The 115343-nt window shown below is 62.5% G+C and carries 100 protein-coding genes and 1 pseudogene (1 of these 101 running past the window's edge); 37 read left to right on the forward strand and 64 right to left on the reverse strand.

Annotated elements, in window-relative coordinates:
* A partial coding sequence (locus VFV96_07135; protein ID HEU5070169.1) for an immunoglobulin domain-containing protein occupies positions 1–3269 on the reverse strand: 3269 nt, incomplete at its 3' end.
* A gap of 308 nt (positions 3270–3577) precedes the next feature.
* Here VFV96_07135 and VFV96_07140 point away from each other — a divergent pair.
* Positions 3578–3805 (forward strand): hypothetical protein, encoded by a 228-nt coding sequence (locus VFV96_07140; GenBank protein HEU5070170.1) that lies wholly within the window; start codon positions 3578–3580, stop codon positions 3803–3805.
* 86 nt (positions 3806–3891) lie between these two features.
* Here the strand turns inward: VFV96_07140 and VFV96_07145 are convergent, their stop codons facing one another.
* Positions 3892–4917, reverse strand: coding sequence for an aldo/keto reductase (locus tag VFV96_07145; GenBank protein ID HEU5070171.1), 1026 nt, complete (start codon positions 4915–4917; stop codon positions 3892–3894).
* An 82-nt stretch (positions 4918–4999) separates the two neighbouring features.
* Complete coding sequence (locus tag VFV96_07150) at positions 5000–6031, reverse strand: TIM barrel protein (protein ID HEU5070172.1); 1032 nt, start codon at positions 6029–6031, stop codon at positions 5000–5002.
* A gap of 211 nt (positions 6032–6242) precedes the next feature.
* Between VFV96_07150 and VFV96_07155 the strand changes: the two genes are divergently transcribed.
* Positions 6243–7052, forward strand: a complete 810-nt coding sequence (locus tag VFV96_07155) for a TatD family hydrolase (GenBank protein ID HEU5070173.1) — start codon at positions 6243–6245, stop codon at positions 7050–7052.
* Between the two features lie 18 nt (positions 7053–7070).
* On the opposite strand, the gene VFV96_07160 is transcribed toward VFV96_07155, so the two are convergent.
* Positions 7071–9914 (reverse strand): FAD-linked oxidase C-terminal domain-containing protein, encoded by a 2844-nt coding sequence (locus tag VFV96_07160; protein ID HEU5070174.1) that lies wholly within the window; start codon positions 9912–9914, stop codon positions 7071–7073.
* A gap of 68 nt (positions 9915–9982) precedes the next feature.
* Between VFV96_07160 and VFV96_07165 the strand changes: the two genes are divergently transcribed.
* Positions 9983–11068 (forward strand): tRNA-dihydrouridine synthase family protein, encoded by a 1086-nt coding sequence (locus VFV96_07165; GenBank protein ID HEU5070175.1) that lies wholly within the window; start codon positions 9983–9985, stop codon positions 11066–11068.
* Between the two features lie 43 nt (positions 11069–11111).
* Here VFV96_07165 and VFV96_07170 read toward each other — a convergent pair whose 3' ends face one another.
* Both VFV96_07170 and VFV96_07175 read right to left on the reverse strand, forming a co-directional pair.
* Positions 11112–11540 (reverse strand): YraN family protein, encoded by a 429-nt coding sequence (locus VFV96_07170; protein HEU5070176.1) that lies wholly within the window; start codon positions 11538–11540, stop codon positions 11112–11114.
* Between the two features lie 7 nt (positions 11541–11547).
* Complete coding sequence (locus VFV96_07175) at positions 11548–12201, reverse strand: ribonuclease HII (protein HEU5070177.1); 654 nt, start codon at positions 12199–12201, stop codon at positions 11548–11550.
* 112 nt (positions 12202–12313) lie between these two features.
* Here VFV96_07175 and VFV96_07180 point away from each other — a divergent pair, with 112 nt between their 5' ends.
* A complete protein-coding gene (locus tag VFV96_07180; GenBank protein ID HEU5070178.1) occupies positions 12314–13309 on the forward strand; it encodes a serine/threonine-protein kinase in 996 nt (331 codons plus the stop codon).
* A gap of 77 nt (positions 13310–13386) precedes the next feature.
* On the opposite strand, the gene ilvC is transcribed toward VFV96_07180, so the two are convergent.
* The 9 genes from ilvC to hpnA all read right to left on the reverse strand — a co-directional run bounded on the left by ilvC (position 13387) and on the right by hpnA (position 23259).
* On the reverse strand, positions 13387–14412 hold the full coding sequence (ilvC, locus tag VFV96_07185) for a ketol-acid reductoisomerase (GenBank protein HEU5070179.1): 1026 nt from the start codon (positions 14410–14412) through the stop codon (positions 13387–13389).
* Between the two features lie 95 nt (positions 14413–14507).
* A complete protein-coding gene (gene ilvN, locus VFV96_07190) occupies positions 14508–14981 on the reverse strand; it encodes an acetolactate synthase small subunit (GenBank protein HEU5070180.1) in 474 nt (157 codons plus the stop codon).
* Positions 14982–15028: 47 nt separating this feature from the next.
* Positions 15029–15964, reverse strand: coding sequence for an MnmC family methyltransferase (locus VFV96_07195; GenBank protein HEU5070181.1), 936 nt, complete (start codon positions 15962–15964; stop codon positions 15029–15031).
* 62 nt (positions 15965–16026) lie between these two features.
* A complete protein-coding gene (locus VFV96_07200) occupies positions 16027–17781 on the reverse strand; it encodes an alpha-L-fucosidase (GenBank protein ID HEU5070182.1) in 1755 nt (584 codons plus the stop codon).
* A gap of 15 nt (positions 17782–17796) precedes the next feature.
* The gene (locus VFV96_07205) at positions 17797–19413 is read right to left on the reverse strand and encodes a LamG-like jellyroll fold domain-containing protein (protein ID HEU5070183.1); all 1617 of its coding nucleotides are present in this window, start codon (positions 19411–19413) and stop codon (positions 17797–17799) included.
* Positions 19410–19985 carry a sigma-70 family RNA polymerase sigma factor gene (locus VFV96_07210; protein HEU5070184.1) on the reverse strand — a complete coding sequence of 192 codons (576 nt, stop codon included), beginning with the start codon at positions 19983–19985 and terminating at the stop codon, positions 19410–19412. The genes VFV96_07205 and VFV96_07210 overlap by 4 nt, the downstream gene beginning before the upstream one ends.
* Positions 19986–20155: 170 nt before the next feature.
* Complete coding sequence (locus VFV96_07215; protein HEU5070185.1) at positions 20156–21244, reverse strand: alanine--glyoxylate aminotransferase family protein; 1089 nt, start codon at positions 21242–21244, stop codon at positions 20156–20158.
* Between the two features lie 25 nt (positions 21245–21269).
* Entirely contained in the window at positions 21270–22271 is a 1002-nt protein-coding gene (locus VFV96_07220) for a hypothetical protein (protein ID HEU5070186.1), read from the reverse strand.
* Positions 22255–23259, reverse strand: coding sequence for a hopanoid-associated sugar epimerase (gene hpnA / locus VFV96_07225; GenBank protein HEU5070187.1), 1005 nt, complete (start codon positions 23257–23259; stop codon positions 22255–22257). Before hpnA ends, VFV96_07220 begins: the two co-directional genes overlap by 17 nt.
* A 157-nt stretch (positions 23260–23416) precedes the next feature.
* On the opposite strand from hpnA, the gene VFV96_07230 reads away from it, so the two are divergent.
* The 6 genes from VFV96_07230 to VFV96_07255 all read left to right on the forward strand — a co-directional run bounded on the left by VFV96_07230 (position 23417) and on the right by VFV96_07255 (position 27366).
* Entirely contained in the window at positions 23417–23827 is a 411-nt protein-coding gene (locus tag VFV96_07230) for a tetratricopeptide repeat protein (protein ID HEU5070188.1), read from the forward strand.
* Positions 23828–23829: 2 nt separating this feature from the next.
* Positions 23830–24099 (forward strand): hypothetical protein, encoded by a 270-nt coding sequence (locus VFV96_07235; protein ID HEU5070189.1) that lies wholly within the window; start codon positions 23830–23832, stop codon positions 24097–24099.
* Between the two features lie 16 nt (positions 24100–24115).
* Complete coding sequence (gene mtnA / locus VFV96_07240; GenBank protein ID HEU5070190.1) at positions 24116–25219, forward strand: S-methyl-5-thioribose-1-phosphate isomerase; 1104 nt, start codon at positions 24116–24118, stop codon at positions 25217–25219.
* Positions 25220–25381: 162 nt separating this feature from the next.
* Entirely contained in the window at positions 25382–25867 is a 486-nt protein-coding gene (locus VFV96_07245; protein ID HEU5070191.1) for a YajQ family cyclic di-GMP-binding protein, read from the forward strand.
* Positions 25868–25895: 28 nt separating this feature from the next.
* The gene (locus VFV96_07250; protein HEU5070192.1) at positions 25896–26879 is read left to right on the forward strand and encodes a hypothetical protein; all 984 of its coding nucleotides are present in this window, start codon (positions 25896–25898) and stop codon (positions 26877–26879) included.
* Positions 26872–27366 carry a hypothetical protein gene (locus tag VFV96_07255; GenBank protein ID HEU5070193.1) on the forward strand — a complete coding sequence of 165 codons (495 nt, stop codon included), beginning with the start codon at positions 26872–26874 and terminating at the stop codon, positions 27364–27366. The genes VFV96_07250 and VFV96_07255 overlap by 8 nt, the downstream gene beginning before the upstream one ends.
* Before the next feature lies 1 nt (position 27367).
* Here the strand turns inward: VFV96_07255 and infA are convergent, their stop codons facing one another.
* Positions 27368–27613: a translation initiation factor IF-1 gene (gene infA / locus VFV96_07260; GenBank protein ID HEU5070194.1), complete on the reverse strand. Its 246-nt coding sequence runs from the start codon at positions 27611–27613 to the stop codon at positions 27368–27370.
* Between the two features lie 82 nt (positions 27614–27695).
* Positions 27696–28517, reverse strand: a complete 822-nt coding sequence (locus tag VFV96_07265; protein HEU5070195.1) for an MBL fold metallo-hydrolase — start codon at positions 28515–28517, stop codon at positions 27696–27698.
* 259 nt (positions 28518–28776) lie between these two features.
* Between VFV96_07265 and VFV96_07270 the strand changes: the two genes are divergently transcribed.
* Positions 28777–29112 (forward strand): glutaredoxin, encoded by a 336-nt coding sequence (locus VFV96_07270; GenBank protein ID HEU5070196.1) that lies wholly within the window; start codon positions 28777–28779, stop codon positions 29110–29112.
* Between the two features lie 62 nt (positions 29113–29174).
* Here the strand turns inward: VFV96_07270 and VFV96_07275 are convergent, their stop codons facing one another.
* From VFV96_07275 to VFV96_07320, 10 genes are all read right to left on the reverse strand, one after another.
* Entirely contained in the window at positions 29175–30050 is an 876-nt protein-coding gene (locus tag VFV96_07275; protein HEU5070197.1) for an AraC family transcriptional regulator, read from the reverse strand.
* A 40-nt stretch (positions 30051–30090) separates the two neighbouring features.
* The gene (locus tag VFV96_07280) at positions 30091–30429 is read right to left on the reverse strand and encodes a hypothetical protein (GenBank protein HEU5070198.1); all 339 of its coding nucleotides are present in this window, start codon (positions 30427–30429) and stop codon (positions 30091–30093) included.
* 9 nt (positions 30430–30438) lie between these two features.
* A complete protein-coding gene (gene recG / locus VFV96_07285; protein ID HEU5070199.1) occupies positions 30439–32526 on the reverse strand; it encodes an ATP-dependent DNA helicase RecG in 2088 nt (695 codons plus the stop codon).
* A gap of 53 nt (positions 32527–32579) precedes the next feature.
* Positions 32580–33350 (reverse strand): metallophosphoesterase, encoded by a 771-nt coding sequence (locus VFV96_07290; protein HEU5070200.1) that lies wholly within the window; start codon positions 33348–33350, stop codon positions 32580–32582.
* A 55-nt stretch (positions 33351–33405) separates the two neighbouring features.
* On the reverse strand, positions 33406–34068 hold the full coding sequence (locus tag VFV96_07295; protein HEU5070201.1) for a phosphopantothenoylcysteine decarboxylase: 663 nt from the start codon (positions 34066–34068) through the stop codon (positions 33406–33408).
* A 67-nt stretch (positions 34069–34135) separates the two neighbouring features.
* Complete coding sequence (locus VFV96_07300) at positions 34136–34876, reverse strand: phytanoyl-CoA dioxygenase family protein (protein HEU5070202.1); 741 nt, start codon at positions 34874–34876, stop codon at positions 34136–34138.
* Between the two features lie 92 nt (positions 34877–34968).
* On the reverse strand, positions 34969–41142 hold the full coding sequence (locus VFV96_07305) for an alpha-2-macroglobulin family protein (protein HEU5070203.1): 6174 nt from the start codon (positions 41140–41142) through the stop codon (positions 34969–34971).
* 14 nt (positions 41143–41156) lie between these two features.
* Positions 41157–41651, reverse strand: a complete 495-nt coding sequence (locus VFV96_07310; GenBank protein HEU5070204.1) for a hypothetical protein — start codon at positions 41649–41651, stop codon at positions 41157–41159.
* A 55-nt stretch (positions 41652–41706) separates the two neighbouring features.
* A complete protein-coding gene (locus VFV96_07315) occupies positions 41707–42489 on the reverse strand; it encodes an RluA family pseudouridine synthase (GenBank protein ID HEU5070205.1) in 783 nt (260 codons plus the stop codon).
* 46 nt (positions 42490–42535) lie between these two features.
* On the reverse strand, positions 42536–44011 hold the full coding sequence (locus VFV96_07320) for a right-handed parallel beta-helix repeat-containing protein (GenBank protein HEU5070206.1): 1476 nt from the start codon (positions 44009–44011) through the stop codon (positions 42536–42538).
* A gap of 158 nt (positions 44012–44169) precedes the next feature.
* Between VFV96_07320 and VFV96_07325 the strand changes: the two genes are divergently transcribed.
* A complete protein-coding gene (locus VFV96_07325; protein ID HEU5070207.1) occupies positions 44170–45183 on the forward strand; it encodes a glycoside hydrolase family 5 protein in 1014 nt (337 codons plus the stop codon).
* 87 nt (positions 45184–45270) lie between these two features.
* Positions 45271–45822 (forward strand): c-type cytochrome domain-containing protein, encoded by a 552-nt coding sequence (locus tag VFV96_07330; GenBank protein HEU5070208.1) that lies wholly within the window; start codon positions 45271–45273, stop codon positions 45820–45822.
* Between the two features lie 99 nt (positions 45823–45921).
* Here the strand turns inward: VFV96_07330 and VFV96_07335 are convergent, their stop codons facing one another.
* The 19 genes from VFV96_07335 to VFV96_07425 form a co-directional block, all read right to left on the reverse strand.
* Positions 45922–46755, reverse strand: a complete 834-nt coding sequence (locus VFV96_07335; protein ID HEU5070209.1) for a CbiX/SirB N-terminal domain-containing protein — start codon at positions 46753–46755, stop codon at positions 45922–45924.
* Positions 46756–46892: 137 nt separating this feature from the next.
* Complete coding sequence (locus VFV96_07340; GenBank protein ID HEU5070210.1) at positions 46893–48578, reverse strand: NADPH-dependent assimilatory sulfite reductase hemoprotein subunit; 1686 nt, start codon at positions 48576–48578, stop codon at positions 46893–46895.
* Positions 48579–48623: 45 nt separating this feature from the next.
* Positions 48624–49946: a GTP-binding protein gene (locus VFV96_07345; GenBank protein HEU5070211.1), complete on the reverse strand. Its 1323-nt coding sequence runs from the start codon at positions 49944–49946 to the stop codon at positions 48624–48626.
* A 42-nt stretch (positions 49947–49988) separates the two neighbouring features.
* Positions 49989–50891: a sulfate adenylyltransferase subunit CysD gene (cysD, locus tag VFV96_07350; protein HEU5070212.1), complete on the reverse strand. Its 903-nt coding sequence runs from the start codon at positions 50889–50891 to the stop codon at positions 49989–49991.
* An 80-nt stretch (positions 50892–50971) separates the two neighbouring features.
* Positions 50972–51646 carry a phosphoadenosine phosphosulfate reductase family protein gene (locus VFV96_07355; protein HEU5070213.1) on the reverse strand — a complete coding sequence of 225 codons (675 nt, stop codon included), beginning with the start codon at positions 51644–51646 and terminating at the stop codon, positions 50972–50974.
* A 20-nt stretch (positions 51647–51666) separates the two neighbouring features.
* A complete protein-coding gene (locus tag VFV96_07360; protein ID HEU5070214.1) occupies positions 51667–51894 on the reverse strand; it encodes a DUF2061 domain-containing protein in 228 nt (75 codons plus the stop codon).
* A gap of 390 nt (positions 51895–52284) precedes the next feature.
* Positions 52285–53355 carry a sulfate ABC transporter ATP-binding protein gene (locus VFV96_07365; GenBank protein ID HEU5070215.1) on the reverse strand — a complete coding sequence of 357 codons (1071 nt, stop codon included), beginning with the start codon at positions 53353–53355 and terminating at the stop codon, positions 52285–52287.
* 4 nt (positions 53356–53359) lie between these two features.
* Positions 53360–54235, reverse strand: a complete 876-nt coding sequence (gene cysW / locus VFV96_07370; protein HEU5070216.1) for a sulfate ABC transporter permease subunit CysW — start codon at positions 54233–54235, stop codon at positions 53360–53362.
* Between the two features lie 2 nt (positions 54236–54237).
* The gene (gene cysT, locus VFV96_07375) at positions 54238–55071 is read right to left on the reverse strand and encodes a sulfate ABC transporter permease subunit CysT (protein HEU5070217.1); all 834 of its coding nucleotides are present in this window, start codon (positions 55069–55071) and stop codon (positions 54238–54240) included.
* A 2-nt stretch (positions 55072–55073) separates the two neighbouring features.
* On the reverse strand, positions 55074–55838 hold the full coding sequence (locus VFV96_07380; protein HEU5070218.1) for a succinylglutamate desuccinylase/aspartoacylase family protein: 765 nt from the start codon (positions 55836–55838) through the stop codon (positions 55074–55076).
* A gap of 56 nt (positions 55839–55894) precedes the next feature.
* Positions 55895–56893, reverse strand: coding sequence for a sulfate ABC transporter substrate-binding protein (locus VFV96_07385; GenBank protein HEU5070219.1), 999 nt, complete (start codon positions 56891–56893; stop codon positions 55895–55897).
* Positions 56894–56947: 54 nt separating this feature from the next.
* On the reverse strand, positions 56948–58273 hold the full coding sequence (locus tag VFV96_07390; protein ID HEU5070220.1) for a porin: 1326 nt from the start codon (positions 58271–58273) through the stop codon (positions 56948–56950).
* A gap of 100 nt (positions 58274–58373) precedes the next feature.
* Positions 58374–58559, reverse strand: coding sequence for a YezD family protein (locus VFV96_07395; GenBank protein HEU5070221.1), 186 nt, complete (start codon positions 58557–58559; stop codon positions 58374–58376).
* 166 nt (positions 58560–58725) lie between these two features.
* Positions 58726–59190 carry an Rrf2 family transcriptional regulator gene (locus VFV96_07400; protein ID HEU5070222.1) on the reverse strand — a complete coding sequence of 155 codons (465 nt, stop codon included), beginning with the start codon at positions 59188–59190 and terminating at the stop codon, positions 58726–58728.
* Between the two features lies 1 nt (position 59191).
* Positions 59192–60658, reverse strand: coding sequence for a PLP-dependent transferase (locus VFV96_07405; GenBank protein HEU5070223.1), 1467 nt, complete (start codon positions 60656–60658; stop codon positions 59192–59194).
* Positions 60655–61812 (reverse strand): PLP-dependent aspartate aminotransferase family protein, encoded by a 1158-nt coding sequence (locus VFV96_07410; GenBank protein HEU5070224.1) that lies wholly within the window; start codon positions 61810–61812, stop codon positions 60655–60657. The genes VFV96_07405 and VFV96_07410 overlap by 4 nt, the downstream gene beginning before the upstream one ends.
* A gap of 107 nt (positions 61813–61919) precedes the next feature.
* Positions 61920–62894 (reverse strand): cysteine synthase A, encoded by a 975-nt coding sequence (gene cysK / locus VFV96_07415; GenBank protein HEU5070225.1) that lies wholly within the window; start codon positions 62892–62894, stop codon positions 61920–61922.
* A gap of 143 nt (positions 62895–63037) precedes the next feature.
* Positions 63038–64216 carry an aminotransferase class I/II-fold pyridoxal phosphate-dependent enzyme gene (locus tag VFV96_07420; GenBank protein HEU5070226.1) on the reverse strand — a complete coding sequence of 393 codons (1179 nt, stop codon included), beginning with the start codon at positions 64214–64216 and terminating at the stop codon, positions 63038–63040.
* Positions 64191–64670, reverse strand: coding sequence for an Lrp/AsnC family transcriptional regulator (locus VFV96_07425; protein ID HEU5070227.1), 480 nt, complete (start codon positions 64668–64670; stop codon positions 64191–64193). The genes VFV96_07420 and VFV96_07425 overlap by 26 nt, the downstream gene beginning before the upstream one ends.
* Before the next feature lie 864 nt (positions 64671–65534).
* On the opposite strand from VFV96_07425, the gene VFV96_07430 reads away from it, so the two are divergent.
* Genes VFV96_07430 through VFV96_07440 form a run of 3 tightly spaced genes read left to right on the forward strand, consistent with a single transcriptional unit; the run spans position 65535 to position 70201 of the window.
* Positions 65535–66206, forward strand: coding sequence for a DNA methyltransferase (locus tag VFV96_07430; protein ID HEU5070228.1), 672 nt, complete (start codon positions 65535–65537; stop codon positions 66204–66206).
* The gene (locus tag VFV96_07435) at positions 66196–67695 is read left to right on the forward strand and encodes an Eco57I restriction-modification methylase domain-containing protein (GenBank protein HEU5070229.1); all 1500 of its coding nucleotides are present in this window, start codon (positions 66196–66198) and stop codon (positions 67693–67695) included. Before VFV96_07430 ends, VFV96_07435 begins: the two co-directional genes overlap by 11 nt.
* Positions 67688–70201, forward strand: a complete 2514-nt coding sequence (locus tag VFV96_07440) for a DEAD/DEAH box helicase family protein (GenBank protein ID HEU5070230.1) — start codon at positions 67688–67690, stop codon at positions 70199–70201. Before VFV96_07435 ends, VFV96_07440 begins: the two co-directional genes overlap by 8 nt.
* 316 nt (positions 70202–70517) lie before the next feature.
* On the opposite strand, the gene VFV96_07445 is transcribed toward VFV96_07440, so the two are convergent.
* Entirely contained in the window at positions 70518–72599 is a 2082-nt protein-coding gene (locus VFV96_07445) for a DNA topoisomerase IV subunit A (GenBank protein ID HEU5070231.1), read from the reverse strand.
* A gap of 148 nt (positions 72600–72747) precedes the next feature.
* On the opposite strand from VFV96_07445, the gene VFV96_07450 reads away from it, so the two are divergent.
* Together VFV96_07450 and VFV96_07455 are read left to right on the forward strand one after the other, a co-directional pair.
* Complete coding sequence (locus VFV96_07450) at positions 72748–74169, forward strand: DUF1080 domain-containing protein (GenBank protein ID HEU5070232.1); 1422 nt, start codon at positions 72748–72750, stop codon at positions 74167–74169.
* A gap of 13 nt (positions 74170–74182) precedes the next feature.
* Positions 74183–75514, forward strand: coding sequence for a Gfo/Idh/MocA family oxidoreductase (locus tag VFV96_07455; GenBank protein HEU5070233.1), 1332 nt, complete (start codon positions 74183–74185; stop codon positions 75512–75514).
* A 900-nt stretch (positions 75515–76414) separates the two neighbouring features.
* On the opposite strand, the gene VFV96_07460 is transcribed toward VFV96_07455, so the two are convergent.
* The 9 genes and pseudogenes from VFV96_07460 to hypF all read right to left on the reverse strand — a co-directional run bounded on the left by VFV96_07460 (position 76415) and on the right by hypF (position 87464).
* Positions 76415–78589, reverse strand: coding sequence for a molybdopterin cofactor-binding domain-containing protein (locus VFV96_07460; GenBank protein HEU5070234.1), 2175 nt, complete (start codon positions 78587–78589; stop codon positions 76415–76417).
* Between the two features lies 1 nt (position 78590).
* Positions 78591–79067, reverse strand: coding sequence for a (2Fe-2S)-binding protein (locus tag VFV96_07465; GenBank protein ID HEU5070235.1), 477 nt, complete (start codon positions 79065–79067; stop codon positions 78591–78593).
* Between the two features lie 167 nt (positions 79068–79234).
* The gene (locus VFV96_07470) at positions 79235–80791 is read right to left on the reverse strand and encodes a hypothetical protein (protein ID HEU5070236.1); all 1557 of its coding nucleotides are present in this window, start codon (positions 80789–80791) and stop codon (positions 79235–79237) included.
* A 25-nt stretch (positions 80792–80816) separates the two neighbouring features.
* Complete coding sequence (locus VFV96_07475; GenBank protein ID HEU5070237.1) at positions 80817–81794, reverse strand: sugar phosphate isomerase/epimerase family protein; 978 nt, start codon at positions 81792–81794, stop codon at positions 80817–80819.
* 43 nt (positions 81795–81837) lie between these two features.
* Complete coding sequence (locus VFV96_07480; protein HEU5070238.1) at positions 81838–82326, reverse strand: PTS sugar transporter subunit IIA; 489 nt, start codon at positions 82324–82326, stop codon at positions 81838–81840.
* A 51-nt stretch (positions 82327–82377) separates the two neighbouring features.
* Positions 82378–83367 carry a hydrogenase expression/formation protein HypE gene (hypE, locus tag VFV96_07485; GenBank protein ID HEU5070239.1) on the reverse strand — a complete coding sequence of 330 codons (990 nt, stop codon included), beginning with the start codon at positions 83365–83367 and terminating at the stop codon, positions 82378–82380.
* A 164-nt stretch (positions 83368–83531) separates the two neighbouring features.
* Entirely contained in the window at positions 83532–84629 is a 1098-nt protein-coding gene (hypD, locus tag VFV96_07490; GenBank protein HEU5070240.1) for a hydrogenase formation protein HypD, read from the reverse strand.
* A gap of 89 nt (positions 84630–84718) precedes the next feature.
* Positions 84719–84943 (reverse strand): annotated as a pseudogene (locus VFV96_07495) (HypC/HybG/HupF family hydrogenase formation chaperone).
* Positions 84944–84950: 7 nt separating this feature from the next.
* Entirely contained in the window at positions 84951–87464 is a 2514-nt protein-coding gene (gene hypF / locus VFV96_07500; protein HEU5070241.1) for a carbamoyltransferase HypF, read from the reverse strand.
* A gap of 124 nt (positions 87465–87588) precedes the next feature.
* Between hypF and hypA the strand changes: the two genes are divergently transcribed.
* Both hypA and hypB read left to right on the forward strand, forming a co-directional pair.
* Complete coding sequence (hypA, locus tag VFV96_07505) at positions 87589–87930, forward strand: hydrogenase maturation nickel metallochaperone HypA (GenBank protein ID HEU5070242.1); 342 nt, start codon at positions 87589–87591, stop codon at positions 87928–87930.
* 17 nt (positions 87931–87947) lie between these two features.
* Complete coding sequence (gene hypB / locus VFV96_07510; GenBank protein ID HEU5070243.1) at positions 87948–88748, forward strand: hydrogenase nickel incorporation protein HypB; 801 nt, start codon at positions 87948–87950, stop codon at positions 88746–88748.
* Between the two features lie 21 nt (positions 88749–88769).
* Here hypB and VFV96_07515 read toward each other — a convergent pair whose 3' ends face one another.
* The gene (locus VFV96_07515; protein ID HEU5070244.1) at positions 88770–89999 is read right to left on the reverse strand and encodes a metallophosphoesterase; all 1230 of its coding nucleotides are present in this window, start codon (positions 89997–89999) and stop codon (positions 88770–88772) included.
* Between the two features lie 166 nt (positions 90000–90165).
* Here VFV96_07515 and VFV96_07520 point away from each other — a divergent pair, with 166 nt between their 5' ends.
* The 11 genes from VFV96_07520 (at position 90166) to VFV96_07570 (ending at position 100759) form a co-directional block, all read left to right on the forward strand.
* Entirely contained in the window at positions 90166–91440 is a 1275-nt protein-coding gene (locus tag VFV96_07520; GenBank protein ID HEU5070245.1) for an ABC transporter permease, read from the forward strand.
* Positions 91441–91467: 27 nt separating this feature from the next.
* On the forward strand, positions 91468–92151 hold the full coding sequence (locus VFV96_07525; protein ID HEU5070246.1) for an ABC transporter ATP-binding protein: 684 nt from the start codon (positions 91468–91470) through the stop codon (positions 92149–92151).
* On the forward strand, positions 92148–92732 hold the full coding sequence (locus VFV96_07530) for a methyltransferase domain-containing protein (protein HEU5070247.1): 585 nt from the start codon (positions 92148–92150) through the stop codon (positions 92730–92732). The genes VFV96_07525 and VFV96_07530 overlap by 4 nt, the downstream gene beginning before the upstream one ends.
* A gap of 6 nt (positions 92733–92738) precedes the next feature.
* A complete protein-coding gene (locus VFV96_07535) occupies positions 92739–93623 on the forward strand; it encodes a sugar phosphate nucleotidyltransferase (GenBank protein HEU5070248.1) in 885 nt (294 codons plus the stop codon).
* A gap of 76 nt (positions 93624–93699) precedes the next feature.
* Positions 93700–95073 carry a Gfo/Idh/MocA family oxidoreductase gene (locus VFV96_07540; protein HEU5070249.1) on the forward strand — a complete coding sequence of 458 codons (1374 nt, stop codon included), beginning with the start codon at positions 93700–93702 and terminating at the stop codon, positions 95071–95073.
* Positions 95074–95175: 102 nt separating this feature from the next.
* Complete coding sequence (locus VFV96_07545) at positions 95176–96129, forward strand: FAD:protein FMN transferase (GenBank protein ID HEU5070250.1); 954 nt, start codon at positions 95176–95178, stop codon at positions 96127–96129.
* Positions 96130–96182: 53 nt separating this feature from the next.
* Positions 96183–97091, forward strand: a complete 909-nt coding sequence (locus tag VFV96_07550) for a rhomboid family intramembrane serine protease (protein HEU5070251.1) — start codon at positions 96183–96185, stop codon at positions 97089–97091.
* Positions 97092–97295: 204 nt separating this feature from the next.
* On the forward strand, positions 97296–97766 hold the full coding sequence (locus tag VFV96_07555; GenBank protein HEU5070252.1) for a hypothetical protein: 471 nt from the start codon (positions 97296–97298) through the stop codon (positions 97764–97766).
* Positions 97767–97812: 46 nt separating this feature from the next.
* Positions 97813–99147, forward strand: a complete 1335-nt coding sequence (gene purB / locus VFV96_07560; GenBank protein ID HEU5070253.1) for an adenylosuccinate lyase — start codon at positions 97813–97815, stop codon at positions 99145–99147.
* Positions 99144–99959, forward strand: coding sequence for a three-Cys-motif partner protein TcmP (locus VFV96_07565; protein ID HEU5070254.1), 816 nt, complete (start codon positions 99144–99146; stop codon positions 99957–99959). Before purB ends, VFV96_07565 begins: the two co-directional genes overlap by 4 nt.
* Positions 99959–100759: a phage Gp37/Gp68 family protein gene (locus VFV96_07570; GenBank protein ID HEU5070255.1), complete on the forward strand. Its 801-nt coding sequence runs from the start codon at positions 99959–99961 to the stop codon at positions 100757–100759. The genes VFV96_07565 and VFV96_07570 overlap by 1 nt, the downstream gene beginning before the upstream one ends.
* 5 nt (positions 100760–100764) lie before the next feature.
* Here VFV96_07570 and VFV96_07575 read toward each other — a convergent pair whose 3' ends face one another.
* From VFV96_07575 to VFV96_07585, 3 genes are read right to left on the reverse strand one after another with little or no spacing between them, the layout of a single operon-like run.
* Positions 100765–101775 (reverse strand): methyltransferase dimerization domain-containing protein, encoded by a 1011-nt coding sequence (locus VFV96_07575; protein HEU5070256.1) that lies wholly within the window; start codon positions 101773–101775, stop codon positions 100765–100767.
* A gap of 31 nt (positions 101776–101806) precedes the next feature.
* Entirely contained in the window at positions 101807–102235 is a 429-nt protein-coding gene (locus tag VFV96_07580) for a hypothetical protein (GenBank protein HEU5070257.1), read from the reverse strand.
* A 56-nt stretch (positions 102236–102291) separates the two neighbouring features.
* Complete coding sequence (locus VFV96_07585) at positions 102292–102990, reverse strand: Bax inhibitor-1 family protein (GenBank protein HEU5070258.1); 699 nt, start codon at positions 102988–102990, stop codon at positions 102292–102294.
* Positions 102991–103177: 187 nt separating this feature from the next.
* On the opposite strand from VFV96_07585, the gene VFV96_07590 reads away from it, so the two are divergent.
* Positions 103178–105259, forward strand: a complete 2082-nt coding sequence (locus VFV96_07590; GenBank protein HEU5070259.1) for a beta-galactosidase — start codon at positions 103178–103180, stop codon at positions 105257–105259.
* 13 nt (positions 105260–105272) lie between these two features.
* Here the strand turns inward: VFV96_07590 and VFV96_07595 are convergent, their stop codons facing one another.
* A complete protein-coding gene (locus VFV96_07595) occupies positions 105273–106532 on the reverse strand; it encodes an MFS transporter (GenBank protein ID HEU5070260.1) in 1260 nt (419 codons plus the stop codon).
* Between the two features lie 179 nt (positions 106533–106711).
* Here VFV96_07595 and VFV96_07600 point away from each other — a divergent pair, with 179 nt between their 5' ends.
* Positions 106712–107251 (forward strand): GNAT family N-acetyltransferase, encoded by a 540-nt coding sequence (locus VFV96_07600; GenBank protein ID HEU5070261.1) that lies wholly within the window; start codon positions 106712–106714, stop codon positions 107249–107251.
* A gap of 120 nt (positions 107252–107371) precedes the next feature.
* Positions 107372–107809: a glycogen-binding domain-containing protein gene (locus VFV96_07605; protein ID HEU5070262.1), complete on the forward strand. Its 438-nt coding sequence runs from the start codon at positions 107372–107374 to the stop codon at positions 107807–107809.
* A gap of 497 nt (positions 107810–108306) precedes the next feature.
* Here VFV96_07605 and VFV96_07610 read toward each other — a convergent pair whose 3' ends face one another.
* Positions 108307–109059, reverse strand: a complete 753-nt coding sequence (locus tag VFV96_07610; GenBank protein ID HEU5070263.1) for an exodeoxyribonuclease III — start codon at positions 109057–109059, stop codon at positions 108307–108309.
* A 186-nt stretch (positions 109060–109245) separates the two neighbouring features.
* On the opposite strand from VFV96_07610, the gene VFV96_07615 reads away from it, so the two are divergent.
* Genes VFV96_07615 through VFV96_07625 form a run of 3 tightly spaced genes read left to right on the forward strand, consistent with a single transcriptional unit; the run spans position 109246 to position 111361 of the window.
* Positions 109246–110349 (forward strand): hypothetical protein, encoded by a 1104-nt coding sequence (locus tag VFV96_07615; protein HEU5070264.1) that lies wholly within the window; start codon positions 109246–109248, stop codon positions 110347–110349.
* A 29-nt stretch (positions 110350–110378) separates the two neighbouring features.
* Entirely contained in the window at positions 110379–110750 is a 372-nt protein-coding gene (locus tag VFV96_07620) for an iron-sulfur cluster assembly accessory protein (GenBank protein ID HEU5070265.1), read from the forward strand.
* A complete protein-coding gene (locus VFV96_07625) occupies positions 110747–111361 on the forward strand; it encodes a hypothetical protein (protein ID HEU5070266.1) in 615 nt (204 codons plus the stop codon). Before VFV96_07620 ends, VFV96_07625 begins: the two co-directional genes overlap by 4 nt.
* A 389-nt stretch (positions 111362–111750) precedes the next feature.
* Here the strand turns inward: VFV96_07625 and coaE are convergent, their stop codons facing one another.
* Both coaE and VFV96_07635 read right to left on the reverse strand, forming a co-directional pair.
* Positions 111751–112335: a dephospho-CoA kinase gene (gene coaE / locus VFV96_07630; GenBank protein HEU5070267.1), complete on the reverse strand. Its 585-nt coding sequence runs from the start codon at positions 112333–112335 to the stop codon at positions 111751–111753.
* Between the two features lie 34 nt (positions 112336–112369).
* Positions 112370–115343: the 3' end of a M36 family metallopeptidase gene (locus VFV96_07635; protein ID HEU5070268.1), read on the reverse strand. It continues 4172 nt past the right edge of the window; the window shows 2974 of its 7146 coding nt (coding positions 4173–7146); its start codon lies off the right edge, out of view; the stop codon is at positions 112370–112372.

A 115343-nucleotide genomic window follows, 5' to 3' on the forward strand; every position in this document is an offset into this window, starting at 1 on the left:
TTGTTGAACCCGCCCGCGAACGCCCCCGGTCCGGTGCTGCTGGGGAGTTCACCCGCGATCAGATTGGGTGTTTCCAGCACCCACGTCGGCGTGTCCGTGTTCTGGTTCTCCGTGGATACGACGAGCGGCAGCGGGTTGGCCGTGGACGGCGAGCCGAACACGTTGATCTGGCTGAAACCGCAATATCCGTTCTCGATACCCGGTGGCGTGGTGAAATCCGCCCGGATCGCGTAAACGTTGCCCGCCAGCAATCCGTTCGTGCCCGTGATGGTCCCGCGAACGACGGACTTGGTGCTCACCGTGGGGTTGTTCGTCACCACCGCAATGGGGATGAATGTGGTGGGATTGGCCACTGTCGAGTAGGAGAGCGTCGCCCAGTCGGCGTCACGGCCGCCGTCGTTCCAGCCGCTGGCGATGACGAGGTTGGTGATGTCGTAACCATTCGCGCTGGCCGGCAGCACATAGGTCACGAATTGCCCCGCACTGGGTCCGCACGTGGCAAAGGCCGGATGCGGCCCGCCATCGATGATGGCCCCATAATCGCCGTCCGTCAGCACATACAATCCGCCCGCCAGGCCGTGGCTGTTGGGGTTCAAATCCGGATCGGTGAAATCACCGGTTCCGTAGCTGTCGGGATACGCGTTGGCAATCAGGCTGCCGGCAAAGGACGCGGTGTCCCACGTCGGACTGAAGGTGCCCGCATCCGACGTCTGATGCGCAAAGGCAACCATGGCATTGCCCACGGCGGCCGGCGCCGGATTGACGATCACCGGACATTCCCGCGTGGCCGTGCTTCCGGCCCCGTTCGAGGCCACCAGCCGATAGCCGCCGTTGGTGGCTGTATCGGCGGGTTGCAGATTGGTCAGCACCAGACTCGCGGAGTTGGCGCCGGGAATGTCAACGCCATCCTTCTGCCACTGATAACTGGTGGCGCCGCTGAATCCCGCCGTGAGGGTCAGCGAGCTGCCCACCACGTCGTCCGCCGTGAGCGGCGTAATACCCTGGGTTAGCACCGGCTTGGGCGCGGAGAGCGTTCCGCGGACAACGATTTCGGAATAGCCTTCGTAACCGTTCTCCGGCTGGGAACCCTGCAGGTTCCAATTGATCTGCACCGCATAGACGTTTTGCGCGAGCGCGCCCGTTTGCGGCACCAGCGAGGTGCGCGTGGCCGACTGGGTCGCCTTTGGATTGGCCGGGTTGTAGTCAAAGGTGCCGATGCTGATGAATGTGTCGGGCGCCGCCACCGTGGAATACAGCACTTGATACTTTTGTTCATCGCGCCCGGCATCACCCCAGCCGCCGTAAACCACGATGTTCGTCAGGTCATAACCATTCGGCGCCACCGTGGTGTCGAAGGTGTAGGTCATGGATAACCCGGCACCGCCCCCCGGCCCGCAGGTGACGAGGTAGGGGCTGCTGCCCACGCCGGGCCAGTAATTCAGATAACCGACCGCGCCATCGGCCAGAATGGTCGGGTCGCCATAAGCCTGGTCCAGACCGTAATTGCCCACGCCCGGAGTGGCCGTTCCCGGACCGCTGCCAATGGGAAAGCCATGCACCAGATCGTTGTTCGTGTTGATGGTCCAGGTGGGATAGAAGTTCGTGCTGCTGCCCGCCGCGCCCAGGCCGCATTGGCCGGCATACTTCAGGATGACGTTGTTGACCGCCGCCGGGATGTTGCTGACGACGAGTGTCGCCGCGGTGGCATACGAGGGCGCCGCCGCACCATTCGTGGCGTTGACCGCCTTCAACTGGTAGGCGCCGGAACTGGCCACCTGAACGTTGGTCAGGGTGAGCGTCGCGTTCGTGGCGCCGGCGAGATCATTGGTCACGCCGCCGCTGATGAACTGCCATTGCAGCGCCGCCGGCGGCGAATTGCTGAAGGCCGCCGTGAAAACCACGTCGTCGCCCGCCACCGTTTCCGCGTAGGCCGGCAGCGTGTCCTGCGTCAGGTAAGGCGACGGCGGCGGCGGCGGCGCCACGGTGTCCTGCCCTTGCACGATGATTTCGGAAAGGCCCACGTAGCCGTTGTCAAAACCGCCGGCGCCCGGCACCCCGCCAAAATCAAACTTCAAGTTGGCCACGCCACTGGCCAGGGGACTGCCATCACTCATCGCCAGCGCCACCCGGTTCGCGGAGGCGCCGGTCACACCTGGAGGATTGTAAAAGACCGTCGCGATCGGGAGGTAGGTCGTGGGCGCGGCGATGGTGGAGTAGGAAAGCGCGTAATACTGACCATCGCGATCCGCATTGCCCCAGCCGCTGTAAACCACGACGTTCGTCACATCCGAACCGTTCACCAGGTTGGTGAGGGAATAAATCAACGTGTTACCCCCGTTGCTGCCGCAGGTCGCAAAGCCGCTGACGTCGCCGGAATTTCCCACCAGGCCGTCCGTCAACACGGGCGTGCCGCCCGAACTTTCCTGGGTGAAATTGCCCGTCAGAGTGCCCGGCATCAGTCCCGCGATTAGGTTCGGCGATTCCGGAGTCCAGGTCGGCGTAAACGGACTGCCGCCGGACTCGTTGGAAGTCGTGACGGAAACGACCGGCGAAACCACGCTCGTGGCCGTCGTCCCTTCCACCGTAATGGCGCCGTAACCGGCCCAGCCATTCTCCACTTGCGGCGTGGAAAAAACGAACGCCACCGCGGCGACATTTGCAGCGATCACCCCGCCCGCCGAATCGTCGATGACCACCCGGTTGGCCGACGCGGTGCTGGCCGGCACCGTGGGATTATAGCTGACCGAGGTTAAATACTGAAAATCACCCGGATCGGCTGCCGTGGAATACAGCACCGTGTAAGCCTGCGCATCGCGCCCCCGGTCGGCCCAGCCGCTGTAAACCGTGATGTTCGTCAGGTTGTATCCGTTGGCGGAAAGCGGCAGCGTGTAAACGATCAGCGACCCCGCGCCGGCACCGTTGCCACAGCTCACGTAGTTCGAGCTCGTGGTCGTGTTGCCCACCGGGTCCGGACCGGTGTTGCCGGGGTAGGTCGTGATCGCCAGACTGCCACCTGAAGTCAGGCTGTTGACGTTGCGGTTGGTGTCATCCAACGCAAAATTGCCCGCCGTGGTGTCCGGCGCCAGACCGGCGATCAAGCTGCCCGGCGACGGCGTCCAAGTGGGCGTGAAGGGATAGGTGTTGGCCGTGCCAACCTGATTGGAGGTGGTGATGCTCAGGGCCGCCGCCGCAGACCCGGCAAACGCCAGCAAGGCCAGGCCCGCCAGAAAGGCTGACAGGCCCCGCGGAGATGGTTGGGAGTTGTTCATAGCTGTTGGGAGGTTTGTTGCCGGAGGGAACAGGTGGCCATCGGGCGGCTCAGGGTGGTTGTGCTCATGATTGTTGTCGTTCAACCCGCCAACGCCGGCGGCACCGCGCCAAACGCGCCGCGCCGTCACGACCTCGGGAATTGATGACCGCCATTCTAGGCGGCTGCCGCCCACCGCCTATCCCCAAACCCGGTTAGCCGCAAATCACCGAAACAGGGGAGGGTTTCGCCGGACCCGCACGCTGTGCACTGCCGCCGGCATCGGGGAATCCTTGGCAAGCCCCGTCGAATCGGTCATAGTCGCGCCGTATGAGCAAAGACCTCAGTTCGCTTTCCATCCAACAATTGAAGCGGGCCGTGATTCTCAAGGAGAAGATCGCGCGCCTGAACAAGGAACTGGCCGCACTGGTGGGTGACACCGAAGTGGCGGCCGGCAAGCCTGCCAAGAAGCGCAAGATGACCGCCGCCGGCCGCGCCGCCATCAGCCGGGCCGCCAAGGCCCGCTGGGCGAAGTGGAAGGCCACCAAGAAGGGTTGAACCGGCCGCCGGCACGGAGCCGGGCCGGCAGGAATTCAACAACAGTTTAGCGAGCGCGGGACAGGCGCATCACCTGCCCCGCTTTTTCACGCCCGCCGCCAGGCGTCACCATCGCAGTAGCCCGGCGCCCGGTAACTGCAATACCGCGACGCATCGAAGCCCGCGCATTGGGCCGTCAATTTTGCCTGCTCCGCGGGCGGCATCGGTTTGAAGGCGCGGGCAATCTTCAGATTGTCGCGCAGGTTTTCCAGCGAGTTCATCCCCACGACCTGCACCGTAATTGGCTGGCTGAGTGAAAAACGGATGGCCTGTTCCGCCGTCAGTTTGCCGTCCTTCACCACGCGGGCGTTGCCGCCGAGGCTCTTGATTGCGACCGCGCCCATCCCCCGCCGCACCACGTCCGGCAGCACGCGCGTGCGAAATCCCGCCCGGTTCGCCTCAAACGCGTTGACCGGCATGAGGACCGCGTCGAACGGGTAATCGTGCTTCAACATTGCCAGGTGCACGTCCGGCGATTGATGACCGGTAAAGCCAACGTAACGGACCTTGCCCTGTTGGCGCGCCTCCTCCAGCGCCGCGATGGAACCGCCCGGCGCAAACGCCGCGTCCACCTGCTCCTGGTTGTCCAACTGGTGAATCATCCACAGGTCGAGGTGATCGGTCTGGAGGCGTCGGAGCGACTCTTCGAGCATGCGCAGGCCGACCTGCTTGTCCTTGCCGTGGGTGCACATCTTGGTCATGAGGAAAACCTTGTCACGCCAGCCGCCCGCCAGCGCCTTGCCCATCACTTCCTCCGAACGGCCGTTGTGGTATTCCCACGCGTTGTCCATGAAGTTGATGCCCTCATCGATCGCCTCGTGCACGATGCGGATAGAAGTGGCCTCGTCCGGTGCCGTGGCCAGCGTATGCCCGCCCACCCCGATGAGGGACACCATTTCGTCGGTCTTGCCGAGCTTGCGGCGCGGCACGCCGGCGCTGTGCGGCACCGTGATCGGCGCATTCGTTTCGGCCGCCAACAGCGGATGCGTCAGCGCCAGCCCGGCCGCCGCGGCGCCCACGCCTTTGAGAAAGGAACGGCGGGGAATGGAAGAAGGTGAATTCTGGGAGTTCATGGTGCCAATATGGCAATGGCGTTCAACCGAGGCGAACCATTCAATGTTGGTTCGCTCCCGGTCCACACCTCGACGCCGCAACTCACGCCCCCATCCCGTCCTCAAACGAGCCGGCGGCAACCGGGAAGCACAGGTGGTCGCGCACCCAGGCGATGCCGTTGGCACTGCACGCGTCGAGATCGCGGTAGGCGCTTTCGGCTTCCACCACAAGCGGCGCGGTTTTCTTGCCGGTGACAGCACAGTAACGCTGCGGGTAGCCGACGTTGACAAGCATTTCGGCATAACGCGTCAGGTTGAGTTCGCCGGTGGGCAGGTCCGTGAACTGCATGGCGCGGCCGGGCCAGTTCGGCTCCATCTTGCGCAGCGCCACGCCGGAACGAATCACGAAATTCTTCACATGCGCGGCATAGATGCGGTCGCCCACGGCACGGAACCGCGCTTCCCACGCTTCGCCTTCCCAGCAGTGGGACGGGTCGGCATTCACGGCCAGACACTTGTCGCCGTCGCACGCCGCCACCAGTGCGCGGAAGTCGCCGGCCGTCTGCGCCCCCGTGCCGGGATGGATTTCATGGCACAGGAAAATCCCCAGCTTGTTCGCGTGGGCGCGCAGTCGGGCGGTCTTTTTCACGAAACGCTCCGTGCCTTCCGCCACGAGGTCGTAATCCGCACCCTTCCAGAATCCCCACGGATAGCCGGTCGCGACTTCCCAGCCGAAGGCCACGCCCCAAAACATCGGCACGATGCGAACGCCAAGTTCCGCACACAAATCCAGCAGGCCGAGCAGGTAGTCCTCCGCCCATTGTTCGATCTGCGCGGGTGATTTTTTCGCCACATCGGCGGGAATGAACGGACGCACGGTCGGACTGCCCGTCCAGGCCGTCGTGTGCACCCAGAACGGGCAATGCGCGGAAACACCGTCGAGCTGGAGCTTCGCCTTCTGGAATGCGGCGCGAATTTCCCTGGCCGAATGAAAGCCCTTGCTGCCTTGCAACATGAAGTTCGACGGCTGGGCGCCCGCGGCGCCGGACTTTTTGGCGTAGGCAAGAAATTGCGACAGTGATTTGGCGCCGTGCTGCGCGCCCTCGATGCTCGGGTGATAAAGCGTGTTGGCCATGGTTTTAAAAATGTTTCCGGGTGAACGTCCGAAAAGGATTTAGTCGGCCCGGCGCGCCGAAGCAAACGGATTCTCTGCCCCCAAACGGGGAAAACCCGCGCCGGCTTCAAAGGCGCCGGCGCGAAGTGTCGGGCCTCAGCCTCCAGCTGGCCGCCGCTTTCCGGACTTGCCGAACCCGACCACCGCCCCGCATCGTGACCGCGCCCAAAGCATGGCCATTTTTTACGACACCCACGCGCACCTGGATTATCCGGATTTCGCCGGCGACTTCCCTCAACTGCTGGAACGCGCCCGGGCGGCCGGCATTACGCGGCTCATCTCCATCGGCACGGACCTCGACAGCTCGCGCCGCGCCATCGCGCTCGCCGAACAGCACGATGGCATTTACGCCGTCGTCGGCTGGCATCCGAATGACGCTGCTCAAGCGCCGGAGGATCTCCGCCCCGCTTTGCGCGAACTGGCACAACATCCCAAGGTGGTTGCCATCGGTGAAACCGGGCTCGATTACTTCCGGCTCCCGAGCACACAAGGCGGCACGCCCGCCGAAGACGAACCCATCAAACGGCGGCAGGCGGACGTTTTCCGCCAGCACCTTGAAGTCGCCGCCGAAACCGGCCTGAACTGCGTCATTCACCAGCGCGGCGATTGCTTCGCGGACACGCTGGCGCTCCTGGAACCATTCGCCGGCCGTGTGCGCGGGCAGTTTCATTGCTTCGCAGGCAGCGTGGCGGAGATGCAACGCGTCCTGGCGCTGGACTCGCTCGTCAGCTTCACCGGCATTGCCACCTTCAAGAACGGCCAGAACGTGCGGGACGTGATCGCCGCCACACCGCTGGGACGGTTCATGCTGGAAACCGATTGCCCGTTTCTCGCGCCCGTGCCGCACCGTGGCAAACGCTGCGAACCGGCCTTTGTGAAGGAGATCTCCGAAACCGTTGCGCAGGTGAAAGGCTGTCCGCTGGAGGAATTGAGCCGTGCCACCTGTGCAACCGCGCACGAGTTTTTCCCCAAGCTGAAGTAAACCGGCCGGACGCCGCCGCTACGCGGCCGGCAGGGCCAGCGATTCCGCCAGCAGTTCCGCCATGTGCCGCAACCGCACGTTGGCGAGGTGCGCAATCTGGTGCCGGCAGCTGGTGCCGGACGCGACCACGGTGGTGTTGAACGGCAGCGCCTTGATTTGCGCCATCAGGGGCTCGGCCACCTTGAGCGACAGTTCATACTTCGACGCCTGCATCCCGAAGCCGCCGGCCATGCCGCAGCAGCCCGTGTCGAGCATCGTCACCGTGCGGTTGGGCAGGCGCGCCGCCAGCCGGGCCATGTATGACGTGGCCGTGAGCGACTTCGCGTGGCAATGCGCGTGGATGACCACGTTGCCCGGCCGGTGGTCGAAACTCAGCGCCTGCGGTTCACGGTCGAGCAGATCGGCCAGGAATTGCTCGAACAAAACGCAGCGCGAAGCCACCCGCGCCGCGTGCGGAATTTTCAGCTCCGTGTAGTCCTCGGCAAACATGGACCAGCACGACGCCTCCAGGAAAATGACCGGCGCCTGATCCACCTGCGCCAGCAGCAGGTTGACGTTGTGTTCGCCGAGCCGGCGCGCCTCGTCGAGATTGCCCTGGCTGAAGGCCGGACGGCCGCAACATTGCCGTTCGCGCAGCAGCGTGACTTCAAAGCCAGCGGCTTCGAGCACCTGCACGGCCGCCACGCCGATGCCCGGATCGTAGTAACGCGCATAGGTGTCGTCCCACAAAACCACCCGGCCCCGCGGCGCCGATTTGGGCGTGACGGCGCGCCGCCAGAACCATTTGTCGAACCGGTGCTTCGTGTAGGCCGGCAGCTCGCGTTCGGGCGCCAGCCCCAGCAGGCGCGCGAAAACACCGCGGGTGAGCGAAGACTTCAAAAACCAGTTGGCGAGCCCCGGCGTGATGCAGCCGGCGCGGCCGAGAAAGTCCACGTGACTGAACAGTCGTTCGCGCAGGTTCAAACCATCGCGCTGGATGCGCGCGTGCTGCAGTTCCGCCTTGAGCAGCGGCAGATTCACGTTCGACGGACACTCGGTTGCGCACGCCTTGCACGAAAGACAGTTGCTCAGCGCAAAGTCCAGCTCCCCGGCGTGCAGCGCGTCGCCCGACGGCACCCCGCGCAGCTCCAACGCCGCCCGGATGAGGTTGGCCCGGCCGCGCGTGGACATGCCTTCGAGGCCCGTTGCGACGTAGGTGGGGCACATCGTGGGCGTCCACTTGAGGCAGCCCCCGCAGCCGTTGCATTGTTCGAGGTTGCGGAGGAACGTGCCGTCCTTGGCGGCAAACGCGAGCTCCGGCGTGAACGGAAGGGACAATTCATGCCGCCGCGCGAGCCGCAGTTGATCGTCAATTTCGTAGCGGCCGTCGGTGACGATTTTGCCCGGATTAAAGAGGTTGTATGGGTCGAAGGACTTTTTGATTTCCTTCATCACGCCGAACAGCGCCTCGCCGAGCTGGTCGCGCATGAACTCCGAATGCGCCAGGCCGACGCCGTGTTCCGCGCAGAGCGAACCCTTGAATTCCTTCACCAGCGCCGCCACCTCGCCGGCGAGCTGCCGGAACAGCTTCACGCCCGCCGGCGTGTGCAAATCCACCACCGGCCGCACATGCAACAGGCCAGAGGCCGCGTGGCCGTAAAACGAGGCGGTCAGGCCGTGCCGGTCGAGAATGCCGTGCAGCCCGGCGACGTAGGCCGGCAGCTTCTCCGGCAGCACCGCGGCGTCCTCGATGACCGTGGCGGGCTTGGCATCCCCGGCCATGCCGGTAAGCAGCGACAGGCCCGCCTTGCGAATGCTCCAGAACAACGCGGCCTGCGCCGGATCGCGCACCAGCAGACACCGCGACGTGAGCCGCTTCGCCTCCACTGCCGCCAGCTTGTCATCCAGGTCGTCGAAAAACTCAACCGCCAGAATGGCCTCGCAGGGCCGGGCATCGAGGTCCAGCAGATCGCGCGCGGCCTGGAATTTGATTTTGCCCCGCGTCTGGTCGAGCAGCGGACGGTCCACGTGTTCGATGGCCGCGGGCTGCAGATCCAGCAACGCCACCGTGGCCTGCATCGCGTCCGCCACGGAATCGAAGAACAGCAGCGCCAGCCCCTTCGCCTTGGGCAACGGCGAGAGCCGCAGTTCCGCGGAGGCAATCGCCGCCAGCGTGCCCTCGCTGCCGCACAGGACGTGGTTGATGTTGATCGGCCCCTTGAGACAGCGCTCCACGGCGTAGGCCGGCCAGCGCTTTTTCAATCCCGGCGGACGTCGCTCCGCAATCTCCAGGCTGTGCAGGAACATCAGGTTCTCGATCACCTCGCGCTGCTTGGCGAGCGTGTCGCGGCGCGGGCCGGTTTTGACCACGCTGCCGTCCGCAAGCACGACCTCGAGTTCGATGACGTGATCGGTGGTGGTGCCGTAATACGGCGTGTGGGCGCCGCTGGAATTGTTGGCAATCATGCCGCCGAGCGTGGCGCGCGAACTCGTGGCCACGTCGGGCCCGAAGCACAGGCCGTGCGGGCGCAGGTAATCGTTCAACTGATCGAGCACCACGCCGGCGCCCACGCGCACGGTGCGGCGTTCAGGATTGAATTCCCCGATGCCGCGATTATGCCGGGAGAAATCCACCACGACGCCGTCGCCGATCGCGCCGCCGATCAGCCCCGTGCCCGCACCACGCGGAATCACCGCCACGCCCGCGTCGGCCGCCGCGCGAATGATGGCGCTGGCCTCCTTGGCACCGCGCGGAAACGCCACGGCCACGGGCTCGATCTGGTAGTGCGACGCGTCGGTGGCGTAAAGCTGGCGCGTCAAATTGTCGAAGCGCACCTCGCAGATGGAGGCGGACAGAATCGAGGTTTGCTGGGCCGGCGTCATCGCCCGGCAAGCTAACGCGGCGCCCGGCGGGTTGACAACAGCAACCGCGGGCCGCCGCCGCAAATTGGGTGCATCCGCCTGCCGGTCCGGGCTATGCTCCGCCCGTGGATTTTCGCGCACAGTTCGATGCGATGCTGACCGGCTCCGCGCCCCTGCTGGCGCTGGCGCCGATGCAGGATGTCACGGACTGGGCGTTCTGGAAGCTGATGGCCGGCTACGGCGGCGCGGACGTCTATTTCACCGAGTATTTCCGCGTTCACGCCACTTCCAACCTCGAAAAGAGCATCCTCAAGTCCATTGTCGAAAATCCGACGGGCCGGCCGGTCGTCGCGCAGATGATTGGCAATGACATCCCGTCGCTGGTGCGCACTGCGCGCGAACTGCAACAACTGCCGGTGGCCGCCGTGGACCTGAACCTCGGCTGCCCGGCGCCCGTGGTTTACAAGAAGTGCGCGGGCGGCGGCCTGCTGCGTGAACCGGCGCGCGTGGATGCCATCCTCGGCGCGCTGCGCGACGCGGTGCGGATCCAGTTTACCGTCAAAACCCGGCTGGGCTTCGATTCGCCGGCGGTGTTTGACGAACTGCTGCCCATCTTTGCGAAGCATTCGCTGGATTTGCTGACCATCCACGCGCGCACGGTGGCCGAGATGTATTGGAGCGAAGTGCATTACGAGTTCATCGCGCAGGCGGTGCAGGCGCTGCGCTGTCCGGTGCTGGCGAACGGCAACATCTATTCCGCACGCAAGGCGGAGGCCGTGCTGGCCCAAACGGGCGCCCGCGGCCTGATGATTGGCCGCGGCGCGATCCGCAATCCATGGCTGTTCCAGCAAATCCGGGATCACCAGGCGGGCTGCCCGCCGTTCGTGCCGCGGGGACGTGATGTGCTGGGCTACATCCGCGCATTGTGGGAGCACTCAATCAGGCCCGAAACCCGCGAGGCCTCCCAGGTCATGCACATGAAGCGGTTCATGAACTTCCTCGGGCTGGGTGTGGACGCCGAAGGCCGGTTCCTGCACGCCATCCGCCGCGCCGCGACCAAGGCGGACTTCTTCGCGATTTGTGAATCCTTCCTCGATCACGACGAGCTGACGCCGCTCGAACCGTTCAAGCTCGCGCTGAAGGAGTCCGATCTGCTGGCGGGCGAGCATCATTGAAGGCGGTGCGCAGGCGCACGGACCACACGGCCCGCGTTGCTGTTCAGCCGTAGCGATAGGGCCGGCTCATCGTGAAGGTGTTCGGCAGATGCCGCACTTCGCGAACGGCGCCGTCGCGCAGCAGCACCTCGACAATGTCGAAGCGAATTTTAACCGGCGGGTTTTTGAGCAGCTTCAGGTAATCGAGCGCGGTTTGCGACAACAGCCGGCGCTTGCGGGCGTTCACCGCCGCGGCCGGCCGGGTCCAGTCCTCGGAAGAACGGGTCTTCACTTCGACAAACACCAGGTCATCGTCATCGCGAAAGACCAGGTCAATTTCGCCGCGCGCGGACCGGAAGTTCGCCGTGAGGAACTTCAGGCCAAGTCGTTGCAGGTGTTTCTTCGCGGCCGCCTCGCCGAGTTTGCCGCGGCGCAAATGCTCGGGTTCTGCCGCACGAAACCACCGGGTCTTGATGCGCTCCCACAACGTCATGGCGGATTCAAATGAGCTCGGGCTGCTCCAGCTTGAGCGGGGCAAAGCTGCGGCGGTGGATGGGACATGGTCCGTGCTGGCGGAGGGCGGCCAGATGTTGCGGCGTGCCATAACCCTTGTGCACCGCGAAACCATACTCCGGCCAGGCGCGGTCCCACTCGGCGGCCTGGCGGTCGCGCGTCACCTTCGCCAGCACGCTCGCCGCGGCGATGGAGTAACTGCGTGCATCGCCTTTGACAATGGCCGTCTGGGGAAAGCGCAGCGACTTCACCGGCTTGCCGTCCACCAGCGCGTGCTCGGGGGCGGGCGCAAGTTGGGCGAGCGCCTCGTTCATGGCGCGATGCGTGGCCTGCAGAATGTTGATGCGGTCCACCGTTGCCGCATCCACGGCGGCCACGGCGAACTGGATTTCCGGAAGCCGCGTCAGCACCGTGAAGAACGCCTCGCGCCGCGCCTCGGTCAGTTGCTTGGAGTCGTTCAGCCCGCGCAGCACCGGCGGCAATCCCGTTTCCAGCCACGCGGGCGGCAACACCACGGCGGCTGCCACCACCGGACCGGCCAGCGGTCCGCGACCCGCCTCGTCCACGCCGGCCACGCGCTGCAATCCCGCACGCCAGAGCGCGGTTTCAAATTCAAACTGGTCAAGGACGGGGGCAGGCATGACGCGCAACAGCTTTCCGACTGGCGCCGGTTTGCAAAGCAAATTCTGCGGTGCTTCAGCGCGCCTGTCTGTGCGCTTGTCGCCTGTAAGGACGCGGTTTAGATTGCGGTGCATGAGCACAGACAAACCCTTGCGGATGGTCACCTGCATGAGTTGCAACACCAAGGTGTTCATCCCCGGCGATCTCGCCCCGCTTTCTTCCGTGCCCTGCAGCAAGTGCGGTCACTCCATCATGATGCCCCTGCGGCTGCGCGGCCTCGAACTCCGCGCCAAAATCGCCTCCGGCGGCATGGGCACCGTGTATCGCGCCTTTGACACCGTGCTCGAACGCGAGGTGGCGGTGAAACTGATGAAGAAGGAACTCGAGGAGGATCCCAAGGGCCTGGAAAGTTTCTACCGCGAAGCGCGGGCGCAGGCGTCGCTGAACCACACGAACATCGTCCAGATTTACAGCTATGACGACTGGGAGGGCCTGCGTTACCTGGTCATGGAACTGGCCGACCGCGGCACGCTCGATTCGCGCATCGAAAAATACAAATCACTCCCCGAACTCGACGTGCTGGACATCGGCATCAAGATTGCCTCCGCGCTGGACCTGGTCCTGAAACACGACCTGATTCACTGCGACATCAAGCCGGGCAACATCCTGTTCAACGCCGACAACGAACCGAAGCTGGTGGACTTTGGTCTGGCGCGAAAGGCCGATTCCGATCCGGACGACGATTTGCGCGGCACGCCTTACTACGTCGCGCCCGAAAAGGTGAAGCGCGAAAAGGAGACGTTCCTCTCGGACATGTATAGCCTGGGCGGGACGCTTTACCACGCGTTGACGGGGCACACGCCGTTCGAGGCGCCGACCGTGGAGGAACTGGTGGGCGCCCACGTTCACACGCCGCTCACACCGGCCAACCAGGTGCTGCAGGACATCACCCAGGCCACCAGCGACATCCTGAGCCGCATGATGGCCAAGCACCCAGGCGACCGCTTTCTGAGCTACGACGAACTCCGGCTCGCGCTCGAATACGCGCGCAGCCAGTTGCTCATCCAGCAATCCCAGGCGCCCGAGGAAAACAAGCCAAAGGGCAAGACGAGCTGGTGGCGGCGGTAGCCCGCCGGCCATTTTTTGCAGCAACAAAAAAGCCGCCCTGCATCAGCAAGGCGGCTTTGAAGTTTTGGCGGCTGGCTTTAGTAAGCGGCCTGGGCGCCCTTGATGTTGGTCTTCTTCATCCAGGGCATCAGCGCGCGGAGCTTCGCGCCCGTCTTTTCGATCGGGTGGTTGGCGCCCTTCTTGAGCAGCGCGTTGTATTTCTTGTAGCCGCCCTTGTATTCCTTCACCCATTCGCGGGCGAACTTGCCGCTCTGGATGTCCTTCAACGCCGCCTTCATGCGCTTCTTCACCGACGCATCAATGATCTTCGGGCCGACGCTCACATCGCCCCACTTGGCGGTTTCGGAAATCGAGAAGCGCATGCCGCTGATGCCGGACTCGTTCATCAAGTCCACGATCAGCTTCAACTCGTGCAGGCATTCGAAGTAAGCCATCTCGGGCGAGTAACCTGCCTCGACCAGCGTCTCGAAGCCGGCCTGCACCAGCGCGCTGCAACCGCCGCACAGCACGGTCTGCTCGCCGAACAAATCGGTTTCGGTCTCTTCCTTGAAGTTCGTTTCGATCACGCCGGCGCGCGTGCCACCGATGCCCTTGGCCCAGGCGAGCGCGATCTTCTTCGCGTCCTTGCCGGGGTTTTGATACACGGCGATCAAGCTCGGCACGCCTTTGCCTTCGGTGTATTGACGGCGGACGATATGCCCCGGGCCTTTCGGCGCGACCATGATGACGTTCACGTTCTTGGGCGGCACGATAGTCTTGAAATGAATCGAGAAGCCGTGGCTGAACAGGAGCGTCTTGCCCTGGGTCAGATTCGGCGCGATGTCCTGCTCGTAGCACGCGGGCTGCTTGGTGTCGGGCAGCGCCACCATGATGACGTCCGCCCGGCGGACGGCCTCGGCGGTGGGCACGACTTCAAAGCCCTTCTCGCGGGCGACCGCGACGGACTTGCTGCCTTCGTAAAGGCCGATGATGACGTTCAACCCGCTCTCCTTGAGGTTCAGCGCGTGGGCGTGGCCCTGCGAACCGAAGCCGAGCACGGCGAGGGTTTTGTTTTTTAACACGCCGAGATCGGCGTCCTTGTCGGTGTAGACTTTAGCGGCCATGAGTAAACGGATTTACGATTGTTGAGATTTCAGGTTGACGGTTTGCCGCCGGCGTAATGTCGCCCGTGGACGGGCGGGCGCCGGCCGTTGCCGGCTCACTTGCGCGGCAGGGCGATCTTGCCCGTGCGGGTGAGTTCCAGGACGCCGAAGCCGTCCAGCAGCTCCAGCAGTTTTTCCACCTTGTCCTCGGCACCGGTGACTTCGACGGTCAGGCTCTTCGGCTGCACGTCCACAATTTTGGCGCGGAAGATGTCGGTGATCTGCATGACTTCGGCGCGCGTCTTGGAGTCCACCTTGACCTTCACCAGCACCAGCTCGCGGTCCACGTATTCGCCCTCGCGAAAATCCTGCACCTTGAGCACGTTCGGAAGCTTGTTCAACTGGCGGATGATTTGTTCCACCGTGGCATCATCGCCGCGCGTGACAATCGTCATGCGCGAGGTTTTGGGATCCTGGGTCGGGCCGACGTTGAGGGTGTCGATGTTGTAACCGCGGCCGCTGAACAAACCGGCCACGCGGGTGAGCACGCCAAATTTGTTCTCCACCAGGACTGAGATTGTGTGTCGCATAATCGCCCGAAAACGGGCCGGCACACTAGTTGGGAAGCACTGGCCGGTCAAACAGCATTTTTCCCAAAAACGGCTGTTTCCGGGGCCAATTGGGCCGCGAACTGGGGATGTTCCCGCAAGCGCGCCGCGGTGGTCGCGCCCAATTTCGCCCGGCGATAAACCGGCTCCACCAACGGCTCCGCACTGTCCGAACGCGCGGCCCGTTCCAGCCAGCGCCGGTCCAATGGCTCCGCCAGCAATTCCAGCCGGTTCGCGGCCACGGTCGTTTCCTCCTTCAAACCCGACGGATGCCCCACGCCAACATGGAAACCGCCGAGGAGCATCGCCGCCCGCGCCAGCGTGCTCCGGGTGAAGGTGGCGAGGGCACAGGGCCGTTGCGGATCCAGATGACGATGCAGGTTCATGAACAGGGGCACCGCCCACATCGCCGGATTTTTCTGCGGCGAATGCGGGTCGAACAAAATGGCGTGCGGCGGCACGAGCCCGGCCCGGCCACCGTCCGCCAGAAGCGCGGGAAAGTCGCCCAGCTCCAGCCGCCATTCCACGTCGAGTTCCGCGTGGCGAAACTGCGCCCGGCGGTTTGCCAGCAGCTCCGCCACCGGCGCCTCGAAGCCATCGAGGTAACCCAGTGCCGCGGCATGGTTCAGCGCAAAGGTCAACGCGCCGCATGTGTGATCGAAACTCACGAGCCGGAGGCGGCGGTGTTCCGAATCGCGGAGCGCCCCGGCACAGTGCCGCACGGCGGTCAACGCGTTCGCCGCCGCGCCCAGGCCAACATCCCAAAGCACGAACTCGCCGGCTGTTTCGCGCACGCGCCCGGGCAAATTCAGCTGCCGGACGTAGAGCGCCTCCGCCTCCGCCACCGGCCCGATGCCCGGATGAAACGTCTCCGCATCGGCCACGGACCGCACGCTGACGGTGCCGTTGCGCAGGCGGACAAGTTGATACACGTCGGGGGCAACCACGCGGAGGATGTGAAACAAAAGGCCCGTTGAAGGCGAGGCGAATTGCGCCGCCATTCAACGGGCCGGAAGCGAAACGCGGCTTACCGGGCGACGGGTTTGAAGGTCAGTGCGCGGAGATTGATGGGCGCCCAGCCCTCCTTCACCGGTTTCACCGCAATGGTGACCTGGCCCGGTTCCGCAATCTCCAAAGTGCCGAGTTCGAGCCGGCGGAACTTGCCGTAGTCGCCCGTGTTCGGCGCGGTGCCGGAAAGCTTCCGGCCGTCCACAAGCACGTCGAACCGGCCTTCGCCCAGCGAGGCCATTTCCGCGCTGACAGTGAATTGCCCGGCGCGCTCCACCTTGATCGTCCAGCTGGGAAAGTCATCGGGATTGGTCCAGAACCCGATGTTGTTGTGGTCGCGGCCGGACTCGTATTGTAGTTCGCCGTGCAGTTCCGCATCGGCGGCCTTGAGTGCCAGCGTGCCGTCCTTTTCCGGCAGCAACGGCGCCGCCACCACTTCGGGCGCGCCGGCAATGTTGAGCACGATCGTGGAGGAAATCGCATCGGGCGCGCGGGCCGGAACGGCAATGCTCACGCCATCCGCCGTGGCCTGGGTGGCGAGCTTCTGACCGGACGCCAGCAACGCCGCGGAGACGACCTTGTTTTTCAAACCGGGCACGTGCAGCCGGCCATCCGCCGGCCAGTCGAAGACGTGGAGAAACAGCGTCGTTGCGTTGCCCTTCTCGATTTTGGTGCAGCGGCCCCAGGTGAGGCGTTTGAACGGACTCGCGGTGGTGCCGTAGATGGCCGGGCCATTGACCTTCATCCACGCGCCCACGGCCTGCAATCGTTCCAGGCTGGGTTCGGGAATGAGCCCTTCGCGGGTGGGACCGACGTTGAGCAGGTAGTTGCCGCCCTTGCTCGCAATGTCCACGAGGTTGCGAATGAGCGTCTCGGCGCTCTTCCAGTTGTGGTCATTGCTCTTGAAGCCCCACGTGTCGTTCATCGTCATGCACGTTTCCCAATCGCGGCCCGGATAGCCGGTGGCGGGGATGTATTGCTCGGGCGTCTCGGTGTCGCCGCGGAAGCCGCCGCCGAGGCGGTTGTTGTGGATGATGCCCGGCTTGAGCTTCAACACCTCAATCAGCTTCGCCGCGCGGTCGCGGTTCATGTCCACCGGCGTGTCCCACCACAACACGGCCGGGAACTCGCCATAATTGCTGAGCAGCTCCTTCATCTGCGGCACGGCAATCTTGTCGATATAATCGTCCATGCTGTGCTCCTGGGCTGGATCCCATTTGCCGCCGGCCGCCGCGCCGCCATTGTTCCAGTCCTGCGCCTGTGAATAATAGAATCCGAGCTTCACGCCGTATTTGCGGCAGGCCGCGGCCAGTTCCTTCAAGGGATCACGATGAAACGGCGACGCCTTGGGCAGACTCCAATCACTCGCCTGCGTCGCGAACATCGCAAAGCCGTCGTGATGTTTCGCGGTGATGACGATGTATTTCATGCCCGCGTCCCGGGCGGCCTTCACCCAGGCGTCGGCATCGAACTTCACCGGATTGAACTCCTTCGCGTAGGACTGGTATTCCGCACAGGGAATCTTCGCGTGGTTCATGATCCATTCGCCGATGCCGGGAACAGGCTTGCCGTGGTAAAATCCGGCCGGCACGGAATAAACGCCCCAGTGGATGAACATCCCGAAACGCGCCTCGCGCCACCACGCCATGCGGGCGTCGCGTTGCGCGGGAGTTTCGTTGGCGTAAGGATCGGGCGACGTGGCGTCGGCGGCCATCACGCATTGGACGGCAGTGAGTCCCGCCAGGACAAGGCAGGCCAGATGGGTTTTGGTCATTTTATTCACTCGGGGTTACGGGTTTTTGTTTGGAGGAAAAGCGTCCGTGACTTGCGCGACCTGCATCGGGCCGGGCTGCGGCGCACCGGCGGCGTAAAGCTGTTCGACCTCCTTGTCGTTGAGCGCGCGCTGGAACAGGTCGAATTCATCCATGCAACCGCTGAAATGGCGGATGGCGATGGGCCCGCTGATGGCGTAGCGGCCCGTGTCCCAGTTGCCGAGCTGCGCCGGCCCAATGTGCAACGGCAGGGAAAACGCCAGCGGCGCGCGCCCGGCCACACGGCCGTCCACGTAATGCGTCACCTGCCCGGCCGTTGCATCGTAAACCACGGCGAGATGGACCCATTGCCCGAACCGCTCGGGCGTGAACACCACGCGGCTGTCGTAATCCGCGTGGTTGGCGCCATCGCGATTCGCGACGCCCAGCCGCACGACGCCGTTGTTCAGGATCTGCCAGTGTGTGGCGCCCGGCGCGAAGCCGTCGGCCATGAAGAGCGAATTGTAGGCCCGGTCCAGCCCGTTCACACGCACCCAGGCCGCGAGCGTTGCCGATTTCAATTCGCCCGGCACCTCCAGCCGAACCCGGTCACTGACCCGGCCAAACTCCAGCGCGGACTTCCCGGGCCAGCGGCCCTCGGTCCAACGACAACCGACGATGGCGCCGTCTTTCACTGCCGTGCCGTGCGCGGCCACGTTCGGCAGGGCGCCCAACGCCGTCGGCGTCCGCGCGAAATCGAAGCGCACCAGCAACGACGGGTCGTCGTTGATTTCGGCACTGGTGGCGTCCCATTCGAGTTTCCGCCGGTGCAACGCCGCCGACAACTTGTGGTCCAAATCACTGAGGGAAGCAAAGGCCGTCCGATCCGCCGCCACCGGCTGCACGGTCAAGTTGTGGCCGACCAGGAGCGCCTCGCCCGCCTTGACTTGAAGATGCCCGGCCGGCGCGGGGTTCAACTCAATCTCACCTTGAAAGACGTGCACCTCGGCGCCCGCCGGCGTGACCTCAACACCAAACGCGGTTCCCAAATCCCGGATTTGCGTCTGCGGCGTGCCGAGGCTGAACCCCCGCGCCGCCGGCGGCACTTCGGCGCTCAGCTTGCCCGCGCGACAAAACGCGGAAGACGGCGAAAGCAACTGCAACTCGGCCGGCCCTTCGAGCAGCACGCGCGCGCCGCCGAAGAACTCAATCTGCGCCAGGCCGGATTCCAGTTTCACCCAGCCGGGCTCCAGCGCCGCGCCCGTCTGCGGCCCGGCCGCCCCGCTCCATTTCACGTCGGCGGCACGCGTCAGCACGGCCACGGCTGCGGTGGTGGCTTCGATTTTGACCGGAGGATGCGACCGCGCCGGCCAGAAGCGTGAGCCCAGCAGGGCCAGCAACACCAAGCAGGCGGCCAGCGCCGAAACCCACGGCAGGATAGCCATCCGCGAACGCGACGGGAGCGCGAGCGGCGCCTCTGCGGCGGTTTCATTTTCCACGGCGTGCAACAGGGCGTGCAGGCGTGATTCCTGCCAGAACTGCGCCCGCGCCGCCGCTGACCGCCGGAGCAAATCCTCCAGTTCAGCCTGTTCGTCCGGCGTCAACTGGCCGTCCAGAAACGCGTCGATGAGATGGGACAGGCGTTCGTCGTTCATGGGTGGGAACCTTCAACATTGAGCCGCCGCTCCAGACACTGGCGCAGGAACCCGCGGGCGCGGGACAACGTGACATTGATGGCATTCACCGACTGCGCACGCCGCCGGCCGATTTCCTCGGGCGTGTGTTCGCCGAAATAACGGAGCCGGATTAATTCGCGCGCGGCCGGCGCCAGTTTCTCCAGACACTGTTTGAGCGCGTTGGTTTCCGCCGCGAACTGCGCCTCGGATTCGTCATCCGGCGCCGCCGCGGCGAGCGCCTCAACCACATCGTCCGAGAGCCGCACCGGCGCGCGTTGACGGTCGCGGATGACATCCAGCACCTTGAACGTGGCAATGCGCCGCGCCCACGCCATGAAATTTGAACCCGGCCGGAATTCCCCGGCCTTGCGCGAAACGACGAGGAAGGTTTCCTGCATCACGTCGTCCGCGGTCGAAAAGTCAGGCGTAAGCGACAGGACAAACGCCCGCAACCGGCCCTGATGCTGCACGAACAACTGCTGCACCCGCAGCGTGGACTCATCCCACCGGAAGGCCCCCGGGTCTGCATCCGCCGGTGCGTGGTTGCTCATGGTTGCGGCCGATCGGCTCATCGTTCACTGGCTGTATTCCACCAAGTCAGCCAGACTTAGGTGGAAATTCCGATTTTATTTTGGCGGCCGCGGGCAGACGCCTGACCGGCCCAAAAGCAAACGGGCGATGCCCGCAAGCATCGCCCGCCGCGCAAACCTGACAATTTTGCTCAGAGCTGTGCCATCGCCTGGTCGAGGGCGGCGTAGAGCTGGTTCATGGATTCCGGCGTTTCGTCGCCCATGTTCGAGAGGCGGAACGTGGTGCCTTTGATTTTGCCGTAGCCGCCGTCAATCAGGAAGCCCTGGTCCTTCACGAGCTTCTGCAACTTGGGCACGTCCACCGTGCGGCCGCCCGGCTTGGCACCGTTGTTGACGCAGGTGAGCGTGAGTGATTCGGCGCCCTGCTCGGGGAACAGCGTGAAGCCGTGTTTCGCCGCCCAGTCGCGCGTCATCTGGTTGGTGCGCTGATGCCGGGCGTAACGCGCTTCCAGGCCTTCGGCGAAGAACTCGTCGAGTTTGGAGGCCAGTGCGTAAACGTGGCTGATGCTTGGCGTGCTCGGCGTCATGCTCTGCTCCGCGTTCTTCTGGAATTCAAGGAAGTCGAAATAATAACCGCGGTCCCGGGCCGTGGCGGCCCTGGCCAGCGCCGCCGGCGAGCACACGAACACCGCGAGCCCGGGCGGCAGCGCGAAGGCCTTTTGCGTCCCGGCCAGCAGGACGTCAATGCCGAGCGCGTCAAACGCGAGCGGCACCGCGCTCATGGAACTGACGGAATCCACGATGAACATGACGTCGGGATATTTCTGCTTCAGCGCGGCAATTTCCGCGAGCGGACTCATCGTGCCGGTCGAGGTTTCATTGTGGATGAGCGTGAGCGCATCGAACTGGCCGGTGGCGAGTTTCTTGTCCACGTCCGCGGCGCGGATGGGCGAACCCCACGGCACCTGGAGCGCCTCGGCGTCCTTGCCGCAGCGTTTGGAGACATCGAACCACTTGTCGGAAAAGGCGCCGCACATGCAGTTTAACACCTTTTTCTGCACGAGATTCCGCACCGCGCCTTCCATCACACCCCACGCGGACGAGGTGGAGAGGTAAACGAGCTGTTTGGTGGACAGCAGGGTCTGGAGCTGCGGCTGGATTTTCGCGTAGAGGTCTTTGAAGCCCTGGCCGCGGTGGCCGATCATCGGCGAGCAGAGCGCCTTGAACGTCTTTTCGCTGACCTCCACCGGACCGGGAATGTGCAGTTTCACGTGTGCCATAGTTTTTGGGGCGCGGGCGGAACCGTCAAAATCCCGACGGCAGTCTCAAGCTCCGCGTCAGACGATTGGTTTGGGTTGAGAAGTCGTCGCGGAGCCAGCGGGGTAAGGCGGCTTCCGGCCTCGTCGCGCGGGGAACATTGCCAGAGAAATCGCCGGGGACAAGTTTGTAAAACGCCTGCCCCGCCAGCGTTCGGGCCTGCACATCCATGCACCGGCAAATCACCGTGGCCACCGCATGCGAGCCGGCGCGCAGGTAAATGATCGGCCCCATCACCGCCGGCGGATCGTCAAGCACCCGCGGCACCACCACATCCGGCGCCTCCGCCAGGCTGCGTTCGGCCGCGAAGCGGCGGCCCGGCAGCACATAGCCAAATTCAGACGACGCCTGCGCCTCGATGGATTGCGTCACGTAAATTTGCTCCAGCATGCCGCCGTGTCCGAGCACTTCGTAAATCACCGGCACGCCGTTGGTGTTCAACGTGAGCCGCACCCCCTGGACGCGCAGCGAGCCCACGCCGGCCGCCGCGGTTTTGGCCGGCGGCTTCGACGATGACCGGCCGCCCGATTGCAGAAGTCCCGAACCGCCCTTGAACTTCGGCGCACGACGTTGCGGCCCATCCGGCGCGGCACCGTCATCGGCATTGTAAAACCACCAATACGTCATCTGCGGATGCGTTCGGCCCTGCAACGTCACCGAGCCTGGCGCGAAGAACACGCGCGTCGGAACCGCGGACGGCGCGTTGGTCCCGCGCACCTCCTGCATGAGGAGCGGCGCGAGCGCAAAGGCGCGGCCGAGCCGGGCATCCTCGCGCGGCTTGATGAGTTGCGCCGCGTCAAACGACGCCAGCGTTGCATCATAAACGCTGCGTGGTTTGTCCTGCGCGCGGGCCGACCCGGCGAGCAAGATGGCGAGCGCAAAGGCCAACAACCGCCCGCCCTGCCGGACCCCGGATCGGGCCAGCCATCCGGCCAGAAAGTTTTCGCGCGGCCCCGCCCCCGTAAAAGTCACGTCACTTCGCATAGCCATTCACTTTGAACCATGCCACGGCGTCCGCCAGCGCCTGTTTGGGCGGCGTCTGCGGCAGGCCGAGTTCGCGGATGGCTTTGGCTGGATTGAACCACATCTTGTAGCGCGCCATCCGCACGCCCGCCAGCGGCGCCTTGGGCGGTTTGCCGGTGAGGGCCGCCGCCGCCTCACCAAAGTAGGCCGCCAAAAATGCCAAGGCATGCGGCGCCCGGAATTTCGGCGCGGGCAGACTGGTGATCTCCGCGAGCACGTCCAGCGCTTGCTTCATCGTCCAGTTGCCCTCGGCGTGACCGAGAATGTAACGCTCACCGATGCGCCCGCGCTCCGCGGCGAGAATGTGTCCGATCGCCACGTCGCGAACGTGAACGTAGTTCAAGCCGGTGTCCACGAACGCCGGCAGGGCGCGATTCAAAAAATCCACGATGACCTGCCCGGTCGGCGTGGGCTTTACATCGCGCGGACCCACCGGCGCACTCGGATTCACCATCACCACCGGCGCGCCCTTCGCCGCGAGTTCGCGCGCCACGACTTCCGCCCGCCATTTCGAAAGCTTGTAGTGATTGCTCATCTGCGCCTCAGACACCGGCGTGTTTTCGTCCGTAGGCGTGACGACGCCATTCACCGCCTTGGGCAACCCGATGCAACCCACCGTGCTGGTGTAAACGATCCGCGCACAGCCCGCCGCGTGCGCGGCTTCAATGACATTTCTTGTGCCGTCCACGTTCGCGGCATACATCGGCGCGTAATCGCGCAACCAGAGATGATAGCTCGCCGCCACATGAAAGACCCAATCGCAGCCCCGCATCGCCTGCGCCAGCGCCACGCGGTCCGAAACGTCGCCCGGCACGCGCTCGAATTCGGCGCCCGCCAGCCCGCGGGTGTCGGCGCCCGGACGCAACAACGCCTTCACGCGATGCCCGCGCGCGACCAGTTCGTGCACGAGATTCGCGCCAATGAATCCCGAGGCGCCGGTGACGAAACAATTCATGGGCGGCGAGGGTAGTTAAGCAGAGGGCAGATGGAAAGTAGCGGGACGTTGAATGATCAGCGCCCAAAATAAACACCCTTCATTGACAGGCGAAACGCTCACCCACCAGCCCCAAGCTTGACTTGCCCCGCCTCCGTCGCACCATGCGCCCGCACCGATGGAAAAGAGCAGTCGCAAGAAAACAAAATCGCCGGACCCGCGGGAGTTGGATGTGGAGATTTCCTTTCTGGAGGGCCTGGTGCGCCGCGATCCCAATTACCTGGATGCGTTGCAGTTGCTGGGCGACGACTACACGCGCCGCGGCCGGTTTGAAGAAGGCCTGCGGGTGGACCAGAAGCTGTCCGAACTCGACCCCCGGAATCCGCTGTCGTTCTACAACCTCGCCTGCAGCCTGTCGCTCACTGGCAAGCTGGATGAATCGGCCCGCGCGCTGGAAGCAGCGCTGGACCTCGGCTACGAAGATTTCAAGTGGCTGGCGCGCGACCCGGACTTGAAGGCGCTGCGCAAGCATCCGCACTACGCCCGGCTGCGGGAAAAAATCCGCCGGATGCAAACCGACATGGAGTGAGCATGGCCGTCGCCTTCAAGGATTTCTTCCCGCAAGTCACGCGTAGCGGCTTCCTGTCGAGCGAATACGAATCCTTCCAGCACATTGTCGAACGCGCCAACGCCTGGATGGCCAGCTCGGGCGTGCCGGTGTTGAGCGTGGAAACCGTCGTGCTCCCCAACGTCAACACCGAGGAGGAAGCCCTGCAAACCAACATCCGCACCAGCGGCGAGATGAGCAGCTACTGGCGGCAGTTTTTGCGCGTGTGGTATGAAGTGCCGCCGGCGGCTTGAGATCGATTTCCAAACCATGAATGTCACTTTCCGCGGCCAGACCCGCCATTTCCGCACCGTCACTTTCGACGCGGCGACGAACGAGGTCGTGCTGATCGAGCAACGCCTGTTGCCGCACGAGTTCCAGCTCGTCCGCACCCGCGATTTCAAACAAACCGCGGCGGCCATCCGCGACATGATTGTGCGCGGTGCGCCGGCCATTGCCGCCACGGCGGCCTATGGTCTGGCGCAGGGCGCCCGCGCGTTTCGCGGCCGGTCGTTGTCCGCGTTCGCCGGCCATTTGCGGAAGGTTTACGAGACGATCGAAGCCGCGCGTCCCACGGCCGTGGACCCGGTCAACGCGATGAACCTTGTGCTCGGCGAAATGCGGACCGGCGAAGACGTCGCCACGCAACAGGTGCTGGCACTGGCCGCGGCGGAGGAATTTGCCGGCCAATCCGTGCGCGAATGTGAAGCCATCGGCAAACACGGGGCAAAGCTGATTCGCAACGGCGCCAACATCCTGACGCACTGCAACGCCGGCTGGCTGGCATGCGTGGACATCGGAACCGCCACGGCACCGATGTATGCCGCGCAGGCGGCCGGCCGGAAGTTTCACGTGTTCTGCGACGAAACCCGCCCGCGCTGCCAGGGGGCGTCGCTGACGGCCTGGGAACTGGCGCAGCAGGGCGTGCCGCATCACGTCATCGCGGACAACGCCGCCGGGCACCTGATGCAGCGAGGCGAAATCGATCTGGTCATCGTCGGCAGCGACCGCACGCTGGGCCGCACGGGCGACGCCGCGAACAAGATTGGCACCTACACCAAGGCCGTGCTGGCCAAACGGCATGGCATCCCCTTCTACGTCGCGATCCCGCTTTCGACCATCGACTGGAATTTAAAGTCGGGCTTCGACATCCCGATCGAGGAGCGGCAAGAGGCGGAAGTGCTCGGGGCGTGGGGTGTCGCCGCGCGGAACGGAAAACGGCAATACGTGCGCATCGCCAATCCGAACAGCCCGGCGCGCAATCCGGGCTTTGATGTGACGCCGGCCGAGCTCATCACCGGCATCATCACGCCGCTGGGGATTTTCAAGCCGGGGGAATTGTGGAAGCGAAGAAAGCAATTGGGGGCGGAGTAACTCGTTACATCGGTTAAAGGGGATGCCTGGACGGAGCCCGCCAGGCGCACTGCGGTGAACTCGTGTAACTCATGCAACGATTTGATGAATCACCCTCCCCCGTGATCCGAACCATCCCTTCCCGGCCTTCCCCTCCGCACGTCAATCGGATAGCCTCACCTCATGCCGTCATTCGACATCGTATCGCAGGTCAACTCGATGGAGATCGAGAACGCCGTCAATCAGGCCAACAAGGAACTGGCCAGCCGTTTTGATTTCCGCGGCTCCAAGGCGTCCATTGCGCTGGAGAAAAATGAAATCAAGCTCTCGGCCGAGGATGAGTTCAAAGTGGCCGCGCTGGTGGACATCGTCATGGGCAAGCTCGCCAAGCGCAGCATCAGCTTGAAGAACGTGGAAAAGCTGGCGCCGGACGTTTCGCCGCTCGGTCACGCGCGGCAGGTCATCAAAATCAAGCAGGGGCTGGAATCCAAGGTGGCCAAGGAAGTCACCACGTTCATCCGCGACAGCAAGTTCAAGGTGACTTCCGCCATTCAGGGCGAGGAGGTGCGCGTGAACGGCAAGAGCCGGGATGAATTGCAGGCGGTCATCGCCGCAGTGCGGGCGAAGGAATTTCCGGTTTCGCTGCAATTCGTGAATTTCCGCGACTGACAGTATGTCAAACACATACAGCTTCTTTATGATTTATAATTTTACGTGTCCTTTGGCGGCATTTTTATGCTTGCTCTATTCAACAGTTGTGGGCCAAGGGGCAGAGTATTTAATCCAAGGGGAATTCAGCTACCAAGTCATAACTTTGGAAGGAGCAAGGCCAGCATTGCACCGAAAATTTGAGGTGGTTAACAACGGTTGCCAGTGGCGAATAAATATCGACTTAACGGCAAGTCCCCATTTAGGCACGTTTGTTTACGCTTATGATGGAACCAATCTTGTCTATTATACCGTAAAACGGGGAAAAGAAGTAAAAATAGGAGCCGGAACGATTGAGGCATCACCGGTCCCGCAAACATTAACATCAGCGGGGGGGGAATATCCGTGGCTCGCATATGCTTCAAGTTGTTATCTTAAAAGCGTGAGTAACTCATCCATCTTTTCGTTGGAGGCGGCGCGGAGCAGCGATGGGCGGAGTCGCCGGTTCACAATGCCGGCACATATCGAGCTCAATGATGATTTGCCGGGACTGCCGAGGTTGATAGAATACTTGGCGAGATCCAGGTCTCTATTGAATACGAATGGCGCTATTACGGAACCTGTTCCTACATCTTCGCAAGAGGCAACATATGTAAACGCGCGTTTTACGTCGGGCGAATTCACGAATGTCAGCGGCCTTTCGTTTCCGACGCAATTCGAGTTTCGTCGATACCGGCCAAGTCCGAACTCTACTTCAGATGCCAACCTCCGTTGCACAGTCATAGTCCGGGGTGCCGCATCAACCATCTCGGTTGGGCCACAGACATGGAGCACTTCTTTGCCGGGTCGCACTTTTATGGCGCACGATCTTCGCGTGCAAGAACCTTTCGTCCATTATCAAATCACTAACAGTCAAATTCCTACAATCGATAACTCTGAAGTGAGCAATGCGAGAGAAGTGCAATTACAAGCGAATAAAAAAATAGCACCAGCCCGGATGCAACCCGAGCGCCCAGGCAAAAAGTATGGCTAGTGCGTTTCTTATTTGGCGCATTCATATTATTGCCATTATAGTGCTTTATTTTTTATGCAAGGAACAGGCAGAATGGCGTCTAACACCTTCCTCAAAAAACTTAAAACCTATGAAAAATGTTCAAACCAACTCCCTCACGGCGGCTCTGCTATTAGCTGCAGCAGGCTCGGTGTTCGCAGAGTGCACCGGAACACCTTGGAGCTCGACTGACTTGCCAACAACCTATGGTTGCAGTGGATTGGGAGGTTCCTGCAATAATACCATTTTTGACGGCGTATGTCAGTTTTGTTGGCCGGGTTCATATGGATTCTGTAATCCGGTCGCTGAAACATCTTATACTGTGCATGCTCAAAACTATGTAAATGGAACTTGCGTCGGACCTGTTGATGATCACGGATATTACTTCTGCTCTGGAGGTGATCCAGATGGCGACCCTGTAGAATTAACCTGTTACGGGCTGATACTTGAAATCCCTTGCGGTGGTTGAGCTAGTAGCTCTTAGGGTTAGAACGGTTTTCCGAATGGCGGAAGGTGATGCGCGCCTTGCCGAGATCGTAAGGGGACATCTCGACGTTCACGCGGTCGCCGACGGAGATGCGGATGAAATGCTTGCGCATCTTGCCCGAGATGTGGGCGAGCACTTCGTGCCCGTTCGGCAGCGCAACGCGAAACATGGTGCCCGGCAAAACCTGGGTCACCGATCCAGTCAGTTCAATGGGTTCTTCTTTTGGCACACCAGTGTCCTGAGAGACGGTGACTATTTGCCAGCCGGCGCGCTGAAAATCAATGATTTACTCACCGTCCCGGGGACCGGCTTCAAAAGAAGGGATTGTGCTCCTTTTCCTCGGCCACGGTGGTCAACGGCCCGTGACCGGGGCAAATCAATGTGGTGTTGGGCAGGGACAGAATCTGCTCGCGCACGGCCTGCCGGGCCAGTTCCCAGACGCCCTCCGCGCGGCCCATGGAACCGGCAAACAATGCATCCCCCACGATGGCAATGTGCGGCGCGTCTTCCGGCCAGTTGCCGACGATGTAGGTTACCCCGTCATCCGCGTGGCCGGGCGTCGGGCGGTTGGTGATGCGGAGGCTGCCCACGTGAATGCAGTCGTTGCGGCGGTTCTTGTGCTGCGGCAGCGCGTCCCGGGCGTCCATGTGCACAAAAATCTTGGGAAACTTCTCGCGCAGCGCCGGCAGGTTGTCCACGTGATCGGAATGACCGTGCGTGATGAACACGTGCCGCAACTGCAGCTGGTTTTCCTCAACCTCCCGAAAGACCGGCGCCAGATCAAACCCGGTGTCGAACAACGCCGCTTCGCGCGTGACTTCATCCCAAACGAGAAAACAGTTCACCGACATTTCGCCGTCATCGGTCGTGATGACCCGCAGCTCCCGCCACTGGCCCAAATCCTTTTCGCCTGGGAGCCAGCCTTGGGCGATGCCCGACAGCTTGGCCGGTTGCATGCCCAACTGGTTCGCCAGCGCGGCCAGGTTGAATCGCCCGGCCATTTTCCCGGTGCGTTCCAAATCGGCCAGTTCGGCCTCCGTCACGCCTGCCGCGGCTGCGGCAGCCGCCGTCGACAGGCCCGCCATGCCGCGCCCCTTGCGGACGATGTCGCCGAGATGATCTTCCAAATTCATGGCGACACGATAATCAACCCCTTCGCGCCGGCAAGTTCAGGCTCCAGAATTTGCGTGTCCGCGCGCCGCTTGGGCGGCCAGGCGACGTAATCCGGTCGCCGCCGCGCGCCGTGAGGGTTCCCTTGAATTTGTCCGGGGCAATCAGGACGCGCATGCCGGTGAGTTAACCCAAAGCCGGAACGACGGCCAGCCGCCATTGCAAGACGCGGGGTTGCGGAGCGACGAAGCTATGGCACAATGAGCAAGGATTTTAATGACCATGAGCAAACCAAAAATCATCGCTTACCTGAAACCCAGCTGCGGCTGGAGCAACGGCGTGCGCGCCATCCTGCGCAAATACGACCTGCCCTACGAAGACCGGGACATCATCAACGATCCGCTCCAGCGACAGGAGATGATCATGAAGAGCGGCCAGATGCTCAGTCCATGCGTGGAGGTGGACGGCCACATGCTGCCGGACATCAGCGGCGAAGAAGTCGAAGCCTACCTGCTGTCCAAGGGCCTCGTGCAGCCCAACAGTGTTGCCCCCGAGGCGCCCACGAATCAGCCGTGCGCAAATGAAATGCATCCGTCCACGCCGCTGAATTTCCGCTGAACTCACGTCGCCCCTTTCATCGGCGCGGAGGCTTTGCTTCCGCGCCCTTTTTGTTGGCGCGTTCAGAGACTGTTGCGCTGGCGATATTGCAGGGGCGACATCCGGCAATGGCGCGCAAACACGCGGCTGAAGTGGGAAGCGTCCGGAAAACCCGCCTCCTGGGCCACCTGCTTCACCGAATTCTGCGTCGTCGCCAGCAGATACTGCGCCCGCTCCATGCGGCGGCGGGTCAAGTAAGCCAGCGGGCGGACGCCGATGGTCTGGCGAAACGCATCGGAAAAATAAGTGGGATTCAGTTCGGCGACGCGCGCAAGGTCCTTGAGGCTGATCCGTTCGGCCAGATGCTCGTGGATGAATTCCTGCACCACGAGGTAGCGGCCGGCGAGCGTTGCGTGTCCGGCCGGCTCACCGTGCCACGTGCGCAGGAACGGCGCCACCAACTGGCGCAACACGCCCTCCGCCTCGAAGGCATCCACCGGCGACGTGCGCGCCTCCAGTTCGGCCACTCGCGCCGGAAAACGGCGATACTCGTCGCGGAACGGGTCATACACCGGCAGCTTGCGCTCCGGGAAAATCGCTTCCAACCGCCGAAACAAGCGAAGGGTTTCCGGCCCCGCCGGCAGTTGGTAATCCATCTCATGGACGGCCATCAGGTCGATGCCCGTTTTCAACCGGCTGGTGAAATGGAGGAAGCAGAGGTCAAATGGTCGCCGGCACCGGTGGCTGTGCAGCGTGAACGCGGGAATCAGGTGCATTGAGCCGGGTGTCAGTTGAAATTCCCGGCCATGGTGCGTCACCTGCGCCGGGCCGTTCAGCGGCAGCCACAGCCGCGAAAACGGGCTCATCACGTCGTGGAAGTTCCACCAGGCGCCGGTGCGGCAACGTTCCACCGCGAGCACTTCCAGCGCCGCCGAGCCCAGCAGTTCCTTCGCGAGCATGCGTGCGTTGTCCCGAAGCGCGAACCCGCCCGCGCGGGGATTATTTCGGCACGACCTTGACCGTCCCGGTGTTCGGGTCGTAATCGAGCTTCTGGCCCGCGGGCGCTTCCGGCAGCCTGGCGATGTATTTCATCGCCACCACCTCGTTCAAATCCTTGGGCAGCCGGCCCTGATCCGCTTCAAACATCTGGATGGCCCGCGTCAGGGCCGCCACATCGGAGGTCTTGACGGCCTTCTGTTCCGCCTTGGCCATGGCGCCGAGATACTCCGCCGGCGCCGCCGCCGGATTGCCGGAACTCGAGGAGGAACTTTTGCCGCCATCACCGCAGCCGACGAGCAGCGCACCCGCAAGCAAAGGAACGAACAACGATGCTTTCATGCGGCGAATCTAGCGCACCGGACCGGCAATACCAAGCGCTGTTCCGCCCGCGGACGCGGCGATGGCGCGGGCCTGCCGAATCAAATCCAAATCGGTGGCCAGGTCGCCAAAGCGAAACCGCGCCGCGCCGCTTTGCTGCTGGCCCAGCAACTCGCCCGGGCCGCGCAGCCGCAAATCCGCCTCCGCAATCTGGAAGCCGTCAGTGGTGTCCGCCAGCACCTTGAGCCGGGCGCGCGCCTCGGGATTATCCGCATTGGAAACCAGGATGCAGAACGACGCGTGCGCCCCGCGTCCGATGCGGCCGCGCAACTGGTGGAGCTGGGCGAGCCCGAACTGCTCCGCGTTCTCGATCAGCATCACCGTCGCGTTCGGCACGTCCACGCCCACCTCGATCAACGACGTGGCCAGCAGAACCTGCACTTCGCCGGCCCGGAACGCCTGCATCACGGCCTCCTTTTCGCGGGCGGGCAGCCGGCCGTGCAGCAGGCCGACGTGAAACGGCGCGAGCGCCCTTTGCACCCGTTCCAATTCCTGCGTGACGGCTTTGACGTTGCCACCGTTGTCGTCCACGCGAGGATACACGACATACGCCTGACGCCCCTCGCGCAGCTTCTCCTTTACGAACGGCCAGACCTTGGGCAGCGCCTCGGCCAGGCGGACGAACGTGCGAATGCGTCCCCGGCCCGCTGGCAACGCATCAATCGTCGAGCTGTCGAGATCCCCGTAAAGCGTCAGGCCCAGCGTCCGGGGAATGGGCGTCGCAGTCATGACCAGCAGATGCGGGTAATGCCCCTTGCGCACCAGCGCCTCCCGTTGCGACGTGCCGAACTTGTGCTGCTCATCGATGATGACCAGGCCAAGATGAGGCAGATCGAAGGCGCCGTTGAGCAACGCATGCGTGCCGATGGTGAGCGTGGCGGAGGGCGCCCGCCCGCCGTCAACGCGATGGGTTGCCGGAGGTGTTTCGTTTGCGGTTTTCCAGCTTCCCGTCCGCAGTTCGACCTTCACGCCCAACGGTTCCAACCAGCGTTGGAAATTCCGGAAGTGTTGTTCGGCCAGAATCTCCGTCGGCGCCATCAACGCCACATTGAAGCCGCTCTCCAGCGTCATCAGCGCGGCGCAGGCAGCCACGGCCGTCTTGCCCGAACCCACGTCGCCCTGAAGCAGGCGCCGCATGGGATGCGCGCCGCGCAAGTCGTCGCGAATTTCGCGCAACACGCGCGTTTGCGCGTCGGTCAGCTTGAACTCCAGCCGCGCGAGGAAGGGTTTGATGAGCCGGTTGTCGCCGCCACACGGCCAGGCACGGGCGTTGGCTTCAAATCGCCGGCGACGCGCGAGCACGCCGCGCTGGAGTTCGATGAATTCATCCAACGCCAGCCGGCGGCGGGCCAGTTCGGCTTCTGCCATCTCCGCGGGAAAGTGCAGCCCACGGATGGCTGCCGCGCGGGACGGCAGACCGGGCGCGAGCTCTTCGGGAGCCGGTGCCGGTGCGGAGGCCGGGCCCCGTTGGTCCGCCGACGGTTCCAGCCGCTCCAACGCCCGCCACACCAGCGTCCGTAGCACGCGCGCGGTGAGCCCTTCGGTCAGCGGATGCACCGGCACGATGCGGTTGACGTGAATGAACTCATCCTCGCCCGCCTCCAACGGCTCGGTTTCGGGATGGTCGAACGTGCGCGGGCGCAGTGACTCGGGTTTGCCGAAAATCATGAACTCGCGGCCCACCGTGTAATACGACTCCATCCACGGTGACGCCTGCCACCAACGGCAATGCAGCCGCGCCGTGTCGTCCTCGAAGATGCACTCGAACAGCGCGCGCGAACCCTGCTTCCAGCGCTTGATGCCCGCCACCACCACCCGGCCCCGCACCGTGGCGGGCTGGCCCAGTTCCAGCTCGCGGATGGGAAGAAATTTTCGCCGGTCCTCGTAACGCCGCGGCCGGTGCAGCAACAGATCCTCGATGGTGCCAATGCCCAGCCGCTTGAGCTGCTCCGCGCGTTCCGGGCCCACGCCCCGGAGCGTCGTCACCGGCAGCGCGAGCGGCGCGGGGCTGGCGTTGGCGGAGGAATGAGCAGTGGAATGAGGATGCCGCGCAGCCACGGCGGGACAATACAAACCAGCCCGCGCCCCAGCAAGGTCCGCGCAACGGCGGCTCAGATTTCGATCAGCGTGATTTCCGGCCGACAGCAGAACCGCAGATTGATGTGGAACCAGCCGATGCCGGCGCCAACGTAGAGCGGCCCCGCCGGCGTGGCAAAACGGCCGAGTTCGTAGGGGCCCACGCCGTAAGGCACGACCAGCGCGCCGTAAAACGGCAGCCGCACCTGCCCGCCGTGCGAATGCCCCGCCAGCAACAAATCATACCGGTGCGGCGCCAGCTTCTCACACCACGCCGGGTAATGGGCGAGCAGGATGTTTTTCACGCCGGTCTCCGGCGGGAGAACGGCCGGGGTTTCACACGTCAGCCCGTGCAGACGCACCCGGCCGCCCGGCGCGATCACGCTCGCATCCAGCAGCCAGGCGCCGCCCGTGGCCGCAAAGGCCCGCGCGATGGCCCCGAAATCGGCGCGGCTCCAGTAGTCATGGTTTCCGGGCACTCCGAACAGCGGCGCCTGAATGCCCAGGAGAATTTCCAGCGCTTCCGGCAGGTGCTCCCGTTCTTCGATGATGTCGCCGGAAAAGCAGACGAAGTCCGGCTTGAGCGCGTTGATGCGGGCCACCACCGACGCCAGCCAGCGGCGGTTCCCCTTGTGATGCAGGTCGGTGAAATGAACGAAACGCGCGACCGGCGGACCGTTCGCCAGCCGGAGCTGATTGACCTTGAGCCAATGCGGCTCGACCAGCGCCGCATCGCCGACCGCGAGCAACTGAAGGCCGGCCAGACCCAGCTTGAAGAATCGGCGGCGATTGAAGCGTTTGCGCATGGCGGACGGGGCAAACTGATCCGCCCGTCCGCGGCGAACAAGCCGCGCGTGCCGCTCAGCCCTTCTTCTGCTTGCGCGCCACGAAATCTTCCAGCGCCGAGAACAAACCGGCGGTGCCCGCAAAATGCCGCTGGCCCGCCGGCGTCACCAGGCCAAAGCCGTCGCCGTAGGCCGGACCGTTGGCCACACACGCGCTGATCCTGGTTTCCTCCATCAGCATCTGCGCGGCCACGAGCGCGTCCTCGCGCTTGCCTTCCACTTCGTATTTCCAGCCGACCACCTGCGATTTGGGAAACCATTCAGGCAACTGGCTGATGAGCTTCGGCGTTGGAACCAGTTCGGCCAGCAACGCCCCGTCGCGGGTGGAGAATTTATCCGAGGCGATTTCCTCGAGCCGGCCTTCGCTGTCGCGTTTCCAGATCTTGCCGAACATGAAATCGCCCACGGCGGCCATGTGAAACACGGCGTCAAATGAACTTTTGGAAAGGGTCTTGAGCTTGTCCTGCAAATCGGCGGTGGTGCTGAAGTTGATCACCTTCTGTGCACGGCGCTGACCGTTCCAGGTGGATTGTTCGCCGACGAGCAACGTGACCTGATGCCCGCGGCCGGCGAGGAAGTTGGCCATTTCGGTGCCGGTGCGGCCGGTCGAGAAATTGGTCAGGCGACGCACCGTGTCGAGTTTTTCAATCGTGGGACCCGCAGTAACAATAAAATTCATAGGGGGCGGAGCATACGCGAAACCCGCCGCGTGGAAAGATGGAAAGTGGCGGACCCCAGCCAGCAGCTCAATTCCCCTCCGCCCTAGCCCACCGCAAAGGCGCGGGCAGCGAGCACGCGGCGAATTCCAGATGGATCACCCGCCGATGGGCCGGCCTCGTCGCAGCCAAGGAAGCATGCAAGAGCAGCGGGCGCATCAACAGCACGCCCCCTCGCCGGATGGTGCAACTGACGGGGACGTTCTCCGCCAGGCGGCGCTCCATCACGGCGGCGGCCAGCCGGCCATCTCGATGAGAACCCGGCAAAACCCGCAATGGACCATTGTCTGGACCACAATCGTCCAGATGCACGCGCACGGTCACCAGACCGGCGAGCACAGCGGCGGGCGGCTGCACGTTCACGACACCGTCTTTAACTGACCAAGGTCCGTAGCCGGGCACCGCCGCACGTTCGCGAACACAAATCGTCGTATCTTGATGCCACGCGACTTTCCAGTTTGCTGCCGGGGTCTTGTCGAACAGAATCCCCTTCACCGGAAAGGCGGCATCGCCGAGCAGCGGTTCCACCAGTGCGCGGATTTCGGGGGCCGCAGCCAGTTCCCGCACGGCCGGCACGGCGAAAAGCAGATTTCGCAAGGCGTAGCCTTCCCGCCCCGCGGCATCCGTCACGGCCGCGCTGACATCCGCCAGCGCCCGCTCCGACAACACGCCTTCCACGACCACGAAGCCGGCCTCTTGGAAGTGGCGGACAAACCCGGCATCACCCGCCGCAAAACGCCAGGCGTCCCGACCGTGTTCTGACTGGTTCATTCGTTAGCGCCCGGCCCGGTTTTCCCCGGCCGCCAGCAGCACTACCGCAAGCATTGCGCGCATTCGGTTTCCGTTTCGGCGACTTCGCTCGTTCATTTCGCGTCTTCCACCTTGACCCATTGTTCGGCGCCGTTGCAGCGGATTTCGGGCACATACATCGCCTGGCCGAGCACCGGCAGCGCGTGGAATTCGCCCGGCACTTCGGCGCGCAGGTCGTAGCGAATCTCCCAGACGCCCTCGGGCAGCTTGTCGATGAACAGCGCCACCTTGCGGTCGCGTAATTCCTGATAAACCCAGCGGGTCCGGCCGGTGTAATCGGAATCTTCAGGTAGTGGGGCAGGCATCTTGCCTGCCCGGTTGCGCGCAGGCTTGGCGGAAGTCCCACCGGACAGGCTGGAAGACTTTCCCACTACGGCATGCTTCCGCTCCACCGCGCCGGACTTGAGTTCCTTCGCGTAGAGCGATTCGCCGCTGCGGATTTCCACGGCCTCGAACCCGGCCGGCTTCAAATCCTCGAACATCAAATATTCGTAGTTGTTCTTCCCCTCGATGGTGAGGACGGTTTCAACCCGTTCGCCGCTCTTCACCGTCTCGCCATTGAGGAGCGGCTCCTGGTCATAGACGTAGCCCTTGAGCAGCGTCGGACGGCCGACCAGCTTGAAGTATTGGCGCTTCACGAAAAGCTCGTTGCCCGCCGCCGTGATGGGCTCCTCCTGGCTGAAAAACTTCGCTTCGACCGCGAAATACACCGACGCACCGCCCTGCTTGTTCCCCTCCTTGGAGGGGCCTGGGGTGGGTTTCCCCGGCTTCACCTGGATTCGAACCTCGTTGCTGTCCTTGATGAGTTTCGCGTCCACCTCAAAGCGGCTCGGCGCATTGAAGACATCCGCGCCGCTGACCTTCTTCGACGCGACCTTCGTGCCGTTGACGGTCAGGACGTATTCCAAGTCCGGTGCGATTTCACCGCTGGCTTTGAGATAATCCGTCATCGCCAGCACGGCGATAGCGGTGTCGCGCGTGTTGCTCCACTGCGCGCCGCGACGGTTCTTGATGAGCCAGTTCGCCACCGGCTCGACGAGTTGGTTCGTCGGGTCAATCGCCAGCAGCGCCCGCAACGCAAAGGCCGTCGCCTCCACCCCGCCATCGGACCAGCGCCAATAGAGGCCGTCTTCGCCCCAGTGGGCGGTGCCCATGACCGTTGAGGGTTGAGAGTTGCTGGTTGATGGTTTGCCGTCCACCAGCACGGACGTGTCCGGGCGGTCGTCGCGCTTCACGCCATTTTCCAGATTTTCGATAAGCGTCTTCGCCTCGGCGTCCTTGCCGAAGTAGTGAGCGGAAAGTGCCAGCAGCGAACGCGTGTAGGCGTTCAATTTCTCGCGATTCGTCCAGAGATTGTCGAAGGCCTTGGCTTCCATCTGCGACAAGCCGGATTCGTTTTGCGCGGCTTTGTGGGCGGCAAGCGCGTGCAGCATGAAGGCTTGCATGTCGTAATTTTCCTCCTGCTCGACGAGTGTCTTGTCGAGGAACTCGGCGCCGCGCCGCGCGACTTCGGGCTTCACTGCCACACCCGCCTGTTTCGCCAGCGACAATCCCCACACCACGTAGGCCGTCATCCAGGGATCGCTCTGGCCTTCCTTCCACCAGCCCCAGCCACCGTCGCCGTGCTGGAAATCGTAGAGCCGATCCAGCCCAGCCTTGGTCATGTCGTCGAGCTTGGCGAGGTCCTGTTTGCCCTTCGGATGCGTGGCGGCGGCGGAATTCGTTTCAATGCCACCGAACACGCGGCCCATCACGTCCTCGGGTTGCAGGCCCGCGTCTTTAAGCGTCTTGGCCACGATGGTGGCCGGCAGGAAACGGCTCATCGTCTGCTCGGTGCAGCCGTAGGGATAATCAATCAGGTAAGGCAACGCATCGAGCATCGTCACCGCGAGGCTCGGCGTGACTTGCACGGTCAGTTGGGTGGAACCGGCCTTCCGCTCGGCAGGCAGATCCAGTTTCACGGTCACGTCGTTGCCCCGCACCTTGCCGGACTTGGCGAGGAACTTCTCGATGCCGTGTTCGTAAGCGACGTAGGTTTTCTCCATCGCATCGGAATACTTGCCGCCGCGACCGGTGACTTTGAGGTTCACTTCGCCGGGTTGTTTGACGGAGGCAATCCAATCCGCGCGGGCTTCGCCATTGGCAGGGAGTTTTAAATAAAAATCCGGCATTTTTCCTGACTTGGGCAAACTGGAGGCTTGCGCCGCACTGGAAACCATTTCCAATCCGCCATCCATTTCCAACGCCACCTTCGCCTCCAACGGCTCATCCGTATTATTGTTCACGACCGCCGAGATCGTCACCGTGTCGCCCACGATGAAGAAGCGCGGCGCCTGAAGACGCACGATGAGCGGCTGCTTGGTGCGTGTGGTGGTGTCCGCGATGCCGAACTGGTTGCCGCTTGTGACCGCGCGGGCCGTGGCCTTCCAGCCCGTCAACGAATCGGGATATTTCACCTTCACCTTTGCCGTGCCATCCGCGCCCGTCATCACATCCGGCTGCCACAACACGGTCGAGCGAAAATCACTGCGCACCACGACCGCGGGTTCGGGCGCGGGCTCACCCGCCACCGCGCCACCCAGGCCTGTAACTGACTTCGCCATGGGCATCTCCTGCATGGCCATCGGTGCCGCGACGGCGGGTGAAACCATGCCCGGCATCTTGGCGGCCCGCAACGCGTAGAATCCGCCGGCCGCTCCTCCACCCCCAACCCCGCCCGTGGGCTGATTAAGGGCCGCGTCCTTGTCGGCCAATTCCAGTTCATCCACAGCCGCCGGCAGCACGTTGGTGTCCTCGATCCCGCGCTGCTGCCGCTCGTAAGCCTCGACCTGGGACGCCTCGATGAGCTGGTCATCCACGCGCACGAGCTTCACGTAGCGGCGCTGGTTGAAGGTGCTGCCCGTCTGCGTCGCCTGCGGGCGTTTCGTGCCGAAGTAGAACTGGCGCGGATCGCCCGCGTAATCGCCCTGGATGTAGAACACGGATTCGTCCACGAGACTGAAGGCGACCTCGGCGGGCACCGGTTTGCCCGCATCATCCCGGGTGGTGACGGTGAACGTGCCTTCCGCGCGCGGCTGGTATTGCGGCCGGTCGGGCTTCACATCCACGGTCAGGAAGTTCTTCGTCGGCGGCACCACGACTTGTTTGGTGTCGGTGTAAAGCTGGTTGTCGCTCACCATGGCGGCGTTCAGGAAAATATTCGGCACGTGCTGTTCGGTCACGTCGAGTTCGACGAGTTTGGTCGTGCCGTCGAGGTGAATGAGCTTCGCGCTCAGCAGGTCATCGGCTTCAACGGTGAACAGCACGTAACGGTCGTTGTCCGCGGTCTGAATCATCACCGGCGCCTGCTGGCCGACGCGAAACGTGTCCTTGTCCACGATGAGTTCCAAGCCACCGGTGCGGTAGCCCAGGTCGGTGGACTTGTCGGTGCAAACCCACACGGTGGTCCCGGCCTTGATGGGATTGGCCACCTGCAACTTCTGCTTCGCGACCGTGTCCTCGCTGGTCCACGCGACGCGGTAATAACCTTCGCGTTCAGGTTTGAAATCCAGTTGCGCCGTTCCATTCGTGTCGGTCTTGAGCGTTTTGGTCAGAATGTCGTCGTGCTGGTAGCCGCGGAATTTGAGCCGCCAGCCGGGTTCGTTGGGCCGGGTTGGGGGCGGCGGCCAGATGGAGGTTTTGGCGCGCCGTTGTTTGAGTTCATCGCCTTTGACTTCGCGACCGTCCGGCGCGATCCAGATTTCCCACCAGTAATCGCGCGTCACCTTCACGGTGCCTTCGCAGACGACGGGTTGCTGGTTCGCATCGGCCGCCTTGAACTCAACGCTCACCTTGTCCTGCGGCTGGTAGAGGCGATGGTCCGTGTCCGCGTGCACGAAGTAACGCTGCCGCGTGACGCGCACCGTGCCCGTGCCGGTGATTTCCCGCCGGCTGGCATCGGTGACGCGTGCTTCGATGCGATACTCGTAATCCTGATTTGCCCCGCGCGGCGTCTCGAAGGTCAACGTCGCCTTGCCCCCGGCATCGGTCTTGAGCGTCTCGCGTTTCACGACCTGCCCGCCGCCCCACCAGCGACCGCGGTAGCCGCCCGCCTGGTCCATGTCCTGGTAAAACCACGGGAACTCGCGCGGCTGCGGCCAGGACTGCCAGTAAGGATTCTGGTTCACGACCACTTCGACGCTGGCGTTGGCGACCGGGCCGCCGAAGTAGTAGTCGGCCTGGATGGTGACCTCGACGACGTCACCAAGCTTGAACACCTTCTTCCGCCCCGCTTCCTCCGGCGTGCTGACGGCGACTTTGAACTCAGGCAGCTTGTATTCCTCGAGCCGGAACAACGTCGCGCTGCCGATGCTGTGCTGGCGGCCGTCATCCCAAAACTGCACATGGTATTCGCCGAGCGGCATCTGCTCCGTCAGTTCGAGCGCGCCCCACGCGCTGCCGAAGGAGTTCAACGTGGCCTTGCCCTCCTTGACCTTCGTGCCCCGCGGATCGTTGATTTGATACTCGATCGTCTGATTGGCGGGCGTGGAATAAACGCCATCCGCGTATCGCCGCGCAATGAATTTCCAGTTCACCGTCTCCTTGGGCCGATAGGCGGGCCGGTCGGTGAAGGCGTAGATGCGCCAAACCTGCCGATCTGGTATCGGCAGCCCGGTGGCCGGGTCAATGGTGCTCCAGTTGAATCTGCGATTTCCGTAACTGTTGCCGATGCTGAACGCCTGCCGGTCCTTGAGCATCGCGCTGGCGAACAGCTCCACGCCCGTATTATCGCGCTGCTCCAGATCGAACACGGCCAACCCATCGGCATCTGTCTCCTTGGACTGTTCGCGCACTCGCCACTCGCCATTCCAGTTCCAACGTTCTCGCAGCACCACCCTGGCATGGGCCAGCGGCGCGCCGCTGTGGGCGTCGCAAAAATAAACCAGCGCCTGCTTGCCGGAACTCTTGAGCACGAGCGCCGCGTCCGTGACGAGAATCAACTGGCGCGACGTTTGGCCACCGGCCTTGCCTTCGAGGACGTAAGCGCCGGGCGGGAGTTTTTCGTCGAGCCGGGCGGTGGCATTGCCGGGCCGGTAGTCGCCTTTGTTTTCAACGTCGCGCGTCCAGCTTTTCAACTTCTCACGACCCGCGAGGGGGATTTCATCCACCCAATCGCCCTGGTTTTCACCGAACTTCACATCGCGATTCAATTCCACCGGATACAGTGCCAGCTCGATTTGCTTCACGTTGCGCCAGTTGAGCGAGTATTGGATTTCCGAGCCGGGCAGGAAGAAGTCGGACACCATCACGTTCAACTGCGGGCCGGTGATGTCCTTGATGGCCTGCTGGGCCTGTTCCCAGTAACGCGTCTCGCCCTTTTTGAATTCGCCCACCAGCCGCCGGTAAAGTTCCAGCGCGCGGACGTAATCCGGTTCGGTGTGCCAGGTGCCGTCCTTGAGGACGACCACGCGACCCTCGCCGGCAAGCCATTGGGCGTAGTTGAACAGCGCGTCGTCATACCAGTCCGTTTTCGTGCCCGACTTGAGCGCGCCCTCGAATTCGTCCTGCACGCGCTGACGCTGTTCGGCGTCATTCCCGCCCCGGCTGCGCAGCGCCATCGCGAGGAGGTAATGCGCGTGGGCCCGGTCCGCTTCCGACGACGCAATCTTCAACGCATTCTCGAGAATGGCCGGATCAATCTGGTTGCCGAAGTAGCCGTAGGAGTAATACGGCTCAGCCTGCGGCGGCTGCGCCATGCGCCAGACGATGGCGAGGTAACGTTCGCGGGCCAGCTCGACGTCGCGCGCGCCGGCCCACCAGTCCAGCGCCCGCTGGTAATACGGCCAGGCCTGCCCCCAGTTGCGCTGGTTGCGCCGCGTCCACCAGAAATCGCCGAGCGACTCCTGCACCTCGGCCCAGACGCGGTCCTGGTCCTCCGGGCGCGCCACGTCGCGCACCAGCTTCTCCAGTTCGGTGCGCGCCTGTTCGAGCGGCGTGTTGTCGGCGGATTGCGTGGCCGCGGCGGCGCGCCACTGGGTGTCGTAGCAGCGGAAAGCCACCCAGCGTGCGTCGCTGGCGGCGAGGTTCGACATCAGCAGGGCGCGCGCATACAACTCGTGCGCCTTGCTGAAGGATTTTTCCGCGTAAAACTTTTCGGCCTCAGCCTTGAGCGAGGCGAAATCAGCGGGTGGTTCCGCGGCCAGCGCGGTCAGGGCGAGGAGACAACCCAGCGAGAGCAGGAAGCGCATAATTGGAGTGTGGCTCATTGGTTCACGGCGGGGGCAACGGGTGATGGTGCGGGGGCGGGCAGCGTGACGCAAATTTCTCCCATGACGACTGTTGGTTTGATCATGCCCAGTTTTAGCTTCACCTCATAAATCCAGCCATCGATTTTTTGCCGGAACGGACTGACCGGTCCGCCTTCACGCCGCCCCACACCGACGGCCGCCAAGGTGCCCAACAGCAACACGGTCGTCAGACCAGCCGCCAAGCTCCCCGCCCGCCGGCGCCACCGCCCCACCGGACAATCCCGGGTCAAAATGCGCCCGTCGGCCCGCCGGTGCAGGCGCGCGCAAAGCGAACCTTCCGGGCGGCGAATGAGCGCTCCGGCCTCCGCGCCGGTCAGCGCCGAAAGGTCATAGACATATTTGCGGCATTGGTCGCAAAACCGCACGCGGTCATCACCATGCATGGTTTCCCAGCGGGCCCGGCAAGGCGACGCCACCCGCACCTGATCGAGGAAAGGCTTCGTTTCCATGTTGTCCTCGGCATTTGACGGTGATTGCCGTCAAATGCTCCCACGCAGCGCACGGCTACAAATACTTTTCCGCCCAGTCTGGCGTGCAGGGCCGGCCGGCCAGGAAATCCTGGAACCACGGCTCCGGCACGGCGTGGAAGTTCCAATTCCGCAGGAGCCAGTTGAATCGCAGGGATTCGGCGTGCAACGCATGGCACGACAGCAACAGCCGGTTGCGCTGCTCCACCGTGAGCCGGCGGTGCACGAAATCCAGATAAAGCTGCGGATCGCCGCCATAGAGCTTGTCGCCCACAATCGGATGGCCAAGGTGAGCCAGATGAATGCGGATCTGGTGCTTGCGACCGCTGTGGGGCTGAACCCGCAACAACGTAAACGGCGCTCCATTCCCGGAAGGTTCCGTGGCCCCGGAAACCGGCCGGGTGAACCGTTGTTCGACCCGGAAATCCGTGCGGGCCGCGGCGCCGTCGGACCGGACGCGATCCTTGATGGACACCTCGGCCTGTTCATCACGCCCGAGAGGTTCCGCGCAGGTGCCGGACTCCGCGGCGACGTGGCCGTGCACGATGGCGAGATATTCCTTGGTCACCTCGCGTTCGGCAAAGAGCTGCTTGAGCTTGCCAACGCGCTGGTCGCCCTTCACCACCAGCACGACGCCGCTGGTCTCGCGATCCAGCCGGTTGACAAGATGCACGGGCGCGCCTTCGCCCACGTGCAGGCGCACACGGCTGATGAGGCTGGAATAGGCATCGCCCTTGGTGGGATGACAGACGAGGCCCGCCGGCTTGTTGATGGCCAGCAGTTCCGCGTCCTCGTAAATCACCTCGAACAATGCGCGCATGCGGGCGCCAGCGTAACGCCGGACGGCACGGGAACAAAGCCCGCCGTCATTCGGCAAACTCGGCACAGCCGATCGCAGGCAGCCGGTCCGCGGGCAGACGCACGCCGAAGAAATCGCGCCCGCCGGCCGCGGACAGTTTTTCACCTCGCATGAACGCGGGCAACGCGGTCAGCCGGTAACCGCCCAGCGAGGCGAAACCGTCTCCGCCCGCTCCGGGCTTGAGCAGGGGCGGCCGGTTGGTCACCGCCTGCGCGTCCGGCGGACGGTCCACGTGCGCCCCGAAGTAAAGGTTGTGCTCAAACACCGTGTCGCGGCTCTGGCCGGGTTGATAGGTCACCCGGCCGTCCACGTAGAACAGGTTGTTGACGAAGCGGGTGTTCACCGCGTTGCCGCCGTCCCATTCAGTGAACAGCACCAGCGGCAGATCCTGGTTCGGCCCCACGTAAATGGTGTTGTGGCAGATCAACGTGTCCTGGACGCCGCTGATGTGAAAGATCCGCGCCGAGTTGCGGCCGTCGTTCTGGCTGAGGTTGTAGCGCACGATGGTGCCTTCGTTGTAGGAATGGCCGGGCGCGCAAATCAGCATGAACCCGCCGTCGTTGTCGTGGCTGTAGTTGAATTGAAAGACGGACCGGCGGCAGCGGTAATCCGAATCGAACCCCTGGCCGTCCTTCGTGCCCTTCATGCCGGAGACTTCGTTGAATTGAATCAAGGTGTCATCGCAGTCAAACGGCCAGATGCCGGCGGCGTAATCATCACAGCGCGTGCGCCCGCCCCGAAGCACGTTGTGTTCGATCAGCCCGCCGTTGCTGCCCCAAAGCTTGATGCCGTCCCCGCCGATGTCCTCGAGCAGATTGCCGCGAATGACGACGCCCACGCTGCGGGTGCGGCTGCCGCTCCGCTGGCAGATGCCGTTCCGGTCGGTGCGCACGACGTGGCAATTTTCAATGCGCAGATCGTCGAAGAAGCCGCCGCGGCGGGTTTCAAAGAAAATACCGCAGCCTTCCTGCTCCTTGCGCAGGTCGCCATTCACGTCGTGGACGTAGAGATTGCGCAGGTAAACATGGCGCCGGGCACCCGCGCCGTCCGCGACGATCCGAACGCCGGTGCGACCGGGCTCGCGTTGCTCGCCGAGATTGGTGATTTCCAGTTGTTCCACCTCCCAAAACTCCACGTTGCGCAGGAGCAGCGTGTCGGGCACCCGCCCTTCCCCATCGAGGCGCGGCCGGTCGCCGGAACCATACGCGCCCAGCCGAATCGGCCGCGGCCGGCCGTCGATTTCGTCACCGGAGCCCCGCGGCGCCAGCTGCCCGGCGTAACGCGTGCCGGCCTTGAACCGGAGCGTGTCCCCGGGCTGAAAGACCTGCGCGTTCACCCGCGCCAGACTGCGCCACGCGGTTTCCGGAGTGGTGCCGGCGGACTGGTCATTGCCCTGGTCCGCGTCCACGAAGTAATCCGTCGCTCCGGCCCGGGCCAGCAGCAGCGCCAGGCCGATGACCGCGAAAAATTCAGCTCGAATCATATCCGCCAAGGAGAGGACAAACCGGGCCGGCTTCAAAGCGCGAAATCGGGTCCGCGGCGAAAAACAATCTCACTCGCTCATTCTGCGTCCGACGGCATGTCATCAAAACACATGATGGCGGCCGGATGCGAATCCGGTCATGATCCGCCTGACGCCCAATGCGCACGAAACTGTTTACCCTGTTGCTCCTGCTGGCGAGCGTGGTCCTGACGCCGGCCCAACCGCAACCGCCCGACGTCTCCGCGCAAAGCCGGGAGCTTGGACCCGGCGTGAACATTCTCGGCTACGACCGCATCTGGCAGGACCGCGCGCAGGGTCGTTTTCAACCCAAATACTTTCGGCTGCTCAAGGTGGCCGGCTTCCAGCACGTGCGCCTGAACCTGTTTCCCTTCCGGCAAATGGAGGCGACCAATCACTGGGCCATTCAACCGGTGTGGTTCGAGACACTGGACTGGGTGCTGCAACTGGCGCGGGAGCAGCAGCTCAAGGTCATTCTGGACCTGCATGAATTCACGGTCATCGGCGAAGACCCGGCCGCGCACAAGGAACAATTCCTCGCGTTCTGGCGGCAACTGGCGGCACATTGCCAGGACGCGCCGCCGGATGTCCTCTTCGAGGTGTTGAACGAGCCCTCCAAGAAACTCACACCGGAACTTTGGAACACCTACTTCCGCGAGGCGCTCGCCATCATTCGCGAAAAAAACCCCACCCGCACAGTCGTGGTCGGACCCGGCTCCTGGAATTCACTGGATCACCTGGCCGAACTGGACCTGCCGGCGGACAATCATCTGCTGGTCACGATCCACTATTACCAGCCCTTCAGCTTCACCCACCAGGGCGCCAGCTGGGCCGGAATGACCAACCAAACCGAGGTGGCATGGAATGGCACGGACGCCGAGCGCGCGGCCATCGACCGTGACTTTGCCAAGGCAGACGCATGGGCCAAAGCCCATCATCGGCCCCTCTACCTGGGCGAATTCGGCGCCTACGACCGCGCGCCGATGGCTTCCCGGGTGCGGTATCTCGACGCCGTGGCGCGCGCGGCCGAAGCCCGGGGCTGGAGCTGGTGTTACTGGCAATTCGCGCGGGATTTCTACGTTTACGACACGCAACGGGACGCCTGGGTGGAACCGATTCTGCACGCTCTGATGCCGGCAAAAAAGGCCAAGTAAGCGCCATTTACACCCGCGATAAGGTTCTTGTAACCTGCGGTGTCGGGCAACCGTCCACTGAATCGGTTGCAACCAAAGAATCAAACCATGCAAAAAAACAAACTGGTCTTCCCGCTCATTGCCGTGAGCCTCGCGCTCATGTGCGGCGCCAGCCGGGCCGATGAAGAAACCGCCGCCAAGCCGGCGCCCAAGAAAGTCGAACTGCCGCCCGCCGCGACCAAACCAGGCGTGACGTTCGCCAACGACATCAAACCCCTGTTCGACGCCTCCTGCGTCCGCTGTCACAGCGGCCCGCGCGCCAAGGGCAAACTGCACCTTGATACGTTGGAGGGCGTGTTGAAGGGCAGCGAAGACGGCCCGGTGCTCACCGCAGGCAACAGCGCCAAGAGCAAAATTGTTTTCGCCGTGGCGCGGGTGAATCCCAAAACCGCCATGCCGCCGGAGCCGCGCAAAGGCCGCCCCGGAGCGGGTGGCCCCGCCATACATGACGGCCCGCCCGGTGCCCAAAACGGCGGTGAACATGCCCAAGCCCAACGTCCGGGCGGCCCCGGCCCGCACCCGCAAGGTCCGCCGCCCAAGCCGCTGACCCCGGAACAGGTCGGCCTGGTTCGCGCCTGGATTGATCAAGGCGCCAAGTAAGCCGGAGGTCTGCTTTCCACGGGCGCGCCCGCCAGCCGGGTGCGCCCGTTTTGTTTTCGGCTGCGTGGACAAAACCGCGCGAACGCCGGTGGAAAGACTTCAAACCGTCGCGGCCCGGACCCGTTCCAAAATCACCTCGGCAATGCCCGGCTCACTGCCGACACCGCGCGTGTAGAAAATTGTCTTTTCGGCCCGTTGCAGCGGATTTCGCCACGGCCATTGGCCCGCCTTGAGCCGCGCCTGCACGACCTCCTCGCGTTCGCCCAGCAGCACCGGAATGTCCTCGCAAACGTGCAGCCCGTCGCTCATGAAAAACGGGACGACCACAATGTTCGGCGCCGAAACGAACCGGGGAATGTCGGCAATGCGCGGTTCCTCTTCCAGAAAAGCCGGATGCACCTCGGCGAACAGATGACGCGCGGCGATGCGCTCCACCTGACGTTCAACCGACTTGCGGGAATCGGGATTGAGCGGCGTGCCGTGGCCGGCGATGACCAGGGCCGTGGTGGACCGGGCGACGGGGCTCGTTCCGTCCGCCTCCGCCAATGCCCGCTGCGCGCGCGCCAGGATGACCTCTGTCATCAGCGGATGCGTGCCCACGGGATCGCAGTAAAAAAGCGTTTGTTCGCCGCGCCGCACCCGGGCCGGCATGATGTCCTGCGCTCCCGCCGGCAGGCCGAGTTCGCAGGGAATGGCCTGCCGCGTGAAATAGCCTTCGCTCACGAAGAGCGGCACCGCGAACACGCGCGGGGTGCGAATGCCGGCCAGCACCGGGCCGATGCGCGGTTCGATCTTGAAGAACGCTTCGCGCACCTCCGCAAACAGGCCGCGGCGGCGCAGCTCGGCCGCGTGCTGATACACCGTCGCCCCCGAATCACCGTTCACGGTCGAACCATGGCCGATGAGCAGCAGCGTGGCGTCGGAGAAAGACACGGTTTGAGGGGGTTGAGGCGATACAAAGTCACGGTGAAACGGCCAAATCAGTTGAAAGGGTTCACTGAGTGAAACGTCGCTGGAAAGGCTCGATCACTCGTTCACCATTTCGCTGATCCTCAAATTCAACCACGCCCTCAGCACCGTTCCGGCAGATGCAATTCGGCGAACAACACCCGGGCGCACCAGTCGCCGAAGCGCTCACCGTTCTGGCGTTCCGCTTTGAAACGCACGAGCAGCGGCCGCAATTCGTCCAGCACGGTGGCGTAAGGCACGTTGTCCTTGTAAAGCCGGTTCATGCGCGTGCTCGGTTCGTTGCCGCCAAGTAAAAGCTGATACTTGTTCGGCGCGCGGCCCACGAGCGCGATCTCGGCCGTGTAAGGTCGGGCGCACCCGTTCGGGCAACCGGTGATGCGGATGATCAATTCCTGCTCCGGCAGGCCGATCTCCGCGAGCAAGGCATCCACCTTGGCCACAAACTCAGGCATGATGCGCTCGGATTCGGCGAGCGCGAGACCGCACGTGGGCAAGGCCACGCAGGACATCGAAGCCAGTTGGGTGGGCGTGCCCTGCCGAACCACGTTGACGCCGTGCCGTGTCAAAATCGCGTCCACCGCGGCGCGCTGCGCATCGTCGAGCCCCACGAGAATGACGTTCTCGTTGGGCGTGAAGCGAAACTCCGGTTTCACCTGCTCGGCTATTTCGCGCAGGGCCGTTTTCATCCGGGGCCCGTGGGCGTCGGTGATGCGTCCGTCCTGCACGAACAGGCCGAGGAACCATTTGCCATCGTGCGCCCGGTGCCAGCCGTAGGCGTCGCCCTGGCGTTCGAATTTGAACGGCCGGGCCGGGCCCAGCTTGAAACCAATGCGCTGCTCCAGTTCGTTGCGGAACCAGTCCACGCCGTGGTCCTCCAGGACGTATTTCAACCGCGCATGCTTGCGGTCAACGCGGCCGCCGAAGTCACGGTGAATCGTCACCACTCCATGCGCCACCGGCACCACCTGTTCCGGCGTCAGGAAGCCGATGACGTCCGCCAGGCGCGGAAACGTGGCGGGGTTGTTGTGGCTGCGCCCCATGCCGCCGCCGGCCGTGAGGTTGTAGCCTGCCAGCCGGCCGTTTTCCTCAATGGCGATGAACCCGCAGCAGTTCGCCAAAATGTCCGTGTCGTTCAACGGCGGAATCACGAAGCCGAACTTGAATTTGCGGGGCAGATACGTTTTGCCGTAAAGCGGATCGTTGACATCCGCCTGCGCGTTGACGCGCTCGAGGTTCAACTGCTCGCCATCCACCCAGATTTCGTGGTAGGCGCTCGTCCGCGGCAGGATGGAATCGGAAAGCCGCTTCGCGTCCGCCAGCACGCGCGAGCCCAGGCCGTTGGTGAAGGGCGTGGGCGGCGCGGTGACGTTGCGGACGACGTCGCCGCAGGCCGCGATGGTGGAAACCAGGGCCTGGTTCAAATCATGAATGACGGCGCGCAGATTGCCCTTCACGACGTGATGGAATTGAATCCCCTGCCGCGTCGTGATGCGGAGGGTGTTGTTGCCGTAGTCGCGCGCCAGCCGGTCAAACACCAGGTATTGCGCCGCCGTCGCCACGCCGCCGGGGCAGCGCGTGCGGATCATCATGATGTATTTCTTGCCGGTCTTGCGCAGGTCGCGGTCGTCCTGCTGGTAAACGCCATGGAACTTGAGGAACTGGTTGTCGTCCTCGCTGAAATGGTCCGCGGCAGGATCGGCGAGCGTCGCGGCAATGGTGCCGGCCAGCGACGGGCAGGACCGCTTCAAATCTTCGTTCCGCGAAAGCTTGGTGGTGGTTTCGTTCATGATTCGTGATCTCCAATTTACACCGCGCAGCCCAACACGCCGGCGTCAGATGGTAAACTCCTCGCTTTCCACGAGGTAAGGCTGCAGGGGCGCCTCCAGCATGCCCGCGCCCAGCGTGTGGTTGGTGCCGGGCTCGATCAAAATGAACGAGCCGGTCAGCCGGTTGTGGCGGTAACCGTCGAACACCAGCGGGCGCGCGGTTTTCAGGCGGATGTCGCCAATGTCATTGAGCCCGAGTTCGGCCGGCTGCGGCTGGGATTCAAAATTGGTGATGTCCACGCGGCTGGTGATGCCCGTGACCATTGCCTGCACCGTCTGCGTCCCGTGCTTGAGCCAGTATTTGCGCCCGGCCTGCAGGGGCTTGGGATTCATCCAGCAGATGCGGGCCTGCGCGTCCGTGCTGACGCCGGGCAGATTGTCGAGTCCCACGATGACGTCGCCCCGGCTGACATCGAGGTCGTGCTCAAGCTGGAGCGTCACGCTTTGCGGACAGAACGCCTCGGCCACCGTGCCGTCGTAGGTCCAGATTTCCTTGATCCGCGAGCGGTGACCGCCGGGCAGCACCGTCACTTCGTCGCCCACGCGCACGATGCCGCCCGCGATCTGGCCGCTGAGGCCGCGAAAATCATGCAGCTTCGGGTCCGTCGGATCGTGGGGCCGGTTCACCCACTGCACCGGAAAGCGGAAGCCGGCCATGGACCAGTCGCTCGCGATGTGGACGGTTTCCAGGTGACCGAGCAGCGGCGGCCCGGCAAACCACGGCGTGTGTTTGGAGCTTTCAACCACGTTGTCACCGTGCAGCGCGCTCAACGGGATGAACTTCACGTCGCGCAACACGTCGAGCCGCGGCAGAAAGGATTCGATTTCCTCGCGGATTTCGAGAAAACGGTCTTCGCTCCAATCCACCAGGTCCATCTTGTTCACCGCAAACACGACGTGCGGAATGCCCAGCATCGCCGCGAGGAAAGTGTGCCGGCGCGTTTGTTCAATCACGCCCTGCCGCGCATCCACCAGCACGACCGACAGGTTCGCCGTCGAGGCGCCCGTGACCATGTTGCGCGTGTATTGCACGTGCCCCGGCGTGTCGGCCACGATGAATTTGCGGCGCGGCGTGGCGAAGTAACGGTAGGCCACGTCAATCGTGATGCCCTGCTCGCGCTCGGCGCGCAGGCCGTCGGTCAGGTTGGCCAGGTTGATCTGGCCGCCGCCCGTGATGTCCGCGGAGCGCTCCAGCGCCTCGATCTGGTCCTCCATCAAACTCTTGGAGTCGTAAAGCAGCCGGCCGATCAACGTGGACTTGCCGTCGTCCACGGAACCGCAGGTGTTGAAGCGGAGAATTTCAACGGTGAGATGAGTCTGAGCTGTCATGGAAAAGCTGGCGTTGCTTGGACATTGGCCAACAGTGTGGCCTCAAAAATACCCTTGTTTCTTGCGGTCTTCCATGGCCGCCTCGCTCGCCTTGTCGTCGGCGCGGGAGCCGCGTTCGGTGACGCGCGCCGCGGCGATTTCCGCGATGATGTCGTCCACGGAATCCGCCGGGCTTTCCACCATGCCGGTGCTGATGATGTCGCCAATGGTGCGGACCCGGACGACCATTTTCTTCACTTCCTCCCTGGGCTTGGGCGGCAGCAGATTCGTCACCGGCAGCCATTGGCCATTGCGTCGGATGCATTGACGCTGGTGGCTGAAATAGATGGTGGGCACCTCGAGCTTTTCCTTCCGGATGTATTCCCACACGTCCATCTCGGTCCAGTTCGAGAGCGGGAAGACCCGCATGTGTTCGCCCTGGTTGACCCGGGCGTTGTAGAGATTCCAAATCTCCGGCCGCTGATTCTTGGGATCCCACTGGCCGAAGGCATCGCGGAAGCTGAAAAAACGCTCCTTGGCCCGGGCCTTCTCCTCATCGCGCCGCGCCCCGCCAATCGCGCAGTCAAACCGGAACTCTTCGATGGCCGCGAGCAGCGTGGGGATTTGCAGCCGGTTGCGGCTGATTTCGCCCGGCGTCGGCACGGCAATGCCCGACTGAATGGCGTCCTCCACCTTGCGGACAATCAGCTTGGCGCCCAGTTGCGCCGCGCGGCGGTCACGGAATTCGTTCAGTTCGGGGAAGTGATGGCCGGTGTCCACGTTCAACAACGGCATCGGGAAATCCGCCGGCCGGAACGCTTTTTCGGCCAGCCGCAGCAGGCAGATGGAATCCTTGCCGCCGGAGAACAACAGCGCCGGGCGTTCAAATTCCGCCGCCACCTCGCGCATGATGTGGATGGCTTCGGTTTCCAGATACTGCAGATGATCCAGGTGATATGAGCTCATGTGTTAACCGCAGATGCACACGGATAAACGCGCATCCGAACCGCGGCGCCGGCCACGTCCGAACGCATCATCCATCGTAATCAGATGCCGGCGCCGTCGGAAACAGCCTTGCCGCCCCATGCCGCATGGAGGCCGCACTCGCGCTTCTCATCGGCTTTCGCGGGGTCAAAATAGTCCCATTCGTTGGGGAGATCGTGCTGCCGCAAATACGCCTCCATCTCCGCGTCGCTCCAGTAAAACACAGGGCTGACTTTGAGCGAGCCGAAATTGGCATCGGCGCTGACGAGGTCCAAGCCGGCCCGGTTCGGGTTTTGCACCTTGCGCAAGGCCGTCAACCAGACCGTGGGCGCCAGTTCCCGCATGCCGCGCTGGAAAGGTTCCAGCTTCATCACCGTGCTGAACGCCTTGATCCTTTCCTCGTTCTCGGGCGTTGGCTCGGGCATCCCGCCGTAAACGGCGTCGTAATGCGCCGCGGTCAACTTCGGCAGGTAGGGCTTCAAATTCAGTTTCAGCCGGGCCTTCAACTGCTCGGCATGCCGGTAAGTCGCCGGCCGGTTGTAACCATGATCCACCCACAACACCGGAATGTCCGGCTGCACCTGCGTCACAAGATGCAAAATGACCGCCTCGTAGGGTCGAAAATTGGTCGAAACCAGGGCCCGGCCGCCGGCATGGGCGATGGCCCATTTGACCACGTCCAAGGCGCTTTGATCGCGCAGATCGGTGTTGAGCTGATTCAATTCTGATGGGGACAACTGACTCATAAATGCTTGCGTTAAATCGTATAATCGTCCTTGGGCTTGACCCGCCCGAAGGACAGCTTGTTCCAAATCCGTTCATGCACGTAGTAGAGCGCCACCTTCGTGAACAGTTCCACAAACCCAATGCTGAAGGCCATTTTGACCTGACCGGTCACCAAAAACGAAATGACAATCGTATCAACCGTGCCGGTTGCCCGCCACGAAATCGCCTTTACGATGCTCCGATGAGGTTTCTCAGTCATATCGCGCGCCTTGCATCAACCCACCCGCCCCTCGGGAGAGACGAAAAATGGCGGCCGATTGCCGCCAGTAACACGAACGCCCACAAATAACGACCTTTTACGTCGTTAATCTGCCAAACTCCCATTCGACGTCAAGCAGGATGATGCAAAGGGGCGTATCCGAGCCCATGAAAAACGAAAGGGCTGCGAAGCCCCGGTTTCCGGATCGGATTTGGGACCATCGCATTCCTAGGCACGCCTGGCTTGCATTTCTATCTGGTCGGCGCGGCCGTTCGCTCCGGATTAATTTGACGAGAATGTCGGCGCTCCCGAGGCCGTGTCCAGATACGCCGGATGCAAAAGGTCAGCAGTGGCTGCGATTCTGACCGGGGGGCAGCAGACTACATGTCACTAAATCGAGTAATCCTCGGGGAAGACCCGGATGTTACGGAGCTCAACAAATAGGGTTTCGCCCAGTTTGGGGCTGAATTCGCGGAACTGCTCCTTGCTCAGCTGCACCACAAAGGGTGAACCATTATCGAGCCTGACGAGTTCCAAATGCGCCACCGGACCGGCGGCATGCTGGCGGACAACCCGGGCAGCCAACTGGTGGCGCCCGCTCGGTTCGCGCGCCACATGGATGTCATGCGGACGCACAAAGGCAACCGTTTCGGTTTCGTTCACCTCGGTTCCCAGCGAGGTCGCCGCCGAACCTATGACCAACTGCCCATCGCGGCGACGCGCGCGAAAGAGATTCACGTTGCCCAAAAAATCATATACAAAAGGCGACGCTGGGCGATCGTAGACTTCGTCGGGTGTGCCCATCTGCTCGACGCGTCCTGCACGCAAGACCGCAACCCGGTCGGCAACTTCCAGCGCCTCCTCCTGATCGTGCGTGACAAAGAGGGTGGTGACGTGAATTTCATCATGCAACTGACGGAGCCAGCGGCGCAAATCCTTGCGCACCTTCGCGTCCAGCGCACCGAACGGCTCGTCCAACAATAGCACCTTTGGCTCGACGGCCAGGGCGCGGGCCAGTGAAACCCGCTGGCGCTGGCCGCCGGAAAGCTGCGACGGATACCGTCCTCCAAGCGGTTCGAGCTGGATGAGCTGAAGCAGCTTTTCAACGCGCGAGCGAATCTCGGCTTCGCTCGGACGCGTCTGGCGCGGGCGAACCCGCAGTCCGAAGGCGATGTTTTCAAACACCGTCATGTGCCGGAATAGCGCGTAGTGCTGGAAAGCGAAACCTGCCTTGCGTTCGCTCGCGGGAAGGTGCGTAACATCATTGCCGTCGAACAGCACCTGCGATTCTCCCGGATCGGGGAATTCTAAACCGGCAATCACACGCAGGAGCGTGGTCTTGCCGGAACCGGATGGGCCCAGCAAGGCGACCAGTTCGCCGGATTCCACTTTCAGGTTGACGTTGTCCAGCGCCGTGAAACTGCCAAAGCGTTTGGTGATGTTGCGAACTTCGATGCTCATGAAACTAGCTTTCAGCCGTGGTTTCCGCGGCGCTGCGCCACTCGACCCAGGTCTTGATGCCCAAGGTCACCAGCGCCAGCAGCGTCAGGAGCGACGCCACGGCGAACGCGGCCACGAAGTTGTATTCGTTGTAAAGAATCTCGATGTGCAACGGCATGGTGTTCGTTTCGCCGCGAATGTGGCCGGACACGACGGACACCGCACCGAACTCGCCCATCGCACGGGCATTGCAAAGGATCACGCCGTAAAGGAGGCCCCACTTCACGTTGGGCAGCGTCACGCGCCAGAACGTCTGCCAGCCCCCCGCGCCCAGCACCCGCGCAGCTTCCTCCTCGCTCTTGCCCTGCGCCTGCATCAACGGAATCAACTCGCGCGCCACAAAAGGGAAGGTCACGAAGATCGTTGCGAGCACGATGCCCGGCACCGCGAAAATGATCTGGATGTCATGCTCGATCAGCCACGGCCCGAGCAATCCCTGCGCGCCGAACATCACCACGTAAATCAACCCCGAAATGACCGGCGACACGGAAAAAGGGAGGTCAATCAGTGTGATGAGCAGTTGTTTGCCACGGAACTCAAACTTCGCAATCGCCCAAGCCGCGCACACGCCAAACACGCAGTTCAACGGCACCGAGATGCCCGCCGCCAGCAAAGTCAGCTTCACGGCGCTCAACGTGGTTTCATCCGCGAACGACCCGAAGTAGGCGCCGAAGCCCTTGGCCAGCGCCTGCGCAAACACCGCTGCCAGCGGGATGAACAGAAACAAACCGAGAAACACCAGCGCCCCCGCGATGAGCAGCCGGCGAATCCACGCCGGTTCGCTCGTGGCGCGCGGCGGCGCGCCCTCTCGCTTGCGTCCAAGTGACGAAATCACATTCATGCTCAGGCCAGATGATGATGGCGGCTGTTCCACCACTGAATCAGGTTGATCGTGAGCAGCAGGAGGAAGGACGCCAACAGCATCACCATTGCCAGCGCGATGGCGCCCGCGTAATCGTATTGCTCCAGTTTCGTCATAATGAGCAGTGGGACGATCTCTGTTTTCATCGGCATGTTGCCGGAGATGAAGACGACCGAGCCGTATTCGCCGAGGGCGCGGGCGAACGCCAGCGCGAAGCCCGTCAACAGCGGTGGAATCAGCGCGGGGAAGATGACGCGGCGAAACGTCTGCCAGCGGTTCGCCCCAAGACTGGCCGCCGCTTCCTCGACCTCCGTGTCAAAGTCCGCCAGCACCGGCTGCACCGTGCGAACCACAAACGGCAGTCCGATGAACGTCAGCGCCACCCAGACACCGACCGGCGTGAACGCAACCCGGATCCCGAGCGGCACCAGGAGTTTTCCGATCCACCCGTTCTGGGCATACACGGCCGTCAGCGCGATGCCCGCCACGGCGGTGGGCAGCGCGAAAGGCAGGTCCACGAGGGCATCCACGAGCCGTTTACCCCAAAAATCATATCGCACGAGCACCCAAGCCACGAGGAGTCCGAAAATGACATTCACCAAAGCCGCGGAAAGCGACGCCAGGAACGTCAGGCGATAGCTTGCCACCACCCGGGGCGCGGAAATGGCCGTCCAGAATTCCGCCCACGACATCGAAGTGGTCTTCCACATCGTGACCGCCAGCGGAATGAGCACGATCAGGCTCAGATAAAAGATCGTGAAGCCGAGCGTCAGTTTGAAGCCGGGCAACACACTCTTCTGGTGGAAGCGAAACATGATTATAGATTCGCAGCGTAAGCGATAAAGCGGCGGTATTCACGAAGCATCGTCTCCAATGCCACAACAAACGCCCGCTCCTGCAAATCCGGCGGGGCGTGTTGCGGCGTCTCAAATACGATCTCGAACGGGCGCGGGCGCAACAGCGGTGGCGCGCTCAACACGCCCGAATAGCCTTGTCGGCAAATCCCCTGCCGCGCGTCAAAGCCGTCAATGACCGGGTGTTGATTCACGGGCAGAATCGTTTCCGCCGCCTGCAACGCCGGACGCAGCAATTCCTCCGTGAACAGCGCGCCGCTGGTGAAGCCATACAGCCCATCGCTCGTGTCATCCGTGTGCAGCGCGATCAGACCATCGAAACGGTTGTCGGTCAGTTCCCGCTCCAGCAACCGCACCTCGGGTTCGGTCGAGCCGCGCCAGAATTCGCGGTTCAAATCCTTGCCCGACGCGGCGTGGCGGGTTCCGGCGACGAAGCCAGCGAGATTGCAGACGGGATAGATCGAAAGATAGTAGCCGCGCGCAATTTCTGGTTTGCGCTCCAGATGTTCCGCAAAGCGGACGAGGCCAAACGCGCTGGCGGGCTCGTCGCCGTGCAGCCCGCCAAACAGCCCGATGTGAATGGACGCGGCGCCGCCCGGTTCCCCCAAAAACAAGTAGCGCGGCAGCACCGCACCTTCGTCATCGCACCCGTTCAGTGGCAATGGACTCGCAATAAACGCCGGCAAGCGGGCGGCCAAGGCATCCAGCGGCGCGAGGATATCAGCCAAGGAGCGCCGGCAATTGCTCGCTGGCGCTTTGCTAGCGTCCATGAGGGAGGAACGGCTCATGGCTTGAAGATCTGGTCAAACGTCCCACCATCGGCAAAGTGGGTCTTCTGCGCGTTCTGCCAACCGCCGAACGCATCTTTCACCGTGATCAAGTCCACCTTGGGAAAGCGCTCCAGATCCGCCGGATCGGCGTATTCCGGCTTGAAGGGGCGGTAGTAGTGCTTCGCAATCAGCTTCTGCGCTTCCGGTGAGTAGAGGTGTTCGAGGTATGCCTGCGCGACCTCAAGATTGCCCTTCTTCTTCGCGTTTTTGTCCACCACCGTCACCGGTGGCTCGGCCAGGATGCTGATCGAAGGCACGATGATTTCAAACTCGCCCTTGCCCAGTTCGTTCAGCGCCAGAAACGCTTCGTTCTCCCAGGCCAGCAGCACGTCGCCGATGCCACGTTGGACGAATGTGGTGGTCGAGCCGCGCGCGCCCGAGTCCAGCACCGGCACGTTCTTGTAGAGCTTGGTCACGAATTCGCGCGCCTGGTCATCGCCGCCGTATTTCTTTTTCGCAAAGGCCCAGGCAGCCAGATAATTCCAGCGCGCCCCGCCAGAGGTCTTGGGATTCGGGGTGATGACCGACACGCCCGGTTTCACGAGGTCATCCCAATCTTTGATGCCTTTGGGATTGCCCTTGCGCACCAGAAACACGATGGTCGAGGTGTAGGGCGCGCTGTTGTGGGGCAGCCGCTCCTGCCAGTTCTTCGGCAGCTTTCCCGTGCGTTCCGCAATGGCGTCAATGTCGTAGGCCAGCGCCAGCGTGACCACATCCGCCGGAAGACCGTCAATCACCGCGCGGGCCTGCTTGCCCGCCCCGCCGTGGGATTGCTGAACGGTGACTTCGTCGCCCGTCTTTTGCTTCCAATACTCAGCGAACAACTTGTTGTATTCCTGATACAGTTCGCGCGTCGGGTCGTAGGAGACATTGAGGAGTTTGTATTCTTTCGCAACTGCGGGAAGCGTGACGGCTGCGGCCAGTGCGAATCCAAGGAGAGTTTTCAGTTTCATGACCGTTATCCTTTCGTTTTGAATGCTTGTCTATGGTTCTTCCGCCCCGGCACATTAGAAGCGGAATTGCACGCGTGTGATGATGGCGTGCTCGTCCCGCAGGGATGCGCCGCTGAATTCCGTCCAGTTGTAATCCGCCGAAAACCGGACCTGCGGATTGAGATACCAGTTGATCCCGCCGCCGTAGCTGCGCGCGCGCGAAGGCGATGTCGCCGCGCTGGCGAAGGTGGGAAACGCGCCGTTGTCCACATCCAGTTCAGTGGCACGTGCGACAACCTGCCAGGCGCCCCAGCCTTTCTTGTCTCCGAAACCGACCGGCCGGGCCGGCTTCACGCCACGAAAGGTGGATTCCTCGCCGGTGAGCACATAGGAGGCCGTCACCTGCCACGCGGTGTTCTCGATCGAGTCCGAAACCGCGCCATTGCGCAGTTCTTGTGATGACACAACGTATTCCGCGAGCAGGCCGAACGGGCCGTTGTAATAATAGAGCTGCGGCGCCACTCGCCAGACGGTTCCATCGTTAACCGTCCCCGAGTTCCATCGGAAGAACGTTTGTTGCCCCACGGTGCGGTAGCCCGACGGGGTGCCTTCCGAATCGCCGTAGGTCCCAGCGATGCCCAAACCGAGCCCTTTCAACGCATCGTTGTCGCTGGTGGCAAACGGCGTGACGAAGAGTCGCGCTGCGACGGTCTTCTCGTCGTCCGTGTCCGTGACCGTGCTGCCGCCATCCGTGGTGCCGTCGAACACTCCAACGTAATAGTCGAGCTTCCGATCCAACACCTCCCCGTGCAACGCGAGCCCGATGTCACGGTTCGGCACAAGGCTGGTGGGATAGCCCATTTCATTAAACAGGTTGTTCTCCCGGGATTGGTAGCGTTCCAGGCCCACCGGCACCTTGACCTTGCCCGCGAGCACTTGGAATTCGGGTTTGATTTGCCAATTGAGCCATGCGTCGAGCAGCGTTGGCGTCGAGCCCGCAAAATCCGGCATGACCCGAAAATCAAACTTGTCGTAGAGCGTGCCGGTGAACTCGAGGCGCGCCCGTCGAATCAGGAACGTATCGTTGCCCGAGACGCCGCCATCGTCCGGGTAGAATCGTGCGTCCGCCTGCACCAGCGAACGCAGCCGCAGCTTGAAGGCGCCGTCGGCGCTTTCGAGCGCGAAGCCCTTCTCGCCCACGCTGAGAACGGGCGCGGGCTTGGCCTTGGCGGCGGCTTCCTGGTCGAGTTCCTGTTTGCGTTCGAGCACGCGCACTTTCTGGTCAAGTTGCTGGATTTGTTGTTTCAATCCCTCAATCGTGTCCGCGTCGTCCGCGGCGAATGAAGTTCCGATGACTTGCGTGCCCGCGAGCCCCGCAAGCAACCACTGGCTGAGTTTCATGTGTTGTTTGATTTTTCATTTTGCGCTCCTTCCAGTGGTCTGGTCAGTTGCTCTTGGGTTTCTCTGCTGAATGCCGCCGGTGTTCCGGTGGGCGAAAATCTCAATTCGGCGACCGCTCCAAGCGGACGCGCTCCGTCTTCTCAATTTGGACCACCTGCGAATCATGCACCACGATTTGCACCACGCCGAAGCGCAGCGACCCCACCTGACGGCGAACCAGCTCGAGCCAGGCGTCTCCCGCCCCGCTCGCTGCGGGCATCGGCTGCTTTTGCATTTCGTGCTTCATTTTAAATAACGAGTAATTCACTCGTCTTTCTGATGAATAAATTGGCGGCAATCATGCCGCCAAACAGGCCAAGTCGTTTAATAACGACTTGATGAGTCGTTAATTTATGAAGTGCGATGCCCAAGTCAACATCCGAGTGAAATTTATTTCCGCTCCAGAAGCGGCTTCAAATCCCTTCGCCCCCCACGAAACCGGGGGCGAACACTTCCTTGTTCTGGACCGGTGCTCCCTTGGCCACGGTTTCCAGGGTCGCGCCGTCCATCAGGTTTGTGGCGTAGTTCCGCACGTCAAGAAAGACGCGCCGAAAGCGGCAGACGGGCTCCTGCGTGCAGCGCTGGTAACCCGAGACGGAAACGCATTCGAGCGGCGCAATGATGCCATCGAAGTGCCGCACCACCTCACCCATCGTGATTTTCCCGGGCGCCTTTGCCAGCAGAATGCCGCCGCGCACCCCAGGCACGCTGTCCACCCAGCCCTGGCGCTTCAAATCGAGCACGATCTGTTCGAGGAAGCGCTTGGGCACGTCATTGCGGCGTGCGAGTTCGCGAATTGGAATGGGCCCGCGGCCGTAGTGTTCCACCAACGTGAACAGCGCCCGCAGGGCGTAATCAGTTTTTTTGGAGACACGCATGTCAACCTCCCGCCCGCAACGCGGCGTCAAAGCGTTGCCACAGTTCTTCGGGCTCCTCGAGCCCCACGGACACGCGGATCAAATCCCGCGGCACGCCACACGCCTCGGCCCACTCGAGCTCCGTGTAATGCGCCAGCAACGTGAACGGGCACGCGAGGGTGAACACCGTGCCCAAACTCGGCCCCTTGCACACGCGCAACGCATCAAAAATCCGCGGCGCCGTCGCGGCGGCGTTTTTCGGCAGAAAGGTCACGAGCGAACCCCAACCGCCCTGCGGCCGCCGCACCGCCTCGTAGGCCTCGCTGAATTCCCATTTGGGATACCACACGCGTTCGACGAGCGGATGCGCGCGCAGCTTTTCCGCGATGAACAGGCCGTTCGCATTGTGGCGGTGCATCCGGTGCGGAAACGTGCGCGCCTGCTCCGCCAGCACGGCGGCGTCGCCGCCCCAAAGGAGTTCCTCGTGCTGCGCCCGCACAATGGCTTTCAACTCCGCGTGCAGCGGTGAACGCGGATTGCAAATCAGGGCGCCCGCCATCACGTCGCACGTGCCCGCGACATATTTGGTCAGGCTCGTGGCGATCAGGTCGGCGTAACGCCCCAGATCCACGTTCACGGGCGACGCCACCACGTCGTCGGCAATCAGCGGAACGCCGTGCTGTTTCAAAATCGGCGAGATGCGTCGCACGTCCGCCGAACCGAGCAGCGGGTTGCCCGGAATTTCGCAGAACGCCGCGGCGACTTGCTCGCGCGACAAAATTTCGCGCAAGCCCGCCTCGATGTGGTCAAGGTCGTGCAATAAATGCGTGCCCGTGCCGAGCTTCTGTTGAAGCTTGAGCGTGTCCACATAGGGAAAGCCCATCTGCACGGTGCGCCAGTCGGGCCGGCGCTCGTTCACCGCGCGCAGCGCGGCATATTGCGCCGCCATGCCGGTCGGGGCGAGAAACACATCGTCCGGCTCGCAGTGGTAGAATTCCGCCAGGCGTTTGCGCAGCGATTCGCGCAGCGCGGCGGCATCCGCAATGTCGGCCCGCCCGGCCAGCGCGGCTTCCGCCTGGCGGCTGCAAACAATCAACCCGGTGTGCTGCCAGAAATCCTTCAGCGCCTGCGTCCCTTCATCCGTGGTGATGACTCCGAAGACCCCCTTGCCGAGCACCAGGTTGGCGGAAGTGCGCCCGGCGAACCGGACATACGCGGCGGCAATCTTGGCGACCTTGAGCGAAGGGAACGGCAGACACGGATGGCCTTGACCAATTTGTTTTGCCAGTTCGCGAACGAGCGGATGAAACACAAACCGCGGATAGCCGAGCTTGAGTTGATCGACAACTTCCGGCCGCTTTTCCTCGTAACCAACGACGTCCGACCAGCGCGGCAGCGCCATGGACACGGCGTGGATGGAGTCCGGCAACGGTAGTCCCACTTCCGCCCCCTGCCAGACGGGATCCTTGAGCAAATCGCGCGCATTCATCCGAGCATCACCTGCAACGTTTCCTCGATGTCGCGGCGCAAATCCACCACATCTTCTATGCCCACCGAAAGGCGCAACAGACCGTCGCCGATGCCAACCTTGTGCCGCACTTCACGAGGCACGGAGGCATGGGTCATCGTCGGCGGATGACAGATCAAGCTCTCCACGCCGCCGAGGCTTTCGGCGAGCGTGAAGTATTTCAGCTTGCGGCAAAACTCCAGCGCCTTCTCCGCCGAACAATCGAGTTCCGCGAGAAAAATGCCCGAGCCGGCCTTCATCTGCCGCTTCGCCAGCGCATGTTGCGGATGGCTTGGCAGAAAAGGATAACGCACGAGCTTCACGCCTTTGCGCTGCTCCATCCAGGCGGCGAGTTCGAGCGCGTTGGCCGAATGCCGCTCCATGCGCAGCGCGAGCGTGCGCTGGCCGCGCGCGGTGAGCCACGCATCGAAGGGCGACGGCTGGAGGCCGAGCGCCTTCTGCGCGAAAATCATCTTGTCCTGCCACGCCGGCTCATTGGTCGCGACGATGCCGCCGAGGCAGTCGCTGTGGCCGTTGGTGTATTTCGTGGTGGAGGAAAGCGAAAGCGTGGCGCCCAGTTCAACGGGGCGCTGGAGATATGGCGACGCAAAGGTGTTGTCCACCAGCACCGGCGCGCCGACTTCCCTTGCCACCGCACTGATGCCCGCAATGTCCACGATCTTGAGGAGCGGATTCGTCGGGCTCTCGAGCCAGACGAGCGCGGGCTTCACTTCGCGGATGGTGTTCCAATTCGCCTCGTCAGCCAGGTTCACGTAGCGCACTTGCACGCCAAACTTGGCGAAAACCTTGTCGAACAGCCGATACGTGCAGCCATAAACATTTTCCTCCGCAACCACCACGTCGCCGGACTTGAGCGTGGAAACCACCGCGGTGATGGCCGACACGCCGCTGGCAAAGCAGGTGGCGAACTGCGCACCTTCGAGCGACGCAGCGCTCTGCTGGAGCAGGCGGAAGTTCGGGTTGCCCGAGCGCGTGTAATCGAAGCCGCCCGGGTTGCCGCTCTCGAAGGTGGAGGTCAGGAACACCGGCGGCATCACCGCGCCCGTGCCCTCCGAGAAGCCGCAGCTCTCGTGGACGGCGCGCGTGGTGAAGCCCGATTGGGGGTCTGCACTCATGTCATTGAAACCGGAATAAAATGGACGCGGACAAAAATCCCCTCACCCGCCCTCGGGCACCCTCTCCCCATCGGATGGGGAGAGGGACGGGGTGAGGGGCCGGCCTATCACTTCGCAATCAGGTCTTCCACGCTGTCGCTCTCGACGCTCACATCCGCGAAAAGCCACGCGCTGAGGTAGCGTTCGGCGGACGACGGCACGATGGCGACGATCTGCTTGCCGGCATTTTCCGGCCGCTTGGCCACTTCGAGCGCCGCCCAAATCGCCGCGCCGCTGGAAATGCCGACCGGGATGCCGTCGAGCTGGTTCACTTCCTTGGAGATCGGGCCGGAGTCTTCCTCGTTCACCTTGATGATTTCATCAATGATCTTGGTGTTCAGCACCACCGGCACAAAGCCCGCGCCCAACCCCTGCAACTTGTGCGGTCCCGGCGCGCCGCCCGAGAGCACCGCCGACTTCGCGGGCTCCACGGCGATCACCTTGAAGCTCGGTTTCCGGGCCTTGATGACTTCGCCAACGCCCGTGATGGTGCCGCCCGTGCCCACGCCGGAAATCAAAATGTCCACCTTGCCGTCGGTGTCCTTCCAAATCTCCTCCGCGGTCGTCTGGCGATGAATTTCCGGGTTGGCTGGATTGGCGAACTGCTGCGGGATGATGCTGTTCGGAATCTGCGCATGCAGTTCCTCGGCCTTGGCGATGGCGCCCTTCATGCCTTTCGCGCCTTCGGTCAACACGAGCCGTGCGCCGAGAATCTTCAGCAGCTTGCGACGTTCGAGCGACATCGTCTCGGGCATGGTGAGGATGAGTTTCAGTCCACGTGCGGCGGCCACAAACGCCAAGGCGATGCCGGTGTTGCCGCTGGTGGGCTCAATCAACACCGCCCCGGGCTTGATTTTGCCTTCCCGTAACGCGGTATCAATCATGGACACTCCGATGCGGTCCTTGACGCTGGAAAGCGGGTTGAAGAATTCGAGCTTCAGGAGCACGTCGGCCACGGCGCCGTGTTTCTTGGCGGTGCGATTGAGGCGGACGAGCGGGGTGTTGCCGATGGTTTCCGTGATGTCATTGTAGATGCGTGCCATAGATGCTCTTTCGTTGTAGTGTTTGATTAACGACCCAAAACGTCGTCGTTTGGTTCAAAACAAAAGTTGAAGCTTTCGCCTCAACTTTTCCGTTCCGCCATCATCCCCGGAAATCGAAGACTGTCAAACGGGATTTTCGGCCGTCACTTGCTCAGCTTCCCCGTAAACCGCTTCAGCCGCACCATCGCTTCCTTGATGTTGTCCAGGCTGGTCGCATAGGCGCAACGGATGAAGCCTTCACCGCAATCGCCGAAGGCGGTGCCGGGGACGGCCGCCACCTTTTCCTCGTGCAGGAGCTTCAACGCAAAGTCCTTCGACTTGAGCCCGAACTTTGCCACGCTTGGAAACGCGTAGAACGCGCCAAGCGGTCGATGGCATTCGAGCCCCATGTCGGCGAAGGCGGACGCGATAAAATTTCGCCGCCGGCGATACTCGTCCGTCATGGTCGCCACATCCTTCGTGCGGGCGAGCGCTTCGACGGCGGCCTTCTGGGCGAGCGACGAGGCGCAGAGCATCGTGTATTGATGCACCTTCATCATCGCTTCGATCAATTCCGCCGGCCCCGCGGCGTAACCGAGCCGGTAGCCCGTCATGGCCCACGCCTTTGAAAAGCCGTGCAGGAAAATCGTGCGGTCCTTCATGCCGGGCAAACTCACGATGCTGACGTGCGGTGTGTCGTAAGTCAGTTCGGCGTAGATTTCGTCCGTAATGACAATGAGGTCGCGTTCACGCGCAAATGCCGCGATGTCCTCCAAGTCCTGCCGGCTCATGATCGCGCCGGTCGGGTTGTTGGGGAAATTCAGCATCAACAGCTTGGTCTTCGGCGTGCATTTCGCCTCCAACATCGCACGTGTCAGGCGGAAACCGTTCTCGGCACTCGTCTCCACCGCGAGTGGTGTGCCGCCCGCAAAGAGAATCGTCGCACGATACGAGACATAGCACGGCTCGTGGTAAAGCACTTCGTCGCCCGGATTGATGAGTGCGCGCAAGGCGAGATCGAGCGCCTCGCTGACACCGACCGTGACGAGGACTTCGTTGTCCGGGTTGTATTCCGCGCCGAAGTGCTTCGCGACGTATTTGGACAGCGCCCGGCGCAGTTCGATGTAGCCGAGGTTGCTGGAGTAATGCGTCGCGCCGCGTTCGAGCGCGAAGACGGTGGCTTCCCGGACATGCCAGGGCGTGTCGAAGTCGGGCTCGCCAATGCCCAGGCTGATCACGTCCTTCATCGTCGTGACGATGTCGAAGAAGTCGCGGATGCCGGAGCGCGGGATGTCGCGCACCACGGTGTTGATGCGATTACGGAGCGACACTGAGGCGTTCATCGGAGGTTTCCTGATGCATGAGCACGCCGAGCCGCTTGTAGGTCTTCAGCATGAAATGGGTGGAGGTGGACAGCACGCCTTCGAGCGGCGACAGCTTCTCGCTCACGAACGCCGCGACCTGGCGCAGGTTCTTGCCCTCGACGAACAACAACAAATCGTAGGCGCCGCTCATGAGATACGCAGAACGCACCTCGGGGAACTTGCTGATGCGGTCCGCGATGGTGTTAAACCCGCCTTCGCGCTGGGGCGTAACCCTCACTTCGATGACGGCGGTGACGGTGTCGAGGTCGAGCTTGTCCTCGTCGAGGATGGCCTGATAACCGCGAATGACACCCTGCTTCTCGTAGGCGGCGATGCGGGCGTTCACTTCGGCGGCGGGGAGGTTCAACATCCGCGCGATGTTCTCGCGCGATTCGAGCGCATTGGCTCCGAGAATTTTCAGCAGTTCATCCATAAAAGTCCTCAAGTGAGGGCGGCGAAACTAACGAGCGGGCGCGAACTTGGCGAGAAAGAACAGAGCAGCTTCGACGCGAATTAGCACGAATTCAAATGCGCTGAGCCGGACAGCGTGGGCGCGATTCGGAGTTCCCCTCCTTGGAGGGGTTAGGGGTGGGTTTGGCCACCGAGGTGCGTGCCGCACGAGCAAACGTTCATGCAGGAAGAATGGGATTTGCAGGATGCCTGCGAAGCCAAACCAAAAGCCCCAGCGGGGCGAAATGTGAATAGCCCGGGGCGAGGCCGCGAAGCGGACGCTGCCCCGGGTTTGCGTCCCCAAAAAAATTCCCTCCCCGCTCCATGTCCTTCGCTCGAGGGAGCGGGACTTGAGCTGCTTGGGATGCGGCGAAATGAATTTGCCAGCGGCAAAGGCCCGCAGGGCCGAACGAGCGGCGCGAGTGAGTCACTAGGTGTCCGCAGGCCGGATGAGGGTTGTCGGGCAAAGACACTTTAGTTGGGAGGGGAGAGGGTCAGGGTGAGGTGAGGGCGGCTTTAACAAATACCCACGCTTGCGCTGAACTCCGTTCTCCTTAATCTGCGGGCGCTAGATCAAACCAGAGACGACCAGAACATCATTTAACTAAAATTATTTTGCGCAGCTTCGGCTGCTGTCCGCATCGAAACCTAGGAAATTTCGCAACAGAGGACAGCGATCGTCGGGCGCCCCATTGGGGCGCACTGGCATCGCTCCTCTGTGGGCCCTCCTAGGTGCCTGATGCGGGGCGTGTTAGTGTCGCCCCCTTCTATTTCAGGCACCGGAGTTCCCACGGAGGACAGTTCCGTCAGACAGCACTGATTCGCGCGCGAGCGAATCCCTGTCTGCATGGCGAGTTCCATCGTTTCCAAGCAAAGAGTCTCCGACCACGGCGAGGTGTTGACCGGCACACGCGAGGTCAACGCCATGCTTGATTTGGTCAAGCAGGAGACGGAACGGATTGAATCCCGGTTTCTCGAACCCGCCTGCGGCAACGGCAATTTTCTCGCGGAGATTTTGGAGCGGAAGTTGCGCGTCGTTGAAGCCCGCTACGCCAGAAGCCAGTTGGACTACGAGCGCAAGGCGGTGCTGGCCGTTACCTCCATCTACGGCATAGACATTCTGGAGGACAACGTCATCCAATGTCGCGCCCGGCTTTTCGCCATCTTCGACGGGCGATACACCGCACGTTTCAAGAAGTCGGCCAGGGATGAATGTCGCGACGCGGTCAAATACATCCTTGAGCGGAACATTATTCACGGCGACGCACTGTCGCTGAGGATGGTTGGCCCGGCGAATTACCCGATCATCTTTTCCGAGTGGTCTGCGCCCTTCGACAACAGCCTGCTCAAGCGGCGGGACTACACGTTCTCTGAATTGCTTCAGGACGCTGAAGGTAAGCAGCCGAACCTGTTCATCACCGAAGAATACTCTGACTTGGGCCACCGGGCTTTCATCCCCAAGGAACTGACCAGCTACCCGCCCATCCACTTCCTCAAGGTGCGTGAACATGAGAAATAGCGGCTACAATCCCGATGTCCTGAGTTGCCTCGCGAACTTAAGCAGCGACGAAGTTTTTACACCGCCACAACTGGCCAATGACATCTTGGACCAGCTTCCGCCGGAACTTTGGTGCGACAAAAATACTCGCTTTCTGGATCCGTTTTGCAAATCAGGCGTGTTCCTGCGTGAGATCACCAAGCGGCTGCTCGTGGGATTGGAGAAGCAGATTCCGGATCAACAAAAGCGGCTCAATCACATTCTCCAGAATCAAGTTTTCGGCATCGCCATTACAGAATTGACCGCGCTGCTGTCCCGCCGCTCGGTCTACTGCTCCAAGACTGCAAACGGGAAGTATTCCGTTTGCGATTCGTTTGATGACAAGGCGGGCAACATCCGGTTCAAGCCCGGGGAACACACTTGGAATAACGGTCGTTGTGATTATTGCGGCGCCAGCAAAGACGCCTACGACCGCGGCGGTGAACTCGAAGTCCACGCTTACGAATTTATCCACACCGAAAAGCCGGAGAAGATTTTTGATATGAAATTTGATGTCGTGATTGGCAACCCGCCATACCAGTTAAGCGATGAAGGAGCAGGGGCAAGCGCGTCCCCAATTTACCATCTGTTTGTAGAGCAGGCGAAAAAACTTAATCCGCGTTTTTTGTCGATGATTATCCCGGCTCGCTGGTATGCCGGCGGCAAAGGCTTGGACGACTTTCGAGCAGCAATGCTCGCGGATAGACGAATTTCACGCTTGGTTGATTATCCAGTAGCATCTGATGTCTTTCCTGGGGTCAAACTAAATGGTGGAGTGTGCTATTTCCTATGGGAGCGCGACTGGGCTGGTGATTGCCAGATCACGACGAGGATGAGTGGGGCCGAGGATTCCATGGTGAGAAGCTTGGGGCAATTCGACATTTTCGTCCGCTTTAACAAGGGCATATCCATCCTTCAAAAGGTTTTAGCGAAAAATTATGCCAGTCTTAGCGAGCAGGTCTTGTCCAGAAAGCCATTTGGGCTGGATACACAGCAGCGGCCATCCAGCAAAGGTGATGTAACGCTCTATGCAAACAAGAGCGTTGGAAAAATTGACAAAGCTGCCATTCCTCAATCCAAGGAAATAATCGGGAAATGGAAGGTTCTGCTCTCAATGGCCTACGGCGAAGGCGGGGAAGCACGCGAATATCCCAGGATGATCATTGGCCGTCCAATCGTTGCGGCTCCCCCAAGCGCTTGCACTGAAACATACATAGTTGCCGGAGCGTATAGCTCGAGAATCGAAGCAGAAAACTTGGCCAGCTTTCTGAGAACGAAGTTCGTGCGCTTGCTGATCGCTCTTCGGAAGAATACTCAGCACATTACAAAAGACCGTTTCGCCTTCGTGCCTTCGCTCCCCATGACGAAGGAATGGACGGACAAAACTCTCTGGGCGCATTTCGGACTTGCGGAAGAGGAGGTTGCCTTCATTGAGTCCATCGTTCGTCCAATGGAGGTGGACGATGAATAATGAGTTTTTTCCACCGCGTCCCACATCGCGCCCCACCATCTACGCCTACGAGGACAGCAATCCTGAACTCAAGGGATTGTTAAAGGTCGGTTACACCACCAAGACAGCGCAAGAACGTGTCGCTGCTCAATACCCCACACTCCGGCCCGGAAGATTGCCGTATCGGATTCTGGTCGAGGAGCCGGCGATGCGTGGGGACGGCACCGTGTTCATGGACCATGACGTCCACCGCTATCTGCGGATGACAGGAATCAGGAACGAGGGCGGCGAGTGGTTCAAATGCACGCCGGCAGAGGTTGTAGCCGCCATCGTTGCCGTGCGGAACGGCATGTTGGATGGCGAGAATCGCAGCCTCGATTTCCAGATGCGGCCAGAGCAAGCCGATGCAGTTGAGAAAACCGCTGCCTTTTTCAAGCGCTCCAAAAAGGAAGACCCGAAAAAGACGCCGCACTTCCTCTGGAACGCGAAAATGCGGTTCGGCAAAACCTTCGCCGCGTATCAGCTCGCCAGGAAGATGGGCTGGCGCAGAATCCTCGTGCTGACCTTCAAGCCAGCCGTGCAAAGCGCCTGGGAGGAGGACTTGAAGTGCCACGTTGATTTCAAAGGCTGGCAATTCATTTCGCCGGGCGGTTTGTCATACGAAGACGCCGACAGGAAAAAGCCGTTCGTCTGCTTCGGCTCGTTCCAGGATTACCTCGGCAGAAACCCCAGCACCGGTGGCATCAAAACCAAGAACGAGTGGGTCCACGCGACGCATTGGGACTGCATCATCCTCGACGAGTATCACTACGGTGCCTGGCGGGAGAGCGCCAAAGATTTGTTCGAGGCGGAAGATGCGCGGGAACTGGAGTTCGCCGAGAGCAAGGACATGGAGAGGTTTGATGAGGCTGAGATGCCCATCACCACGAACGCCTACCTGTATCTTTCCGGCACTCCGTTCCGCGCCATCGCGTCCGGTGAATTCATTGAGGAGCAGATCTTCAACTGGACGTATTCGGACGAGCAGCGCGCCAAGCTGAATTGGAAGGGTGCGGACAATCCCTATGCCGCGCTGCCGCGCATGGTGCTGTTGACCTACCAATTGCCGGATGCGATTCGGGAGATCGCGTTGCAAGGCGAGTTCAACGAGTTCGACTTGAATGTCTTCTTCTCCGCCGAGGGCCTTGGAGGCGAAGCGAAGTTCAAATTCGCGAATGAAGTTCAGAAGTGGTTGGACCTGATTCGCGGCGCGTTCATGGCAACGACCGTGGATAATCTGAAGCTTGGCGCGCAAAAGCCGCCGATGCCTTTTTCCGACGCGCGCCTGCTGAACATCCTGTCACACACGCTCTGGTTCCTGCCGAGCGTCGCTTCGTGCCATGCGATGCGCAATCTGCTCACGAAACGGCAAAACAAATTTTACCACGATTACAAAGTCGTCGTTGCCGCCGGCAGCGCGGCGGGAATTGGCGTTGACGCACTTCCGCCGGTGCTGGAGGCGATGGATGAGCCGCTGAACTCAAAGACCATAACGCTCTCGTGCGGCAAGTTGACGACGGGTGTAACCGTCCGACCGTGGACGGGAATCCTGATGCTGCGCAACTCGTCCAGCCCCGAGACATATTTCCAGGCCGCGTTCCGCGTTCAGTCGCCGTGGACGGTCAAGAATTCCGACGGCCAGTCGCCCAACGAGGAACAAATCATCAAAGAGGAATGTTACGTCTTCGACTTTGCGCCGGATCGAGCGTTGCGCCAAATCGCTGATTACGGTTGCCGGTTGAACGTGAACGAATCCAACCCGGAAAAGAAGGTTGAGGAGTTCATCCGGTTTCTGCCGGTGCTCGCCTACGACGGCAGTTCCATGAAGCAGATAGACGCGGCGGGCATCCTGGACATGGCCATGAGCGGCACGACAGCGACGCTGCTCGCGCGCCGGTGGGAAAGTGCATTACTGGTGAACGTTGATAACGAAACGCTCCAACGCTTGATGAGCAACAAGGCCGCGATGGATGCGCTCATGAGCATCGAGGGGTTCCGCGCGTTGAATCAGGACATCGAGACCATCATCAACAAGTCAGAGGCAGTGAAAAAAGCCCGGCGTGAAGCGAATGACGAAGAGTTGACGCCGAAGCAGAAAAAGGAACTGACGGAGGCGGAGAAAGAATACAAGAGCAAGCGGAAGCAGATTCAGGAAAAACTCATCAAGTTCGCCACGCGCGTGCCGGTGTTTATGTATTTGACCGATTACCGTGAGCGATGCCTGAAAGATGTTATCACGCAGCTTGAGCCCGGCTTGTTCAAGAAGGTGACGGCGCTGTCGATCAAAGATTTTGAATTGCTGGTCAGTCTCGGTGTGTTCAATAGCGCGCTGATGAACGACGCCGTTTACAAATTTAAGCGATACGAAGATGCGAGCCTGAGCTACACGGGAATCAACAAGCATGGCGAAAACGATGTCGGCCTCTTCGATACCGTAATTACCGCCAAGGAATTTGGGGCCGCTGTTGTCAATCAGTCTGCGGTTTAAATGTTCTCTCATCCGATTCTCCCGTTGGGAACCTCACCCTGACCCTCTCCCCTCCATCCGATGGAGCGGAGAGGGAATATTTTTGGGGGACATTGAATCCTGGAGCTGCGCTCGGTCCGTGCCGGACGGGCAACTTCGCTTACCCCGGGCTATTCACATTTCGCCCCGTCGGGGCTTCAGTTTGGATTCGCGGAAATTCGCGCAATTCGTGTCGCACTTCGGTGCCTCTGCGTCTCTGTGGCTAACCCACCCCCAGCCCCTCCAAGGAGGGGAACTCGTGTTGTCGCCCCGCACCTCTCACTCACGCCAGCTTCAATCACACAAACAGGATCTTCGTCGTCGTGGCGCTGTCGTCCCAACCGCGCGTCGGCTCGGGCGTCAGGGAGCTGATGTCCTTGATCGAGAGTTGACGGCCGCGCGTCTTCGGGCCTTTGACCTCGATCTCGTTCGGGTCGCAGGTCTGCTGGTTGATCTTCTGGTGCGGGGCCGGCTTGTAGCGGATGTAGAGAATCTTCGGCGTGTCGGGCGCGAAATACAGGATGCGCGATTTCTCCGGAATGCACGCATAGGCCTTGTTCAGAATCGTGCCGCCGAAGGTGAAGCGCTTCAGGTAGCTTGCCTGCCGGTCGGTATAGGCGCAGGTAAAGACACGATCGCGATCCGGCAAGCCGGAGTAGAACAGCTCGGGGCCAACGAACAGCTTCTCCGGCAGTTCGGTGACCTTGTAGGTTCCGTCCTTGAACACGAGCAGCACCTTGTCGAACTTGGTGCACTCCAGCTTGAACTCGTCGCCGTTCACCTTGTAGCCCACGTAGCCGCTCTGGCGGTCGTAGCTGACCTTGAACGCCTTCGCCGCCACGGCCTTCACGTCCACCGCCTCGTGCCGGGCGGACTTGGTGGTGAGCCGCGGATAAAGCGGACCGTATTTTTCGAGCAGCACCTCCAGATGGCCGATGGTGTATTTCACCACGTTCTTGAGATGCTTTTGTGTCTCGGCCAGGTCGGCCTTGGTCGCTTCGAGCTCCTCGCGGTGCTTGTTGATATCGAACAGCGAAATGCGCCGGATGCGCACCTGTAACAGGCGGTCCACGTCGGGATCGGTCAAGTCCCGCACCATCTGCCGCCGGAACGGCTTGAAACCCTCGTAAACCGCGGCCACGACGGCCTCGTTCGTCTTGCACTTCTCGATGAGCTTGTAGATGCGCTCCTCGATGAAGATGCGTTCCAGCGTGCGGAAATGGAGTTCGTCTTCGAGCTGCTTTTGTCTGAGCTCCAGTTCGCGCCGGAGAATCTCCACCAACTGCGCCGTATTCGCCTCCAGCACCTCGCTCACGGTCATTTCGACCGGGCGGTTGTCCCGGATGACGACGATGCGGCTGGCGATGGTGACTTCGCAGCCGGTGAAGGCGTAAAGCGCATCGGTGAGTTGCTCGGCGCTCACGCCGCTGGGCGCCTTGACCTCGATCTCCACCTCCTCGGAGGTGAAATCGTTGATGGACTTGATCTTGATCTTGCCCTTGCGTGCCGCGTCCTCGATGGAGGCGATCAGCGACTCGGTCGTCGTGGTCGGCGGGATTTCCTTGATGACGACGGTGGATTCGTCCTTCTCCTTGATCTTGGCGCGCACCTTCACGCTGCCTTTGCCATCCTGATAATCCCTCGCATCCATCAGGCCGCCGGTGGCAAAATCCGGCAGGCACTTGAACGGCTGCTTCTTCAGGATGTTGATCTGCGCCTGGAGCAGTTCGGGAAAATTGTGCGGCAGAATCCGCGACGACATGCCGACCGCGATGCCTTCCGTGCCGAGCATCAGCGTCAGGGGCAGCTTGGACGGAAACGCCACCGGCTCCTTGTTGCGCCCGTCGTAGCTGGGCACGAACTCCGTGATCTCGTCGTTGAACAGCTCCGTGCGCGCCAGCTCGGTCAGCCGGCATTCGATGTAACGCGGCGCGGCCGCGGGATCGCCGGTGTAAATGTTGCCGAAATTCCCCTGCCCCTCGATCAGGTAACGCTTGTTCGTGAGCACCACCAGCGCATCGCCAATGGACGCGTCGCCGTGCGGATGGAACTTCATCGTGTCGCCGACGACGTTTGCCACCTTGGTGAACCGGCCGTCATCCGTGCGATGCAACGCCCAAAGAATGCGGCGTTGAACGGGCTTCAAGCCATCCGCCAGCGCCGGGATGGCACGGTCGCGGATGACGTAGGAGGCGTATTCGAGGAAGCCCTTGTCCACGCGCCGGTGCAGCGGCAGTTCGATTTTGTCGGGCGCAAACGGCCGGTGCACGACCGCGGGGGCCTCCTCAGCCACCACGTGGTCGCCGTTGCCGTTGGTCTGCGGGCTGCCGGGGATCGGCAACTCGGGCTGGCTGGAATTTTTTTTCTTTGCTGCGCTCATCAAGAATGCGCCGCATTACACAAAACTGCCGCGGACGACGCAAGGCACCGATGGGAGGAATTATTTGTCCGTCGGCCGCGCGGTGCGCCACCCGCGGGCGCCAAGTCGCACCAGCCATGAAGCTTGCAGCGTTTTTCGTTTACCGCATTTGAAGCAAACACTAGTTTCCACCGTCATCATTCACCGCATGCACGAAGGCTCGCAACCCATCCGGCTTCGCACACTCCTGATGAAAACACCCGCCCTGTCCGTCACGCTGCTCCTGGCCAGTTCCCTCGCCGTCCTCACCGGCTGCCGGACGTCCGGCCCGTCGGCGAGCGTCGCCAACACGCCGCCGCCCGGGTTCACCGCGCTTTTCAACGGCACCAATCTCGACGGCTGGTGGGGCGCCGACACGGAGGATCCGCGCGGTTACCTGGACCTGCCGCCGGCGGCGTTTCAAAAAAAGCACGACGCCAGTCTGGAAAACATCCGCCAGCACTGGTCCGTGCAACACGGCGAGCTCGTGAACGACGGTCACGGCCTGTTTTTGACCTCGGACCAATTCTACGGCAATTTTGAACTGCTGGTGGACTACCAGACGGTGCCGCTCGCCGACAGTGGCATTTACCTGCGCGGCTGCCCGCAGGTGCAAATCTGGGATTACACCGAACAGGCGAAGTTCAAGCTCGGGGCGGACAAGGGTTCCGGCGCGCTCTGGAACAATTCGCCCGGCGCGCCCGGCAAGGATCCGCTCGTCAAGGCGGACAAGCCGTTCGGCCAGTGGAATCATTTCCGCATCATGATGGTCGGCTCGCGAGTCTGGGTCTGGCTGAACGGCAAACAAACGGTCGCCGGCGCCACGATGGAAAATTACTACAACCGCAAGCGCCCCGTGCCGCCGCGCGGACCGATTCAACTGCAAACCCACGGCGGGGAAATCCGCTGGCGCAACGTGTTCATCCGCAACATCGGCAGTGACGAAGCCAACCGCCGGCTGCGCGGCGCCGATCCGGCCGGGTTCCAATCTGTGTTCGACGGCACGGATTTCGCCGGCTGGCAGGGGCCGGTTGACAATTACGAGGTCAAGGATGGCGCCCTCCAGTGCCGCGCCGGCAAGGGCGGCACGATCTACACCACGGCGGAGTTCACCAACTTCGTGGCACGGCTGGAATTCAAGCTGCCGCCCGGCGGCAACAACGGCCTGGCCATTCGCTATCCCGGCCAGGGCGACACCGCCTACGACGGCATGTGCGAGTGTCAGGTGCTCGATGATCATTACGAAAAGGCCACCGGACAGACCATTGATCCGCGACAGGCGCATGGCTCGGCCTACGGCATGGTCGCGGCGGAACGGGGCTATCAACACCCCATCGGCGACTGGAATTACGAGGAGGTCACCGTCAACGGCCCGACCCTCAAGGTGGAGCTGAACGGCACCGTGATTCTCAACGCAGACTTGTCCAAGGTCACCGAGTTCATGCACAACAGTCCGCATCCCGGGAAGGATCGCCCGAGCGGCCACTTCGGTTTTGCCGGCCACAACGACCCCGTGATGTTCCGGAACATTTCCATCGAACCGCTCCCGTAAAGCTGCTCCCAACATGAACAAAACCACCCCTCTCTCGCGTCGTTCCTTCCTCAAAACCGCCGGCCTCGCCGCCCTGGCCGCGCCGTTCGTCACCAGTTGCCTGATGCGCCGGTCCGTCAGCGGCACCGTGCGCCACGCGAGCTTTGGCGCAGGCGGAATGGCGTGGGCGGACCTGACGGAAATCGCCAAATGCCCGAACGTCGAAATCGTGGCGGTGTGCGACGTGGACCTCGACCGCACGGCGAACGCGCGCAAGCAGTTTCCCAAAGCGCGGATTTACCAGGACTGGCGCGAACTGCTCGACCGGGAGGCCCGGAACATCGATTCCGTGAACGTTTCCACGCCCGACCACATGCACGCGCCCATCGCCGTCAGCGCGATGCAGCTCGGCAAGCATGTTTACGGGCAGAAACCGCTGGCCCATGAGCTTTACGAAGTGCGGCGCATGACGGAAATCGCCCGACGCGAACGCGTCGTCACGCAGATGGGCATTCAGATTCATTCCTCGTCGTATTACCGCACCGCGGTGCGGCTGTTGCGCAGCGGTGTGATCGGCAAGGTCAAGGAGGTCCATTCCTGGTGCCCGAAATCGTGGGGCGACTTTGCTCCCCGGCCCGACCGCGAGGACCCGGTGCCAGCGAACTTCGCATGGGATTTGTGGCTGGGCGTCTGTGCGGCACGGCCGTTCATTGGCGACCAGTATTATCATCCGTCCAACTGGCGCAAACGGCTGGACTTCGGCACCGGCACGCTCGGCGACATGGGCTGCCACATCTTCGACCCGGTGTTTGAAGGACTCGGCCTCGCCGCGCCCATTTCCGTCCGCTCGGAAGGCCCGGCGCCGAACGAATGGAACTGGGCGCTGAACGGCAAGGTGGTTTACACTTTTGCCGGCACACCCCACACCGCCACGGACACGCTGCACGTCACGTGGTATGACGGCACGTCGAAGCTGCCGGCCGAAGTCGTCGCCCTGCTCGAAGGCGACGAAGCCCCGCATACCGGCTCGATTTTCATCGGCACCGAAGGCGTGATGGCGCTGCCGCATTACAGCCGGCCGCTGCTCTATCCGGATGCCAAATATGCGACCTATCCGTTTCCCGAAATCGGCGAGAACAATCACTGGGGCCAGTTCGTGGAAGCCTGCCGCGGAAACGGCAAAACCACGGCGGATTTCACCTATGCCGGCCCGCTCACGGAAGCCATCCTGCTGGGCTGCGTCGCCTCGCGATTCCCGCAAACCACCATCGAATGGAATGCGCGGGCGTTGAAATTCTCGCTCGCGGAAGCCAATCACTTCATCCGCCGCGAATACCGGAAAGGTTGGGCGATCAAGGGGCTGTAGTAAGGCACTGCGAACTCGCAAATGCTGAACCGTGATGGCCAACCCAATCGGGTTGCTGCACACCGTTGATTCAGCAACTTCTCATCTTCTGCAAGAGTGAACCACAGCACTCGGAAGTCAGAAAAAAAATCAGACAGAATTGATAAGAGGAGAACAAGCATAATAAGCCCAAAGATTACCAAGGAAGAATGAAGGTATGAACGTATTTGACACTTGAACTGTTGTTTTCGGACCTTTGCTTCCTCAGTCAGTCGTTGGGAAGTCTCAGCGCGGTCGGTCTCAATGAGTTCTGAAACGCGAAGGCGAATATATAACGCGCGAGCTGATTCGCTTTCCCCACCGGTTTCGGCTACTGCTCGCGCCCAAAGACCCGGGCGGAGATACTTGCGCTGCAACTCCTCTGCAACAAGCTCGTAATAACGCTGGTTATTCATAACGGAGTCATATCTCCGATGATTTGGTTAGCCGTCGCGCCGGAAGTAAAACGTTCCGATCATCGACATAATTCCACCGGGGTCTGATGGATCAGTGCATCGCATGAACGAAACGTGGTAACCGTTCGCATTTGCAAACTCAACCGCGTCGCTGAATGCTCCAATTATCCCCAATGCGACCACACGACTCTTGCCTTCCCGCAGTGCAGCGATGACATTCTTTAGGGTAGTCACCGCATAACTGGTGTTATCCGGGGGTGGACATTTGATTGTTACATAGTTCATTCAAATCCCCTCTCTGGTGCGATACTGTTGGCACGCTACGCTTGCCCATCTCCCTCCGCAATCGGGATTTCATTCGCTTCTAACCTCCTACGCAGAAACCAGATGCGGCAATGGGCTCATATTGTCAACCCCACCCTCGCTCAGATCTCACGAATCCGATCGGTCGCTTCCACCTGATGCCTCACCCCTTCCGCATGGCGTTCAGGATCCGCCCGGGCGTCATCGGCAGTTGCAACAGCCGGGCGCCGGTGGCGTCGAAAATCCCGTTGGCCACCAGCGCGCCCATCAAAATGATGGCGGGCTCGCCGCCGCCCTGGGGTGAAAGCTCGTTGTGCTCCACCAGCACGGTTTCGATCTGCGGCACCCAGGAGAAACGCGGGAGTTCGTAGGTGTCGAAATTTGTGTCCAAGACCTTGCCGCCCTTGAACCGGATCTCCTCGGTGAGGCAGTAACCCAGGCCCATCGTGATGCAGCCCTCCATCTGAATGCGGGCGCCTTCGGGGTTGACCACAATGCCCATGTCCTGCGCGCACACCACGCGCTTCACCCGGACCTTGCCGGTCTTCGGATCCACGGCGACTTCAGCGATGGCAGCCACATAGGTGCCGGCGTCAATGCCGCACGCCACCCCGAAGCCACGCTGGCTGGGCGCCTTGGCCGGCTGCCAGCCGAAACGGTCGGCAGCCGCCTTCAGCACCCGGATCATCCGTTCGTCGCGCAGATTTTGCAGCCGGAATTCAACCGGATCGAGCCCGGCGCCGGCGGCCATCATGTCGATGTGACTTTCACGGGCGAAAGTGTTGGTGTTGTTGCCGGGCGCGCGCCAGGCGCCCGTGCCAAACGGATGCGAACCTTCCGGCCCGCGCCAGCCCCCGCCGTGCGCGGCGGTGCGGTGGTCAGGCACCGTGTAGAACTGCTGCGCCCCGCGTTCGCCGGCGTAATACTCGGCGTAATCCCAGAAGGCCATCCGGCCGGCTCGATCAATGCCCGACGCAATCTTCACGATCGCCGCCGGGCGGAAGGTGTCGTGGAAAAACTCCTCCTCGCGGTCCCACATGACCTGCACGGGACGGCCCGTGAGCTTCGCCAGCCGCGCCGCCTGGACGGCCTGCAGGTTGAAGGTCTTGCCGCCAAAACCGCCGCCAACATACGGCGTGATGACGCGGACCTTGTCACTCGGAAAACCAATGGCCCGCGCAATTTCGCCATGGGCGCCAAACGGATTCTGGGTCGAAGCCCAGACGGTGATTCGGTCGCCTTCGAGGTGGGCGAGCGCCGTGTGGGTTTCCATGGCGGCGTGCGCGACGTAGCTGTTCAAATACGTGGCGGCAAATTGCTTCGCCGCGCGCTGGCGGCCCGCGTCCAGATCGCCGCCTTGGGCCACGACCTGCGCCGGCGGCGCGACGCTCAACAGATGATCGAATATGTTTTTGTCATCCACGTTGGACGCAGGCGGGTCGAATTCCGCCTGCACCTTCAGCATCGCCTGTTCGGCCACGTCGGGCAGCGGGTGCAGCACCGCGACAAAATCACCTTCGTGGATGACTTTGACTCCGGGAACACCTTCCGCCGCCGTCGTGGCCACGCTCTTCAACGTGGCGCCATGGGCAACGGGCTTCAGCACTTTGGCGTAAAGCATGTCCGGCACGCGAATGTCGCCGGTGTAATGCGCGCGGCCGGTGACCTTGTCGCGGGCATCCCGGCGCAGTTGCGGTTTGCCCATGACCGTGAATTGGGAAAAGTCCTTCAGACCGGGCTTCACGGTCACCTGCCGCGCGATCTTTTGACCCTTGGCCAGTTCGCCATACGTCACACGACGGCTTTTATCCTGCGGATCAAAAATCGCGCCGTCCTTGGCAATCAACTGCGTCCGGGGCACGCCGAGTTTCCCAGCCGCGAGGTCGAGCAACACCGCACGCGCTTCGGCGCCCGCCGCACGCAATGCCGGCCCAAAGAACCGGGTCGTCATGGAACCAAACGTGCCCATGTCCCACGGGCAGAGTTCGGTGTCGCCCATGACGATGTCCACCGTGTCCAACGGAGCGTCCAGTTCCTCGGCCAGCATCTGGGGCAGCGAAGTGATTGGGCCCTGGCCCATTTCGATCTTGCCAGTGTAGGCCGTCACGCGCCCGTCTTCGGCGATCCGCAGAAACGCGTTGAAGTCGGCAGGATAGCCGGGGCGACGACCCCGCCCACCCCCGCCCTCCTCCTGCGCCACCGCGAGGTCCGCCAGCACCACGAAAATAACGATGCCGCCGCCGAGGCGTTTGATGAAATCCCGCCGCGTCTGCGGAAACATCTCGGCGAGATCGTGGATGTCCTTGAAATTCCGGGCCAGGAAATCGGTGGAGTTCATTTCACTTGCCTCCTTTCATTTCCGCCGCCGCCGCTTGAATGGCGTCGATGATGCGCGTGTGGGCTCCGCAACGACACAAGCTGTTGTCCATGCCGCGGACGATTTCCTTGCGCGTGGGCGACGGGTTGCGGTTCAGGAGGCTGACCGCGTGGAGCACCTGGCCCGGAATGCAGAAGCCGCATTGCAGCGCGTCGTGGGCGATGAAGGCCTGCTGCACCGGATGCAGTTCGCCGTCCTGTTCAAGCCCTTCGATGGTGACGACCTCACGTCCCTGGACCGAGCCGACGGGGATCAGGCAGGAACGCACGGCCACCTTGTCGAGCAATACCGTGCAACAGCCGCAGTGGCCTTCGCCGCAACCATACTTTGGACCGGTCAGCCCCAAATCCGTCCGGAGCACCCATAACAGCAGACGATTGCGGTCGGTCTGTAATTGGACCGGACGGTGGTTCAGCTTGAAAGAGACGGTGTCACTCACATGGTCCTCCTGTGGGAATGCGTCGGGCGCCTGGCAGGCGGAGCCGACGTGTGTTCATGCCATTTGTTTTCGACCCGAACCGGCCCGGTTGCAAGTGCGGAATGGAACCCGCCGGCATCGGATCCGCCGTGTCCCCCGCCGCGGCGGGCCAGGAGAAGATGGCCGGCTTACCGTTCCAGCACCCGGTAAAACTTCTGCGGCGCGGCGTTCAGGGTGTCCTCAAACACAATCGAGCCGTTGGTCACCGTCAGCGTGTTGGTGAGGGCAAACCAGTCCGTCAGGTTCGTGCTGGCGAAGACGGTGAATGTGGCAAGGTCGTTGGTGGTAAGCAGCGCACCGCCGTCGGCATCGTCGAAACGGAGTTGAATCCGGTTGCCGGGCAACAGCACCGGCTGGCCCAGCCGCTCCGGCACCAGCACCCGCAACAGCGTGTTGCTGCTTTGCACGTTGGTGAAGCCGTCGCTCACGTAAACCGAGTAAAGGCCGCCGTTCGACCGGAGGACATTCGTGAGCGCCAGGGTTTCGCCCGTGCCACCGGGCGCATTCGTGCCGTCTTTCTGCCATTGATAGCTCAACGGCGGCTTGCCCACCGCCGTCACGGACAGGCTCACATTGGTCGGGCCGACGACCGTCTGGTTCTGCGGCTGCGCGGTCAACGCCAGCGGCACGCGGTAGATGTGCAGGTTCGCGCCCGAGGCAAAGCCCAGCGTCGGGCTGAGAAAGCGGATGCGGTTCATCAAATACGTGTTCGCATAGCCGGCGGGAAACCACGTCGCGCCACCGTTCGTCGTGCGGATGAAGCTCGACGTGTAGCCAATGCTGTTCGCGCCGCCCATCCAGCCTTCGTCTTCGCTGACGAAACCAATCGCCTGCAAATAAAACGACGCCGGACTGCCGATGGCCGACAACGGCACGCCGTTGGAAACCCAGGTCGCGCCGCCATCGGTGGTCTTGTAGTAAATCACGGTGTTGTAGGCACCGTTCTGCTGGAGCGAAACATAGCCGACATTCGTGGACGGCCAGGACATCTTCCAGAAGTAACAATTTGAAACCGTCGTGGTCACCTGCACCTGCCACGTGGCACCGCCGTCCGTGGTGCGCGCTATCCGGCCATGATAGGGCGGCGACGCGTAGGCGTTCGTGTCCATGCCCACCACCCAGCCCGTGTTGGTGTCGCGGAAGTAAATGTCCATGATGCCGTTCATCACGTTCGACGCCGTAAGGTTTTGGAGGGACCAGTTGGTGCCGCCGTCGTGGCTCTGGATGACGTAGGCCGGACCGCGCACGCGGCCGGCGCCGTAGATGTTTTGCGAATCCAGCACGAAGAACGAGCACAGCCCCTTCATGCCCGCCTCGGCAAAGCCGGGCACGTTGGACCACGTCACGCCACCATCGTAGCTGCGATACAGGATGTTCGTGTTGGTCACGTTCGCGTCGTAGGAGCCGACCCCAAGGTTGCCCGCGAACCCGACCTGCGGCGTGGCAAAGCCAATCGAACGGAAGTGCGTGCCCGGCAGCGTCAGGTTGGTCGTCCACGTGACGCCGCCGTTGGTGGTGCGGTAGATGTTGTTGTTCTGCGTCGCCCAACCATGCAACACGTCGCTGAAATAAATGTCGTCGTGGCGAACGTTGCTCGGGCCGGGTGAATTGGGCAGTTGCGTCCACACGGGCGTTTGCGCGCCGACCGAGGCCGCCAGGCACCACCAGAGCAGGCACGACTTCATAAGCGGAGGGCAGCGGGGACGCCGCTCAGGCAAACGCCTTCCGCAGCATGGCGATGCTCTTGGGCACGGCAACGTCCGGATCTTGTTTGCCTTCCATTTCGAGCGAGACGAAACCGGTGTAGCCGGCGTCCGCCAGAATTTTGGCAACACGCCGGTAATCGATGTTCAGCGTATACCATTCGCCGCCGCCGGGATACGTCTTCACCTGAACGTAAACCGCCTTCGGAGCGATTTGCGCAAGCTTGTCGTAGGCCGCGTCCTTGTAGGGCGGGAACAAAAAATTGCCGGTGTCCATCAACGCGCCCAGCCACGGTGAATTGATGCGGTTCAAAATGCGCAACAGCCCCTCGGGCGTCCGCGCCAGCCCCCAGTGATTTTCCAGCGCCAAAGTCACGCCGCAGGCTTCCGCCTTGGCCAGACAGCGTGTAATCCCGTCAATCGCCCACTTGAAACCGTCCTCTTCCGTGTAGCCCGGCAGCACGGGTTCGACGCCGTGGTGCGCCATCAGGTCGTCAAAATCCTTGGAGGTGCCCCACGTGCCGGTGTTGATGCGCAGGCACGGGCAGCCGAGTTCGTAGGCGATTTCGATGCACTTCTCGGTGTGCGCGACGTTGGCCGCGCGCACGTCCGCCTCGGGCTTGAGAAACGTCTGGTGCGTGGACAGGCAGCAAATGCCCAGCCCATGATGAAAGGCGTGCTGTTTCAACTTGCGCAAATACGCGCGCCCGGCGTCGTCCAGCGGCGCCTTTTCCTCCAGGTCCATCTGACGGTGCAAAATGTCCACGGCGCTGACGCCCAAGGCCGCCGCCTTGTCCATCACGGTTTCGATGGGCACTTTCTGCGGGCTGAAGTGCCAGTAGGAATAGGTCGCGACGCCGAGCTTGATTTGCGGTTTGCGCGCCGGCGCGGCGGCCAGGACCGGCAGAGGAACGCTGCCCGCCGTCAGGGCGGCGCCGCCCAGCAGGCCGGCGGTGTTCAAGAAATGGCGACGATTCAGTTTCATGATTTGGTGCTTCAGGGTTGGGGTTGGTTTTAGGCGTCACGCTTCAGGTCGAATACAGGCTCGCCTCGGCGTTCTTGATCAGCGTCAGGGCCTTGTCCGGCTTGTCCGCCGCGAGCAGGGCCTGCCGCAATTTGGGATTGTTCAACAGGCGGCTGATGCGCGCCAGAATGGCCAGATGCTCCGTGACCGTTGGCGCCACGAGCAGGAAGAACAACTGCGCCGGCTTGCCGTCAATCGCCCCGTAGGCAATGCCCTTCGGGTGCCGGCCGAAAATAATGACCGGCCGGTCCACCAAGCCGACCAGCGCATTGCGCGCATGCGGCAGCGCCACGCCGTCGCCCACGCCGGTGCTGTGCAATTGCTCGCGTTCATGCAGGGCGCGCAGCAGCGTGTCCCGCATGGCGGGCTGTTCCTCGATGTTCGGAATGAGGTTCACCAGCTCGCGCAGAACGCCTTCCCGGTCGCGGCTGGTCAGCGCGAGCTTGATGGTGGCAGGCGAAAGCAATTCGCCCAAGGTGCTGGAATTCGGCATGCCGCCGATGGTAGGCGCGCCGGGAACAAGTTGAAGAAAAATGTGCCGGATTCAGCAAATGCGCGGCAGCTGCTCACCGCTGGGCATGTCGAGAATCCGGCTGGCTCCAATCGCGCTGCGCAGGGTGACGAGGGGCGCCGCAGCCTCCATCACCCGGCCAATCAGTGTTGCGCCGGCGCTCACGGGATGCGTGCGGAGCACGGCCAGCGCCCGCAGCGCAGCTTCAGCCGGAACGAACAGCACGAAGCGCCCTTCATTGGCCACGTGCAACGGATCGAGCCCGAGCAGTTCACACGCCGCATGCACGTCCTCACGCACCGGGATGGCGGTCTGCTCGACGGCAATTTTCACCCGCGCCGACGTGGCAATTTCGTTGAGCGCGCTCGCGAGGCCGCCCCGCGTCAGATCGCGCAGGCAATGAACCTTGATTCCCGCCCGGAGCAGCGCCAGCACCGGCTCATGCACCGGCGCGGCATCGCTTTCGATGGCGCTCTCAAATTGGAGCCCCTCACGCACTGCCATGATGGCCATGCCGTGCCGCCCCAAATCCCCGCTTACCACCACGGCATCGCCGGGTTGCACCGCCGTCGGGCCAATGACATCGGCGGTTTCGATTACGCCGAGGCCGGTGGTGTTGATGAACAGTCCGTCGCCCTTGCCTTTGTCCACAACCTTGGTGTCGCCGGTGACGATTTGCACGCCGCAGCGCCGGGCCGCATCCCGCATGGAACACACCACGCGCCCGAGCGTTTCCAGCGCCAGCCCCTCTTCCAGGATGAATCCGCAGCTCAAATACAACGGCCGCGCACCGCTCATGGCGAGGTCGTTCACCGTGCCATGCACCGCCAGCGAGCCGACGTCGCCGCCCGGAAAGAAAATGGGACGCACCACGTAGGAGTCGGTGGTCATGGCCAGCCGGCCCGGCGGCACGCTGAACTGCGCCGAATCATGGCGCGTATCGAGGAGGGGATTGCCAAACGCCGGGCCGAAGACGCGGTCGAGCAGTTGATGCATCAACTTGCCGCCGCCGCCGTGCGCCATGAGCACGTGGGAATACTGCGTGATTGGCAGCGGACAACTGGCGTTGAGCGCCGGCGACGCACCGGCCCGCTCCACCGGCAGGGGATCGTCACCGCGGGCAGCCGCCGGAGGGTTGATGCCGTGTTTGTTTTGCATGGCTTGCGTGAGGGTTGACCGGGTTGCCATCAAACCAAAGCCGGCGTTCGCCGATACCGGTAATACGCCGCGCAGGCGCCTTCGCCCGAAACCATCGTCGCGCCCAACGGATGTTCGGGCGTGCATCGGCCGCCAAAGGCCGGACACTCGTGCGGTTTCTTCAAGCCCTGCAACACCAGCCCGGCCAGACAGTCCGCCGGTTCCGCCACCGCGCGGTCCGCCACGCCGAACTTCCGCTCCGCGTCAAACGCCGCATAGGCCTCTGCCAGCCCCAGACCGCTGCGCGGGATTTCGCCCACGCCCCGCCATTTGCGCGGCACCACCCGGAACACCCGGCGGATCAGCTGCTGCGCCGGCTGGTTGCCCTCGCGACGCACGGCGCGCGCATATTGATTCTCCACCTCAGCCCGGCCGGACTCCAGTTGGCGCACCGTCATCAGGATGCCCTGCAAAATGTCCAGCGGCTCAAAGCCTGTCACCACGATGGGCACCCGGAACCGCGCGGCGAGCGGCGGATATTCCGTGCAGCCCATCACGGCGCAAACGTGTCCCGCTGCAAGGAACGCCTGCACCCGGCAATGCGGCGACGCCATCAACGCCTCGATCGCCGGCGGCACCAGCACGTGCGAAACCAGCAGGGAAAAATTCTTCAAACCCTGCTGCGCGGCTTGAAAAACCGCCATCGCCGTCGCGGGAGCGGTGGTTTCAAACCCAACGCCAAAGAAGACAACTTCCCGGCCGGGATGGGCCGCCGCGAGCTTCACGGCGTCCAGCGGCGAATAGACCATCCGCACATCGCCGCCGGCCGCCTTCACGGACAACAAATCCGTCACGCTGCCGGGCACGCGAAGCATGTCCCCAAACGAGGTGAAAATCACTTCCGGCCGCGCCGCGATTTCGAGCGCCTTGTCGATGACTTCCAGCGGTGTGACGCACACCGGACAGCCCGGCCCGTGGATGAGCGTGATGCGCGACGGCAGCAGTTCATCGATGCCGAACTTCACAATCGCATGCGTCTGCCCGCCGCAAACTTCCATGATGGTCCACGGCCGCGTGGTGGCGCGGTGAATCTCCCGCGCCAGCTGTTGCGCCAGCTCGCCATCCCGGTATTCGTCCAGATACTTCACGACTCAGGAGAAGGCGGCGGCCTCGTTGCTGAGCGGCTGCCCGGCGCGGGCGGAGGCTCGTCCCGCCGTTCACCCGCCAGCTCGTCGAGTTCGCCCATTTGTTTTAGATAGCTGAAAACCTTCTGCGCCTCGGCCTCGTCCACTTTGCTCAACGCAAAACCGACATGCACAATCACGTAATCGCCCACCTGCACTTCCGGCACGTAAGCCAGCGACGCCTCCTTCACGATGCCGCCAAAGTTGACGCGGCCGAGGCGCGTGATCGGATCATCTCCGGTGATGCTTTCGACTTTGCCTGGAATCGCGAGGCACATGAGCACCTCAGGCGGGTTGCGCCACGGTTTGCCCCGGGACGCGATCGTGTTCTTCGGACCAGCCCCGGCCGGCCAAAGACTCGGAGGACGTCGCGGCCGCCGCGACGCTGCGATTGACATGTTCCAGCGCCGTCATCCGCCGCCGCAACAACTCACGGCGCGCCGCCACAACCTGCCCCAGCGCAATGCCGCCGTCATTGGTCGGGATGCGTTGGTGCCAATACGGCCGGAAGCCGGCCGCGCGCAACCGGCTCACGGCGCGTTCTGTCAGATACCGGTTTTGAAAACAGCCGCCGCTCAGCGCGACGCGCTCGCACCCGATCCGTCGCGCCACCGTGACAATGACCTCGGCCAATGCATGGTGAAATTTTGCCGCCACCGTTTCCACGGACACACCCTGCGCCACGTCGCTCAAAACACCGCAAATCAGCTCGGCCCAGTCCAGCGTCAAGCCGGCGGCGCCGCCGGAAATCCGCCAGCCATACGCCGCGTCCGTGGCGGCACGCCCGGCCGCAAACTCCAGTTCCATTGCGGCCTGCCCCTCGAAGCCCAGCTTTTGCCGCACGCCCGTCAGCGCCGCCACCGCATCGAACAGCCGCCCCACGCTGCAACACAACGGCGTGTTCACCCCGCGTGCCAGCATCGTTCGCAGTGCGGTGAGTTCCGGACGCGAAAACGCCTCCGGCACCGGCAAATCCAGGCGATGAAAAACGTCGTCGCCGAACAATTCATGCAACAGCCCCAGCGCGGCGCGGCGCGGCTCCCTCACGGCGGCATCGCCGCCGGGCAACGGAAACGGACGCAGGCTGGCTACCCGCGTAACTTCCCGTTCTGTGACGTGGAAAAATTCCCCGCCCCAAATCGCGCCATCCGTGCCGCAGCCCGTGCCGTCCCACGCCACGCCCAGCGCCGGCAACGCGACTTCGTTCTCGGCGAGGCACGCCAGCACATGCGCGACGTGATGCTGCACTTGCAGCAGGGCGGGAGCCGGCTTCGGCGCGGTTCCAGCCACGGCCGGTCGCGCCGCACCGGCCATTTCCGCCGCGAATTGGGTGGAGAGATAATCGGGATGCAAATCTGCCACGACGACTTCCGGCGTGGTTTCGTAAAGGCGCGGCAGATCCGCCACCGCCCGCCGGAACGCCTGGTGCGCCGGCTCGGTGGCCAGATCGCCGAGATGCTGGCTCACGAACACCTGGCTGCCCACGGCCAAGGCAACGGTGTTCTTGAGATGCCCGCCCACCGCGAGCACGCTTTCACGGGCGTCCGCCGCGCTGCGCAGTTGCACCGGCAGCGGCGCGTAGCCGCGGGCGCGCCGCAGGACCATTTCGCGTCCCGCCACCACCTGCACGATCGAGTCATCGATCGGCCGGACAATCGGGCGGTTGTGAACAAGCAACACGTCGGCAATGCCATGCAATCGCGTGAGCGCGGCAAATTCGTCCGCGCAGATCGGCTCGTCGCTCACGTTGCCGCTGGTGGCGATGACGGGAAAACCCAGCTCCGCCAGGAGCAAATGGTGCAGCGGATTTGCCGGCAACATGACGCCGAGATTCGGGTTGCCGGGCGCCACGGCGTCGCAGATCGCCGCTGCCGCCGGGTGTCGGCGGCGCAGCAGCACGATGGGCGCTTCCGGCGAAGTCAGCAGGCGTTCCTCCACGGGCGAGACCTCGCAAACCTCCCGCACGCTGGCAAGGGTGGGAAACAGCAGGGCGAACGGCTTTTCCTCGCGTCGCTTGCGTTCGCGCAGCCGTTGCACGACGGCGGCCTTGCGGGCATCGGCAAAAAGGTGGAACCCGCCCAGGCCCTTCACGGCGACGATCTGGCCGCAGCGGATGACGTGCGCGGCCAGCGACAGAGCGTCATGATCGCGCGCCAGCCAGCGGGGCGGTTCGGATGGTGAGCCAGTGCCGGTGCCGGGCCACAGTTCGAGCCGCGGTCCGCACACCGGACACGCGTTGGGCTGCGCGTGAAACCGCCGATCGCGCGGATTGTCGTATTCCGCCTGGCACGCCGGGCACAGCCCGAACCGTTTCATCGTGGTGTTCGCGCGATCATACGGCAGGGCTTCAATGATGCTGAAGCGCGGTCCGCAGTGCGTGCAGTTGGTGAACGGATAGCGATAGCGGCGGTTGGCCGGGTCAAACAACTCCCGCAAACAATCCGGGCAGGTGGCAATGTCCGGCAGCACCAGCGCCGTTTTGCCACCGCCCTGTTCGCTGTCACGAATCGTGAAACCGACGTGGCCCGCGGCATCGAGCCACGCGCTTTCGCAACTCAGGATGAAGCTGCGCGGCGGCTTGTCCGTTTCGAGGCGCCGCCGGAAGTGCTCCAGCTGCGGTCGCGAACCTTCCACCTCGATCACAACGCCCTGCGGCGAGTTGTTGACCCAGCCGGTCAACCCCAGCTCCTCCGCCAGGCGGTGGACGAACGGGCGAAAACCGACGCCTTGCACCGCGCCGTGCAAGATGAGCCGCAGGCGCGTCACGGGCGTCGCTGGTCTGGCTTCCCGCGTTGTCATCTTCAGCCCCATCATCGCGCCCCGCCGTCTCCAGGCTCAACACAGGTTGCCAATCTTTGCGCAGGAATTGCCAAGGGAAGTGGGGCGTCCACTGGCGCGCCGTGCCAGAGTGGCGGCACAAGTCATGCACGAGGTTTCCATCATGACGGAAGCGGTGCGGCTGGCCGTGGCCGCCGCCCAGGCTGCCGGCGCCCGCCAAATCACCGGCCTGCGCCTGCGCGTCGGAACCTTGAGCGGCGCCGCGCCCGAGGCACTGACCTTCGCATGGGACATTGTGCGGCGCGACACGCTGGCAGAGCGCGCCCAACTGGAGATCGAAACCATTCCCGCCACCGGCTGGTGTGCGACCTGCCGCGCGGAATTCGCGGCGGCCGATTTTTTGGGCGAATGCCCGCGTTGCCACGAACCCGGCGGCCAACTGCAACACGGCCGCGAATTGGAAATCGCCGCCGTGGATTTCATCTGACAAACCAAACCAGGATTATGTGCAAAGAATGCGGATGCGGACTGGGCGGTGGCGGCCGGCAAACCGGCAACCACACGCACGCACACCATCATCACGACCACGACCAGGCGCGCAACCACGCTGGTCATGATCACCCGTCCGGGCCGTGGAGCCTGACGTTGAACCAGTCGCTCATGGAAAAGAACGACCGGCTGGCGGCCCGGAACCGCGAACTGTTTCGGGCCAAAGGCTTGCTCGTGTTGAACGTGGTTTCGTCACCCGGCTCGGGCAAGACCACATTCATCCGCGAAACCGCCGTGCGCCTGGCCAAATCGTTGCGAGTGGGCGTCATTGTAGGCGACCTCGCGACCGACAACGACGCCGCGCGGCTGCGAACCGCGGGCATTCCGGTGGTGCAAATCACCACCGGCACGGTTTGCCATCTCGACGCCGACATGGTCTTTCAGGCCGCGGCCCGGCTTACCTTGGATTCGCTCGATGTGCTGGTGATCGAAAACGTGGGGAATCTCGTCTGCCCGGCGGATTACGATCTCGGCGAGCAATTGCGCGTGGTGCTGCTCTCAACCACCGAGGGCGAGGACAAACCGCTCAAGTATCCGCCCCTGTTTCACTCGGCCCACGTGGCCATCGTGACCAAGAGCGATCTGGCCGCCGCCGCCGGCTTCGATCGCGAACTGGCGCTGACCAACCTCAAACGGGTGAGCCATCACGCCACACGGTTTGAACTGTCCGCCAAAACCGGCCAGGGCATGGATACGTGGCTGGCGTTTTTGACGGAGCAGCGGGCGCGGACGAATCCGGCGCCCGCTGCGCGGTAGCGGAGGCTGGTCAATGGTCGCTCAAGGCAGAGTAATCGCTTGAAGCAGGCGCGTCGGGCCGAATTGGTCGTCAAACCCGTAAACCTTCACCTGCACCTTGCCACTGGCGTGGATCTTCACGGTGGCCCATGCGTAGTCGCGATCGGTGCCGGGGTTGATGGTGGCATCCGTGGGCACCGCCTCGAAGGGCGAGCCGCCCGAGCCAACGAGAATTTGCCAGGCCTTGCCCCCGGTCGAAGCCCGCGGCTGCATTGCATTGAAGATGTGCTCGTGGCCGCAAAAGTAGGTGGCACCGTATTGTTCGATCAAATCCCAGAACGCGTTGCGCGCCGCTTCATCGTTGTCCAGCCCGGCGGGTTTGCCCGGCAACGGCAATCCCGGCGCCGGCGGCACGTCCGCGCCAAAGTAGTAGGTGTAGGCGGGCTTGTGGCCGAACACGAAAAAGTGCCGTGCGCCGCGGGCCTTGGCCGTCGCGAGATCCACCGCCAGCCATTGCACCGGCGCGTGGGCGTCGTGCCCGACCGGATCGGTGTTGATCACCACGAAGTGGCAGCCACGGAAATCAAAACTGTAGGACAACTGGCTTTGGTCCGTCGCGTAAGCGTCGAGCGGCGCGTTGTTGGTGACATTCACCGCCGCGGGCAGCTCTCCGAAGAGGGTCTCGAAGCGGTTCGTATCGAGAATCAAATCGCCCAGGTTGGCACGCCAGGCATCTTCGTTCACCAGCTGCGCGAGTTTGCCCGTGCCACCGCCCGGCAGCGGCGCCTTCTTCCATTGCATTTCGTGGTTGCCGGGAACCGGCACAACGTAGGTGCCCTGCTCCATCAAAGTCGCCACCATGCCGCGCCAAAAAGCATATTGGCGGTAAAACTTCAGCAGGTCCGAATTCACCACGTCGCTGACGTTTGTTCCCTTGGTCGGGCCGGCGTTGCCGTAGCCCATGATCATGTCGCCATTGAAGAAGAGCAGGTCGGACTTTTGCGTGTGAATCGAGTCCATGATGCGCGACCACGCCTTGGTGCTCTGCAACCAAATCGCATCCTGGCCGGAAAGCGGCAGCTGCGTCGGGTCCGGACTTTCGGGATCCTGCCGGGAATCTCCGACCGTGGAAAACGACAGCACGACCGGATCGCGATCGCGGTCACGGTCGTGGTTCTCATGATGATCGTCCGCCCGGGCCGAGCCCCAGAGCGAGCCCGCCACGGCCGTAATCGTCAGGGCCGACAGGAGATGATTGAACTTGGTATGCATGTGAATTGTTGCTGCTGGATTGTTTTGGTTTCGCCGTCTCAGCGGCGGCGGAGATGACCTTGACGGCGGCGCGTCACAGTCGGATGGCGGCCAGGTGACACTTTCGCAGCAGTCGGGGCGGGCGTTCGTTGACACGCTGCGGGCGCCTGTTTAGCTTGCGCGTCCCATGTCGCGACTGCCTTTCGAACTGCTGCTGGCCCTGCGTTATCTGCGGCCCAAACGCACGTTCGTTTCGGTCATCACGCTCATCTCCGTGCTCGGCGTCACCCTGGGCGTGGCGGTGCTGATCATCGTCATCAGCGTGATGACCGGATTTGATCACCAGTTGCGCGACAAAATCCTGGGTTTCAACGCCCACCTCCGCATCACGGCCCGCGATTCGTCCCTGACAAACTACCCTGCGATGATGGCGCAGGTGCAGACCGCCCCACATGTGCGTGGCGTGTCGCCGTTCGTGGCCTGCCGGGTGTTGATCCGCACGCATCCGCCGGACGGCAGCCAGCCGCTGAGCGACGCGCCGTGGATTCGCGGAATCGATCCCGAGGCCGAAGCCCGCGTCAGCGACCTGCTGACGAATGTGTTCGAGGGCAGCACGAATCTCGACGGCCGCGGCATTCTGGTCGGCCGCCAGTTTGCCGAAGGCATGCAGCTCATGGTCGGGGATCGTGTGACGATTTATTCGCCCGAGGACCTCGAAAAGATGGAAGCGGCCCGCAAGAAGGGCGAGGACGTGGCCAGCCTGCCGGACGATTATGAGGTGCGCGGCATCTTCGACATGGGCTATTACGAATACAACGCCAACTTCGTGCTCACGTCGCTGGAGAACGCCCAGAACCTGGCCGGTCTCGGCGACAGCGTGCACGGGCTGCTGGTTGAACTGGATGATCCCGATCTTGCGGGGGTGGTGCGGCAGGAGTTGCGGCCACAGTTCGGACCCAACTACCGCATTTCCTTGTGGACGGAGGAAAACTCCGCCCTGTTGGACGCCATCGCCGTCGAAAAGAACGTCATGTTCTACATTTTGTTCTTCATCATGATTGTGGCGGCGTTGTGCATCCTGAGCGCGCTCATCACGTTCGTCGTCCAGAAAACCCGCGAAATCGGCATGCTGAAGGCCATTGGGGCGACGAACTGGCAGATCTCCGGCATCTTCCTCGCCCAAAGCGCGGTCGTGGGCGTCATGGGCGTCGTCGCCGGTTACGGACTGGGCATGCTGGCCGTGCACTACCGGAACGAGTTTCTCCACTTCATGCGGCGGGCCACCGGCTGGGAATTGTTCCCGGCATCCATCTACGGTTTTGGCGATTTGCCGGCGCTTGTGGTGCCGCATGACGTGATGCTGATTTGCTCCAGTGCGCTGGTGATCTGCCTGCTCGGCGGCGTCATTCCCGCCTGGCAGGCCGGCCGGCTCAAACCCGTGGAGGCGCTGCGCCATGAGTAAGGTGGAAACCAGACAAGGAGGCCGCGCATGAGCGACGGCTCACTCCTCATTGAAGCGCGCGGCCTGTCCAAGACCTACGAACTGGGCCGGCGCTCGCTGGAAGTGCTGCGCGGCGTGGACCTCGCGGTGCGCCGCGGCGAATTCCTCGCGCTGCGCGGCGCCTCGGGGGCGGGCAAGAGCACGCTGCTGCATCTGCTCGGCGGACTGGACGTGCCCAATGCAGGCGACATCCAGTTCGACGGACGCAAGCTGACGTCCCTCTCGGCCGGCGCCATGGCCGCGTTTCGCAATCGCAGCGTGGGCTTCATCTTCCAGTCCTACCACCTGCTGCCGGAACTCGACGCGCTGGAGAACGTCTGCCTGCCCGCGCGCATGGCCCGGCGCCGCGTGGCGGACTGCGTGCCGCGCGCCCGCGTGCTGCTGGAGCGGGTCGGCCTGAAGGAACGCGCCGATCACAAGCCCTACGAACTCTCCGGCGGCGAACAACAGCGCGTGGCGATTGCGCGCGCATTGATCAATGAACCCGCGCTGATCCTGGCCGACGAACCGACGGGCAATCTCGATTCGCACACGGGCGAAGGCATCATTGACCTGCTGTGTGAAATCCAGCGCGAACGCCAGGCCACGCTCATCATCGCCACGCACGACGCGCAGGTCGCCGCCCGCGCGCCGCGGGTGATTCAACTCGTGGACGGACGGATCGCATCATGAACGCGTGGGAAGAACGTTATCAAAGCGGCGACCGGCACTGGGACAAGGGGGAACCGGCGCCCGGCCTGGTGGATTTTCTCCGCGACCATCCGGAATTGCCGCGCGGCGCGGTGGCGGTGCCCGGTTGCGGCCTGGGCCACGACGTGCGCGCCTGGACGGCCGGCGGTTTTGCGGCGCACGGATTCGACATCGCGCCCACCGCCATTCAGCTCGCCCGGGAAGCGCAGCCGCAGGCGGGCGATCCCGGGTCGGACATCGCGCCCACCTTCACGCTCGCCAATTTTCTCCACGACCCGCCGCCGATGCCGTTCGACTATTTGTTCGAGCACACGTTGTTTTGTGCGATTGAGCCGGCGGAACGGGACAATTACGTCACCGCCGCGCTGCGCTGGCTGAAACCCGGCGGCACCTACATCGCCATCAATTACATTTTATGCGATGGCGAGCCCCCGTTTCCCGTGGATCGCGAAGAACTTTGGCGGCGTTTTCAACCGCACTTTCATTTGATTGACCAATGGATTCCACGGTCGTATCCCAATCGCACCGGGCGCGAGCTGATGAGCTGGTGGCGCCGGAAATGATTTAACATGACAAAACCCACACTCGTTCTTCTCGCCGCCGGCATGGGCAGCCGTTACGGCGGACTCAAACAGGTTGACCCCGTCGGCCCGTCGGGGGAAACGTTGCTGGACTATTCCATTTATGACGCGCTGCGCGCCGGCTTCGGCAAAGTGGTGTTCATCATCCGGCACGACATCGAGGCGCAGTTCCGCGACGTCGTGGGCAAACGCTTCGAGGGCCGCGTGCCGGTGGACTACGCGTTCCAGGAATTGAACGACCTGCCCGCTGGTTTCAAAGTGCCGGAAGGGCGCACCAAGCCGTGGGGCACCACCCACGCCATCCTCGCCGCAGAGAACGTCGTGCGCGAACCGTTCGCCGTGCTGAACGCGGACGATTTCTACGGGCGCGAATCCTTCGCCACGCTGGCGCGGCATCTCACGTCGGGCGCGCTGGACCTCGCCATGGTCGGCTTCCAGCTCAAGAACACGCTGTCCGATCACGGCACGGTGGCGCGCGGCATTTGCGGCGTGGGGCCCGATGGCTATCTGACGAGCGTGGAGGAATTCACCAAGATCGAGAAAACGCCGACGGGCGCCCGCGAAGGCAACCGCACATTCACCGGCGACGAACTGGTTTCGATGAACTTCTGGGGCTTTCAGCCCGGCGTCTTCCCCGATTTGCGGGAGCGCTTCACGGTGTTCCTCCAACAGAGTGGCCAGGAATTGAAGTCCGAATGCTACATTCCCGCGACGGTGAACGAGCTGATGAAGGCCGGCAAGGCGCGCGTGAAGATGTTGAGCAGCCGCGATCCGTGGTTCGGCGTCACCTACAAGGAAGACAAGCCGCGCGTGGTCGAGAGCATCGCCAAACTGGTGCAGCGCGGTGATTATCCGGCCCGGCTGTGGTCATGATTGAACCAAACTTGGACTTGTCCGCTCTGAATAAAGACGGACAATGGCGCATCCAATTGACCCCAACTTTAAAACTATGAACAAGCAACAACCCCTGAATACTCCCGCCACGCGCCGGGAGTTCCTCAAGAAAACGGCCCTCGCCGGTGCCGCCGTAGCTGCCACTCCGCTGCTTCACACGCCGGTTTACGGCCAGTCACAGGCCCCTTCGGCCAACGTGCTCGGCGCGAATGACCGCATCACCGTCGGCTACATCGGTGTCGGCGGCCAGGGCTTCAACGCGCACGTCAAAATCATGAAGGCCAATCTGGCCGCCAACAACATCGCGCAGGCGGCCGTCTGCGACGTCTGGCCCAAGCGCGTGGACCGCGCGAAGGAGGAAATCGGTGGGGATTGCAAGGGGTATGGCGATTACCGGAAATTGCTCGAACAAAAAGACCTCGATGCGGTCGTCATCGCCACGCACGACCCGATCCATGCGTCAGCCTCCATCGCCGCGCTGGAAGCGGGCAAGCATGTCTATGTCGAAAAGCCGTTGACCCGCTACCTGGACGAGGCGTTCAAGGTGCACGAAGTCGTCAAGAAGACGGGCAAAAAATTGCAGGTTGGCTCGCAGGGTTGCTCCGCCGCCGGCTGGCACAAGGCCGCGGAACTGATCCAGGCCGGCCGCATCGGGCCGCTCGTCTGGGCGCAGGGTTACTACTGCCGCAACAACCCGAAGGGCGAATGGAATTACCCGATCGATACGGACGCCAACGGCAACAATGTCAACTGGGACGCCTGGCTGGGCGAGGTGAAGGACCGGGTGCCGTTCACGCCGGACCACTATTTCCGCTGGCGCAAGTTCTATCCCTACTGCGCCGGTTTGCTGGGCGACCTCGTTCCGCACCGCTTGTTCCCGCTGGTGCTGGCCACCGGCAAACCTGAATTCCCCAAGCGCGTCGCCTGCATCGGCACCAAGGTGGTTTATCCGGACAAAAACACCGACGGCGCGCTCGAACGCCAGGTGCCGGAACACTCGGAAATCCTGGCGGAATTCCCCAGCGGCTACAGCCTGGTCATTGTGACGAGCACCATTGCCTCGCGCAGCCCGGGCTTCGTCATTTACGGTCATCACGCCTCGCTGGAAATCGGCACCTCGGGCGAGCGCATCTCGCTCATGCCGGAAAAGGAATTTGGCGACGAAGTCGATCCGGACTCGTTCGAGGGGCTCCAGCCGATTGAAGACATCGGCGTGCACCACAAGAACTGGTTCGACAGCATCCGCCACGACAAGGAACCGAACGCGAACATCGACCTCGCCCTCAAGGTGCAGACGGTCATTTCGCTGGCCGAAATGTCCGACCGGCTCGGCGCCGCGTGCTTGTATGACGAGAAAACGCGCAAGATCACGACCGCCGGCGGCCAGGAAATCAAGGCCATCACCTACGGCACCCTGGAACAATCATAAACAGCCCGGGCTTTCGGCGCCGGCGGGAGCGAACCACTCCCCCGGCGTTTTTTATTTGTCGCGCCTTGACCGCCGGCAACTGCCATTTTGAGAATCAGCCGCATGGAAACCGTCACCCTCGCCCGCAACACCATGAAAACCCGCTTCGAGCGGGTGTTGACGGGCGGCAGCCCCGTGTCGCTCCGGGCCGCGGGCGAGGAGGCGTTGAGCGAGGTCGAGCGCATTGAAAACCAGCTCAGTCTGTTCAAGCCGGGCAGCGAGATTGCGCAAGTCAACGCGCAGGCGGCCGAACAGCCCGTGCGCGTTTCGCCCGAGGTCTTTTACCTGCTCCAGCACGCAGCACGGCTGACGCGCGAAACGGAGGGCGCATTTGACATCACGCTCGCGCCGTTGCTGCGCTGCTGGGGTTTGCTCGGCCGGCGCGACGGCAACCTGCCCGCTCCCGAAGCACTGACCGCCGCCCGCGCCATGTGTGGCATGGATCTGGTGGAACTGCGGCCGGCGAATCGCACCGTCCGGTTTGTGCGTCCCGGCGTCATGCTGGACCTTGGCGCCATCGGTAAAGGCTATGCGATTGACCGCGCAGTGGAGGTGTTGCGTGAAACGGGCGTTAACAACGCGTTAATTCACGGCGGAACAAGCACCGTTTACGCTCTGGGGCACCCTCCGGAAGCCGGGCATTGGCGCATCGCCATCGGTGATCCACTCGCCACCGCCACGGATTATCCGTCCGAAATCGCGCTGCGGGATGAGTCGCTTTCCGTCTCCGCCGTCTCTGCCAAATGCTTCACCGCCAACGGCCGCGTGCTGGGCCATATCATTGATCCGCGCACAGGCGAACCTGCCACACGCGCGTGGTTGACCGCCGTGGTGTTGCCGTCGGCCACCGAGACCGACGCGCTTTCCACCGCCCTGCTGGTCCGCGGGGCGGACGGATTTGCCGCCGTGACGTCACTCCGAAACGACATGCGGGCGCTGTTGGTGCCCCATACGCCGGACCGCCCGGGCCCGGCGTTGTTGCATGGCTTTGAACCGATTTCCCACCGGACTGTCTGAAAATGCGATGGCCGGTTGATAACCGGGCCGTCTGACCTTAGTTTCCTGCGGCCATGAGTCTTTACGATCGAGATTATATGCGCGAGACGCCGAGCTATCGGCGCGTGTCGCCGGCGGCGCCGTGGTCGCCCACGGTGGCCCTGCTCGTGGCTTTGGGTGTCATTTTCGCCATTCAAACCATCGTTGGCGTGCTGGCGGGGATTCCGTTGGCCTACATGCTGGGCCTGTCTTCCGCGGGCCGTGGGCTCTACCCACTCGACCCGCTGACCCGGCATTTCGCCTTGAGCCTCGCCGGCATTGAAAGCGGCCAGGTCTGGCAGTTGCTCACGTTCCAATTCCTGCACGGCGGCCTCTTCCACATCGCGCTCAACGGCATCACACTTTACTCGTTTGGCCGGTTCATGGAGCAGGCCATCGGCCGCGGTCGCTTTCTGGCGCTCTATTTCATCGGCGGCACGCTGGGCGGCGTGTTTCAAATCGCCACCGCCTACCTGCTGCACCAATCGCCTTACATTCCTGTGGTGGGCGCTTCCGCGGGCATTGCCGGCCTGCTGGGCGCGTTCACCATCATGTATCCGCACCATCCGATTGTGCTTTTCCCCATCCCCTTTCGCATCGCCGCGCGCACGCTGCTGTGGGTTGCCCTGGGAATTTCCCTGATCGGCACCATCCTGCCCTTCGGCGGCATCGCCCACGCCGCGCACCTCGGCGGTCTCGTGGCGGGGATTGGTTACGTCTTCCTGTTGCGCCGCCCGCGCCGTGCGCGTTCGACCTACACCAGCAGCGCCGCGCCGCCGTTCATTTCCAGTTCGGCCGCGCCGCCGCGCCTCACGGAATCCGCAGACTTCATCGCCCGTGAAGTGGATCCCATTCTCGACAAAATCGCCACGCAGGGCATTCACAGCCTCACCGATCGCGAGCGAAAAATTCTCGAAGCCGCGCGCAGCAAGATGCGACACTGAGCCACGCGTCACGCGGAGTCTGCAGCCGCAACAGACAGCCCCGCATTCACCCCGGCCCACGAACATTTTTTGCGACAGCCTTCGGTCAATTCGCAAAAAAATTGGAACGCCGCACTTCATCCAATTTCGCCCGCCTGAGAAAAATCATTGGCGCGCCGCGTGCTCTTTCATCCGCACGGCGACCCCGCCGTTTGTCCCTGTCGTATGAAAGAAACATCGCTGCTCAACAAGGTGCTCTGGCATCAAGCCCTCGGCTTTCTGACGATCATCTTCATCTCCTGGCTCGTGGAATTCACCGGCCTGCGCGCGCTGGTCTTCGGCACCCACCCCTACCTGGCCGATTATCGCGAGTCCGCCTTTGAAATGCTCTTCGTTCTCGTGGTCTGGCTGTTCGTGGCCAACTCCACGCGGCGCATTCTCCGCCACATCCGCTACCTGCAAGGCTTCATGCGCGTCTGCGCGTGGTGCCGCCACATCCACTACAAAGGCGACTGGATCCGGCTGGAGGAATTCATGCAGCAGGGCTTTGACACGCCAACCACGCACGGCATCTGCCCCGGCTGCCTGCGGAAGCAAAAGGAAGCCATTCAACGCGCCAAACGCAGTGCGGCGCTGGCCGCTGCCGCGCAAGCCACCCCCGCCCCGGCGCCGAACGCCCCCACAACGCCCGGCTAACCGATTTGGCATTTAACCGGAGCGGCTGTTTCCGTAGTCTTCCCGCATGATTACGCGTTATTCGCGCCCCGAAATGCGGGCCATCTGGACCGACGAAAACAAGCTCAAACTCTGGCTTCAGATCGAACTGCTCGCCAGTGAGGCGCTCGTGAAGGAAGGCGTCGTGCCCGCCAAGGATTTCAAGAAAATCAAGGCCGGTTGCGACAAATGGTTCGCCGACCTGCCCGGTCTCGTCGCCCGCCAGCGCGAACTGGAGAAGACGCTCAATCACGACGTCATCGGCTTCACCACGGCCGTCGCCGAAGCCATCAATGACCAGGCGAGCCGCTGGTTCCATTTCGGCCTCACGAGCAGCGACGTGGGCGATACCTGTTACGCCGTGCAGATGATGCAGAGCGCCGACCTGCTCATCGCCGACGTGAAGAAGCTGCTGCCTGTCATCAAACGCCGCGCGAACGAACACAAGTTCACCCCCTGCATCGGTCGCAGCCACGGCATCCAGGCCGAACCAACCACGTTCGGCCTCAAGCTCGCGTTGATGCACGATGAATTCACCCGCGCCCTCCGCCGGCTCGAAGCCGTGCGCGACGTCGTGGCTGTCGGGAAGATTTCCGGTGCGGTCGGCACCAGCGCGCATCTCTCGCCGCGCGTGGAGGCTTACGTCTGCAAGAGGCTCGGCATTTCGCCCGCGCCCATCGCCACGCAAGTCGTGCAGCGCGACATCCACGCCGAATTCCAGACCACGATGGCGCTCGTCGGCGCGAGCATTGAACGTTGGGCGGTGGAGTTCCGTCATCTGCAACGCACCGAAGTGCTGGAAGCCGAGGAGCCGTTCACCAAGGGACAGAAAGGCAGCAGCGCCATGCCGCACAAGCGCAATCCCATCACGTGGGAACGCCTCACCGGCCTCGCGCGCGTGTTGCGCGGCAACGCCGTCGCCGCGCTGGAAAACGTCGCCCTCTGGCACGAGCGCGACATCAGCCACAGCAGCGTCGAGCGCATCATCTTTCCCGACAGTTGCACGCTGCTCGATTACATGTTCGGCCTGCTCACGCGTCTGATGGACGGCATCGTCGTTTATCCGGCGAACATGAAGAAGAACCTCGGCCTCTCGCTCGGCATGTGGAACAGCCAGACCGTGCTGCTCGCGCTCATCCGCAAGGGCCTGACCCGCGAAGCCGCCTACAAACTGGTCCAGGACAACGCCATGAAAACCTGGGAAGTGAAGCACGCCGGCCGCGATGACGCGGACTTCCTCGAAGTCCTCAAAGCCGACCCTGACGTGGCGAAGCATTTCAAGAAGGGCGAACTCGAAGCCCTTTGCTCGCTGGAGTTCCATTTCAAGGAAGTGAACAACCGGTTTAAGAAGTTGGGGTTATGAAATTCGACACGATTGGCTACTGGTCGGAAATCAAATTGGAAATCATCCGCGAATACGCGCAGGCGTATTCGCAGATTTTGACCAGGAATCGGCTACACCACGTCTATATCGATGCTTTTGCGGGAGCGGGGGTGCATCTGTCGAAGTCAAAGGGCGAATTCGTGCCAGGGAGCCCGCTGAATGCATTGTCCATTGATCCGCCGTTCAAGGATTTTCATTTGATAGACATGGACAATGTAAAGGCGGAGCAGCTACATCAGCTAACCGCTGGCCAAAGTAATGCGCACATTTACGAAGGTGACTGCAACGAAATCCTCCTCAAGAAGGTCTTTCCTCAGGTTCAATACGCCCAATATCGGCGGGGCTTGTGCCTTCTGGATCCCTACGGTCTCCACCTCGATTGGCGGGTAATTGAAGCAGCGGCGCAAATGGGATCGGTTGAAATCTTTCTCAACTTCCCGGTGGCCGATATGAACCGCAATGTTTTATGGCGAGACGCAACGGGGGTTAATCCAGAACAGGCGGAGCGGATGACGGCATTCTGGGGTGACGAATCCTGGAAGAAGGCCGCATACGACACGTCAGGCAACTTGTTCGGGTGGGAGGAAAAGCAGTCAAACGACGATGTCGCCAAGGCGTTTCGGGAACGCCTGAAGAAGGTTGCGGGTTTTCATCACGTTCCCGAACCTGTTCCAATGAGGAACACAAAAGGTGCTATTGTTTACTACTTGTTCTTCGCCTCCCCGAAACCAGTGGCTGCGAAGATTGTCACCGACATATTTGACAAATATAAAGACAGAGGGGTGATCTGATGGCTCTTGGATCAAAAATCGAGTGGACCGACGCGACATGGAATCCGATTCGCGGCTGCACCAAAATCAGCCCCGGCTGCCTGCATTGCTACGCGGAGACTTTCGCCGAACGCTGGCGCGGGATTCCGGGGCATCCGTTCGAACACGGCTTTGATCTGCGCATCGTCCCGGAAAAACTCGGGGATCCGCTGCGCTGGGGCACGCCCCGGATGATTTTCGTGAACTCCATGAGCGATCTGTTTCACGATGGCGTTCCCGACGAATACATCATCAAGGTGGCCCGCGTCATGGTGGCGGCGAACTGGCACACCTACCAAATCCTGACCAAGCGCGCCGACCGGATGGCGGCTTTGCTGAAAGGCAAACTGCGTTTTGCCGCCGAACAATCGCACGTCTGGTGGGGCGTCAGCGTCGAAAACAGGAAACACGGCCTGCCGCGCATTGACCGGCTGCGTTCCGCGCCAGCCAGGGTGCGCTTCCTTTCCATCGAGCCGCTGCTGGAGGATTTGGGTGCATTTAATCTCGACGGCATCTCGTGGACCATTGTCGGCGGCGAAAGCGGTCCGGGTGCCCGCCCGATGGAAGCAGATTGGGTCCACAATATTCGCCGACAGTGCAAACGTGCAAAAGTTGCCTTCTTCTTCAAACAATGGGGCGGGGTTCGCAAATCTGAAACCGGTCGCAAACTGGATGGCCGGACTTACGACGCGTTCCCGCCACGCACCACCGTCGAAGCGCCCTCGCTGGAAAGCCGACGCTCAGTTTGGCAGAGGTTGGAAACAGAGTTGACCGTCGCCTAACCACCTCACGGCTTCGTCGCCAATATCAGCGGAGAAACGGCGGGCACCTCCAGCAGACGCGGATTTTTGAAGCCGGCTTCGCGGAGCCAGCCGCCGATTTCCTTGAAGCTGAATGTGTCGCCGGCCCTGGTGTTCACCAGCATGTTGACGGCGAACAGCAAACCCACCGGCGGCCCGGTGCGGTCGTGGTTGACCACGAATTCCATGATGGCAATCGTGCCGCCGGACGACAGTGAATTGAAAACTTTTTTCAGCAATCGCCGGCTGCGCTCGGCGCCTTCGCTGTGGAGAATGTGGCCCAACGTGGCGACATGATGGCCGTTGCCATAATTCACTTTCAGCAGATCGCCGGGAATCTTGGTCAGCCGCCTGCCCACGCCGTGCCGCTGGGCGACGCGTTCGGTGACCTTGAGCACATCCGGCCAGTCCACGGCGCTCATGCGGACATGCTTGGATTGTTTGGCCAAGGCGATGCCCCAGACGCCCGAACCGGCGGCGATGTCGAGCACGTTCACCGGGCCTTTGGTTTGCGGGACTTTCAAGTGTTGCCCCAGAGCACTGGCAGCGGCAAAGCTCAACGGGAAGAGTGATTCGACGAATTGCGCGAAGAATTTGACGCCGTCCGCTTCGCTGTTCACTGCCATGGCCGGCTTGCCGGTGCGGACGACTGTGTCGAGCTGGAGCCATTTGGGAATGAGCTGCTCCGTCATGTGGCGGAAAAATTCGCCATAGTAGGGCGCCTTGGTGGAAACGAGAAACGCGGCGCTTTCCGGCGTGAGCGCGTAACGGCTGCCTTTGCGGGTGAGAAATTGCAGGCCCACGAGGGCGTTGAGGATGGCGACCATGCCGCGCTCGGACACGCGGGCTTTTTTGGCGAGTTCGGCTGCGGTTTTAGGGGATTTGTCGAGCGCATCGAACACACCGTGCTCGATGGCGGCTTTGATGATGACCGTGGGCGCGTAACCCCAGGCCATCTGCATGATTCGTTCGGGAGTGGGCTGCTTGGAGGACTTCATGGTCATTGGATAGCCGGAGAAATGCATCAGTTCAATGAAACTTCTGCCAAATCACGGCTGCGGGCAGGGCTGCTTTGACTAATTGCAGATTTGAGTTGTCGCGGGTGCTGTGTATGAACATCACCCCCGCCCTTGCGGAAGCGTTCTCCCGTAACAGGGTGGCAGCGCCGAGTGCGCCCGTCTTGACGTTCATGCTGGTCACCACCGGCGACTTCGAGATGCGGTCGCCATTCATTGGGCAGTTCACGGGCGAGGTGAGCGGCACGTTGAAAGGCAAACCCAAGCTGGCTGCCTGCTGGGAAACTGCCTTGTCCCGGCGGCCGGATCTGTGGCGCAAACTGCTCCACGTGTTGGCCGGCACAACGAGCGTGACGTTGGCATATTGCGCCAGTTTTGGCCGCCGCGCATTATGGCGACGGACCAACCGTCCCCCCTGCTGAACACCGCCGCCTGAAAGCAAAACAAAAAGCCCGGCGCAGCTACGCCGGGCTTGTGCCTCTTTAATTGGTTCTCAGCTCAGCGTCGCGACATGAACAGGCGCAGGACATACCAGAGCATGAGCGCCACCGAGGCGAACAGCTCCAACGCCGCCGCCACGTAACGATCCTCCGGATAGTGGTGAATGACATTGGAGGTGTCGTAAAGAATGGCCGCGCCCGCGAGCGCCACCATGCCGACGGAGAAGTAGGTGCCAAGTTTGAAGCCGAAAATGGCGCCGCCGACAATCAGGGCCAGCGCCACAACGCCACCCCACATGAGGATGCCGCGCAGGAACGAGAAATCCTTGCGCGTGTAGAACGCCACCAGCGTCAGCGCGGCAAAGGCCGCCAGCGTCACGGCCGCAGCGCTCGAAATCGCGCCGGGCGCAAAGGTGTCGGCGACGTAAAGCAAGGGCACGAAAATGATGGCCTCGGCCACCACGTAGCCGGCCAGCGCCGCGTATTGCAGCGCCTTGGTTTCGGCACGATGCGCGATGCTGCGTGCCAGCCACGAGACCACGACAAAGCCGCCCAGCACCAGCAACCAGGAGGTGCCCAGCATGGCCTTTGCCATGGGCTCGGCCATCCCGGACTTGAACAGGGCCACTTCAATCAGCGTGAACGCCACAATGGCCGAGAACAGATGATTGTAGGTGCGCGAGATGAACCGCCCGCGTGACTGGGCGTCCATTTCCACAACCGGAATCGACGATGAATAATTGCCGTAAGTGCTCATAGTTCGTTTGGTAGCAAACAAGGTGCCGTTGGGCGGGCGCAGAAGCCTAACCCACCGGCTGGGGTGAAGTTAACGATCCAGCCCGGTCTGTCAACGCCGCCGGGACCGCTGTAATTGCAACACGTATTGATTTGGGACACCGAGGTTGCCCGACGGGTCATCCACCGGCACAATGCCCACGCTCGCCATGAAACGGATTTGCCCGCTCATCCTCGCTTTGGCCTTGGCCGTCCGGGCAACGGCCGCCACGAACCTATCCTTGATGGATTTCAACACCCCGTTCAAAGCGGGCAGCGTTCCCACGCAGGACGCCACCATCGCGCAAGTCCCGGGCGGCGCATTGCGAATCGCGACGGGCCATCGCGAACCGTGGCCGGGCATCACGCTCGTGGCGCCGGGCGGAACCTGGGATCTCAGCGCGCACGCGGCCGTTGATTTGCACCTCTCCAACTCCAGCCCCGGTTCCGTGACTGTCTATTGTCGCGTGGACAACGCGGGCGCCGACGGCGTGAAGCATTGTGTGACTGGATCGCTGACCTTGGCGGCACACCGGGCCGGAACCCTGACCGTTCCGCTGCAACGCGCCGGCGGCGACACCCTTGAAGGAAAACTGTTCGGCATGCGCGGTTACCCCGCCGGCCCGGGCGGCTCCGGCGGCATTGACCCGGCGCGCATCACGCAACTCGTCGTCTTCGTGAATCACCCGACCACAAACCACACGTTCGAGCTGGACTCGATCGCCGCCACGGGCACATACGTTCCGCCAACGGCCAGCGTGCTGGATGCCGCACCGTTCTTTCCCTTCATCGACACATTCGGCCAATACAAACACCGCGACTGGCCCGGCAAAACCAAGTCGCTGGCGGACCTGACCGCCCGGCGCGAAGCGGAGGCGCAGCAGTTGGAACAATTGCCCGGACCGCAAGCTTGGGACCGCTTTGGCGGCGCTGCCGCGGGTCCGCAGTTGACCGCCTCCGGCTTTTTCCGCGTGGAAAAGCGGGCCGGCAAATGGTGGCTCGTGGATCCCGACGGGCATCTTTTCTTTTCGCAGGGCATTGACTGCGTCCGCGCCGGCGGCGATTTCACTCCCATTGAAGAGCGGGCGGACTGGTTTGCGGAATTTTCCGGCGACAATCCCGCGCTGGCGTCATTCTTCGGCAATGCCTATGCGTTGCATGGCCACTATCAAGGTCGCACCGTCCGGTGTTTTTCTTTCGGCAGCGCCAACCTGCGGCGCAAGTATGGCGCGGATTGGAAAAAGGCCTTTGCCGGGGTTGCCCAACAGCGGCTGCGCAGTTGGGGATTCAACACCATCGGCAATTGGTCCGCGCCGGAGATTTGCCTCCAACGCCGCACGCCCTACACCGACAGTCTCGGCTCGCACGGGGTCAAAATGCTCGCGGGCAGCGAAGGTTACTGGGGCAAGTTCCCCGACGTGTTCGATCCCGGCTTTGCGGGCGCCCTCCGACAAGGCATGGCGGGAAAAACCAGCACAAGCGCGAACGATCCGTGGTGTCTCGGCTACTTTTCCGACAACGAAATGTCGTGGGGCGATGACACTTCGCTCGCGCTGGCCACGTTGAAATCACCCGCCACGCAGGCGGCCAAGCAAATTTTCGTCACCGAACTCCGAAACCAATACGGCAAGATTGGCGCACTGAATCGGGCGTGGGGCAGCACCTACGCCTCGTGGGACGCGTTATTGACGAACACGGTGGCGCCCAATTCGCAACGCGCACGGGCCGATCTGACGGCATTCTACACCAAAACCGCGGAGACTTATTTTCGCACGGTGCGGGATGTCATCAAAGCCGTGGCACCGCACCAGCTTTACCTGGGCTGCCGTTTTGCCTGGGTCAACGACCGGGCGGCTCAAGCCGCAGCCCGATACTGCGATGTGGTCAGCTACAACTTGTATCGGCGCAGCGTCGCGGACTTCACCTTTCCCGGCGGCGACAAGCCGTTGCTGATCGGCGAATTCCACTTTGGCGCGCTCGACCGCGGGTTGTTTCACACGGGTCTTGTGCCGGTGGCCAGCCAGGCGGACCGCGCGGCCGCCTATCAAAAATACGTCCTGGGCGCCCTGCATCACCCGCAGTTCGTGGGCACGCACTGGTTTCAGTGGCAGGACGAACCCACCACGGGCCGGGCCTACGACGAGGAGAACTACCAGATTGGCTTCGTGGACATCGCGGACACGCCCTACCCGGAAATGGTGGCCGCCAGCCGTCAGGTGGCTGCGGAAATGTATCAACGGCTCCCTCAGTGAGGCTGCCCGCAACTCAGTTGCCGGCGGAAGCAGCACCGGAAGAGGCCGTTTGACTGCTCTGCCGCAGCCCTGAACCAATTCCGCGGTAGGCCACCGCAAAGTAGCCAACCACGAGCGCAATGAGGACGGCCAGCCCGCCCCAAAAAACAGGCCATCGCGTTGCCACCGGGCCGCCACAGTGCGCGAACCACCAACCGCATCCAAGGTAACCGACCAGGTAGCCCAAGCCATTGTTCATCAACGTCAGCAGCGCCTGCGCCCGCGCCCGCCAGCCGGCGGCGACGCGTTCATTGACATAAATCTGCGCGGTGGTGAAGAACAAGGTGTAGGTGCAGCCGTGCAACGCAATGCCCAGCAACAAAGCCGCCCGGTCATTCCATGCGCACAGCAGGTAACGCAACAAGGCGATGCCCGCACCGGCCAGCAAAATCCATTTCAACCGAAACCGGGCGAGCAGGAGGCCCAGCGCAAACATCGCCGCAATTTCCGTGGTCTGCCCGAGCGACATCCACGCGGAGACGCGCGCAAAACCCAGATCGCGCAATTGCGGCGGCGTGTAGGCATAAAAGGCCGCCAGCGGAATGTTCAGCAGCGACGTGGCCAGAAAGACCACGCGATGGTCGCGGTGGGACAGCAAACCCAGCGCGTCCAGGCCGAGCCGTTCGCGCCAGCTCAATTGTTGCACGGCGACCGGCGGCGCCACCTCCGGCAGCCAGAAGGTAAAACCCGCCAGCAACAACCAGAGCACTGCTCCGCTGAAACCGGCCAATGGCGAGGCGTCGGCGTTCAACAGGCTGACCAGCCAGCACCCGACCATCCAGCCGATCGTGCCCATGGCCCGCACCGGTCCGAATTGGTTCCACGGGTTGCGCAACGCCGCCATGACGATGGTGGTTGAAATGCTGGTTGTGGGTGCGGCGCAGAGGGCGTAAAGCTGAATGAGCGCCAGAACAACCCCGGCATTCCAGCCCCGCGCCACCGCGGCGCTTTCCGCTGCCAGCGCTCCAGCCGTGGCCACCGACAGCCAGCGCAGCACACGCGTCGGTCCAATGTGACGATCAGCCACCGCGCCAAAAAAAAGCGGCGAAACAAAGGCCGCCAACGCCGACGTGGCAAAGGCGTAAGGCTGGATGTCCTGGTAGCCGTGACTGTTCAACACCAGGGTCAACGGCACCGTCCACATCGCCAGGCCGGTCCATTGGATGAAGAAAAGCACCCCCAATCGGGCGAATCCCATCGGCTTGTCACCACGCTGCACGCGCGGAGGGGACACTTCCGGCGCCCGGAATTCAAGCGCGGACACGCAGTGGCAGCGGCGCGGCCGAAACCGCCGGTTCTTTTCCCCTTGAGCCGGGTCGCAGCTGTTCGCAACCTGCGCCTAAATGCCAGCTCGTGCCGGAAGGAGATGCTTCCCAAGCTGAACAACCGGTTTCCGCCGCGGGCTTGTCATCCATGAGCAAAATCCAGATTGAACCAGCCCAGGTGAAGCATTTGCCGGCCATCCGCGACCTGGCGGGCGTCATTTGGCGCGCCCATTATCCGGGCATCATTTCAGCCGCGCAAATCGACTACATGCTGGGCTGGATGTATGCGCTGGAGACGCTGGAAGCCGAAATGCAGACGCTGGGCATTTGCTACGAACAACTCCTGGTTGACGGCAAACTGACCGGCTTCGCCGCTTTCGGGCCGACCCGCGAACCACCGACCTTCAAACTGCACAAGCTCTACCTGCATCCGTCCGCCCACGGTCGCGGGTTGGGCAGCCGCCTGTTGCAACACTGCGAGCACCAGGCATGGAAGCAAGGCGCCCGCCGGTTCGTGCTCGCCGTCAACAAACACAACACCCAGGCCATCGAGGCGTATGAACGCAACGGCTTCACCGTCACCGACGCGGTCGTCACCAATATTGGCGCCGGTTTTGTCATGGACGATTTCATCATGGCCAAAAATCTCGAACCGAAAGGCGCTGGCCGCGGTCAAAACTTTGAATGAGTCAATACGCGGACGCATGGTCCCGGGGAAACGCCGGGGCAATTGTCATTGAAAATTTTTTCGGTTCTCAATTTGTGTCCGAACGGCAAATGCGATACGTTCCGCGGACCACAGCACATTATGTTTCAGAGTTTCGGAAATTTGTTTGGTGGAAAGTCGCAGCCGAAGGGCGGACCCGTGTATCGTGAGTATAAGCCGGCCTCGCCGCTCGGCGGCAGCAGTCCGGCCGACCGCAAGCCCACGTATTCAAAAGTGTTCCGGTGGCGGCTGCCGGATGGCGTGACGAAGGAGCCGATGAGCGTTGAGATCGCGGGCACCTTCAACCACTGGCAGAAGGTTCCGCTGCTGCATGACAGCAAAGTGGATTCGTGGCACACCACCATTCATAACATTCCCGGAAATAAGACGCACCACTACATGCTGTTCGTTGATGGTGAACCGACGCAGGACAAGACCTGTGACGGCTACGCCGTGCCCCAAGGTGCGCAGGAAGAGCAGTATGCCATCCAGACTGTGCGGGGTCCCCGGGTCTTCATGCTGTTTGCCCAGACGAAGTAACAGCCCATGATGCCGCGCCCAGCGGTGGACCGAAGGCCAACTGCAACCTTCCCCTACTGGCGCTGGAATCAATCGCCACGCGGATGCGTTTTCGCCGCCAGTTTGCGCGGCTTAGGCACCGCGTTGCGGTGTGTCACCTTGACGGTGAGGTTTGGCTTCAAGCCCGCCAGTGCCGGCAGCAGGTGATTGAGAACTTGCTCCGCCGTCAGGCGAAATTTCCGGCCCCGCGCGCTGATCTTCAGCCAGCCCTGCCGGTCACGACGGTAATGCTCCGTCCACGTCTTCCGCTCAACCGGATGCGATAGCTGTCGTTGGTAAGCTGCATGGGCGGATGTTACCACTCGCGCACCCAAGCGAACCAGTCGATTGAACTTTCACAACTCCTTCACGGTCCCGTTTCCGCGCGGGGAGCGTCGAGCCGAGGACTGCGAACGGCCAGACCAGAAAGCGGGTCCGGCCGGCAGGATTCCTTGCGGATGATTCGTGCCATTCACGGCTCAACCCAGTTCAATCGTCACCGGGCAGTGGTCCGAGCCCATGACGTGCGGAAGAATGCGGGCCTGTTTCAGGCGTGGCCGCAACTTGGCACTGATGAGGAAGTAATCAATGCGCCATCCAACGTTCCGGCTGCGCGCGCCAGCCATCGGGCTCCACCACGAGTAATGTCCCCCGCCCTTTTCGAATTCGCGGAAGGTGTCCACAAAACCGGCGCGCACCAGAGCGGTAAAGCCGTTGCGTTCCTCGATGGTGAAGCCGTGATTGCGGACGTTCGCCTTCGGATTCGCAAGATCAATCTCGGTATGCGCCACGTTGAGGTCGCCGCAGAAGATGACCGGCTTGGTGCGCTCCAGTTGCTTGAGGAATTTCAGAAAGGCGACATCCCATTCCTGCCGATATGGCAGACGTTCAAGCTCGCGCTTGGAGTTCGGTGTGTAAACGTTGACGAGGAAAAACCCCGGAAACTCGGCGGTGATGACGCGGCCCTCGCGGTCATGGTCCACCGCACCCAAGCCATTGGTGACATTGAGCGGACGGGTCTTGGTAAAAATGGCGGTGCCGCTGTAGCCCTTCTTTTCGGCACAGTTCCAGTAAGTGGTGTAGTGCGCCGGCCAGAGCTGCTCGACGTCGTCGGGCGTGCACTTGGTTTCCTGGAGGCACAGCACATCGGGACGTTCATCAGCCAGGAATTCGAGAAAGTTCTTCTTCAACACGGCACGCAAGCCGTTGACATTCCAGGACACCAATTTCATGGGCGCAGTCTATCAAAGCGCCGGCGGGACGGGAGTTGATTCGCGCGCGAAAACTGGTTTTCCTGTGGCAAGGCTCACCTCAAAATGCTGCCCCGCGAAATCCAGATCGAACAAGGTCCCGACCGCACTTGTTACCGGCTGCCGCTCCGTCCGCTCGGCGGCTTCCGATGGATTGGTCTTTTGCCCATGGCCTTCGCCGTTCTGTTTGCCTGGATGCCGGCCCGCGAAATCTGGCGCGTCCTGCATCGCGCCGGCAACGGCAGCAGCCCGGGATTCGAATGGTTCTTCGCGCTGTTCCTGTCGCTGTTTGTTTTCGCCGCGCTGATGCCGTTTGCCGTGGGCGTGTTTGTTCTAGCCGGACGCACGAAGCTGACCGTGACCCGCGACCGCATCCAATCCACCGAAATGGCAGGACCTTTCCGTTGGTCGCGCGCGGTGCGTTTGGCGGACATTGAACGTTTTGAATTCGCCGCCAGCCGTTCCGAAGACCGGCCGACGGGTCCCGGTTTCTTGAATTACCTGAGTGGGATTGGCGCCCTGCTCAAAAACGGACGCAAAGCCACCATCGTCTTGGGCTATCCGGCTGAATGGCTTCGCCCCCTGCTGGATGACCTGACCTCCAACTTGAAGTGGCGTGGCGACGTCGTGCCCATTGTCGAGGTCGCGCCAATGCCGGCAGGCGCCCCGATCCTCACCGAGGAACGGATGGAACGGCCACGGGACAGCAACATCCAAGTGGAGGACACCTCGTGGAGCGTGGCCGTGGAAGTGCCTTCACGCGGTTTGTGGAAGGAAAGCTACGGCCTGCTCGCCTTCGGCACTTTTTGGTGTGTCGTCGTCGGTGTGATTTCCTTCGCATTTCTGGCCGGGCACAACCAAGGCGGGTTTCAGTTGGGCGCCCTGCCCGTTCTGGGCTTGTTTTGGCTCATCGGCCTGGGGCTGGTTATCGTGGGAATCCATCTCGGCACACGGCGCTGGCGGCTGAGGGCGGACCGATCGCAGTTGCAAATCCAGATCAAATCGGCCTTGCGCGCCCGGGCATGGCAATGGCCGGCCGGGAATCTTGAGGATGTGCGGGTGGGCGACAGCGGCACGCGCGTGAATGAACGCATGATCGAGCAACTGCAAGTCATCGCACGGAGCGGACGCGCCAAAACGGGGTTGCTCTCGGGCCGGTCCCACGAAGAGCTGGCGTGGCTGGCCACCCTGCTGCGGAGCCGGCTTGGATTGGGATCACCGGCCGAGGATGCCGCGCCGCCCCGCATTGACGCCTCACGCAAGCAACGCTAGCTTGGCCTCCAGCGATGATTGCAAGCACGATGCAAAAAAGCACGGCGCCGGCGGGATTCCGGGTCGGCGACGAGCGTTTGATCAAGCTCACGTCCAGCGCCGGCCAGCGGGTCAGCGCGCTTCTCGGCAGGCAGGGCCGGCCCGGCGGCGTGCTGCGCGTGGCCGTCTTGGGCGGCGGTTGTTCGGGCCTGCAATACAAAATGGATCTCCAGGACGCCCCTGCGAATCGCGATTTTCTCGTTGAATCGGCCGGTGTCAAAGTTGTCGTCGACCCCAAGAGCGCGCTTTACGTCACCGGGAGCGAACTTGATTACGTTGAATCCCTCACGGAAGGCGGTTTCAAGGTGAAGAACCCCAACGCCGCCACCACCTGTTCCTGCGGCGAAAGCTTCAGCGCATGACGGATTTCTTTGCGGCGTTGGCCGAGCCACGGCGTCCGTGGTCCGACCCCGAGGCGCTGAAGGAGAAATTTCACCAGCTCTCGGCACAGGTTCATCCCGACCGCGTTCACTCCGCCGAGGAAGCCGACCGGCGGGCCGCAGGCTCGCGCGCCGCGGAATTGAACGCCGCCTTCCAAACCCTGCGCGAACCAAAGTCGCGTTTGCAACATTTGCTCTGGCTCGAACGTGGCACCAAGCCCGGGGACCTCAAGACCATTCCCGAAGACATGGTCCAGTTGTTCGCCAGTGTGGGGCGCGTGCTGACGCAAACGAACCGGCTGCTGACCGAGCGAGGCCGCGCTCACTCACCGCTCGTCAAAGCGCAACTGTTGCAAACGGCGATGCCGCATCTTGAAGCAATTGCCCAACTTCAGTCGGCTGTGCAAACGCGACGCACGACGCTCATGACAGAGCTGGCGGCCTTGAACCAGTCGTGGGACATGCGCATGACCGAACCGGCGGAACGCGCCAACGCTTTGGCTGAAGTGGAGCGGCTCTACCATCTCTTCGGTTTCATTGACCGCTGGTCCGGTCAGTTGCAGGAACGCTTGGTGCAACTGACTCTCCCATAGGCAACTTAAGCTGCGGCTGCGCTCGGCCGCGCGGACAGGATTGTCCATCCGTAGGACAAAAACATCGCCGCCAGCCCATCCCAAGCCGTCAAATCGGGCAGAAAAACGGCCGTTCGCGTGGTAAATCTGGCGCAATTACCACTTCCACGATTTGAAATCTTTGAAAACCCCGGTTGGTATCGGGTCTGCTTAACGGACGTCCATGACGATGTTCATGACCCAAGTCACTCGGGGTCAGACATCCCTTGCCACCTGCGTCTTCCACGCGCGGGTAACGGGGCCTGCGAGATTCCGCTAACAGCGGCCACCGCAAGGTGGACGTTCTTCTTCTAACTGGGTTTGGTTTCTGACGGGCCGCGCAAGCGGCCCGTCAGTTTTTTGTCCAGCCATCAACAGGCCGCCAGCACTCGTTCCCACTGAGCCGCGTAAACCGCCAACGTGCCTTCCGTCCAAATCACAAACCTGGCCCGGGCCAGCTTTTGTTCCACCGGCCATTGGGCCGCTTCCCGCCGGTCAATTTCGGCGGGCGCCCAACCGCGGTCCCCCAGCCGCCTGAGTTGGGTGGCTCTGGAGCAAGCCACGCAGACAGTCGTGTCAAAGGCTGCTTCGACGTGCGTTTCAAACAGAAGCGGGATCACCACCACGGCCCGGGCCATTCCGTCCGCCCGCCAGCCGTCCAGTTGCGCGGCCCAGGTTTCAGCGATTTTGGGATGCAGAATAGCTTCGAGCCGCTGGCGTGCTTGCGGGTTGTTGAAGACCAAATCCGCCAGCACTTGCCGCCTTAATTCTCCCGACGAAGTCAGCACGGAAGGGCCGAACGCGGCGGCAATCTCGGCCAAGGCCGGGCGGCCGGGCTGGGTAAGTTCACGCGCCAAGTCGTCCGTGTCGATCACAGCCACTCCGCGCTGGCGCAGCAGTTCTGCGCCAGTGGATTTGCCCATTCCCATCCCGCCGGTGAGTCCGAAGGTTTTCACCCGACGTTTGACCTGGTCCGACCGGAGCCAGCGGTCACGGCGTCAGGCGAATCGCCCGATAAAACCGCTTCGCGTGACTGGGTGCGCTCGAATCCGTGAACTTGATGATGCCGCTGCCCGGCGCCGCATTGGTGGCGATGGGCGTCCACGTTGCCAGATCCAGCGAACCCTGCAAAACGTAGGTAACGCCGGCCTGACCGGTGAGGGTCACCTGGAAGTTCTGGCCCGGAGCATCGTAGGCACCACTCAATTGCGCCGGCATCGGCGTGACAACGGACGTTGTGATCGTGGCCGAGTTATCGGATAGATCAATGTCATCCTGCACGGCCGTAACCGTCACGAAATTCGCGGCATTGCCGCCGACCGTCTGACGAACCTGCACTTCGAATTGTGCCATGGCACCCGCCGCCAGCGCACCGACGTTGAAACTGACAACCCCAGCGCCGCTCGTGTAGCTGCCTTGCGAGGTGGAAATCGATTCCACCGTGGCGCCCGCAGGCAGGGTTTCCGTCACGATGACGCCACTGGCGCCGGCCGGTCCGCGATTGGTGACCTGCACCAGATAATTGACCGTTTCCTCGGTGAAGATGCTGCCCGGCGTGCTGGTGGCTGCCACGATGCCCAAGTTGGCCAGCGGACTGACCGGCTGGGTGATGGTCAGGTCCAGCTCCCAGCCGCCATTGATGGCGCCTGCGTCGCCGGTTGAATCATCCACCACATAGAGGGACCAGTTGCCGTTGGGATCGGTCCCGCCAAACGCCGCCAACTGGCTGCTCCGAACCCCGGCCGGCGCCGGAGCGGGCATGGCATCGCCGGACTCATAATCAGTCGGCTTGAAATTGCCTGACACCAACGCTGCGGCATTCGGCAAGGCGGCCGCCGCGTCGTCGTCGAATTGCAAGGCCAGATTGGTCACGCTGTATCCGCCTCCCGCATCCGACATGAGCATCAGCTTCTGTCCCTGCGGCCCAACCAACATGGCATCCACATCAGACGGGAAGCCGTGCGTGAAACCGTTCAGCTTGACCGTCACCTTGCCCACCAGCCCGGTCACGCCCGCGACGGTGATCGTCGAGGGATAGGGTGCCGCGATGCCGCGGTCGGGAATGATGATGGGAACCGTGTTGGTGAAGCTCAACCCGCGGGACAAGCCGAAGGTGAAGGTGAGCGAACCAAGCGGAGCGCCGTTGTCGCTCAAATCCAAAGTCGCCGTCACCTGACCGCCTGGAACATTGGGGGCCGTGAAGGTAAAGTTGCGCGCCGTCGGCGAGCCGTCGGGCAGCAAGACCCCGTAACTTTGAGCACCGCTCGGCACACCCACGCCGCCGCTGGCCTGCAAGGTCGCCACCAAATCCGTTGTGGGCAATTGACCGGTGTTCGCAAGCGTGAAGGCCAGCGTGACCGTTTCGCCCGCATCAATGGCGCCATTGGGTGGATTCTGGCTCTCGGTCACGGCCGTGGCACCGACAGCCACAATGATCGGCCGCGGATTGACCACCGGAACCACCACGCTCGCCGTGTTGTTGGCGGCGTTGGTGTCGTTCGATTGGGTGTCCACCTGCACGGAGTTGGTCACCGTGACGGGCGCTTGCGCCACCAAGGTGATGGTGGCCATGGCCGTTTCGTTGGCGACCAGATCCCCAAACGAGCAACTGACCACACCGCCCGAGAAATTGCACTGTCCCTTCGTGGCGACGGCGCTCTGGAAGGTCATGCCGCCGATCACCGGGAACGATGCCACCGTGCCCAATGCCTTGCCGGGGCCATTGTTGGTCACCATGACGGTGTAGGTCAGGTTACTGCCCACCACGCCCGCCGTGGGTTCCACTGCCAGTCCTGCGCCCACGTCCGCCAAAGGCAGATTGTTCGTGACCGACAACGTCGCCAGGTTATTGGCCGCGTTAAGATCAATTTCACTGCCCGCAACCGAAGCGCTCACCCAGCCGGCGCCCGCAGCCACCGCCCTAGCCACGAGGGTCACGGTGGCGGAACTGTTGGTGCTGAGCGAACCGAGGCTGCACACAACCTGGTTGCCGTTGGTCGTGCAGACACCCTGGGAGGCGCTGACCGATTGCAACTGCAGTCCGGCCGACAGCGTATTCGTCACCACAACACCGTTGGCGACGCTCGGCCCCCGATTGGTTACGACAAATGCAAACGTGGCCGTGTCACCCACCAGTCCGACGCCGGGCGTGACGGCCCCGGCAACGCCGAGATCCGCGAGTTTGTTCACCGGGCTGATCAGCGTCAGCCCCAACCGCCAGCCGGACATGATGCTGCCCGCGTCACCCGAATTCCGATCCACGACGTAAAGCGACCATGTTCCATTTGGATCCTGATTGGCGAAGGCCGAAAGCAAGCCGCTGTAAGGAGCGACAGGGGCGGGGGACGGAAACACCACGGCCGAATCATAGCTGGCCGGCTGATACGTTCCCGAAACAATCTGGTCACCCGCAGGCACGGGCTGGCTGGCGGTGTCGCTGAAGGTGACCGTCGCGTTGTTGACGGAGTAGGTGCCGCCAGCCGCCGCCATCAGCACCACCTTCTGCCCCGTCGGACTGACCAGCAACACATCCACGTCCGGAGCGAAGCTGTGATTCAGGTTGCTCAAAGTGGCAGTCACCTGGCCAACCGTTCCCGAAACCCCCGAAACGGCGATCGTGGAAGGATAAGGCGTCGCGGAACCCACATCCGGGATGGTGATGGCGGCCAGGTTCGTGAATTCCAACTGGCGTTGCAGGTTGAAGGTGAACACCACATTGGACAGGGTATTTCCGCCGTCGCTGATTTGCAGCGTGGCCGTCACCGTGCCTCCGTTGGTGCCCGCGGAAGTAAAGGTAAAGGTCTTCGCCACTGGCAGCCCGCCGGGCGTCAACACTCCGTATGCCTGCGGTCCACTGGGGGCGGTTACACCACCGGTCGCCAAAAGCGTGGCCACCACGTTCGTGTTGGGGATGTTGCCGGCGTTGCGCAACCGGAAATCCACGCTGACCGTTTCACCCACATCA

The sequence above is a fragment of the Verrucomicrobiia bacterium genome, from assembly GCA_035765895.1.
In the GTDB taxonomy this organism is placed as follows: domain Bacteria; phylum Verrucomicrobiota; class Verrucomicrobiia; order Limisphaerales; family DSYF01; genus DSYF01.

What these genes read in the sequence shown, in the direction of transcription:
- VFV96_07150 (HEU5070172.1), bottom strand. Translation starts at nt 6,031, where the DNA reads ATGGCCAACACGCTTTATCACCCGAGCATCGAGGGCGCGCAGCACGGC.
- VFV96_07460 (HEU5070234.1), bottom strand. Translation starts at nt 78,589, where the DNA reads ATGAACTCCACCGATTTCCTGGCCCGGAATTTCAAGGACATCCACGAT.
- VFV96_07295 (HEU5070201.1), bottom strand. Translation starts at nt 34,068, where the DNA reads ATGAATTTTATTGTTACTGCGGGTCCCACGATTGAAAAACTCGACACG.
- VFV96_07575 (HEU5070256.1), bottom strand. Translation starts at nt 101,775, where the DNA reads ATGAAGTCCTCCAAGCAGCCCACTCCCGAACGAATCATGCAGATGGCC.
- VFV96_07550 (HEU5070251.1), top strand. Translation starts at nt 96,183, where the DNA reads ATGAGTCTTTACGATCGAGATTATATGCGCGAGACGCCGAGCTATCGG.
- hpnA (HEU5070187.1), bottom strand. Translation starts at nt 23,259, where the DNA reads ATGAATTGTTTCGTCACCGGCGCCTCGGGATTCATTGGCGCGAATCTC.
- mtnA (HEU5070190.1), top strand. Translation starts at nt 24,116, where the DNA reads ATGAATGTCACTTTCCGCGGCCAGACCCGCCATTTCCGCACCGTCACT.
- VFV96_07330 (HEU5070208.1), top strand. Translation starts at nt 45,271, where the DNA reads ATGCAAAAAAACAAACTGGTCTTCCCGCTCATTGCCGTGAGCCTCGCG.
- VFV96_07520 (HEU5070245.1), top strand. Translation starts at nt 90,166, where the DNA reads ATGTCGCGACTGCCTTTCGAACTGCTGCTGGCCCTGCGTTATCTGCGG.
- VFV96_07440 (HEU5070230.1), top strand. Translation starts at nt 67,688, where the DNA reads ATGAATAATGAGTTTTTTCCACCGCGTCCCACATCGCGCCCCACCATC.
- hypE (HEU5070239.1), bottom strand. Translation starts at nt 83,367, where the DNA reads ATGGCGCACGGCGGCGGCGGCAAGTTGATGCATCAACTGCTCGACCGC.
- VFV96_07145 (HEU5070171.1), bottom strand. Translation starts at nt 4,917, where the DNA reads ATGAACTCCCAGAATTCACCTTCTTCCATTCCCCGCCGTTCCTTTCTC.
- VFV96_07410 (HEU5070224.1), bottom strand. Translation starts at nt 61,812, where the DNA reads ATGAGTGCAGACCCCCAATCGGGCTTCACCACGCGCGCCGTCCACGAG.
- VFV96_07565 (HEU5070254.1), top strand. Translation starts at nt 99,144, where the DNA reads ATGAAATTCGACACGATTGGCTACTGGTCGGAAATCAAATTGGAAATC.
- VFV96_07435 (HEU5070229.1), top strand. Translation starts at nt 66,196, where the DNA reads ATGAGAAATAGCGGCTACAATCCCGATGTCCTGAGTTGCCTCGCGAAC.
- VFV96_07610 (HEU5070263.1), bottom strand. Translation starts at nt 109,059, where the DNA reads ATGAAATTGGTGTCCTGGAATGTCAACGGCTTGCGTGCCGTGTTGAAG.
- cysK (HEU5070225.1), bottom strand. Translation starts at nt 62,894, where the DNA reads ATGGCACGCATCTACAATGACATCACGGAAACCATCGGCAACACCCCG.
- VFV96_07175 (HEU5070177.1), bottom strand. Translation starts at nt 12,201, where the DNA reads ATGCCTGCCCCCGTCCTTGACCAGTTTGAATTTGAAACCGCGCTCTGG.
- VFV96_07455 (HEU5070233.1), top strand. Translation starts at nt 74,183, where the DNA reads ATGAACAAAACCACCCCTCTCTCGCGTCGTTCCTTCCTCAAAACCGCC.
- VFV96_07310 (HEU5070204.1), bottom strand. Translation starts at nt 41,651, where the DNA reads ATGGAAACGAAGCCTTTCCTCGATCAGGTGCGGGTGGCGTCGCCTTGC.
- VFV96_07480 (HEU5070238.1), bottom strand. Translation starts at nt 82,326, where the DNA reads ATGCCGAATTCCAGCACCTTGGGCGAATTGCTTTCGCCTGCCACCATC.
- ilvN (HEU5070180.1), bottom strand. Translation starts at nt 14,981, where the DNA reads ATGCGACACACAATCTCAGTCCTGGTGGAGAACAAATTTGGCGTGCTC.
- VFV96_07235 (HEU5070189.1), top strand. Translation starts at nt 23,830, where the DNA reads ATGGCCGTCGCCTTCAAGGATTTCTTCCCGCAAGTCACGCGTAGCGGC.
- VFV96_07615 (HEU5070264.1), top strand. Translation starts at nt 109,246, where the DNA reads ATGGCCTTCGCCGTTCTGTTTGCCTGGATGCCGGCCCGCGAAATCTGG.
- VFV96_07245 (HEU5070191.1), top strand. Translation starts at nt 25,382, where the DNA reads ATGCCGTCATTCGACATCGTATCGCAGGTCAACTCGATGGAGATCGAG.
- VFV96_07275 (HEU5070197.1), bottom strand. Translation starts at nt 30,050, where the DNA reads ATGCTCGCGAAGGAACTGCTGGGCTCGGCGGCGCTGGAAGTGCTCGCG.
- hypA (HEU5070242.1), top strand. Translation starts at nt 87,589, where the DNA reads ATGCACGAGGTTTCCATCATGACGGAAGCGGTGCGGCTGGCCGTGGCC.
- VFV96_07325 (HEU5070207.1), top strand. Translation starts at nt 44,170, where the DNA reads ATGCGCACGAAACTGTTTACCCTGTTGCTCCTGCTGGCGAGCGTGGTC.
- VFV96_07540 (HEU5070249.1), top strand. Translation starts at nt 93,700, where the DNA reads ATGAACAAGCAACAACCCCTGAATACTCCCGCCACGCGCCGGGAGTTC.
- VFV96_07170 (HEU5070176.1), bottom strand. Translation starts at nt 11,540, where the DNA reads ATGACGTTGTGGGAGCGCATCAAGACCCGGTGGTTTCGTGCGGCAGAA.
- purB (HEU5070253.1), top strand. Translation starts at nt 97,813, where the DNA reads ATGATTACGCGTTATTCGCGCCCCGAAATGCGGGCCATCTGGACCGAC.
- cysT (HEU5070217.1), bottom strand. Translation starts at nt 55,071, where the DNA reads ATGTTTCGCTTCCACCAGAAGAGTGTGTTGCCCGGCTTCAAACTGACG.
- VFV96_07205 (HEU5070183.1), bottom strand. Translation starts at nt 19,413, where the DNA reads ATGAACGACGAACGCCTGTCCCATCTCATCGACGCGTTTCTGGACGGC.
- VFV96_07300 (HEU5070202.1), bottom strand. Translation starts at nt 34,876, where the DNA reads ATGAACCAGTCAGAACACGGTCGGGACGCCTGGCGTTTTGCGGCGGGT.
- VFV96_07585 (HEU5070258.1), bottom strand. Translation starts at nt 102,990, where the DNA reads ATGAGCACTTACGGCAATTATTCATCGTCGATTCCGGTTGTGGAAATG.
- VFV96_07270 (HEU5070196.1), top strand. Translation starts at nt 28,777, where the DNA reads ATGAGCAAACCAAAAATCATCGCTTACCTGAAACCCAGCTGCGGCTGG.
- VFV96_07290 (HEU5070200.1), bottom strand. Translation starts at nt 33,350, where the DNA reads ATGCGCAAACGCTTCAATCGCCGCCGATTCTTCAAGCTGGGTCTGGCC.
- VFV96_07470 (HEU5070236.1), bottom strand. Translation starts at nt 80,791, where the DNA reads ATGAAGTCGTGCCTGCTCTGGTGGTGCCTGGCGGCCTCGGTCGGCGCG.
- cysW (HEU5070216.1), bottom strand. Translation starts at nt 54,235, where the DNA reads ATGAATGTGATTTCGTCACTTGGACGCAAGCGAGAGGGCGCGCCGCCG.
- VFV96_07620 (HEU5070265.1), top strand. Translation starts at nt 110,379, where the DNA reads ATGCAAAAAAGCACGGCGCCGGCGGGATTCCGGGTCGGCGACGAGCGT.
- VFV96_07255 (HEU5070193.1), top strand. Translation starts at nt 26,872, where the DNA reads ATGGCTAGTGCGTTTCTTATTTGGCGCATTCATATTATTGCCATTATA.
- VFV96_07525 (HEU5070246.1), top strand. Translation starts at nt 91,468, where the DNA reads ATGAGCGACGGCTCACTCCTCATTGAAGCGCGCGGCCTGTCCAAGACC.
- VFV96_07220 (HEU5070186.1), bottom strand. Translation starts at nt 22,271, where the DNA reads ATGGCTATGCGAAGTGACGTGACTTTTACGGGGGCGGGGCCGCGCGAA.
- VFV96_07160 (HEU5070174.1), bottom strand. Translation starts at nt 9,914, where the DNA reads ATGACGCCGGCCCAGCAAACCTCGATTCTGTCCGCCTCCATCTGCGAG.
- VFV96_07280 (HEU5070198.1), bottom strand. Translation starts at nt 30,429, where the DNA reads ATGAAAGCATCGTTGTTCGTTCCTTTGCTTGCGGGTGCGCTGCTCGTC.
- VFV96_07155 (HEU5070173.1), top strand. Translation starts at nt 6,243, where the DNA reads ATGGCCATTTTTTACGACACCCACGCGCACCTGGATTATCCGGATTTC.
- VFV96_07545 (HEU5070250.1), top strand. Translation starts at nt 95,176, where the DNA reads ATGGAAACCGTCACCCTCGCCCGCAACACCATGAAAACCCGCTTCGAG.
- VFV96_07395 (HEU5070221.1), bottom strand. Translation starts at nt 58,559, where the DNA reads ATGAAGCACGAAATGCAAAAGCAGCCGATGCCCGCAGCGAGCGGGGCG.
- VFV96_07555 (HEU5070252.1), top strand. Translation starts at nt 97,296, where the DNA reads ATGAAAGAAACATCGCTGCTCAACAAGGTGCTCTGGCATCAAGCCCTC.
- cysD (HEU5070212.1), bottom strand. Translation starts at nt 50,891, where the DNA reads ATGAGCTCATATCACCTGGATCATCTGCAGTATCTGGAAACCGAAGCC.
- VFV96_07215 (HEU5070185.1), bottom strand. Translation starts at nt 21,244, where the DNA reads ATGGCACACGTGAAACTGCACATTCCCGGTCCGGTGGAGGTCAGCGAA.
- VFV96_07390 (HEU5070220.1), bottom strand. Translation starts at nt 58,273, where the DNA reads ATGAAACTCAGCCAGTGGTTGCTTGCGGGGCTCGCGGGCACGCAAGTC.
- VFV96_07515 (HEU5070244.1), bottom strand. Translation starts at nt 89,999, where the DNA reads ATGCATACCAAGTTCAATCATCTCCTGTCGGCCCTGACGATTACGGCC.
- hypB (HEU5070243.1), top strand. Translation starts at nt 87,948, where the DNA reads ATGTGCAAAGAATGCGGATGCGGACTGGGCGGTGGCGGCCGGCAAACC.
- VFV96_07340 (HEU5070210.1), bottom strand. Translation starts at nt 48,578, where the DNA reads ATGAACGAAACCACCACCAAGCTTTCGCGGAACGAAGATTTGAAGCGG.
- VFV96_07475 (HEU5070237.1), bottom strand. Translation starts at nt 81,794, where the DNA reads ATGAAACTGAATCGTCGCCATTTCTTGAACACCGCCGGCCTGCTGGGC.
- VFV96_07320 (HEU5070206.1), bottom strand. Translation starts at nt 44,011, where the DNA reads ATGATTCGAGCTGAATTTTTCGCGGTCATCGGCCTGGCGCTGCTGCTG.
- VFV96_07230 (HEU5070188.1), top strand. Translation starts at nt 23,417, where the DNA reads ATGGAAAAGAGCAGTCGCAAGAAAACAAAATCGCCGGACCCGCGGGAG.
- VFV96_07430 (HEU5070228.1), top strand. Translation starts at nt 65,535, where the DNA reads ATGGCGAGTTCCATCGTTTCCAAGCAAAGAGTCTCCGACCACGGCGAG.
- VFV96_07315 (HEU5070205.1), bottom strand. Translation starts at nt 42,489, where the DNA reads ATGCGCGCATTGTTCGAGGTGATTTACGAGGACGCGGAACTGCTGGCC.
- VFV96_07590 (HEU5070259.1), top strand. Translation starts at nt 103,178, where the DNA reads ATGAAACGGATTTGCCCGCTCATCCTCGCTTTGGCCTTGGCCGTCCGG.
- VFV96_07305 (HEU5070203.1), bottom strand. Translation starts at nt 41,142, where the DNA reads ATGCGCTTCCTGCTCTCGCTGGGTTGTCTCCTCGCCCTGACCGCGCTG.
- VFV96_07405 (HEU5070223.1), bottom strand. Translation starts at nt 60,658, where the DNA reads ATGAATGCGCGCGATTTGCTCAAGGATCCCGTCTGGCAGGGGGCGGAA.
- VFV96_07600 (HEU5070261.1), top strand. Translation starts at nt 106,712, where the DNA reads ATGAGCAAAATCCAGATTGAACCAGCCCAGGTGAAGCATTTGCCGGCC.
- VFV96_07420 (HEU5070226.1), bottom strand. Translation starts at nt 64,216, where the DNA reads ATGAACGCCTCAGTGTCGCTCCGTAATCGCATCAACACCGTGGTGCGC.
- VFV96_07265 (HEU5070195.1), bottom strand. Translation starts at nt 28,517, where the DNA reads ATGAATTTGGAAGATCATCTCGGCGACATCGTCCGCAAGGGGCGCGGC.
- VFV96_07180 (HEU5070178.1), top strand. Translation starts at nt 12,314, where the DNA reads ATGAGCACAGACAAACCCTTGCGGATGGTCACCTGCATGAGTTGCAAC.
- VFV96_07425 (HEU5070227.1), bottom strand. Translation starts at nt 64,670, where the DNA reads ATGGATGAACTGCTGAAAATTCTCGGAGCCAATGCGCTCGAATCGCGC.
- VFV96_07625 (HEU5070266.1), top strand. Translation starts at nt 110,747, where the DNA reads ATGACGGATTTCTTTGCGGCGTTGGCCGAGCCACGGCGTCCGTGGTCC.
- VFV96_07445 (HEU5070231.1), bottom strand. Translation starts at nt 72,599, where the DNA reads ATGAGCGCAGCAAAGAAAAAAAATTCCAGCCAGCCCGAGTTGCCGATC.
- ilvC (HEU5070179.1), bottom strand. Translation starts at nt 14,412, where the DNA reads ATGGCCGCTAAAGTCTACACCGACAAGGACGCCGATCTCGGCGTGTTA.
- VFV96_07535 (HEU5070248.1), top strand. Translation starts at nt 92,739, where the DNA reads ATGACAAAACCCACACTCGTTCTTCTCGCCGCCGGCATGGGCAGCCGT.
- VFV96_07250 (HEU5070192.1), top strand. Translation starts at nt 25,896, where the DNA reads ATGATTTATAATTTTACGTGTCCTTTGGCGGCATTTTTATGCTTGCTC.
- VFV96_07530 (HEU5070247.1), top strand. Translation starts at nt 92,148, where the DNA reads ATGAACGCGTGGGAAGAACGTTATCAAAGCGGCGACCGGCACTGGGAC.
- VFV96_07140 (HEU5070170.1), top strand. Translation starts at nt 3,578, where the DNA reads ATGAGCAAAGACCTCAGTTCGCTTTCCATCCAACAATTGAAGCGGGCC.
- VFV96_07605 (HEU5070262.1), top strand. Translation starts at nt 107,372, where the DNA reads ATGTTTCAGAGTTTCGGAAATTTGTTTGGTGGAAAGTCGCAGCCGAAG.
- VFV96_07385 (HEU5070219.1), bottom strand. Translation starts at nt 56,893, where the DNA reads ATGAAACTGAAAACTCTCCTTGGATTCGCACTGGCCGCAGCCGTCACG.
- VFV96_07210 (HEU5070184.1), bottom strand. Translation starts at nt 19,985, where the DNA reads ATGAGCAACCACGCACCGGCGGATGCAGACCCGGGGGCCTTCCGGTGG.
- VFV96_07345 (HEU5070211.1), bottom strand. Translation starts at nt 49,946, where the DNA reads ATGACAGCTCAGACTCATCTCACCGTTGAAATTCTCCGCTTCAACACC.
- VFV96_07570 (HEU5070255.1), top strand. Translation starts at nt 99,959, where the DNA reads ATGGCTCTTGGATCAAAAATCGAGTGGACCGACGCGACATGGAATCCG.
- hypF (HEU5070241.1), bottom strand. Translation starts at nt 87,464, where the DNA reads ATGACAACGCGGGAAGCCAGACCAGCGACGCCCGTGACGCGCCTGCGG.
- VFV96_07360 (HEU5070214.1), bottom strand. Translation starts at nt 51,894, where the DNA reads ATGACTGAGAAACCTCATCGGAGCATCGTAAAGGCGATTTCGTGGCGG.
- VFV96_07365 (HEU5070215.1), bottom strand. Translation starts at nt 53,355, where the DNA reads ATGAGCATCGAAGTTCGCAACATCACCAAACGCTTTGGCAGTTTCACG.
- VFV96_07400 (HEU5070222.1), bottom strand. Translation starts at nt 59,190, where the DNA reads ATGCGTGTCTCCAAAAAAACTGATTACGCCCTGCGGGCGCTGTTCACG.
- VFV96_07200 (HEU5070182.1), bottom strand. Translation starts at nt 17,781, where the DNA reads ATGACCAAAACCCATCTGGCCTGCCTTGTCCTGGCGGGACTCACTGCC.